The following is an 89,706-nucleotide window of genomic DNA, read 5'->3' on the forward strand; positions in this document are numbered from 1 at the left end:
CGGGCGTCGAGGCGGCGGTCCCAGTGCACGTGCGAGCCCAGGCCGACGGACGCCGCGCTCCTCGCGGCGGCGGCGACGCTGCTGACCGGATGCGGAAGCGGCGGGGAGCAGGACAAGGGAGCCGGGAAGGCCCGGTCCGCGGCGGCGTCCTCGGACGACCGTGCGGCGGGCGACTCCCCGGCCGCCGACGTCGGTGAGGGGTCCGAGGCGAAGAAGCCGAAGGCCCCGCGGACCCCGCCGGGCCCCAAGGTGTCGGAGCGGGACCTCAAGCCGGTCACCGGATCGTTCACCGAGAAGCAGAAGTCGTACCTGACCGACCGGGTGCCGAAGGGCACGGACCCGGCAGCCGTCCTGCAGATCGGGCAGGAGAGCTGCGACCGGCTCGCCCGCACGGCCGAGCTGGACCGCAAGGCGGCGATCAGCGCGCTCCGCTCGGGGGAGATCCCGAACGCGGAGGCGGCGGTGAAGCACCTCTGTCCGAAGCAGCTGCCCCTGCTGAAGGCATCCAAGGAAGGAAGCGGCGGTTGAGCCCGAGCAAGCTCCCCATCGTGGTGGCGATCCCCACGAAGAACGAGGCCGAGAACATCGCCCGCACCGTACGGTCGGTCATCGACCACTTCGAAGCGGTGGTGGTGGTCGACTCGGACAGCACGGACGAGACCTGCAAGATCGCTGCCGAGGAGGGTGCCGAGGTCGTCCCGTACACCTGGGACGGCGGCTATCCGAAGAAGAAGCAGTGGTGCCTGGACCACGTCCATCCGCAGATCCCGTGGCTGCTGTTCCTCGACGGTGACGAGACACCGTCCCCGGAGCTGCTGGCCGAGCTGCGGCACTGCTTCTCCCGGCCGCTGAAGGTGGCGGCGTTCGACATCCCGCTGGGCTACTGGTTCGCGGGCCGCCGGCTGCGGCACGGCTACACCATCGTCAAGCGGGCGCTGCTGGACCGCACGCGCTGCCACTTCCCCGTCCTGGGGGACCTGGACGCGCCGGGCATGGGCGAGCAGGAGGGCCACTACCAGCCGATCGCCGAGCATGTGTGGCGGCTCAAGTCCCCGATCGAGCACGAGGACCTGGACCCGGTGCGGACCTGGTTCGACCGGCACAACCGGTACTCGGACTGGGAGGCGTGGCTGGAGCACCACCCGGAGGTCAAGGAGGAGATCCGGCAGGCCAAGACCCGGCAGGGCCAACTCTTCCACAAGGCCCCGTTCAAGCCGCTGGTGTCGTTCGCCTACGCCTACCTCTACAAGCGGGGCTTCCTGGACGGCCGGGCCGGCTTCGACTACGCCCTGGCCATGAGCTTCTACCGCTGGCAGATCGGGCTCAAGGCCCGGGAGGGCGAACTGAGCGAGGCGGGCGGGCCTGGGGTCACGGTGGGGCGGGTGACGATCCGGTAGCGCCGTACCCGGCCCGGAAGACGCGTGAGGGGCTGTCCCGCCACTGGGCGGGGCAGCCCTTCGTTGCAGCTACCGCCTGAGCAGAACCGACCTTTCGCACCCGCCGCGACAAGTACCGTTGATGTCGCGAAACGTGGCCAATTGGCGACGCTCCGCGACAGGTGCTCGAGGAGGGGAGAACGGTGATGACCGGCAGAATCAGCAATCCGAACCTCGCGTTATGGATCGCGGCAGCCGACCTGTCCCACGGCGAACTCGCCCGCCGGATCGCTGCCGAGGCGATTCGCCGAGGTCACCGACAGGTTGCCCCGAACGCCACCCGCATCCGCCGCTGGATCGAGGGCGAACGCCCGCGCCCGCCCGTACCCGTGCTCCTCGCCGCGGTGCTGTCCGAGGCGGCCGGCCGGCCACTCACCCCGGGTGATCTCGGTCTGATGGCTGCCGGGCCCGCGTTGGAAGGCATCCAGCTCCCGTTGCTGACCGAGGCAGCCGCCCAGACCCTGGCCGAATGGACTCGGATGGACCTCTTCCTCGATCGTCGCGGCGCCCTCAGGCTCGCCCTCGGCGCCCCGCTGGTCCTCGCCGCCGAGCGCATGCTGGGGGGCCATGCCCGCCGCCTGAACCGCGACACCAAGGGCTTCGACGCCGACACCACCGCTGCCCTGGAAGACGTCACCACGTTCTTCACCAAGGCCGACGCCTCCAAGGGGGGCGGGCTCTACCGCTCTGCGATCGTCGCACAGCTTGCAGAAGTTGCCCGCCGCGTCCAGGACGGTGTTCCACCTTCGCTCAAGACACGGGTCTTCGCGGCGGCCGCCGACCTGGCGGCGCTGGCCGGATGGGTCAGTCACGACTGCGGACGGTACGCCACCGCCCAGCGGTACTGGTCGTACGGCATCTACGCTGCCGGCGAGGCCGGGCAGCCGGACCGCGGGGTGGAGATCGTCACCCGCATGTCGCACCAGATGATCTACCTCGGACACCCCGACGACGCCCTCGGCCTGCTCGGTGTAGCCGGGGCGAAGGCCAAGCTGCCCGCGACCAGGGCACTGGTCGCGTCCCAGACCGGGCGGGTCCACGCGGCCCTCGGTGACGAGCGCCTGGCCGAGAAGCACCTCGTCGTCGCTGACGAGTTGGTGGCCGAGGGCCTCGGCGACGACGTCCCCGGCTGGGTGGCCTACTTCGACGCCGCCGAGCACGCCGGAGCCCGTGCGGTCTCCGCCCGCGACCTGACCTGCGCCCTCCGGCCTCGCGCAGCGAGCTCCCACTTCGCCGACGCCCTCGCGCTCAGGAAGCCGGGGTTCGAGCGGGTGCGTGTCATGGACCGGATCGGCCTGGCCGCCGCCCTGTTCGATGAGGGCGAGCCCGAGCAGGCCGCCCGAGCCGCCCGGCACGCCCTCGACGAGGCGGCCCGGGTCGATTCCACGCTCGTCGCCTCCCGGCTCAACACCCTGCTGAACGCCGCAAGCCCGTACCGCACCGCCGACGTGGACGAGGTCTGCACCCGCGCGCGGGATCTCGCCGCAACGCGCCCGACGCCGGTTGCGGCCTGAGACCATCGCGCCATGGGCAAGCACTCCCGGCCAGGGCCGCCGAACCAGCCGTCCCGCGCCGTCCCCGCATCGACAGCGGAGACCCGCTCGCGGCGTACGACAAGCGCCGTCGCCCGCCACTGGACATCCACCGCCGGCACCGTCCGCTCCATGGTGGAGGCAGCCACCTCCGCCCCGACGAGCCGCGGGCGCTGGAGGAGTGGAACGGGGTCTCGTACGAGCCCGCCGGAGCGGCGCCGGATCTCGCAGCGGCCCAGCGGTGGGTGAATGAACAGACGCCGAGCGATGGCACCGACCGACGCTGAGCCGGTCCCTCGCTGCCGTATGGCCCCTCAGTGCCGCCGGATCGCCCCGTCGTAGACCGCCTGGAGGGTGTCGACGACCTTGTCGATGGCGAACTGGTCGCGGATCAGACCCCAGGCCGCCTGGGAGGCCTCCTCGTTGGCCGCCGGGTCGAGGAGTTCCAGGATCGCCTGGCCCACCAGTGCGCCGTTGTCGCGGTCGGGCTTGCTGTCCACGACGCGTCCGGCGCCGGCCGCCTCGACGTCCGGGGAGAGGCCGCCGGTCTTCGTCACCACCACGGGCACGCCGACCGACATCGCCTCCAGGACCGAGACGGCGAACGGCTCCACGACCGACGGCAGTACGTAGACGTCCGCCGTGCGCAGCCGCTCCAGCACCTCGGCGTGGCCGAGCGCGCCCACGTACTCGACGGAGTCGGCGACGCCCAGCTGCCGGGCGAGGTCCAGCATCGGGGCGGCGAGCGCGCCGGTGTCCGGGCCCGCCAGGACGAAGCGGGCGTCCGGGTGCTTGGCGAGGACGGTGGGCATCGCCGCGATGAAGTCCTCGGGCCGCTTCCGGGCCTGGACGCGGGCGCAGTACAGCACCGTGGGCGGCCGGCCGCCGTCGGCCGCGGGCCTGCGCTCCTGCAGGCGGACGCCGTTGACCAGGCGGTGCGTGCTGTTCAGCCGGTCCGGCGCGATCACCGCCTCCACGTCGTCCCGCTCCATCCCGGTCAGGTGGAGGATCGAGTCCGCGCCGCGCAGCACCCGGCGCAGCCCCAGCGCGTCCACCAGCTTCGCGACCCGCTTCTCGGTGGGGTCGATCATGCCGTGGGTCTGGAGCACCAGCGGGCGGCCGAGCTGCAGCGCGATCAGGGCGAACGGCAGGGTGATCAGATCGCGCATCAGATGGACGTGCACGACGTCCGCGGTCTTCACCAGCTCGCGGGCGCGGGCCAGCAGCGCCGGTGAGGTGATGCCGCTGACCTCGAATTGCGGCAGGACGTGCCGCGCCTGGAACATGAACGCCGGTACGCCCTCGATCTCCTTCGGCAGCGGCCCGGTGAACCCGTCCCCCAGGGTAGCGATCCGGGCGTCCACGCCGCGGGCCCGCAGTCCCTGGGAGAGATTGAGCGCCACCCGGGTGGGGCCGCCGAAGTCGTTGGTCGGTGTGTGCAGCGTGACGACATGCAGAACCTTCACCGATTGTTCCTCCCCCCGATGCCCCCCGGCATCGTCCGGCCAGCGTAGCGGCGGGCACGGGGCCGCGCGGCCGGATCCATCGATGTGGCGTTCGAGGCTCGTGCGTTCTGCGGATACGGGCAGGCCGGACTCCCTAGACTTGCCGTGGGGCACCGGGCCGGGGGTTCCGGGCGCAGGTGTCCGACGAACCGGCAGGCCCGGTGCAGGGGGCACGGGGAACGAGGGTGGGGGCCATGGCTGTTGAGGTACGGGACGTCGCGCCGACCGAACCGGCCGCGCCGTCCGAATCGCCCGTTCCGCCCGACGTGCCGCCGGTCTCGCCCCGGGCCGTGCTCTCCCGGGCGCTGGCCGTGCCGCTCGTCCTCGGGCTGGTGTTCCTGCTGCCCGGGGTGGTGGCCGCGCTGCCCGGACCGGGCATCCGGGACGAGGTGTACTGGCTGCAACTGGTGCTCACCGGATACGCCGGAGCCCGGCTGGCGGCGATGACGCTGACCGTGCGGCGGCGGCTCATCCAGGGTTCGTTCTGGATGTTCGTCTATGTGGCGCTCGGGGTGGCGCCGCTGGCACAGGCGGTTCTCGGCCAGACCCCGACGCCGGTCGTCGGGACCCGCTCCGATCTGGTGCTCGCCACCACGCTCTCGCTGATCGGCCTGGTCGCCTACGACGTGGGCGTGCTGCTGGCCCGGCACCGGCCGGTGCTCCGCAACCGGGCTCCCCGGCGCACCGCCTCGGTCAGCCGGCGGCGGCTCTATCTGCTGGTGGTGCTGGCCTTCGTGGCCAGCGCGGTGTTCGTGGTCAAACTGGGCGGTCCGACGGTCTTCTTCAGCAGCCGCCAGGAGATCAGCGAGGGCATCCAGAGCAGCGGGGTGGCCGCCGCGGACTCGGAGTCGCACGTCGGGTCGGCGTTCCTGCGCGGCTTCGGCACGGTGCCCGCGCTGCTGGCCTTCCTCTTCCTCACCCGCTGGCTGGTCACCTCCCGCGCCGCGCGTCGGCGCCCCGTGGTCGTGCTGATGTGGGTCGGGCTGCTCGGGGTGAACGCCCTGGTCAACAACCCGATCTCCAATCCGCGTTACTGGTTCCTGACCGTGATGTTCTCGATCCTCTTCACGGCCTTCCCGAAGAGTCCGGTGATGTACCGGGCGGCGCTGGCGATGGGGGTGGTGGCGGCGCTGCTGCTGTTCCCGTTCATGGACCGGTTCCGGTACGACGAGAGCGGCCACCGGCCGGTGGAGTCCGAATCGGCCTTCGATCCGCTGGTGCGCAAGGACTACGACCAGATCGGCATGTTCGCCAACACCATCACCATGGTCGACTCGGGCACCGGCCATGCGTACGGGCGTCAGCTGGCCGCGTCGACCTTCTTCTTCGTGCCCCGCTCCATCTGGCACGGCAAGCCGCTGGACTCCGGCGTCCGGGTCGGCCAGTGGATGGGCATGCAGAACACCAACCTGTCCTCACCGCTGTGGGCCGAACTCTGGCTGGATTTCGGCGCAGTGGGCATGACGGGGGGCTTCCTCGGCCTGGGCTACCTCTGCGCCCGGGCGGACCGCCGCTACACCGTCCGCACCCTGGACGATCCACGGCCGGGCAACGTCCTGGCGATCGTCATCCCGGTGGTGGCGGGGTACGCCTTCATCCTGCTGCGCGGCCCGCTGCTCCAGGCGTCGGGGCGGATCGGGATCGCGATGGTGTGCCTGGCGCTGGTGACGACGTTCCGTTCGGACCCGCGGAAGCTGCTGCACTGACCGGGGCGTTGGCCGCACTGAGAGAGCACGGGTTGAACCAACGCGAGTCGGCCGGTACGTCAGCCCTGTCCGGCCCTGCCGGCGCCGTCCCTGTCATCCGTCGCGTCCCGATCCCCCGCTCTCTCTTCTCCCGCCGGTTCCGGGGAACGGCGCACCACGGCGATCCGCAGCCACGCCGCCACCGCCTTGCACGCCGAGCCGAGGCACAGCCCCCAGGCCGCGCCGAGGACGCCGCCCAGGGCGTAGCCGGTGAGCATGGCGGCCACCGAGAGCAGCGAGAAGACGACCTGGATCGGGAGGGTGGCGCGGGGGCGCAGCACGCGGAGGGTGAGCAGGGCGCAGGTGCCCAGGGCGATGGCCGCGTACTGGCTGCCGGTCGCCGGGAGGAGAGCGGAGGAGGCGGCCCAGGTGTCGCCGAGGAGTTCGCGGCCGAGGCGGTCCGGGAGCGCGATGAGGACGGCGGCCCAGGCGGCGGCGACGGCGGAGAGAGCGATGGCCAGCACCACGGTGGCGCGGACCTTGCGGGCGGCCGTGGGGTAACGGTTGAGGATCGGCGGGCCGAACCCCGTGGAGGCGTTGAACAGCACGTTCATCGGGCCGAAGAGGGTCGTCACGCCGCGCAGCGCGCCGACCGCCAACGGGCTGGCGAACAGGCCGAGTCCGATGACGGCGAGCTGGCTGGAGGCGTTGCCGACGGCGAATTCGACGACGAAGCGCCTGCCGAGGTGGCCGCGGCGCAGCAGCCGGCGCGGGTCGGAGGCGGCACCGCGCAGCCGGGGGGCGAGCAGCGCCGCGGAGACGGCCAGGGCCGGGAGGGCGGAGAGGCCCCAGACGGCGATGAGGCGGTCGGGCCCGGAGCCGTGCGGCTGGACGGCGAGGGCGGGGACGGCGGCGGCGAGGCGGACCAGGTCGGCGGCGAGGGCGCAGTGCGGCAGCCGCAGGGTGGAGAAGCAGTAGCGCATGCCGTCCTGGACCAGGACGACGGGCAGGACGAGGCCCAGGACCGCGAGTCCGTGCGCGGTACCGCCCGGCACGAGGGAGAGGACGGCGGCCATGACGGCACCGATCGCCGCCGAGGCCCAGGCGGTGAAGGCCACGGCGGAGCGGCAGGCCTCCCGTACGGCGGCCGGTTCGCCGCGTTCCAGGACGAGCGCCTGGCCGACGTAGGCGACGAAGAGCCCGAGCAGCACCGCGAACACGGTGTAGACCAGGGAGAAGACGGAGAATCCGGCGGCGCTGGAGAGCCGGGCGGCGACGACCAGCACCACGATGTTGGTGAGGGCCGACACGCCTTGGTCGGCGACGGAGCAGAGGACGGCGAGGCGGGTACCGATGCCGCTCCGGCCGGTGGCGGCCCCGTCGGTGGCGGCCGCGCTGCCGGAGTCCCGGCCGCCGCCTGCCCCGCCGGATCCGGCATCACCGCCGGCGCCCGTCCCGTCGCCGGAGGGTATGCCACCGCCGGAGCCCGTCCCGTCGCCGGAGGGTATGCCACCGCCGGAGCCCGTCCCGCCGGAGGTTGTGCCGCCCTGCTCCCCGCGGGAGTCCGCCCCGCCGGAGCCCCCGCCGGGCCCCGCCCCGTCACCGGAAGCGGCCTCCCCGCCAGAGCCCCCGCCGGGCACCGCCTCACCCCCGGAACCGGCCTCCCCGCCGTCCCGCGGACGCGTCACCGGTGGGAGGACGTACGGGCGGGGAGCTGGTCCGGGTCGACCTGGCGCAGGGCGAGGGTGCCGGGCCCCTCGGGGCGTTCCGGGCCCTCCGCCGCGTCGGTGGCCGGCTGCGCCGCCGCGTCGGCCTCGGTACGGCGGCGGGTGCCCGTCCCGCCCTTGGACCCGCCGCGGGGCCGGTTGCCGCCTTCGGAGTGGAGGACGGCGCCGAGCACGGTGCCGCCCGCGCCGGCGACGAGTTCCCGCACCCGGTCGAGGTCGTCGCGCCGCACCTCGCGGGGGTCGCAGACGACCAGGACGCCGTCGACCCGGTCGGCGAGCGCTATGGCGTCGGCGTAGGAGAGGACGGCCGGGGCGAGGACGACGACGACCGAGTCCTCGTCGTCGGCGGTGGCGATGAGCTGGGTGGCGGGGGTGGAGGTCAGGGCGCGCGCGACGTTGCGGACCCGGCCGCCGGGGATCAGGTCGAAGGCGCCGGACTCCCCCGCGTCGATGGGTATCTGCTCTCCCGTGGGCCAGCCGTTGTCGCCCCGGGCCGGGGTGCGGGCCCAGCCGGGCCGGATGCCGTCGGTGGCGCGGAGCCGGGCGGAGAGCGACGGGGTGCGCAGGTCGGCCTCGACGAGCAGCACCTCGCGCCCCATCTCGACGAAGGAGGCGGCGAGGTTCACGGAGACCGCGGCGGCGGTGTCGATGGTGCCGCGCGGGGCGACGACGAGCAGCCGCCGCCGGCCGGCGAACCGCTGGTCGTAGGCGAGCCGGAAGGCGACCGAACGGTACTCCTCGGCGAGCCGGCCGTCGGCGAGCAGCGCGGTGGTCTGTCCGCGCCGGCCGCGGGGCAGGGTGCCGAGGACGGGGGCGCGCAGGGCCCGGACGACATCGCTCTCGGAGCGGGCGGTGGGGTCGAAGACGAGCCGCACCCAGGCGCCGAGGAGTCCGAGGCCGATGCCGACGGCGGCGCCGAGGCCCAGCATCATCGGCAGGCCGGGGCCGGACGGTTCGGACGGCGGGGTGGCGGTGCGGACGACGAACCCGGGGGTGGTGTCGAGGGCTTTGAGCTTGGTGACGTTGCTGTTCAGCTCGGAGATCTTGCCGAGCACCCCGGACTGGGTGGACAGCACCGTGTCCAGGGCCCGGCCGTCGCTGAGCCCGGCGACCTGCTTCGCCAGCTCGTCGCGCTGCTTCTCCAGCGGCTTGAGCTGCTTCTGGTAGCCCTTGACCATGTTGTCGATGAGGCTCTTGGTCTGCTGCTCGCGGTTGTCGAGGTAGGCGCGGGTGAAGGCGTTGGCGCGCTCGGCGGCCCGGCCGGGCGAGGAGTCGGTGTAGGCGAAGCGCAGCACGAGGGTGTTGGGCGGGTTGGTGACCTGGAGGCCCCCCTGGAGCCCCTTGGTGCCCGGCGGGAGGCCGAGGTCCTTGGCCGCTCGCCAGGCGACGGCGTTGCTGACGGCCGTCTGCCGCTCGGAGCCGATGCTCACCCCCTTGTCGGGGGAGGTGCCACCGGGGGCGAACGGGTCGACCGAGGCGGCCCGTACGGTGACCTCGCTGGTGGCGACGTAGGAGTCGCCGCCGAGCACGCCCAGCAGCGCGCCGCCGAGCAGCCCCACGGCGAGGCCCACGGCGAGGATCAGCCGGTAGCGGAGCAGTTGTCTGAACTGGTCGCGCAGCAGGTCCGGTTCCTCGTGCGCCTGGGGCGCGCGGGGCCGGTCCGGGCCGCCGGGCGCCGGGTCCGAGGCGTGGTGCGATGTCATGTGCGGGGCCCCCTCCGCGGTTCGGGGCGGCCGTCGAGCGCTTCGTCGAGGAGCCGGGTGATTCTGGCCAGGCCCGCCTCACGGCTGAGGTGGGCGTCGACGTAGGCCGGGCCGCGTGCCCCCAACGCGTCGGCCGCGGTGGGGTCTTCGGCCAGCTTACGGACCGCGGCCAGCAGCGCGCCGGGATTCTCCGGCGGAACCAGAACGCCCGCTTCCGAGCGGCGGACCTCCTCGGCCGTGCCGCCCTGGTCGGCGACGGAGGCGACCACCGGCCGCCCGGCGGCGAAGTAGGAGGTGAGCTTGGACGGGATGCTCATGTCGAGCACCGAGGCCCGCTGGGTGACGGCGAGGACGTCCGCGGCGGCGAGGACGTCCGGGAAGTCGGCCTCGTCCGCGGGCGGGAGGAAGTGGAGGTTGGGCAGTCCGCCGCCGAGGGTCCGCAGGTGCTCGCGCTGGTTGCCGTCGCCCATCAGCACGATGTGCACCTCGGGGGCCTGCCGGGCGGCCTCGACGAGCACCTCCAGCCCCTGCTTGAGGCCCATGTTGCCGGAGTGGAGCACCACGGTGCGGCCCTCGCGCCAGCCGAGCCGGGCCCGCATCTCGGCGCGCGGCCGGGTGGGCCGTTCCACGTGCGACCAGTTGGGGACGAGCCGGATGCGCTCCCGGGGGACGCCCATCGCGGCGACCTTGTCGACGAAGGTCTCGTGGATGACGCCGACCAGGGTGGCCCGGCGCAGGGCGTAGCGCTCGACGGCGCCGGCGGCGGCCGCCGCCCGGTCCCCGCCGCGGATACCGCTCTGGGCTGCCGCGGCGCCCATCAGGTCCTGGACGACCGGGACGTACGGCACGCCGTACCGCCGGGCGATCCGGGCGCCGATGACACCCCCGGCCAGGCTGGGCAGTTGGGCGACGACCGCGTCGGGACGGCCGGTGCGCGGCGGCGCGGCCAGGCCGTGGGCCAGGATCGACGCCTCGTACAGGGCGCGGCGCACGGCGGTCTGCCGTGGCGGGACGGTGTGCCGGCGGCGGTGCACCCGCACTCCGGCGCGCTCCTCCGTGGTGCGCCACACCCCGCGGTAGGCGGGGTCGGTCCGCCAGGCCGGGTAGTGCGGCATTCCCGCCAGCACATGCACCTCGGTCCGGCCGTCGGCGGCCCAGTGCTCGGCGATCTGTGTGGCGTACGGGCCGATTCCGGCCTGTTCGGGCGCGTAGTTGGTGGACACCAACAGGACGCGCCGCCCCCCATGCTCCGACATGCGCATCTCCTCCCCCCAGAGTCGATCAGTTGCACCCTAGCCCGTCCTCGGTGCAACTTGTCGTTTTTCTCTGTTCGTTCAGCTTTCGCAATCTTCCGGTCGGCGGCTCCGCTCCCGACTATCGTCGGTGGCTCTGACGCGCTGGGGAGCGCGTCGCGAGTGGGGGGTTCCATTTCGCATGCCGCACACCGTGGGATACGCGCCGGGGGTCTACGACCTCTTTCACGTCGGCCATCTCAACATCCTCAGACACGCCCGCAGCCAGTGCGACTACCTGGTCGCCGGGGTGGTCTCGGACGAGATGGCGGAGCTGGCCAAGGGCCGCGCGCCGGTGGTTCCGCTCGTCGAGCGCCTGGAGATCGTCCGCAGCATCCGCTTCGTGGACGCGGCGTTCGTGGAGACCGTGCCGGACAAGCTGGACACCTGGCAGCAGGTCCGGTTCGACGTGATCTTCAAGGGGGACGACTGGCGCGGCACCCCGAAGGGAGAGCGGCTGGAGCGCGACTTCGCCACCGTAGGCGTCGAGGTCGTCTACTTCCCCTATACCGTCCACACCTCCAGCACCCAGCTGCGGCGGGCCCTGGAGGCGCTGGTCACGCCGGGCGTATCGCAGACAGTTCCCGGAACCACTTCGCCATGAAGGCCGCCAGGAAGAGGCCGTGCACCGCGGCCAGCACGGTGTAGGCGCCGAGGAAGACCCGCTCGCTGCCGAGCGTCAGGAAGACGAGGCAGAAGACGCCGTAGTCGACCGGCAGCAGCGCCACCGCCCGCAGGGGTGAGGGCGGGGCGGGCGCCCCGGCGGCCGGCTTCGGCTTGAGCTTGTCGGTGAGCAGGCCACCGCAGAAGATCAGCACGGCCGCGAGCTGAAATCCGAGCGGCAGCAGCAGCCAGCCGGGGCCCGGCAGGTCAAAGAATCGGTAAAAGGACACCAGTACCGCGGCGTGCAGCGCGGTGATCTTCGCGCAGTCCACGACGTGGTCGAGCCACTCTCCGGCCGGACTGCTCACTCTCCGCAGCCGGGCCAGCTGTCCGTCCGCCGAGTCGAACGCGAAGCCGACGACCAGGCCGGCCCAGACGGCGACGGCGAGCGGCCAGGACGGCGGGAAGACCGCGACCGCCGCCACCGCGGAGAAGCTGAAGGCGGCGCTGACCAGGGTGACCTGATTCGGGGTCAGCCCCGCACGGCAGGCCGCCGCGGCGAGAATCCTTCCGGCCGGCCGGTTGATGTGCCGCGAATACAGCGACACCCCCCTGGCCGTTTTCTGCGCGCTGCGGAGCTCACCGAGCGCCGCACCGAATGTCATGGTCCGAGCCATCATCCCCCCAGATGTCCGCTCACGAAAAACCCCCCGCACAAACGCACAATCATGATGGCACGGGGGTCCGACAGCCGTTCCGGACCGCTTCCGGTGAGACCGGGATCACTGGACCCCCGGCGAGAGATCAGGTAAGCCTCAGATAACTTAGGTCAGCCTCACACGCCACCCCCTCCTCTGTCCGAGCATGCCTGGAGCCCGAATGCGAGTCGTCCGAAACACCTCCGGTGCCGCGCTGGCGGCCGTCGCCGCGGCGGCCCTCACCGCGGTCACCGGCTGCGCCGAGAAGACCGACGCCAAGGGGCCCGGGGCCATCGAGATCACCGCCTCGGACACCGCGTGCAAGGTGTCGAAGAAGACGTTCGCGGCCGGCCACGTGGAACTCGCCGTGGAGAACACCGGCGCGAAGACCACCGAGGTCTACGTCTACGCCCCCGGCGACCGCATCGTCACCGAGCGGGAGAACATCGGCCCCGGCACCAAGGCCACGATCACCACCACCGTCAAGGCCGGTTCGTACGAGATCGCCTGCAAGCCCGGCATGAAGGGCGACGGCATCCGGCAGAAGGTCGAGGCCACCGGCGAGGGCGCGGCGAAGAAGCTGGACCCGCGGCTGGACGGGGCGGTCGCCGCCTACCGGAAGTACGTCCAGGCGCAGGCCGACGAGACCCTGCCCGAGGTCGAGAAGTTCGTCGCCGCGGTGAAGAAGGGCGACGTCGAGGGTGCCAAGAAGGCGTACGCCCCGTCGCGCATCGGCTGGGAGCGCACCGAGCCGGTCGCCGAGTCCTTCGGTGACATCGACCCCAAGGTCGACCTCCGCGAGGACGGGCTGGAGAAGGGCCAGAAGTGGACCGGCTGGCACCGCCTGGAGAAGGCGCTGTGGAAGGACAAGAAGATCGGCCAGGAGGAGAAGGACCTGGCCGCGCGGCTCGTCACCGACCTGAAGGACTGGCAGAAGCGCGTCGGCACGGCGGAGATCGACCCGACCGGCATGGCCAACGGCGCCAAGGAGCTGCTGGACGAGGTCGCCACCGGCAAGGTCACCGGTGAGGAGGAGCGCTACAGCCACACCGACCTGGTCGACTTCAAGGCCAACGTGGAGGGCGCGGAGAAGTCCTACGAGCTGCTCAAGCCGGTCGCGGGCAAGAACGACCCGGCTCTCGTCAAGGAGCTGGACCGGCAGTTCGCGGCGCTGGACAAGCTGCTCGACCGGTACCGCGAGGACAAGGACTCCTACGCCTTCGACTCCTACGACACCGTCGGCAAGGCCGACCGCAAGGAGCTGTCCGACGGGGTCAACGCCCTCGCCGAGCCGCTGTCCAAGCTCGCCGCCGCCGTCGTGAAGTAGGGAGAAGCATGAGCTCCGAGACCGACGAGCCGGGCGGAACGGCCATGGGCCGGGCGCCGTCGCGCCGCTCGCTGCTGGGCTGGGGCGGCGCCGGGCTCGCGCTGGGCGCCGCCGCGGCCGGCGGCACCGCGGCCGCGCTGACCGCCGACGACACGGCGCCCGCGCTCGCCGCGGGCGCGGGCGCCGCGGTGCCCTTCCACGGCCGTCACCAGGCCGGTATCGCCACGCCCGTCCAGGACCGGCTGCACTTCGCCGCGTTCGATGTGAAGACCGACTCCCGCGACGAGCTGATCGCCCTGCTCAAGGAGTGGACCGAGGCCGCCGCGGCGATGACCGCGGGCCGTTCGGTCGGCGAGGGCGCCGTCCCCGGCATCCCGGAGGCACCGCCGGACGACACCGGCGAGGCGCTGGGCCTCAAGCCGTCCCGGCTCACCCTCACGATCGGCTTCGGCCGGACGCTCTTCGAGCGGGACGGCAAGGACCGCTTCGGACTCAAGTCCCAGCTGCCCGAGGCCCTGATCGAGCTGCCGACGTTCTCCGGCGACAACCTCGACGCCGACCGCAGCGACGGCGACCTGTGCGTCCAGGCCTGCGCCGACGACCCGCAGGTCGCGGTGCACGCCATCCGCAACCTCGCCCGGATCGGCTTCGGCAGGGTCGCCATCCGCTGGTCCCAGCTGGGCTTCGGCAAGACCTCGTCCACCACGCCCGACGCCCAGACCCCGCGCAACATGATGGGGTTCAAGGACGGCACCCGGAACATCGCGGGCACCGACGCCCCCGCCCTGCGCAAGCACGTCTGGGTGTCCGAGAAGGACGGGCCGGAGTGGCTCGCGGGCGGCTCGTACCTGGTGGCCCGGCGCATCCGGATGCGCATCGAGACCTGGGACCGCACCTCACTGCAGGAGCAGGAGGACATCTTCGGCCGCACCAAGGGCGAAGGCGCCCCCTACGGCAAGCGCCGCGAGCGCGACGAGCCGGACCTGAAGGCCATGAAGGAGGACGCGCACGTCCGCCTGGCCCACCCCGACAGCAACGGCGGGGCGAAGATCCTGCGCCGCGGCTACTCCTTCACGGACGGCACGGACGGGCTGGGTCTGCTGGACGCCGGGCTGTTCTTCATCGCCTACCAGCGCGACGTCCGCACCGGCTTCGTGCCCGTGCAGCGCAACCTCGCCCGGATCGACGCCCTCAACGAGTACATCCAGCACGTCGGTTCGGCCCTGTTCGCCGCCCCGCCGGGCGTCCGCGGCCGCGACGACTGGTGGGGCCGGGAGCTCTTCGACGCCACGAAGGGGCGGTGACCGGCGTGTTCGCCAACTATCTGATCGGCCTGCGCGAGGGCCTGGAGGCCAGCCTCGTCGTCTGCATCCTGGTGGCGTACCTGGTGAAGACCGGGCGCCGGGACGCGCTGCGCCCCATCTGGACGGGCATCGGCATCGCGGTCGGCGTGAGCCTGGCGTTCGGCGCGGTGCTGGAGTACGGCTCGCAGCAGCTGACGTTCGAGGCCCAGGAACTCCTCGGCGGCTCCCTGTCGATCGTCGCCGTCGGCCTGGTGACCTGGATGGTGTTCTGGATGCGGCGCACCGCGCGGCATCTGAAGGCCGAGCTCCAGGGCAAGCTGGACCAGGCGCTGGCCGTCGGCACGGGTGCCCTGGTGGCGACGGCGTTCCTGGCGGTCGGCCGGGAGGGCCTGGAGACCGCGCTGTTCGTCTGGCGGGCCGTGAAGGCCACCGACGACGGCACGGCCCGGCCGCTGATCGGCGTGCTGCTGGGCCTGGTCTCGGCGGTGCTGATGGGCTGGCTGTTCTACCGCGGCGCGCTGCGCATCAACCTGTCGAAGTTCTTCACCTGGACCGGCGCGCTGCTGGTGGTCGTCGCGGCGGGCGTGCTGGCGTACGGCTTCCACGATCTGCAGGAGGCGCGCTTCCTCCCGGGGCTGGGCACCAAGGCGTTCGACGTCAGCGCCGCCGTCCCGCCGGACAGCTGGTACGGCACCCTGCTGAAGGGCACGCTGAACTTCCAGCCGGACCCGACGGTGCTCCAGGTCGTGGTGTGGACGCTGTACGTGATCCCCACCCTCGCCCTGTTCTTCGCCCCGGGTAGGGTTGCGCCGACTCAAGCAGCCCCCGAGGAGCCCTCGAAGGAGTCGCGACCCGATGATACGGACGCCCCGCAGGTGGTCCCAGGTGACGGCGTTCCTGTCAGCCGCAGCTCTGCTGAGCCTGACGGGGTGCGTGACGGTGCACGGGGAACGGGCGGTCATCCCGGCGGCGCGGAAGGCTGACGCGGCGAAGGCATTGGAGCGCTTCACCGACGGCTACAACGCGGCGTACCGGAAGAGCGACCCGGCCGCCGCCGCAGGGGTCGAGACGGGCGCGCTGCTGGCCATGGAGGAGCCCCGGGTGAAGGCGCAGCGCGTCAACAGCCCCGACGGCAACCCGGGCTTCCCCCCGCTGGAGCTGACGGACGCGCGGTACACGATCCCGAAGCAGGCCGGCTGGCCGAAGTTCTTCGTGGCGGACACCGCGAGCAACCGCAACGACTTCCGCTGGCTGCTGGTCTTCACCCGCTCCCGGGCCGCCGATCCGTGGAAGGTCTCCTACCTCTCGATCCTCGGCAAGGACGAGGTGCCGGCGTTCCGGACCGACGAGGACGGCTGGGCCGAGCCGGTCGCGGCCGGTTCGTCGTCCGGTCTGGCCCTGGCACCGGGCCGGCTGAGCGGCACGTACACCGACTACCTGCAGACGGGGCGGGGCGGGGTGTTCGCCGACGGCCCGGCCACCTCGGGCCAGCGGGCGACGCGCAAGAAGCTGCTGAAGACCCCGCAGTTCTGGACGGACTACCGGGACCAGCCCGCGAAGCCACCGCAGTACGCGCCGGTGGCGCTCCGCACGGAGGACGGCGGCGCGCTGGCGTTCTTCGCCGCGCACCACGCCGAGCAGCGGACGATGGCGGCCGGTTCCCGGGTGGGCGAGGTCAAGGACCCCACGGCGAAGGCCCTGATGCAGGGCAAGCCGGAGCGCGCGCTGATCCTGTCCAGGATCTCCGAGTCGGCGGCCCGGATTCCCCCGCAGGGCCCGGTGGACGTCCTCAACCGGCTGGAGGGCGTGACCGCCGCGCGCGGCAAGTGATCGGGGCGGGGGGGCGGCCGAGCGGGTCCGGGCAGGCGCCCTTGACCCGACCGGTTCCCCTTCGGGGATCACCGCCCCGTGCGTGACGTGATCACCGACCTGCGCGTGACGTGATCACCGACCCGCGGGTGACGTGATCACCGGCCCGCGGGTGATCAGTGGTGGAGCGGCCAGGCCGCCGAGTGGTGGTCGGTGTCGTCGGTGGCGTACCGGGCGCAGGCGTCCGTCAGCGTCTCCAGCAGCGTCAGCGGATCCGGCAGCGGCCTCCCCGGTCCGCGCAGCCAGGTCACCGGCCCGGCGGACGGCAGCCGCGACGGGGGTACGAGCACATAGCTGCCGCGGCAGTGCCAGCGCAGGCCCGGGTGCTCGTCCAGGGTCTCGGGGTGGCAGTCCAGCTCGCAGGGCCACCACTCGTCCTCGTCGTCCGGGGTGCCGCGGGTGGCGGTGAAGAACAGCACCCGGCCCCGGGGCCCCTCCCCGCCGGCGACGACCGGGCCGACCTCCACCCCGTCGGCCTCCAGCCGCTCCAGGGCGCTGAGCCCGGCGTCCGCGGGCACGTCGAGCACATCGTGGTTGATGCCGGTGGCGGTGATGACGTTGGCCTGCGGCTGGGCCCGCAGCCAGCGGCCGATCTTCTCCGGGTCGGTGGAGGCCTGGGTCTGCCAGGCGAAGGAGACGGGGTGCCGACCGGGCGTGGGACAGCCGATCCGGTCGCAGGAACAGCCGTAGTCGGAGGGGTACGCGGCCTGGGCGAGCGGGAACCCCGCCGCGGCCGCGGCCAGCAGGAGATCCTCCCGGCCGGCGTCCGCCGCAGCCGTACCCGGAGCGCCCGCACCGCTTCTCGGACGGCGGCGCAGCCACTGGGAGAACCTGCTGTCCCTGCCGCGACTGCGGTTGTTGTCGGAGTCCATCTATCCCCTCACTTCGACCGCTGTCCGATCAATGCTGCCACCATCCTCCTCCCCCCGGGGCCGGACTCCGCATCCGGGTGTGTGGGGTCCGCCATCCATTGGGGCACCATGACAGGGCATACCCGGAAATCCCGCCCTAGCGTTGTTTTCATGGTCACAAGGTCCCTGCTGGCGGGTGTCCTCGCGATGTCCCTGGCGGGGCCGGTCGTTCCGGTGCAGATCGCCGCCGCCGGGCGGACCGTCGACGACCTGCCGGGAACCGTGTACACCGCGCACCGCGCCGGCGCGCTGGAGGTTCCGGAGAACAGCATGTCGGGCCTGCTGACAGCGTTCAGCCGCGGCACGGCCCAGGTGCTCGACGCCGACACCCGGATACTGCGGGACGGCACGCTCGTGGTGATGCACGACGCTTCCCTGGACCGGACGACCGCTCTGCGGGGCCCGGTGGACCGGCTCAGCCGGTGGCAGTGGCGGGCGGTGCGGATCCGGCCGCGGGGCGCGCTGCGCCGCAGCTGGCGGCCGGAGCCCGCGCCGACGGTGGCGGAGGTGCTGGACCGGTTCGGCGGGCGGCGCGTCCTGATACTGGAGGCCAAGGACCCGCGGAGCCTGTCGCGGCTCGCCCGGATGATCCACGCCCGGGGGCTGGAGCGGGCGGTGTTCGTGAACACCAACCGGCCGTGGCTGGCCCGGCGGGCCCACCGGCTGGGCCTGCTGGCCCAGTTGTGGCGTTCGGCGCGCCAGCTGCGCCACGACCGGCCCGGGCGGTGGCGGGACTTCGTGGCGCTGCTGGACGTGGACCACCGGGCGAGCGACGCGGATCTGCGCCGGGCCGTCGCCTCCGGCATCCCCCGGGTGTGGGCGCACACGGTGAACACCCCGCGGGACCGCGACCGCGCCCTGCGGCTGGGCTGCAACGGGATCGTCACCGACGCCCCGGCACTGCTCGCGGCCACCCCGGTGGAGCGGAGGCCGGGCTCGGGGGCGGGCGCGGGCAGCGGGAGCGGCTGAGCGGCGGGCACCCGTCCCGTACAGCGGTGGCGGGACCTTGCGGAGCTATCCCCGCGGCCGGAGCCCCCGCAGGGTCTGCTCGACGACGCTGTCCGCGAAGTCGTGCGTCAGCGGGCGGGTGCGCAGCATCCACCGGTGGTACAGCGGGCCGACCAGCATCTCCACGGCCACCCGCAGATCCGTGTCCTCGGCGACCTCTCCGGCCTCCCGGGCCGCGCTCAGCCGCTCCTCGAAGGCGACGAGCTGCGGTTCGAGGACCCGGCCGGTGAATTCGCGGGCGAGCTCGGGATCGTTCTGGCTCTCGGCGGTCAGGGCGCGGCTGGGCAGGTCGTACTTGGGGTCGCCCAGCTCGTCGACGGTGGCCCGCAGGACGAGCTTCAGGTCGGCCTCGAGGTCACCGCTGTCGGGCAGCACCGGGCCGCCCTCCTCCTGCCCGCTGAGGGCCAGGAAGGAGTCGAACAGCACGGCGGCCTTCGAGGGCCACCAGCGATAGATGGTCTGCTTGCCGACACCGGCACGGGCCGCGATGGCTTCGATCGTCAGCTTGTTGAAGCCGACCTCTCCGACGAGTTCGAGGGCGGCGTCGAGGATCGCCTGCCGGGAACGTTCGCTGCGGCGGGTGGAATCGGGGGTCCGGGTCTGAGGCATGGTTCGAATCTACCAGTCCGAGGCGAGACGTTTCGTCTTGACGAGACGATACGTTCCGTGCAGACTCGGGATGGAAGCGAGACGAACCGTCTCGGCCAGTTCGATCGAGGAGGACTCATGACCCGAGGCAGTGCCGGCTCCATGCTCGGCGTGGGCGGTACCCGCAGCAATCTGTCCCGCTCCGCGCTGCGCGGCGGACGGGGCGGCCGGCCCGCGGGCGGCGCCGGCGACCCGCAGGCCGCCAAACGCGAGTTGCTGCGTTCCCTCCGGGCGGCCCGGGAGCCCGCCCGGGGCACGGACGGTCCGGGGGATTCCCGGGCCGGAGCGCAAGAGGACTGACGGTCCCGGTGTCCCTTCGCGATTCATCCGTACGGATCACTGCGCGGCGGGGCCCGACCGTGGAACATGTGAGCGTGCAGGTATCTCACGTCTGCGCCCCATTCCACCGTGAGGAGACCTCCTTGCGCTCATCGTTCAGTCCTCGCCGGTACCTGATGTGCCCACCCACGCACTTCAGGGTCACCTACTCCATCAACCCCTGGATGGACCCCACCAAGCCGGTCGATCTCGCACTGGCCCTCGCGCAGTGGGAGGACCTGCGCGACCGCTACCGGGCCCTCGGGCACACCGTGGAGGTGCTCGAACCGCGGCCGGATCTGCCGGACATGGTCTTCGCGGCGAACGGCGCGACGGTCGTGGACGGCCGGGTCCTCGGGGCCCGGTTCGCCCATCCCGAGCGGACCGCCGAGGCCGCGGTGCACCGGGAGTGGTTCCACTCCCACGGCTGGGACGAGGCCGACGTCCGCGAACCGGTCCACATCAACGAGGGCGAGGGGGACTTCGCCGTCACCGACTCCTGGCTGCTGGCCGGCCGCGGCTTCCGCAGCAGCCCGCTGTCCCACCCGGAGGCACAGGAGTTCTTCGGCCGCCCGGTGATCGGCCTGGATCTGATCGACCCGCGCTACTACCACCTGGACACCGCGCTCTGCGTCCTCGCCGGCGACGAGGTGATGTACTACCCGGACGCCTTCTCCCCCGGCAGCCGGGCCGTCCTCGCCCGCCTCTTCCCGGACGCGATCGTCGCCGAGGAGGCCGACGCCGCCGCGTTCGGGCTGAACGCGGTCTCCGACGGCCACCACGTCCTGCTCCCCCAGGCGGCGCTGGGCCTGTGCGATCCCCTGCGGGACCGGGGGTACGAACCGGTCGGCATGGACCTGTCGGAGCTCCTGAAGGGCGGCGGCAGCGTCAAGTGCTGCACGATGGAGCTGCGTTCGGCAGACTGACCGGCCGGAACGGGCGGCGCCGCGCACGGCCGCCGGAGAGCACGCCGGCCGGGACGGAACCCCGGCCGGCGGCCACCGTCCGGAGCCCGGTCGGTCTCCGGGCCCGACGGCCCTCGTGCGCAAGGACCGTCAAGGCGCAAGGGCCGTCATGCAACCAGGGCCGTCATGCACCGGGGTCATCAGGCACAGCGGCACCGTCGGAGCTGACGTCCCTCAGGCGCGGCGGCGCGCCCTGTCACTCCGCCGCGTCCGGCTCGTCCGGTTCCCGCGGCGGCGGCCAGCTGTCGCCCCACTCCGTGTCGCGGGCGGCGCGGTACAGCGGCCCCTGGCGCTTGGTCACCGTGCTGCGGCGCAGGGCCCCGTCGGCGGTGCAGAGGTCCAGCAGGACCTGTCCCTTGCGGAGTTGCGGATGGCGTACCACCCGGTGCTCGGCGGTGGCCGCCGGGAAGCGCACCGCCGCCACATAGCTGAACTTCTCGTCCTCGTACGGCAGGGAACCGCCCTTCACCTGCCGGTGCAGTGAGGACCGGCCGACCCGGGCCGCGAAGTGGCACCAGTCCCGGCCCCGTTCGATCGGGCAGGCGGCGCTGTGCGGGCAGGGAGCGACGACCCGCAGTCCGGCCGCGATCAGCCGGTCCCGGGCCTCGATGATCCGCAGATAGCCGTCGGGGGTGCCCGGTTCGATCAGCACCACCGCCTGCGCCGCGCGCGCCGCCTCGTCGACCACCGACCGGCGGTCCTGGGGGGTCAGCTCGCCCAGCACGTACGAGACCGTGACCAGGTCGGTGCCCTCCGGCAGCTCCAGTCCGCCGCCGATCGCCGCACGCCGCCAGTCGGTCGCGCGCAGCGCCGGGAGGCCGGAGTCCGCCGCCAGCTCGCGGCCGATCGCGAGCGCGGGCTCGGCCCAGTCCAGCACGGTCGTGCGGCGCTCCGCCTCCGGCCAGGCCGCCGTCACGGCCCAGGTGGCCGCGCCGGTGCCGCCGCCCACGTCCGTGTGGCTCGCCGGCGCCCACTCCGGCAGCTGTTCCCGGAACGCGGCGAGCGCGGCCCGGACGGCCTCGAAGGTGGCGGGCATCCGGTACGCGGCGTACGCGGCGACGTCGGAGCGGTCGCGGAGCACCGGGGCGTCGGTGGGGGTGCGCCCCCGGTAGTTGGCGATCAGCCGGTCGACCGCCTGTGCGGCCTGCCGGGGCGGCAGACCGTCGAGAAGCCGCGCGAGTGCCGTACGCAGTGCCTCGGGCACAGTGACGGCACCGGTGCGGGGAGAATCAGGGGCGTGCATCCGAACGAGTCTAGTTCGGATGCCCCGGGCACCTTCACGCCGCTTGTGCGGCCCGGGCGAGGCGGGTCGCGGCCGTCGCGCGCGGGACGCTGTCCGCCGGCCTGCGGCGCGGGTGGACGGTGTTGGCGAGCAGCACGAGAAAGCTGTCCGTGGCCCGGTCCAGGACCAGGCTCGTCCCGGTGAAACCGGTGTGCCCGGCCGCGCCCCGGCCGGCCAGCTCGCCCATGAACCACGGCTGGTCCACCTCGAACCCCAGCCCCGGCGGCGCCAGCAGCAGGTCCACCGAGGCGGGGGCGAGGATCCGGGTGCCGTCGTAGGTCCCGGCGTTCAGCAGCGCCCGGCAGAGCACGGCGAGGTCCCACGCGGTGGAGAACAGCCCGGCGTGCCCGGCCACCCCGCCGAACGCCCAGGCGTTCTCGTCGTGCACCTCGCCGCGCAGCATGCCCCGGTCGGCCTTGGCCCACGGCCTGCGCTGATCCTCGGTGGCCGCCACCCCGGCCGGGCCTTCGCCCGACACCTCCGCCGGACCGTCCCCCGGCCCGCCGTCCCCCGATCCGCCGGGCCCCGTACCGCGGTCGCCCGCCCCTCCGGGCCCCGTACCGACCGGCCGGAAGCCGGTCGCCGTCATCCCGAGCGGGCCGGTGATCCCGGTGCGAACGAGCGCGTCGAGCCCCTCGCCCGTGATCCGCTCCAGCACCACCTGGAGCGCGATCATGTTGAGGTCCGAGTAGCACCGGCCGGAGCCGGGCGCGGCCACCGGCTCCTCGTCCCACAGCATCGCCAGCCGCGCCGCCCGGCCCGCGCGCTCGTAAAAGGGCAGTTCGGGGCGGAGGCCGGAGGTGTGGGTGAGCAGCTGCCGTACGGTCACCTCGCCCTTCCCCGCCGCGGCGAACTCCGGGACGTACGCGGCGACCGGCCGTCCCGCCTCCAGCACGCCGCGCTCCATCTGCTGCACCGCGACGATCGCCGTGCAGAGCTTGGTCAGCGAGGCCAGGTCGAAGACGGTGCCGGTGCGCATCGGCTCCCACGCCCCCCGCGGCAGTGCGACGCCCCGGTCGGCGGCCGCGTCGTATCCGGCGTAGCGCACGGCCCAGCCGGCCGCCTGCTCGACGGCGACGACCGGGCCCCGGCCGGCGAGGACCACCGCCCCCGCGCACCAGGGGCGCTCCCCCTCGGGCAGCCGTCGTACCTCGCGGACCAGCTCGTGCAGCTCGGCGGCGTCCAGCCGGGCGCGCGCCGGGGTGCCGGCGTGCAGGCGCGTGTGCGGCTCCGACGTGGTCAGCTTCCCGCTCCCTCCGTGTCCCGGCCGCGGTCCGTCCCCTCGACGGTCCGCTGCTGCCAGGGGCGGCACAGTCCCAGGAAACAGGTCACCGCCAGCAGGCCGCACACCACCTGGACGAGCGCCATGGGGACGGCCGTGCGCTCCCCCGCGATGCCCACCAGCGGTGAGGCGACCGCGCCGACGAGGAAGGAGCAGGTGCCGATCAGCGCGGAGGCCGAGCCGGCGGCGTGCGGGGTGCGCATCAGGGCCTGCGCGTTGGTGTTCGGCAGCGTCACGCCCATCGCGGACATCAGCACGAACAGCCCGGCGGCCACCGGGCCGAGCCCCACGTCCCCGAAGACGCCGGACGCCATCAGCAGCAGCGCGACGGCCGCCGTGGTGACCACGGCCAGGCCGACGGACAGCGCCTTGTCGAGGCTGACCCGGCCGATGAGCAGCTTGCCGTTGAGCTGCCCGACCGCGACCAGGCCCACCGAGTTCAGGCCGAACAGCAGGCTGAAGGTCTGCGGGGAGGCGCCGTAGATCTCCTGGACCACGAAGGGCGAGGCGGAGATGTAGGAGAAGAGGGTGGCGAAGGTGAAGCCGCCGGCCAGCATGTAGCCGGTGAAGACCCGGTCGGCGAGGAGGCCGCGCATGGTGCGCAGGGTGGCGCCGAGCCCGCCGCTGTGCCGCCGCTCCGGGGGCAGTGTCTCGCCGAGTTTGCGGATCACCAGCAGGGTGATCAGGATGCCGATGCCCGCCAGGACGTAGAAGACGCCCCGCCAGTCGGTGACCCGGAGCACCTGGCCGCCGACGAGCGGCGCGACGACGGGTGCGGCGCCGGAGACCAGCATCAGGCTGGAGAAGAACCGGGCCATGGCGACGCCGTCGTAGAGGTCGCGCACCACGGCCCGGGCGATCACGATCCCGGCGGCCCCGGCCAGGCCCTGCAGCAGCCGGAAGGCGATGAGCAGTTCGATCGTGGGCGCGAAGGCGCAGACGGCGGTGGCGACGACATAGACCGCCATGCCGGCGACGAGCGGCCGGCGGCGGCCCCACTTGTCGCTCATCGGGCCGACGACGAGCTGGCCCAGCGCCATGCCCGCGAGGCAGGCGGTCAGGGTCAGCTGGACGGTGGCGGCGGGGGTGTGCAGCGCGTCGGTGACCGCCGGGAGGGCGGGGAGGTACATGTCCATCGACAGCGGTGCCAGCGCGGTCAGCCCGCCGAGGACGAGGACGAGGAGCAGCGCGGCACGACCGGCCGGCGGTTCCGGAGCTGCTCCTTCCGTGCGCACGTCCGCAGCCGCCGCTCCCGCGCGGTCCACCGTCCCGGCCCGCTCGACCGTTTCGGCAAACTCCGCCGCTCCGGCCCGCTCAACCGTTTCGGCAAGCTCCGCCGCTGCTGCCCGTTCCGTTGCTCCTGCGCGGTCCTCCCCGCCGGCAGGCTGCTCCCCCGAGGCCCGGTCGTGGCCGTCGGCGCTCCCGACCGCCCCGTCCCGGTCGGCGGTCACGGCCGGCACCGCCCCTCGGCCCGCGGCGGCGCTCCCGGCCGCCCATTCCTCCGGGTCTCCCCGCCCATCCGGCACCCCCGCTGTATCCGATATGACCCGCTCTCTGTCCCGAGCGGGTCGAACTGACAACTTTTCCGGTCGCATCGGGCCGGTTTCCGGCATTCGACTCTCCACTTTCGTTGAATCCTTACCATGCACTCAGCATGACGACTGGTCCACGGTGACGGGGGGCGGTGCCTGTGCAGGACGTTCGGGTGCGCTGGGGCATCCTCGGAACCGGCGGCATCGCCGCGTCCTTCACCGCGCAGCTGCTGGAGCTGCCCGGGGCCGAGGTCGTGGCCGTCGGTTCCCGCAGCACGGGCACGGCGAGAGGCTTCGCCGAGCGGTTCGGCATACCCCGCGCCTACGGCAGCTGGGCGGAGCTGGCGGCCGACGACGGCGTGGACGTCGTGTACGTCGCCGTTCCGCACTCCGCGCACCGGGCGGCGGCGGGCCTGTGCCTGGAGGCCGGCCGGGCGGTGCTCTGCGAGAAGGCCTTCACGCTCAATGCCCGCGAGGCGGACGAGCTGGTGAAACTGGCCCGGGAGCGCCGCCGCTTCATGATGGAAGCGATGTGGACCTACTGCAATCCCGTCATACGTCGCATGGCGGAGATCGTAGCCGACGGGGCGATCGGGGAGATCCGGAGCGTGCACGCCGATTTCGGACTGCCCGGACCGTACGGTCCCGCGCACCGGCTGCGCGATCCGGCGCGGGGCGGCGGGGCCCTCCTCGACCTGGGCGTGTACCCGGTCTCGCTGGCCCATCTCGTCCTCGGCGAGCCGTCGGAGGTGCAGGGCAGGGCGGAGCTCACGCCGGAGGGCGTGGACGCCAACACCGGGATGCTCCTCGGCTGGGACTCGGGCGCGGTGGCCCTGCTGAGCTGCTCGATCACCGCGGACACCCCGATGACCGCGGCGGTGACGGGTACGGCGGGCCGGGTCGAGTTCCCGCGCGGCTTCTTCTATCCGGACCGGTTCGTGCTGCACCGGCCGGGCCGGGAGCCGGAGGAGTTCGCCCTGGAGGGCCGGCGCACCAGCCTGCGGCACGAGGCGCTGGAAGTGATGCGCTGTCTGCGGGCGGGCGAGACGGAGTCCCCGCTGGTGCCGCTGGACGGCAGCCGGGCGGTGATGCGCACGCTGGACGCGGTCCGGAGCCGCATCGGGGTCCGGTACCCGGGCGAGGAGTAGCGGCCCGCGCCGGGCCAGGACACGCGGCGGACGCGGGGACCTCGGGACACCCCTGCGGACGCGGGGGCGCCGGACGGGCCGGGGGAACGGGCACCGGGCGGTGTCCGTCCCACCGGCCTCCGCCGGGCGGGCAGCGCCCGCAGCCTGACGCCCGTCGCCCGGCCGGCCCGCGGACGACGGCCGGCAGACGGCAGACGGCAGACAGCGGACGACGGCCCGCGGACAGCACAGGCCTCGGACCGCAGATGACCGCCGACGTCAATCTTCGAAGGCCGGGTAGCCTCAGGCCGGTTCGAGCCCCGGCGACCCCGCCTCGGTGACGAACGACGCCGCCGTGGTCAGCGCCGCCCCCTGGGTGGTCACCGCCTTGAGGGTCTTGAAGTCGGCGCGCGCCTCCGCCGTGCCGAGGGTGACGGTGAGGTAGCCGCGGCGGCCGTTGTACCACTTCATGTGCGGGTTGGCCGCCATGTAGGTGGCCCAGTTGGCGGGCCGGTCGGCGCCGTCCTTGCCGCTGGAGACCGAGGTGGTGACCAGCTCCGTCCCGACGGTCCGGCTGCCCGGGTCCCGGAAGTCCGCCTTGATGTCCATCCCGTAGCTCACGTGCACATCGCCGGTGAGCACCAGGAGGTTGTCGATCCCGGCCGCCTGCGCCCCCGCGAGGACCCGGCGGCGGGAGGCGGGATAGCCGTCCCAGGCGTCCATGCTCACCTTGTAGTCGGCGTCGGTGGTGGACCGCCGCTGGGCGAAGGTGACCTGCTGGGGCAGCACGTTCCACAGGGCCTGCGAGGAGCGCCAGCCGTCCAGCAGCCAGCGCTCCTGGCCGGCCCCGGTCAGGGTGCGCGACGGGTTCTCCGCCTCGGGCCCCGGGACCTGCCAGCCGTCGCCCTGGGCCTGGTCGGAGCGGTACTGGCGGGTGTCGAGGATGTCGAACCGGGCGAGCCGGCCGAAGCCGAGCCGCCGGTAGAGACGCATGTCCGGGCCGCTCGGCCGCTGCGGCCGGCGCAGCGGCTGGTTCTCCCAGTACGCGCGGTAGGCGGCGGCCCGGCGGATCAGGAAGTCCGCGGCCGGCCCGCCGTCCTCCGGAACGTCGTCGGCGTAGTTGTTCTCGACCTCGTGGTCGTCCCAGGTGACGACGAAGGGGTGCGCGGCGTGGGCGGCCATCAGGTCCGGGTCGCTCTTGTAGAGGGCGTACCGGAGCCGGTAGTCCTCCAGGGTGGCCGTCTCCCGGTTGAACACCGCGGGAAGCTTCCGGTCGGTGTACTTGCGGGCCCCGCCGGCCGCGTCGACGGCGTACTCGTACAGGTAGTCGCCGAGGTGGAACACGACGTCGAGGTCCTCGCCCGCGAGGTGCCGGTACGCGGTGAAGTACCCGTCGTGGTAGGCCTGGCAGGACACCGCGGCGAGGCGCAGGTCGTTCAGCCGGGCACCCGCGGCCGGTGCGGTGCGGGTGCGGCCGACGGGGCTGATCCAGGAGCCGGCCCGGAAGCGGTAGTAGTGGACGCAGTCGGGGGCGAGGCCGTCGGCCTCTACGTGCACGGTGTGGTCGAACTCGGGGTGCGCGGTGGCCGTGCCGCGGCGGACGACCCGGGAGAAGCGCTCGTCGCGCGCGATCTCCCAGTCGACGTCGACGCGGGCGGCGGGCAGGCCGCCCCCGGTCTCGTACGGCTCGGGGGCGAGTCTGGTCCAGAGCACGACGGAGCCTGGGAGCGGGTCGCCGGAGGCGACACCCAGGGTGAACGGATCGGCGGTGAGCGCCCGGCGCGCGTCGAGAGCGGCGGCGTCGGCGGTGCCCGGAAGGTTGGTGGCGAAGGCGAGCGCGGCGGCCGCGCCGGTGACGGTGAGGAAGCGGCGCCGGCCCAGGTGTGCGGCGGCGGCCCGGAGCTCCGTGCGGTACGGGATAGTCATCTGCCCCTCCCCTGACGGGTGTTGTACTGCGGAATTCCAGTGCCGGGGAGAGGCCGCGTGTTGTCGCGGGCACAACACGTACATGGCGAGTCGATGAGCTTCGCCTCCCGAAGGGGCGTTCGGGGGCAATCCCGCCGCTGTCCCGTACTCTGCGGGCCATCGCGGAGAGCGAGACCGGCCCGAGGACCGCGGCGGTCACCGGCGCCGGGTCGGGAATCGGCAGAGCGGTCGTCCGGGCCCTGGCGGCCGACGGCTGATCGGCGCCACACATCGGGCGTGGCCGAATTCGACCATTTGGCGGGCTATTTCGACTGAGTGGGGTAATCACCCGCTGAATCCAGTTGCGGGGCGTTACCTTGCCGCTCATGTTCCCCAGGCACAACCCGCCGGAGCCCTCCCCGGAGGCGCGCCCGCCGACCACCCCCACAGCCGAGCCGGCGCCCGTCGTCTGGCCTGCGCCCGCGCCGGGCGATCGGCTCGCGGAGCAGTCCGTGGACTCCCTCTCCGAGCCGGACGACGGCCCGGCACCGCCCCGCTCCGTGCGATCGGACGTTCCGACGACCGCGCTGGACGCCCGCGGCAGGACCGAGGTGGAGTCCGGCCGGAGGCCGACGGCGAAGGCGGCACCTCAGCCCGCGGCGAGCACCGGCCGGAAGGCCGCCGACGGCCGGAGGCCCGCCGGCCGAGGCTGGCGGCGATCCGCCGCGAAGGCCGACGCCGGAGCAGCGGCAGGGGCAGGGGCAGCGGCGGAGCCCGCCCCGGCGACCGCGCCCACCCCAGGCCCAGCCTCCGGGCCCGGCCCGGACTCCGGGCCCCGCTCCGGCTCCGGCCCGGACTCCGTGCCCCGCTCCGGCTCCGGCCCGGACTCCGTGCCCCGCTCCGGCTCCGGCCCGGACTCCGGGTCGCGCTCCGGCTCCGGGAAGGCTGCCGCGTCCGCACCCGCCGAGGCCCCCGCGCCCGCCGCTGCCGCCGCGGCACCGGCCGGCGCGGCCCCCGCGGCGCCCTGCGCGCACGGACGGGTCTCCGTCGGACGCATCCGGAGCATGAGCCGCACCGGCCGGGCCGTGGGCGCCGTCTGTGCCCTCTACGCCACCGGGCTGGTCCTCAGCCTGACGGGCGCGACACCGATCGCACCCAGCACCCTCCTCCCCCTGCCCGGCGTACCGAACGCGGCCCCCGCGGACGACGACCCGCGGCGTGTGGGAACCGTCGAGGCCACGGGAGTACCGGGCGGCCCGGCGGGCGCCCCCGGCGACGACAGGCCGGGCAGCCTCTCCCACGAGACGTCGGCATCGGCATCACCCTCGGCGTCCGACGGCCCCTCCGACGAGCCGGGCGACCGCTCGGGCTCGCCGTCCCCCGACAGCCGGGACGGACACCCCGTCCCGCAGCAGCCGCCGGGCTCGTCGGCCACGGCGCCCGTACCGGGGCCCAGCGTCCCGCCGCAGCCGCCGGCCGAGTCGCCGCCCGCCCAGCCGACGTCCACCCCCGGTTCCGCCCCGTCCGGCGAGACCACACCGCCGGCGAACCCGCCCTCCGGAAGCGACGGCGGCTCCCAGGGGACCGGCTGACGCCGCGGACCCCCGCCCTCCGCCGCGGGGGCATGGAGGGGGCGCGACGGGGGCGGGGCGGGCCGCGGCGCGGGAAGCGGCGGCCACGGTCCGAGTGAAGCGCACGAGCCGGCACCCCGGCAGGGTGCGCGCGGACCGTCCACCGGTGCGGCGTTCACACCCCGTGTGCGCAGGAGAGCCGGGACCGGTCCGGGGCCTCTCGCCGGGATCGGCCCGCCGTGGGGGTCGGCCCGCCCGGCGGCCGACCGGGATGCGCCCCGGCGGCTCGCGCAGCACCCTGTACGTATGACCGAGCACCCGCCCGTGATCGTGCACCCGCCGTCCCCGTCGGGCGGGCGCCGCATCACCGTGCACGGACAGATCGTGGGCCTCGCCCACGGCCGGGGGGACGTGTGCGAGTTCCTGCGCGAGGCCGGTCTCGATCCCACGCTCGACGACCCGACGGTGATCGAGTGGCGCGGCGGCGACCTGGATCACTGGCCCAGGCCCACGGCGTAACGAAAAGCTCCCGGGCCTCTGGACAACAGCGCGGACAGACGCAAGGAATGTCCAGCAAAGGGCGTACGGATAACGACAGTTCCGCCGGTCCGCCCCAGAGCATCGGATTCGGCACGGTACGCGGGGCCGGGGCAAATACCAGCGAGTAGTTGAAAGTTCCTGCATTCACCTTGGGATCGAAGGGAAGCTGGCACTTCCTACCAATGGATCATCTGTTAATCTGCCCGCTCCTGGATGTTCCTCCACCTGCCCCTCCCCCCAAGCACCCATATGTCCGGATGGGTGCAGCGAGGTGTCTCGTACGTGCTCAGAACTCCGTTCTCCCCCACCGAGGCCAGAGCCGCTCGCATTCGCATGGGCCTGACAGAAGTTCACGTCGCACAGACCATGGGGGCGTGCGGCGTCCCCATCCCTCCCGAAGCCGTGGTCGCCTGGGAGCAGGGCACGCACATCCCCACGGAACCGCAGCTCTTCGCCCTGGCCGACACGCTCTGGTGCCCGGCGACCGTGCTGATGGGGGTGCAGCCGCGCACCCTCGCCGAACACCGGCTGGCCCGCCAGCTGAGCGCGGAGCGCCTGGCCGGCCGGATCGGGATGGCCGTGGCCGAGTACCAGGCGGCCGAGGCGGCGCAGCGCTGGGACGGCGACTACCGGCAGACCCGGGCCCTGGTGGACACGCTCGGACTCTCCCTGCGCCAACTCGTCGGCATCATGGGCCGGGTGGACGAGCTGGCCGACCACCTGCGGTCGGCCATCGACGGCCGATGGAAGTCCCACATCGCCCCGGTGGCGGAGATCGCCGCGATCAACGAGAGCCGGGTGAGCGACGCGCTGCGGACGATGCACGCGGAGTTCGCCGAGTTCTCCGAGCGCTACATGGGTCATGTCGTGGCCCGGAACAACGACGCCCGCCTGAAGGAGGTCGCCGCGGAGCGCTCCGCCTATCTGCGCCGGCTGGTGGATCATTTCTGGGAGCTGGTGGGCGAGGCGGGCGAGGTGCCCCCGTTCAACACCGTCCTCTGAGCGGACCCGGCCGCCACGGCTCCGCGCCCGGGGAGCGATCGGCGGCTGCCCGCTGAGCACTCGGCGGCTCTCCGCAGAGCGTCCGGCGCCCTCCCGGCGGCGTTCCCTGCGAGGCCGGGACGGCACCGCGGGCACGAACGACACCCCCGCGGACCCACGAACACCCAACGGGGCGCGGACGGCGCCCTGCGGGCCGGGGGCACAGGACTGCCCCCGGCCCCGGCCCGCAGCGGGTTCAGCGCTGTGCGGTGCCCAGCTGCGGGTCGGCCGGGCCGTCCCGCTCGATCTCGTCCCAGTCGATCTCCATCGCCGTACGGCGGGTGAAGACGTTGAAGAAGAGGTTCAGCACGATGGCGGTGAGGCCGCCCAGGGTGATCCCGGAGTCGAGGACCGCCTGGAGGTCGTCCGACATCCGGTCGAAGAACGGCGCGACCGTGGTGGGCAGCAGCGCGGCGCCGAGACTGACCGCCAGGATCAGCGCGTTGCGCTCCTCGCGCAGGTCGACCTTGCCCAGGATCTGGATGCCGACCGTCGCCACCATGCCGAACATGGCGACCGCCGCACCGCCCAGGACCGGATGCGGAATGGCGGCGACCAGGCTGCCCGCCTTCGGCAGCAGCCCCAGGATGATCATGAAGACGCCCGCCGCGACCACGACGAAGCGGCTCATCACCCGGGTCATCCGCACCAGCCCGATGTTCTCCGCGAAGGCCACATAGGGAAAGGAGTTGAAGACGCCGCCGAGAACGGTCGCGATGCCGTCGGCGCGCAGGGCGCCGGCGACCGTTTCGCCGTCCACCTTCTTGCCGGTGATCTCGCCGATGGCATAGACGTCACCGGTGGTCTCCACCATGGTGATCAGCATGACGACGGTCATCGCGAGGATCGGGAAGAGTTCGAACTTGGGCATGCCGTAGTGGAACGGCGTGCTGACGCCGAACCAGTCGGCCTGGCCCACGGCGCCGAAGTCGGCATCGCCGAGAAGCCAGGCCACCGCGGTGCCGAAGACCAGGCCGATCAGCACCGCGACGCTGCTCAGGAACGGCTTTCCGAGCCTGACGACGAGCAGGATGAAGAGCAGCGTGCCGAGGGCGTAGGCGAGGTTCTTCGGGGAACCGTACGCCGCTTCACCCATCAGATTCGCGCCGCCGGCCGCGTCCTGCAGGCCCACCGGGATGAGGGTGAGGCCGATGATGGTGAGAATCGTGCCGATGACGATCGGCGGAAAGAACTTCACCAATTTACTGAAGAACGGCGCGAACAGGAACGTGGCGATACCCGCTGTGATCACCGCGCCGTAGACCACCAGAAGACCGGCGGTGCCGCCGCCCGCGCCGATGCCTATCGCAATCATGGGTGAGACCGCGGTGAAGGTCACACCCTGAACAAGGGGCAGCCGGGCACCGATTCGCCAGATGCCGAGGGCCTGGATGATCGAAGCGATACCGCAGGTGAGCAGGTCCGCATTGATCAGATAGACCAGTTCTTCATGGGACAGCCCCAGCGCGTTGCCGAGGAGAATCGGCACGATCACCGCGCCGGCGTAGAACGCAAGAATGTGCTGGAAGCCGTAGAGGGAGAGCTTCGGAAGGGGAAGCACCTCATCGACAGGGTGAACTCCCTGCCCGGCCCCGCCGTTCTTCTGTTGTGGAATTCGCGCCATCTCTGCCTTGCCTCCGCGAGGTAGGTGAATGAGAAGGAGCCGCCGAGCGGAGTCCCGGGAGATGCGAAGTCCCGGGAACGGTACGGCGACCGGTGATACCTGCACGGCCGACGCCCGTCCGGAATCGCCGACACCACGCCGTTCCGGCCGCACCAGGTACATCCCGTGATGGCGGGACATCCGTGGATCAGCAGAAAGAGCCCGAATTGTCATCTGGATCCGCAGGCGAGCGGGGGCCGATCGGCGATCACCCTAGGGGACCACCGGGCCTCCTCGCGAGTAACCTTGGCCAGAGCTCCACTCGATGGCCCGGCCCGCGGAAATCGGCGACGGAGAAAGTTGAATTCCGCAACCGCGGCACGCGCCCCCTCCTCCGCGGGAAGGCGGCCAAGTCCGGGGCGCGTTCCGTGATTTCTCTGCCCGGCCGATGACCGCTATTGCGGAGGCATTGCCGCGGTCCCGGAGTTCGCCGGTCGGCACGACGGGGCGGTCCGGAGCGAGGGGACGCAGCGGGCGAACGGGGGCTCGGCCTCGGTGCACCGGCACCTGCTGAGGGGGCGTGAGGTGGGCTCGCGGGGATGCGCGGTGCGCGCCGGAAATCCCCGGATCCTCCCCCAACCGCACCCCGGGACGCATCCGTCCAGAGGACTCGCAGGCCAGACGGCTCGCAGGCCGGAGGCGTGGGAGGCAGACGAGTCGAGCTGTACGCCGGGTTCTGCCCCGCTCAGGTAGCGATAGCGCTCTGACCTGCATGTTTACGGGCATCCGGTGGCTGGCTTCGTCCTCTGGGACTCCTCAGGGACTTTCGGCCGAGTCCGTGAACCATGCTTCGATGGCGGACAGCCCACGCGCGCCGGCCTGCGGCATGAAGTGCGTGTACGTCCGGAGCGTGAACGCCGGGTCGGAGTGCCCCAGCCACTTCGCGAGCGAGACGATCGACTCACCGGCTTCGAGCATCACCGAGGCGTACGTGTGACGCAGGGCGTGGAAGCCGTGCTCGCGGCTGGGCTCCCATACGCGCGACGGCTTCTCGCCCGGCTGGCGCTTGGGCAGCGGCGGGATGACTCCCGCTTCGGCCAGCGCGGGCTTCCATGCCTTGGTGTTCCAGGTGGCGCGGTTGATCGCGCCGCGCCGACCGGTGTAGACGAGCAAGGGTACGGTCACCTTGCGCCGGTCCTCGCGTGCAAGGTCGGGCTCCTCGGGATCCAGCCACGGCAGGGTCACGTCGATCGATTCGAAGTGCTCCTGGTGCGCGAGGAGCCGCTTCGCAAGCAACTTCGGCAGGGGCACGTCGCGCTCCTTGCCGCCCTTGGGCGGGCCGAAGTACAGCTGCGACTTGTACATAAGAATCTGGCGCTCTATGTGCACGGAGTCGCCGTGTACATCGTCTGGACTGAAGCCGAACACCTCACCCTGCCGGAGTCCACACCCAACCCCGAGGTCGAGCGCAATCCGGTACCGGTCGGCCAGCTCCTCTCGCACGCTGTCAACACGATCCTGCTGCCAGGCGCGAGCCTTGCGTTCCGGCTTCGTCGGCGGTTTGATCGAGCTGCTGCCCTTACACGGGTTGCGGTACAGCCGCTTGTCCTCAACCGCGGCTTGCATGATCGCTTTGAGGTACACCCAGGCGACATAGGCCGTGCTCGATGCCACCGCTCGCTGCACGTCGGCCGACCACTTACGCAGCTCCGAGACGCCGATGTCCTTGAGCGCCATCTCCCCGAGGTGCGGCAGCACCTGCCCCCAGATCCGGTGCCTCATGCTCTCCAGCGTCTGGGCTGGATGCACTTGGGATGGCCACCAGTGCTTCTCAACATACTCACGAAGGCTGATCGCACCATCTCGCGCGTCGACGAAGTCCCCTCGACGCGAGTCGGTCTGCGTCTCGGCCAGCCAGGCCTTGGCATCCGCGACCGTATCGAAGGACCGGTCACGGACCCCCGGTATCCCCTTGACACGGTAGCGCGTGCACTTGCCCCACAGCGCGGTGCGCTCGCGCTTGCCCGTCTCCTTGTTCGGCCGCTTCTTCAGCCACCGGTCCTCTATGTAGCCCGCCATGTGCGCCTTCTCCCTGGCCTGGTCGTAGCTAGCGCGGCGTGGGTTGCGCCGCGATCAGACACACAGACGATCCCTGTGCGCATGAAATTCCGAGCCCTGCTGAACTCTTCGGAACCGTTCTCCCAGGTCAAGCAGCGCGACGTCGTTCGCGTTGCTGCGGTGCTTTGTTCAGCGGATTTAGAGTCTGATTCGTCCGCGAGTCCGCCTGCTGTTGTTCGCTGAGCCACGCATCTAGCAGGTCGCGGCGGTACATGACCCGCCCACCGGGCCCCATTCGGAAGCTGGGCGGCCCTTGCCGGCGGTGGCGCCATACGTAAAGGGTGTTCACCGAGATGCCCATATACATAGCTGCGGTCTGAACGTTCATGAAGGCAGCCTCAACGATAGGCTTGAACTGGTTGCGCATCGTGTGTCTCCGAGGTAAGCGCTGTCGAAGCAGCGGACGTTCCGTCCCGTCGCCTGTGCGCTGAGCTGCCGCGCACGTCTACGGGCGAGGTGCATCAGGATCCGGAGAATCAGCGATTTGGGGCAGCTGAATCTTTGTGATATCCGCCGCGACGGAGACCATGCGCTCCTGGTGTCACACCTGGAGTGCAGCGATGCACGGCCCGCAGGCAAACATGGGCGCGTTCATTCCCGCGACGCTCGCGGGGCCGATCCACAGGACACGGGTGCAGCGCCAGCCGCAGTACAGCCGCAGACCCCGTCCACCCGGGGGTTTCCGTCGTCCGTCTGGGCGGGTGTGGGAAGGCCGCCCCGGGCGAACTCGGCGATGCCGGGGATCACGAGCACGTCTACGTCGAGCACTGAAGGATTTCCCCGGTCGACGACCACACGGTGGTGGTCGAGTTGTGAGAACAGGCGGGGATCGGGCGGCGGGCCCGGGGTGATGGGCCGCAGGCGGCTTTGGCTGTCACGACGGTCGCAGCCGGACGTAGGCGAGGCCAGGCGCTCGGTCGAGGTCCAGGGTGAAGCTCGCGATGTCGTCGGTGTGGCCGGGCAGGGTGAGGTTGTAGCCGTTGCCCGCCCAGGTGGCGGGACCGGCCGGGGCGAGGCGGTCGGCGCTGCCGCGGCGCCACAGGTGGAGCGTGTCGCCGGTGCGGGTGAGCCGAAGGGTTCCCGGGACCTCGTCGCAGGTGAAGCGGCCGAGTTCGCGGTGGCCCCGTCCGTCGTCCTGGCGGCCGTCAGCGGCGGGCCGGGCCGGCCGTCGCGTACTCCCGCTCACCAGGGGCAGCAGCTCGTGGAGGTCCTGGCCGGGGTGTTCATCCAGTGCGCGGAGCACGGCCGCCACGGCATGGTCCGCTGCCAGGTCGGTGGTGTTGGCGAGGCAGACGATCCGCAGGCCCTCCCGGGTGAGGTGGGTGGCGGCGGAGAAGCCGTGCTCGTGGCCGTAGTGGAAGACGGCGGTGTGCCCGGGGCGGGGGTCGGCGTACAGGCCGGGCCCGTACAGGTACGGCTGGTGGTCGGCAGTCTGGTAGCCGATCGTCTCTGCCCAGGGCAGCGGGGTGTTGTCCTGCTGCCAGATGTGGTGGAGGTTGCCGAGCCAGCGGTCGAGGTCGTAGGCGGTAGTGAACAGGGTGCCGGGGCCGGGCAGGGCGACGGGGGGCTGGGTGTGCTGCCAGCCGTCCTTGATGGGTCGGTAGGCAGCTGCGGCGTCCAGGACGACCTGGCGGGGGTCTGCTCGGAAGCGGGTGGCGTGCATGCCGAGCGGGGTGAAGACCTGGCGGCGGGCGAGGGCGGGCAGATCGGTGCGGTGGACGGTCTCGATGAGTTCGGCCAGCAGGAGGTAGTTGGTGTTGCTGTAGAGGAACCGGCCTTCGGGCACGGCGCGTGCGCGCTGCCGGTAGGCGAGGGTGCGCAGGTCGTCGGCGGTGTAGTGGTCGAGGTCGCGCAGTCCGGCCAGCGAGAGCAGGGACTCTGCGTCGCGCAGACCGGAGGTGTGGGTGATCAGGTCGGCGACGGTCACGTCGGTGGGCTTCAGGCGGGGCAGGAGGTCGGCGGCCGGCTGGTGGAGGTGGATCAGGCTGTCGCGGGCCGCGAGCAGGACCAGGTGGGCGGTGATCTGCTTGGCGACGGAGCCGGTGTTGAACACGGTGCCGGGCCCGATCGGAACCTGGTGCTCGACGCTGGCCAGTCCGAAGTGGCGACAGGCCGGTTCCTGGCCGGGGCGGCGGACGGACAGGGTGAGGCCCGGGGCGCCGGGGCGGTCGGCGGTCACAGGGCGAGCGCCTGCTGGTGGACGGCGGCCAGGCGTTCGCGCAGGCCCTCGTGGCCGACGAGTTCAAGTGCGTGAGGGTGGTCGGCGGCGGTGGCGGCAAGGTGGTGCCGCTGCTGGTCGAGGTAGGCGGCAAGGAAGCGCTGCACGTCGCCGTCGGTGTGCTCCAGGACGCGGGCGGTGTAGAGCATGGTGAGGGGGAAGGCCCAGCAGGCGTGGAGGAACCCGAAGGCGGGCCGCATGCTCTGCTTCCACGGGGAGTGGAAGGCGGCCTGGTCGTCGATCTTGCTGCCGGTGGCGGTGAGGGCGTCGTTGAGCCAGTTGTGTCCGGCTTCGTGGATGAAGTCGCGGGCCAGGACCACCCGCTCGGTGACGTGGTCGAGGAAGACGGTGCCGGGCAGGCGGGTGAGGGTCCAGCTGTCGAGGACCTGGCCGAGCTGCTTGGCCCGGAGCAGGACCACCACGACGGCATGGGCGGCCAGCAGGGCACCGAAGCCGGACTGGGCGGCGGTGCCGAACGCTCCGGCCGCCAGCGACCGCAAGGAGGGCGGTGCGGGTTCGGTGCCGGGGCCGAGCACGTAGTACGGGGTCTCGGAGATCGGGGAGCGGGGCAGGCCGGTGAGATCGGGGGCGACGACGATGCGCGGGCCGAGGGTGGTGGGGGTGGATCGGGTGGCGGCTTCGGCGTGTGGGTGGTCGGTGTACCAGTCGAAGACGGTCCGCTCGCCGGAGCGGGCAGCGGCTTCGGCGCCTTCGAGGGCGTGGTGGGCCAGGCAGTAGTCGGCGGCAGGCCCGAGGCCCGAGGGCTGAGGCTGGGCGTCGGGGCTGAGGATCGTGTGGATCTTGCGGGTGCGCTCACGGTGCAAGCGGGTGGTCGGTGGGAAGTCGAAGAGGCCGGGGTCGTTCACGTGCGTCCTCCTGTTCGGGGGCTGGGGTTGCCCGGGGCCGGGCCTGCCGCGGTCGGGCCCGGCCCCGGATTGGTCACCGTCGGCGCTCAGCGTGCCGGACAGTTAGGGGTGTTCAGGCGGCGTCGGTCTCGGCGGCCGGCCAGCCCTCGGCGGAGACGCTGGAGGTGTGGGCGGTGGTACGGACGGTCTCGTCCTCGCCGCGCAGGTCCTCGACGGCGTCCAGGAACTCGGAAATGCGGTCCATGGCGGTGGTTCCCTTCCGGTTGGTGATGTTGGTGCACTTCGCGTCGGTGCTCGGGCAGCGGGCGGTGATCTCGTCCTGGGCACGGCGGCCTCCCCGGTCAGTGCTGGACGGTGCGGGCGGCGATGCGGAGTGCGACGGCGAGGTCGGCCATGGCGGGCCGGTCGCTGCTCTGGTCGGCGAGCGCGGCGACGACCAAGGGCCGCAGCACCGCCGGGACGAGGGCGAGGTTGGGGTGGCCGCCGAGGCGGGGGATGTCCGCGCACAGGTAGCGGTAGACCAGGACGGCGAGACTGAACACGTCGGCCGCAGGTCCCGCCTGGTGGTAGCCGGTGAGGTACTCCGGCGGCCAGTGGACCTCGGGGCCGCGGTGCTCGGGCCCGCGCTCGGCTGCCAGGCGGCGGGCGGCGCCGAGGTCGGTGATCAGCCCGCGGCCCTGGTGGATGAGGATGTTCTCCTGGTAGACGTCCCGGTGGACGATGCCGCGCTGGTGCAGTGCGGCCAGGCCCTCGGCGACGTCGGCGAGGATGTCCAGGCCCTCGCCGGTGTCCTTGCCGGAGGCCATGAAGGTGCGGAAGTTCCCGCCGTCGCACAGCGGCATGGTGTACCAGTCGAACCGCTCGCCGTGGCCCTGGTCGAGCAGCGGGACGACGTGGTCGGCGCCGGCCACGGCACGGGTGAGGTCGGCCTCGTGGCGGAAGTCCTCCCGGGCCAGGGCGCGTTCGGCTGCGGTCATCTGCGCGTACCAGTAGAAGCCGTATGCCGCGGGCTGCTGGTCGGCCGGGAGTTCGGCCAGGACGTGGTTGCTGCCGAAGCCGGCCTTCAGCACGACCGGCCGGCCACTGTCAGGGCGGGCGGTGACCAGGGTGCTGGCGCGGGTGAACGCCAGGAGGTCGCTCACCTGCCAGCCGTCCACGCGGAGCTGGTCGAGGATCCACGCGGCGGGGTGGAGGGGGTGGAGGTTCATCAGCTCGTTTCCGTGGTCGTGGGCGGTCGGGTGGAGCCGTGCAGGTGGGTGTGGCAGTCGGTGGCCAGCTCGTCGAGGTCTGCCTTGGTGGTGCAGGGCCGCTGCCAGACCTCGAGGCCGGTGCAGCGGCTCCAGGCGGTGGCGGCCTGCCGGTAGAGGTCGGCGAGAGGTGCGGCGATCTCGGGGCGGTCGGTGAAGCGCGGTGCGGTCTGGCGGCCTTCGAGCCGGGCCTGGCACAGGTCGGGGTCGGTGGTCAGCAGGACGGTCAGCTGCGGGCGGGCTTGCTGCTGTTCGGCAAGACGCTCGACGTACTCGGCGACCGGGCGCCGGTGGACCAGGGCGATCAGGCAGGCGGTGGACAGGCTGAGCCGGTCGGCGATCACCGGGCCGCGGGCGAGGGCGGGGGCGAGGTTGAAGCGGGCGTGGAGGGTGAGGTCCCGGCAGGCCGCTTCGACCGCGTCCTTCGGGTCGTCGGCCTGCACTCCGGCCCGCAGCCTCACCAGGGTGCGAGTGGCGGCCAGGGAGAGCCAGGAGAACTGGCCGGTGTGATCGAGCGGGATGCCTCGGGCACGGGCATCAGCCAGGAGCCGGTCGCGCAGTGTGCTCTTTCCGGCGCCGGGTAATCCTTCCAGGGCCACGAGCACGGGTGTCAGCTCCTCGGGTCCTCGGCGGCAAGCCAGCTGATGAACTTCGCGCACCGCCCGGCGGTGACCGGCAGGGTGCCGTGGGCGAGCTGGGAGCCGTACAGCAGCGCGGTGCCGAGGGCCGGGTCGACGGACCAGCGGGTTCGGGACATCTGCTGAAACCAAGCGGCGGAGTTGTCCGCGCCGTCGTGGGCCAGCCACATGCCTTCCGCGTAGCCGTGCGCGGCCGGGGAGGGAGCCTGGCGGTCCCAGAGCCGGTCGTGGGAGGTGGTCTCGACGTAGAAGTCGCCTCCGGCGTCGGCCGCCGTGATGATGACGCTGATGCCGGCGATCTGGCGGGGCCAGGCGAGCGGGTCGGGGGCGATGCCGTCGAGGTGGCTGGTGATGTGCTGGCCTTCGCCGTACTCGACGTAGGTCCAGGGGCGGCACATGGTGATGGAGGGCATGACCCGGTCCAGGGCCGGGCGGGCGCGCTCGAAGGAGTCCTGGAGGATCTTCTCCGCGGCCTGCGGGATGTTGGGGATCTCGATGCGTCCGGCGGGCTCGTAGACGGCCATCGCCTGCTCGTGGCTGTGGCCGGGGATCTCGTGGATGGAGGTGCGGCGCTCGTTGCCGAAGCGGTTGGCGTCGTCGGCGGCCAGGAAGTCGTGCATCAGAGTGGCGAGGTGGAGCCGTTCGGCGGGGTTGAGGAAGTTCTCGATGCTGCCGACGCCGACGGTCTCGGCTACGTGGATCACGGGGTGGGCCTCCTTGTTTCGAGGACGCGGCGGATGTCGTCAAGGTCGGTGCAGTGGTTGAGCCAGCTGACGACCGGGCCGCCGTCGGCCAGCGGGTCGCGCCACAGGGCGAGGAGTTCGCCGGTCAGCGGCAGCTCGTCCGTGGCGGGCAGCAGCCAGCCCCCTGTCGCCTCGGCGGCGGGCCGGGGCGGGCAAGGCGCGTGGTGCTGGTGGACGAAGGTCCGGGCCAGGCGGGCGGCGGCGGCCTGACGGCACGCCCGCCGGGTGCGGCGATGCGGTGCGGGCCGCCGGTAGGCGCGGTGTTCGGTGACCAGCCAGGTCTCGGCGACGGCGGCGGCCGACTCCGCGACGCGGCACGTCGGGCAGCAGTCCGTACCGTGCGACGGGCACCGCCCGGCACTCGCGCCGAGGGCGGCGGCGATCTCGTCGAGGACGGCCCACGCGGTGTCCGCCAGCATCCCGCCCGCCTCCGGCCGCGCAGGGCAGGGCGGGGTGCGGTGGTTGCAGCAGGGCTCGCTGCTGGTCGCGGCCGGGGCCGGGGCGAGAGAGGGTTCGATGAACAGGGTGTGGAAGTAGGCGATGCGTCCGAGCAGCTGATGGACGGTCGCCTCGTCGCCGGGCTTCACCCCGTCACCGCCGTCGATGCGGCGGCGGGTGCCGGGAGCGGGCAGGCGCACGTGGTGCCCGCCGGCTGCTCGGCTGTCAGCGCGGCGGCCAGAGCGCGGGCGGCGGTGTCCAGGTGGGCGAAGTAGGCGTCCCAGTCCTGTCGGTGGTCCGGATGGAGGCTGAGGTCAAGGACCGGGGCGCTGGTGCCGGTGGTCTCGCAGGTCAGCTCGGAGCGAGCGACGCGGATCTCGATGCCGCCGGGCGGCACGGAGACGGTGCCCGCCGCGCGGCACAGGGCCGCCGCAGTGCGGGCGTACTCGGCGCGGTCACGCGGCAGCAGGCCGACCCGCAGTGCCGCGGGCGCCAGGTCCAGGCCGCCGTACTGGTGGCCCTGGCAGCTGTCATAGGTGATCAGACCCCAGCCGGTGGTGAGGGCGTCGACCAGGGGCCAGATGCGGGGTTCGATCGCCTCGCGCCACTTCGGGTGGGCGGGGTCGAGGTCGTCGGCCTCGTGGACGCCGGGCAGGCCGACGGTGTTGATGTTGCCGTGCTCGCTGGCGTGCAGGCGGACCTCGGCGCGGGTGGCGGCGGGATTGTCCCAGCGGGCGATGAAGGCGTTCACGTCGCGCATGCTGTTGGGGGTGCGGGGCTGCCAGCGAAGGGTCTGGCACCAGACACCGTCGGGGTGGGCGGGCTGGGCGAGGAGGGCGGCGATACCGTCGACCATGCGCATCCGGTAGTCGCAGTAGGCGTCGGTGTCCGCGGCCGGGTCCTGCCGCCAGCGGGTGGCTATGCACCCGCCGCCGCAGGTGCTGCGGTAGTCGCAGCTCGTGCACTTGGCCATCAGCGCCTTGCCCTGGTTCAGCAGGAGGGAGCCCTGCTGGAGGCGGGCCAACTCGGGCTGGCCAGTGACCTCGTCGAGCTGGGCCAGACGGGCCTGGGGCCAGGGAAGTTCGTCGCAGCTGCCGAACCGGCTGTCGGGGTAGAGCGTGAAGACGTGGTCGCACTTGAGGTCGGAGAAGTGGCAGAAGCCGCTGTCTAAGCCCCGCAGACGCCGGATCGTGGAGACGGTCGGCTCCAGCTTGAGGCGGGTGAAGTGCCCGGCGCTGATCCAGTGGGCGGTGACGGCCAGCACGAACTCGGCGTACTCGTCGGGGTGGATCGCCCACGCCGGACCGCCCACGCCGGAGAGGGCGGCCTGCTGGAGCAGGCGGCTGGCCGGGACGCGCCGTGCCCGCACCGCGGTGGAGCGGCGGATGGTGCTGTCGAAGCAGGGCACGAAGCTGACCGCGTTGACCGCCTCGAAGGAGGCGAGGTGGTCCAGCACCTGCTCGGCCCGGCCCAGCACCGCCGGAGTCACGGTGGCGATCACGCCGACCTTGCGGCTCCGCTCGGCCAGCAGCTCCAGGGCCGCCGCGACGCGCGGGTAGACGGGCTCGCCGTCATAACCGACGCGCCAGGCGTTGCCCCGGGCGTCACCGTCGAAGGAGACGCCGATCTGCAAGTCCGGGCAGAGCTCGTCGAACAGGTCGAGCCACTGCCCATCGAGCTGGACCCCGTTGGTCTGCATCGACACGCGCACCACCTGGGGCTGGGCTGCGAGTTCGCGCAGGATCTCGGCGATGGCCTCGCGGCCGGCGGTCAGCGGTTCCCCACCATGCAGTTCGACAGCGAGCGGACGGTGCCGGAAGAGCCGGGCCAGCTGTCCGATCTGGTCGGGGCTGATCCTCGCTCCGCCGGGCACTTCCTTGCGCTTCTCGTAGCAGTGGGGGCAGTCGATGTCACAGGTCTCCCCGCGCAGCTTGACGATGACCGACACCGCTGTGCTGGTGTCCTCGGGCTGAAGGCTCCGGTAGAGCCGGTCGATCGGGTGGTGCTGTTCGGTGGTGCGGTGCATCGGCTGCCTCCCTTGCTGCCGTGACCGGTCGGGATCAGTCAGACAGGCGTCCCAGCAGGGCGCCCTGGCCGGACTGGAGGATGTGTGCAGCCTCCAGCGGAATCCAGAAGCACTCGAAGTGGGTTGGTTCCTGCTCCCCGTCGTGGTCCTCCTGGCTCATCCACCGTTCCGGGGTGGGCTCGGTGAGCTCCAGGTGGAAGACGTGCCGGTGCTGGATCTCGAACCGGTACGGGCTGATGTCGTACTCGGTCTCGCCGAGCTTGCGCACGATCTTGAAGTCGCTCAGGCCGGTCTCCTCCCGGGCCTCCCGCAGCGCAGCGGCCTCCGGGGTTTCCCCGGGGCGGATGCTGCCGGCCGGGACCTGGATGCCGACCTCCTCGTAGCTGTAGTCGGTGTGCCGGAACACCAGCAGCCGCCCGTCGCGCACGACGTAGACGAGCACCTTCTCCTTGGTGACCTTCTCGGGCATCGGAACATCCTCCACGTGGTCGGAAATGATCGCCGGGAGCGCACGGGACCGCAGCTCCGGCCCCTGGGGCCTGCCGGTGAGGCCGCGCCAGCGAACCCACGAGTTTAGAACCCTTGATGTGCCGTCAATTCCTCTTTGCGCCACCGCTCCACGACGCTCGGACCGTGGGGCGATCGGCTGATCGGCTGGACGTCGCGGCCACCGAGAGGACTGCTCCACGGCGCTTGCGCCCTCACGGGCAACGGGGGGAAGGCTGAACCCGATCTCCTTGCCCCGCGGAAGGGCCTCGGTCTCTAGTTCATCCACAAGGCGCACGAGCAGATGGAGCCCTCGCCCGCCGGTCGCGTCCCGCTTCGGCTCCCGGGCGTGTGGCAGTCGGCCGTCGAAGTCGGTGACACCGACACGGATCCCGTCCGAGGTCTCCCGCACCAACAGCTCACCCCCGCCTCCGGCATGCAGGAGGACGTTGGTCAGCAGTTCGGTCACCCCCAGCTCCGCCACGTCGCTGAAGTCGCTCTTGCGCCACATCCGCAGCTGAGCCCGCACGATCTCGCTTACGTGCCTCATCACCTCGGGCCGGAACACGGGGAGGACCATGCGGAACTCGCCAAACCGATCGAACGTCGCGGCAGACATGAGCCCTCCCGATCACTGCGAATACAGGGCGGAGCGTCGCACTCCGTGCCCACAAGGGCACTCTGAGCTCGGCCGGGCTTCGATAATGAACCCACCATGGCAGAAGGGCAAGAGAGCCAGAGAGGAAAGTGTTTCCTTTTAGCGATCTGTCATATGCACCTACTGGCGCGGGCACTACCCTTTCCCTGCACGGTTGCCAACCGGGAGGTGCAATGGCCGTCGAGCCGACCCCGCGCCGAAGGCGCCTCGGGACCGAGATCCGTCGCGCCCGCGAGGCACTGGGGTGGAGCCAGGAGGAAGCGGCCCAGCGACTGGGCTACCGGGCGCTGTCGACGGTCAGCAAGATCGAGAACGGAACCCAGGGCGTCAAGCTCCAGTCCCTTGCTCACTTCTTCGAGGTTCTGCAGATCCACGACGAGGCCCGGCGCGAACAGTGGCGCGAACTGGTCCGCCGAGCCGGCGAACCAGACTGGCACCAGCGCTACGAAGGCGTCGTCGATGACCCCCTCAGCGACTACCTGACCGAGATCGAGGAAGCCCTCGACCTGTTCCACTGGAACTCGGGAGCCCTGCACGGCCTGCTCCAGACCCCCGCATACGAACGGGCGATCGTCGAAGGCAGCCGGGCCTGGACCACTGCCGAGGACATCGAGCGCTTCATCGCCATGCGCGCCGAGCACCGCCAGGCGATGACCGAGCGACAGCCTCCTCTGAAAATCTGGTCCGTGATGCCCGAAGGGCTCCTGCGCCAGGAAGTCGGCGGCCGGGCCGTGGCGAAGGCCCAGGTCGAGCACCTCATCGACCTACTGAAGGACGACCCGAACACCACAATCCAGGTCCTGCCACTGAGCGCCGGGGCGCACGCGGGCATGGACGGCCCGTTCATGCTGATGTCATTCGCCACGGGAGCCGACACCGTCACGATCGAAGCCACCCGTGCACGCCTGCACCTCACCGACCCCGAGTCGGTCGAGGTCTACCGCACTACCAGCAACCACCTGAAATCCGATGCCCTCAGCCAGAAGGCATCCCTGTCCCTGCTCAAGACGATCGCCAAGGAACTCGCGTCATGAACAAGAACGACCTCGACCCCGCCTGGCTCGCCAGTCAGCTCGACGGAGCCGAGTGGCAAACCGCCAGCAGCGGCGGAACCAACTGCGTAGAGGTCGCCTTCCTCGATAGCGGGATCGTCGCGATCCGCGACTCCAAGAACAAGCACAAGCCGCCGCACATCTTCGATGACGGCGAGTACGACACCTTCGTCACCGGAATCATGCGCGGCGAACTGCGCAGGCCCTGACCGTGAGCAGTCATGTTGCCTGGTGCTACGTGGTGCCACCTCGTGACGCTTCCGCCGATCAGAACAGATGCACCGAATTGGGCCGTGCCACCCCGTGCTGCACTGTCCAAAGGCATCTGTCCACCGACTGTCCACCGGCGGACGTCACCACTCAGCACGTAGCGACCCTCCGCTGACATGCTGGCACCACGAAGTCTCGTTCGGTCACCGCAGCCCACGCGCTTGTCGACATCCAACAGGCGACGACCTGGCGGCGTGGCGCGGGGCCGGCGTCTCATGCCGAGGCGCCTTCGGCGTCCGGTCGGGGCGCCTGGTGATCAGAGCTGCTGCTGGATCAGGTAGAAGGCGAGGCTGACGACACCAGTGCCGGTTGCGTAGGCGGCGCCACGCAGGGCGCTGGAGAGCAGGGCGGCGCGGCGGCGGGCGATCCACTGCCGAGTGCGGCGGCTACTGTGCATGGTGGGTACTCCGTTCTTCGGGGTGCTGTTGGTCCGGCGGGGGCTGGGCGGCCTAGGAACCCGGCAAGTTCGTGGATGCGGTCGGCCTAGGGGCGTTCGAGCCAGCTGACCAAGCCGTCGTCGGCGTGCTGAGAGGGTCAGTCGGCCGAAGTCGCCTTCGTGCCCCGGTGGGGACGACGGTCCGGCTGGTGTTGTGGCGGAAGCCGGAACTCAAAGCCACGGCCAGGAACCGAGCCGGAAGGCTTGGCTACGCTCAACACGAGCCTCCATTCTGGCGATTGAGGGGTTACCAAGGCAGCGAGCAACAACTCGCAGTCGTGCCGGGCGGCTGCTACCACCCAGGACCGTAGTGCCGCGGCCTGGGGCGGGCAGATCAGGCCATCGAAAACTAGTGAATACACGCAGGTCAATGACCTGCTGGCCTTTCTGCACCCCCTCAGTCGAGAAGGGGGTTTGACCCCCTGGACCTTTGGCCGAAAAGCATCGGACCCGCAGAGGTCTCCCGTCTGGTGAGCCGAAGCAGCCTCTTTGCCGCGTTGCCAATATGCAGCAGCACGATCCGAGGCGGGCCAGATCCGGACCTCGGCTGAGAACGTCTCCACCTGGGATGATCGCGAAGTTGACCGACTAGGTACGATTCGTCGCGCTCCCTTACGCTCGCGCGGTCGACCGTTGGCCAATAGTCAGGCAGGCCGGAAGCCGCCCCTGTGTGCCACCACCTCGGACGAGCATCTGGCGCCCTCCAGTTCGACCAACACAGGCAGGACGACAACAGCCCACAGATGCCGGGCCGGTGCTCGACCAGCTCTCCCGGGGACGCAAGCAAAAGATCAGGAAGGCCCCTTTCCTCTAACAAGAGCCAGGGGTTCCTGTATACGCTGACCTGCGGTGCAGCCGGTGAAGCCCTAGAACTGGCGCATCCGTCAATAGAGGCCGAACCAGCACCCGCAGATGGGCTTCCGCGCCGACACGGCGAACACCAGGACCAGCTTCTTCCGGAAAAGCGACTTCCGGTACATCGAGCCGGAGAGCAGCGCAGTCCTGAGCCCTCGGCCACAGCTTGGTCACCGGTCCGCAACCGCCCCCATGGCCGACCTACTGGCGGGGGGGGTGGACACGAACTCAACGCGCGCATTGACGCTGCGGAAACCGACGCCCCGGCTCAGGCGGAATACCCCAGGCCCTCCGTCGATTGGTCTTCTTGCAGAGATCATGGGAAGGGGGCGCTGGCTGGTGGCCGAGCTGATGTTGTTCCGGCGGGACGCGGATGGGCGGGATGTGGAGCTGTCCGGTTCGACGGTGGCGCTGGAGGTGGAGCTGCAGCGGCGGGTCGAGGCCGGCATGGAGCAGATGCTCGGCATCCGGTTCCTGGCGTCGGAGTACCCGACCGGTCCGTGGCACCGGGGGCGGATCGACACGCTCGGGCTGGACGAGAACGGCAGCCCGGTGGTGATCGAGGTGAAGAAGGGCTCCGACAGCGGGGTGTTGTCGCAGGCCGTCTCCTACATGTCCTGGCTGGATTCGGCGCACCACGAGTTCGAGGCGCTCGTCCGAAGGGTGCTGGGCGCGGAGGCTGCCGCGTCCATCGACTGGCGTCGTCCGCGGATGGTCTGCATCGCGGCTGGCTTCTCCCATCACGACCGCGTTGCCGTGCAGCGGCTGCCCGAGCGGATCGACCTGGTGCGCTACCGCGTCTTCGAGGGCGGCCTGCTGAGCCTGCTGCTGGTGGACTCCTCCCCCGGGTCGCCGAGCGCCGCTCCGTCTCGGCGGAACCGAGAGCGGGACACGGCGGTCGACAGCACGCCAGTGGCACCGGTTCTGGTGGGGCCTGGTCTCGTCCCGGAGCGTCTGCGGGACCTATACGCGGAGCTGGACGAAGCTCTAACGGCGTGGGACGGAGTCGAGGTGGCATCTCTCCGCCACTACATCGCCTACCGACGACTAATGAACATGGCATCGGTGGTCTTCAGGCCGAAGCACGAAGCGATCTTGGTCTACCTCAGACTCGACCCAGACACCGTCACGCTGGAGGAGGGCTTCACCCGGGACATGCGAGGCATCGGCCACCTCGGGACCGGTGATCTGGAGGTACGCATCTCCTCGGCGGCTGACTTGGAGAGGGCGGGCCCGCTGATCCGGCGAACGTTCGAGGTGGCCTGAGCATCTGGCTGTGCCAGGTTCCAGGAGTCGTCCCGCCGAAGCTGCGTGGTAGTGGTACCGCCCTCTCCGCGCCATGGTGACCGCCATGGTCCGAGACGGCGTGCCTACGCCGCGCCGAGGCCGCAGAGGCCGGCGAGAACGCCGGGAGACAGGCTCTCCGTAAATCCCGATTCGGGAAGGCCGCAGAGGATCGCCTGCCAGAGTTCTGGCTTCAGCCTGGAACCAGGCCGCTCTGATGCGGCCCGGAGATCGAGGATGGCTGTCTTGCCATGGTCCCCGAGGACGAACTGCTGCTCCCCGGCGAAGTGTTCGTCGGTGTCGCCGCGGAACCGCTTGAGATGAAGAGGAAGGCCAAACACGGGGTGGGCAAGCGCAGCGACGATGTTGTGCGGCCCGGGCCCCTGCCCCCGAACGTGAGAGGAACGCAGGACCAGCGTCGCCGTGTCACCGCCGTCGTGGTGGCCGTCGACGAAGAAGGTGTTGGACACGGTGTGCAGGAGGGCAGCTCGGCGCAGCAGCCCGCTGCCCAGCCACGCACCGCGTTTCTGTACCTGCGTGTATTCACTGTCCACGTCCTCCCACCTGGCGTGATGTGCGCGCTCCGCGTCAGTCCACGCGCTTGGCGAGCCCTGCCAGCACAGGAGTGTGGGGTTCGGATCGATCCAATTGTCGATCATCCTTGCGACAGCGTTGCGCCAGAGGGTCGCTGGCAGGCCGGTCAGACGCAGCCGGGTGGGGGCACCGAGCACGCGCAATTCGACCGCCGTTCGGTCACGCTGCGTGATGCGCAGGCCGGGCACGCCGTGGACCTCGTGGTCTGAAACGTACGTGGGTAGCAGGTTGAAGAGGATCTCGGCTGCTCGCTCTTCGCTCTCCACACGAAGGACGATGCCGTCCAGCTCCGGGTACACCGCAGCGATGCCGAGGGGATAGCGGGTGTAGTGGTTTCGAAGTTCCAGGAGACTGACGAGCACACGCGCCTCCAGGAACTGCTGAACCCCCGTAGCGGCTGTGGGGATGGGCGGCGCTTCAGGATCAAGGAGGTCGATCGCGCGGCGGGCTTGTTGGACGCTCTCGCCTGTGTAGCGACGCCGGAGCAAGGAGACGTCTTGTCGCATCGTGCTCATAGGTCTCTCCTGAACGCCTCGGCCCAGGACGTGCGGAAGTCGAGATCCCCATGGATGCATGAAAGGCGTCTGGAAGCCGGTTCACCCGAGCCTGGAGACAAAATGGGCCGATGTATCTCCGGGGAGCGGTGGCTAGCCGCACTGGGAACCTAGCAGGACTCATGCCCGCCTTTCCTTATTTCGCGAAACCAGATGTGTTCTTGCACCCGGACGGCCGCAGGTACTTGCGTAACCGCTTCAGTCCGAATACGTTCCGGCCCGGGTTGATGGAACCCTCGTCGTGCGCCTTCCCGGATCGATGGCGCAGCGTGTCGAAAGCCCAAGGCGCCCTCATGGTTTCGTCACTCTACTGTGCAAGCCCCTCGTCCTCGCAGGCAGTTCCCTCTTTCCCTCGCTGAGATCCGGCAGCGCACGAAGGAGTCTGTCGTGCCCAAGAACGACGTGATCGACCTATGTCGCCGCTACACCGGGGAAACCTGGGCCGGCGCGAAGGCGCGCATCGAAGAACTTCCGAAGGGAAGCCCGCTCATTCCGGCCGCCCGAGGCGAGCAAGCGTTCCTCGAAAGCCAGGTTCTGCGGGCCTTGCTTGAGTACCCCACCACGTACACCACCCGACCATTGCGCATCCTGCGCGTCATCCCGGATGCGCAACGTCCGGTTATCCGCTTCGCAGCTGACGCCGACCCCGACGGCCTGGCCGAACTGATCGCCTGGGGGCTGTTCTCGTCCGGAGGCAAGGACGACCTGTGTGGAATCAGCGGCCTACGTGTGATCAACTCCGGCCACGGCAGGCTCGACATCGGGCTCCACGGAACTGCCGCACGCCTTCGGCTTGAGGGCATCCCAGACCGAGCCTGGGCACAGGCCGAGGAGATCCGGGACTTGACCGCTGCCAAGCACAGCGATCACTCCCCGTGCAGGCACCAGGGTCCGACGCCCGGCGAACGGGCCTTCGCGCACGAGCACGGCTGGTTCGAGGAAGCGTGGAGGGAAACAGCAGCCTTCGGCAGCGCTCTGCTGCGTCGGCTATTGATTCTCCGTTCGGAAGCCGACTGGCTGGACATGGCCGGTTTCACCAAGCACACCAGCACGTACGGGTTTCGGCTGACTTTCGCCGGAGCGCGGTGGGCGGACCACGACGTGCTCGTCGAGCACCTGACCAACCAGCTCTGCGGAATTGCGCTCAAGGAGGACATGCGCACCTGTTCCTGCGCCCTCGGGGAGAAAGGATGTCGTCTCTGGTTCGACGGCCCCGAAAACACTCCTGGCCGACTCGACTTGCAGATGCTCGATGCGGGTGCGGCGTGTGAGGTCGCCGAGTACAACCAGGCGCTCGCCTTCACTGGTAGCCCGAGCGACGCAATCACACGAGTTACGGGTAACCCGCCGGGAATGACCGCAGACTGTGTCCCGAACTGCCACCGTCGTCACGAAACAGTCTCGCGTCTTCGGCGTGGGGCCGAGGCTCGCCGGAAGGAGCTTGGTCGCCTTCGGCGACAGGCCCGTTGATGGCGCCCCGGAAGATCAGCCGCCCGCTCCGCCGCCCAGGGGAGGACTGCGGAGCGGGCGGCTGAAGCATCGACGCTCAGCGCTTCAGCCGCCCTACATCTAGCGCTTCCCCAGAACCGACCGGATAGTGGTGCGCGAATGCCCCATTAGGCGAGCGATCAACGCCTCTTCGATCTGGTGGGCGTCCGCCTCGCGGATCAGGTTGTTGCGAGATGCCTTCATATCCCCATAAGCGCGGAGCTTCGCGATGATCTCCTCGCCGCCATCCTCCTCGGGTAGCTCATCGTCATCGCTATCGGTGGGGGTGGGGACCCTCACGTAGAGGCCACTTCTCCAAGCCTCTGGTTCGCGTTCCGTGAGTCGCACAGGTGGGTTCATGTTGCTGCTCATCAAACCTCCCGGATCTTCCCAGAAATATACATGCCCAATTCTGGGAAGCTTTCGCCGTCATATTAGCCGCCCAATGTCCCTCATTAGGGCGCACTTTGGGTCGAGGTGACGGCGCGTCCGCCCCGATTTGGGAAATTGCCAGAGATCGTTCCCCTGAACCAGTACGTCGTCGCCTAGTCGCTGGGCGCTAAGCGGCACCAGATCACGGGAGAGACATGTCCAAACCGTTGGTCGTCTGTGGAATCGACCTCGGCACGTATGCCACGGGTTTCGCGTGGGCGGTCATTGATGAGGAGAACGACGACGCCGAGCGTCGCCGGATTCACTTCTTCACGCAGTGGCCGGGTCAGCCTGTGGCCGCGGTCAAGAACCTCTCGGCTCTGCTGCTGGGCGAGGAGGGCAAGGTTCTCGCCTGGGGGTATGAAGCCAGACGCCAGGCTCTGAGCCTCCTCCATGGCGACCAGGGGCTCCAGTATCGAGCCTCGTTCAAGATGGACCTGATGAAGTCGTCGAGGCCAGCCAGCAGGAACGGCCGAGCTGCGTACCACAGCGGAGTTGCATGCGCAGGCAAGCCCGAAGTAGAGGAAGCGGAGAGTGCCGGGCCATCAGGGCCTAAGGACCACGGGAGCCCGGATGCGGGGCCTGACGAGGACGACGAAGACGAGGACGACGAGAGCGAGGACGACGCGGTTCAGCTGTTCCCGAGGTTGGCTGAACCGCCCAGTGAAGCAGAGCGGTTGACGATCGAGCTGCTGTCTCGCGTTCGCGAGGCCGCGCTGGCACAGATCACCAGCAGTGGATACCTGGAAGAAGATGTCCGCTGGGGCATCACGGTGCCGGCCATCTTCAACGACGCGCTCAGGCAGTCCGTCAGACGGTGTGCCGCTGCGGCCGGGTTCTCCACGGAGGACGGACGGCTCATCCTCGCTCTAGAGCCAGAGGCCGCAGTCCACCACGCACGTGTCCGCGGCGCGAGGACACCCGACGAGGAAGATCTCCTTTCGACGGACCTTGCGGCTCCCGGCCGCCGCATCCTGGTCGCTGACAACGGCGGCGGCACTGTGGACTTGGCTGCCTACGTGAACGACGAGGCCGGTCGCATGGTCGAAGTCGGCCTCGTCAATGGCGGACGGTACGGCTCGAACGAACTCAACCGCCGCTTCGAGGACCAACTCCTGGTCGACCGCTTCGGCAAGCCCGAACTCGTCGCGCAGCTTCGAGAAGAAGTTCCCGAGGCGATGCTGGACCTGGTTGAGGCGTGGGAACGCCAGAAGGTGTCGTTCGGGCCGGACACCACGGCCCCCATCCCCCTGCCCATCCCCAGCGTGATCGATCGGAAGCTGGGCGCCGCCGTACGTAAGCGCCTTGCTCGCAAACAGCGCGGTACTACACACGCCATCCTGATCACTCCCGAGGAGATGCAGGACATCTTCGACACCGTTGTTCCCGACGTCCTGGACCTCATTGACGAACAGCTCGCCGAGATGGCGTCCGCAGACAGTGCCCCCGACGCACCCAAGCCAGTGGTCCTAATGGTGGGCGGGTTCAGCAATTCGCCCTACCTACAGCACGCGTTCAAGGAGCACCTCAAAGGCCGTGCCCACGTCCTGGTGCCACCGGACCCAAGCTCCGCTGTGCTCTACGGCGCCGTGCACTTCGCCTACAGCCCGCAGACACGCGCCCGTCGTGCCCGCTTCACCTACGGGGTCAACTGCGTCAGCCGTTTCGAGCCCGGTATCGACCCGGAGAATCTGCGCAAGGTCTCCTCGGAGGGCGTGGCCTACTGCAGGAATCGGTTCTCCAAGCTGGTGACCGTCGGGGACACGGTCGATACGGACCGGGAGATCAGCGATCTCTTCTGGCCCATTGAGGGGCACCACACCAGTCTCACGTTCGACCTGTACACAACCACGCACAAAGAGTCCCGGTACGTGACGGACCCGGGCTGCGAGCAGATCGGCAGAGTCGTGGTCAACCTCAAAGGCGTCATGAGGCACGACCTCGACCAGCGCGGAGTGCGGGTACACCTGCGGTTCGGCGAGACCGAGATCAAGGTACGCGCCGTGGTCGAGAAAACGGGTGAAGAAGTCGCCACCACCGTCCACTTCGCCACCGACTACTGACCCGCTCAGGAGACCCCCCGTGCCTATCCACTGCCTGTTCTCGCATTGCTCCGAAGGCCCGTGCCCTCGCAGGCAAACCCCCCAGCAAGAATCCTCCCTCCGCCCCGCCGACGCAGTCCGGCTCCAGGAACAACTCGACCTGGGGCACCAGCGCCTTTGCGTTATCGAGAGGGACAACCAGGCTCTACGTCAGGAACTACACCAAACCGGCGCACGAGTCCAACGGCTGGAGAAGCGTCTGGCCGCCATGCTTGCCGCCCAGACCCGCCAGCGCGACGACCTCCCGTCGAATGCACATGCCGACCACGAGAGCATCGCCAGCGACTACCAATCCCTGGTCGAACACCATCTCGCAACATTGGCGCAGGCAGCCGTAACCGTCAGTAGATCTCGGCCCACTTACCGGCCGGCGCAACTGTGGCTCCTCGGAGAGCTGACCCGCGCGCTGTTCACAGATCCTCCCACCGTCGGCCTCATTGAAGGCTCCCTGGGCCTGAACAAGTCCGACCGCGCCAGACTCGCCACCAACATCGAGCGCGCCCTGTCGCAAGCTCAGACGCTGTGGCAACGGGCTACCCGCACCGGGCTGCCGTTCCGGTGGGACTTCAACCTGCTGCCCGGAGCAAAACTCGACCCGGCGCGACAAGCGGCCTGGCTCTCGTGTGATCCCAGTCTCCCCACTCAGTACGTGATCGCCCCCGGCTACATCGTGGAACAGCAGGTCTTCTGCCTCCAGCGAGTCCTCACCGGGCCGTCCTTCTGATTCGGTGCCAGCGCGCCGGATAGGGCGTTGTACAGCGATGGGCGGTCGGAGCATCGGTGAGTCGATGCTCCGACCGCCCATCGCCATGTGGTCCGCCTGGTCGGTCTGCTGATCTCATGCTCACTCCTTCGGCCCTGCCAGGACGAAGTCGTCCTGCGTCAGCTCGGCGTGGAGGCGCTGCTCGGCGACTTCGGCGTAGTGCGAGGAAAGCTCGACGCCGACGAAGTTTCGGCCTTCGCGCAGGGCGGCGACGCCGGTGGACCCGCTTCCGGTGAAGGGGTCGAGGACGGTGCCGCCTTCGGGGCAGATCTGGACGAGCTGCTGCATGATCTCGACCGGCTTCTGGGTGATGTGCACCCTGCCCTTACGCGGCTGGGAAGCGATGTAGTGGCCGGGCAGGTACAGGTCCCGGTCCTTGTCCAGGCTGCCCTTGACGCCCCACAGGATGTACTCGGAGTCCTGCTTGAACCCGCCCTTGCGGGGCCGGCTGGAGGGCTTGATCCACGGGATCGTGCCGCTCCAGGTCCACCCCGCCATCTGCAGGGCGTCGGACGTGGTCGGGCCCTGGCGCCAGTCGGAGAAGACCATGACGACCGCGTGCTCGGTCGATGCCCGGTACGCCTCGGTGAGGAGGTCGGTCAGCCAGGCCCGGTACGAGCGCTGGTCACGGTTCTCACCGGGGAAGTTGGCGAGGTCGTGCGCGGATCCGCTGGTGACGTACTTGGCTCGCGCGGTACGGCCGGTGCGGTCCGAGCTGGCCCGCCCGCCGGAGTTGTACGGCGGGTCGGTGATCACCGCCTGGACGCTCTCGTCCGGGAGGGACTTGAGCACGGTGAGGGCGTCGCCTCGGTGCAGCGTATAGCTCATGTGCAGGGCCTCTTTCAGGGCATGGCAGGGCTGGGGGGCCGCTCCGGACGGCGTTCAACAACGCTCGTCGGGGCGGGTGGTGCCGGATGTTAGGCGTGATTTCCGGCCGCACCTAACGAGGTGAGCCGCGCTCCGGGCGGGGGCCCGGGAGTCGTTTGGTGCGGCCGGAATCCCGGTCTACTGTCTCGCCCTGTCACCGAGCCGAAGCCTCGCTTCACCCCCGTTGACCTGTGCTTATCCGTGTTGTCTCGTCCAAGCGAGCTATGCGGAAGGCGCGTTTCCCCTCGTTCCCCACGCCGTCAGGAGAGCCGGTGTACTGCCTGAGATTACGAGCGCGGCCGGCTGCCGCGCGTGACCTGAGACCGGCGTCCGGGAGCAACCAACTCCTTTGACCCGGGCCCGCCCGACAGGCGGATTCACATCGGCGCGGTGCCGACGGCTTTGCACGAGAAGTCGGCACCGCGTCTCCTGCGAACACCGAGGAGCCGCTGCGATGCAGCATGCCCTGAAACCCCATAGCCCCGACCCACCGTCGGCACCCGGCCATCGCCGCCACCTTGGTGAACGGCGGCGGCGGTGAAGAAGACCACTGGAGCCGTTGTCGGTCTCTGCGCAACCGGTCCGCTGCTGCTGGCCGTTCCCGTCCTCGCCTTTGGCGCCGAGACCGCGTCGGCCTCCTGCTCGACCGACGGTGCACGGCCTGTGGATGCCGCAGCTGTCGCCGCTCAGGTGAAGGCCATCCTGGACGGCGGCGACAAGGGCTCGGTCCACGTGCCGGGGCTGAGCGATCCGGCCGAGCAGGTGCCCAACGCCAAGAAGATCCAGGCCACCGGCGTCGCGATGCACATTCCGGCCCGGGGGCAGGTCGTGGCCCTGGCGACCGCCCTGCAGGAAAGCGGCCTGCGGAACCTGACCTACGGCGACCGTGACAGCCTGGGGTTGTTCCAGCAACGTCCGTCGCAGGGCTGGGGCACGGCGAACGAGATCCTCGACCCGATGCACACCTCGACCACGTTCTACGAGGGACTCCAGAAGGTCTCGGGCTGGCAGTCCCTGTCCATCGCGCAGGCCGCTCAGGCGGTGCAGCGGTCGGGCTTCCCGGAGGCGTACGCCAAGTGGGAGCCCTTGGCCACCGCACTGCAGAAGGCCATCGTGCCCGCGCTGGCGAAGGCCGGTGACGCGTCACCGAGCCCTTCGCCGTCCGGCTCGGCCAGCACCGGCAGTCCTTCGCCCGGTACCGCGGGCGGCTGTGCGGCCGACGGGGACGGGACCGACTTCGGCACCATTCCACCCGGCGCGGTGCCGGCTGGGTACAAGATCCCCGCCGATGCTCCGCCGAAGGTCCGGACGGCGATCCGGTGGGCGCTCGGCCAGCTCGGCACGCCGTATCAGTGGGGCGGGCACTGCACTGCTCCTCACAGCAAGGTGCCGATGCGTCGGTGTGACTGCTCGTCCCTGATGCAGCAGTCGTACAAGGCTGCCGGGGTCGCCCTGTCTCGGACGACGTACACGCAGGTCAAGGACGGCAAGCCGGTCTCGGTCGGCTCGCTGGAGCCGGGCGACCTGGTGTTCACCGAGGGCATCGTGTCCCGTCCGGAGCACGTCGGCATGGTCATCGGCCGAGGTCTGGTCGTCCACGCCCCGCACACCGGCGACGTGGTCCGCATCGCGACCCTCGCGTCCTGGAAGCCGCAGATTCTCGCGGCCCGCCGAGTCGTCTGACCGGCGATTTCTCTCTTCCCTCCTTCTCCCCCCTCTTCTCGCACCGCCGCTCCACCCTCTGGGGCTTTGGCGTGCAGTAAATCGAATTGGAGTTCCCCATGCATCTCGCTGACCAGGTCATACAGCTCGCCTACGATCCTGGGATCAAGCCGAACGAGGGCGGCCTGCCGGGCCTTAACGTCCTCAAGCAGGTGATGGGCTCGATCAACCTCTTCGGCCTCATCGCCGTGGTCGGCGCCCTCGCCGTCAGCGCGGGCGTATGGGCCTGGGGCCACCACTCGGGCGGCCACCAGGCGGAGGCGAACGGGAAGAAGGGCGTGCTGGTGAGCGCCGGCTCGGCCCTCCTGCTGGGCGCGGCGAACAGCGTGGTGGCCTTCTTCAGCACGCTCGGGACGCAGGTCCACTGATGGCTCAGCACTCCACCCACCCCGGCGGCGCATCTCGCGTGCGCCGCCGGGCGCTGCTCGGCACCGTTGTCCTGGTGGTGCTTGTCGCCCTCGCCGGCCTGGCCGCGTACCTCACCCGCGATGGCAGGAGCCCCTCCAAAGCCCCTGCTGTCCAAACGAGTTCGCCCACGGCCCCCTCGACCGCTTCGTCCGCACCGCGCAGCCGCCCTCGTGCCCTGCCGGGTCCTCCGAAGACCCATGACCCGATCGCGTTCGGGGAGTCCGCCGCGGCAGCGCTGTGGTCCTACGACACGCGCGCGTACTCGCGTGCGGAGCTGCGGACCGCTCTGCGCGGGTGGCTGACCGCCGAGGACAAGTACGCCGATCTGGGGTCGGTCGACAAGGTCGTCCCCTCGGCCGTGCTGTGGAAGGAGATGGCCGCCAACCGCCAGTTCGCCACCGCCAAGGTCCACGAGGGGCACTTCCCGGACTCCTTCACCCGTGCTCTTCAGTCCGATCCCGGGGCGATCACACAGGCGTACATCTACGCCGTCACGGTCTCCGGCAAGCAGTCGATCGCCTGGAAGGGCTCGCACGCCGGCGGTGCGGAGAGCCGTACCACCACCCTCGCGGTCCAGTGCCGTCCCCACCAGCCCTGCGCCTTGGTCGGCGTCATGCCGTCCGTCGCGCCCTGACCCCAGGAAGGAGGTATCACCATGGCAGTCTGCGACTTCCCGCTGATGGACAAGGTGTGCGGCGCCGTCGACTTCGCCGCCAACCCCGCAGGAGCCGTCACCGACGGTATCGGCGCGTGGATCGCGAAGTCGGCAGGTGAACTGGCGGCCAGCGCGGCGGATCTCGCTGCCACGGCCGTCAACGAGACGACCGCCATCGACCTCAATGCCGGGTGGTTCCGGGACAACTACGAGCTGCTGCTGCCCATCGGGCTCGCGCTGACCGTCGGCACGTTCTGCCTCCAGTTGATGTTCGCGGCCTGGCGGCGAGACGAACGCGCCCTGGCTCAAGCCGCGATCGGCACCATGACCGGCGTCCTGTTCAGCTTCTGCGCCATCGCCTTCACCAGCGTCGCCATCACCGTGGTCGATGCCTTGTCCAACGGCCTTTTCCAGGCGGCCAACACCTCGGTAGACGACGCGATCCGCCGCGTGATCAAGGTCAACGAACTGGGGGCGATGTACGGCCTCGGCTGGGGCGTCCCCAGCCTGGTCGCACTCGGCTGCGCGATCGGCGCGTTCCTGTACTGGGGCGTGATGGTCGCCCGCAAGGTCGGCGTCCTGGTCCTGGTCGCGCTGGCCGTCTTCGCCGGCGCCGGGGGCGGCTGGGAGGTCGCCAAGCGATGGCGGCGTGGCTGGATCGAGGCGACCGCCACCCTGGTCGTGTCGAAACTCCTGATGACCGTGGTCTTCCTCATCGGCGTCTCGGCGATGGGCAAGGCCGATGCCCACGACGGTATGGCCGCGTTGTCCGACGCGCTGGCAGGCATCGTCGTGATGGTGCTGGTCCTGTTGTGCCCGTACGCGACGTACAGGTTCGTGCACTGGGCCAGCGAAGGCGGCGGCCAGGACGACCTGCACCGCACCGGTGTTGCCGGTATGGCGGTCGCCGCTGGGGCGGCGAAGACCGCGGGCGGCCTGGCGATGCAGGCCGGCACGCGCGCACCTGCGCCACAGGGTCCGAGCCAGGTTCCCGGCGCCGGTGCCGATGGCGTCGCCTCCGGGATCAACCCCTCCGGCAGCACTCTCAGCAAGGAGGGCATCGACGCCGGACTGCCCACGCCACAGACCCGGTTCCGGTACGGCGAGGATCCAAACGCGCAGGGCGACAAAGGCCGGGCCCTGATTCAGCGACCCGGCATCCCACCGCTCATCACACGCCCCCACGAAGACGAAGCAGGGACTGCCGGGGTACCCGTCAGCGTCGCTGGCGCGTCGGCTCCGGGCGCCAGCGTGACCTACGTGGGCACCGGCGATCCGGCCGCACCACCGCCTTCGGGCACCTGACCGATCACATCCGGGGGCGGGCTGCACACCCAGCCCGCCCCCACCTCTCCCGACCGACCACCAGAGGAGCCTCGCCATGACCTCCAGAAGAGCGCCGCGCGCCCCGCCCTCCGCCCGCTCCCACCGTCTGGAACCCTCATGTCCGGCAAGCACCAAGCCGAAGCCACGGCCACCGTGAAGTTTCCCCACCGCAGCAGGCGCGGCATCCTGCTCGGCCTGACCGCCCCGCAACTGGTCGTCGCGGGCCTGACCGGCCTTCTTCTGCTCGCCGTGGTCCTCACCCGCGGCGTGGTCGGCGCTCTCGAACTCATCCCCCTGTGGGCCGCCATCGCCCTCCTCGTCTTCGTTCGCCACCGAGGCCGCGCCCTGGCGGACTGGGTTCCGATCGCCACCCGGTACGTCCTGCGCCGGATGCGAGGGCAGCTCGTCTGGCTCACCCGGCCCTCCCGCCGACCGGCTCGTGAAGGGCTGCTCCATCTGCCCGGCACCGCGGCCAGCCTGCGCGTGGTCACCGCTCCCGACCGCCGATACGGTGCGGTCCACGACCCCCATGCCGGCACGCTGACCGCCGTGGTCAAGGTCTCTTCCCGCGCCTACGCGCTGCTCGACCCGGGCACCCAGCAGGCCAACGTGGGCGGCTGGGGACGCGCGCTGGCCGCGCTCGCCCGGACCAGGCAGGTCGCCCGCATCCAGGTGATCGAGCGCACCGTCCCGGACTCCGGCGACGCCCTGCGCCGCTACTGGGAGGAGCACGGCCGACCCCATGCCCCCGTGGCCGGCACGATCTACAGCGAACTGGTCAAGAGCGCGGGCCCGGCCGCAGCGCCGCACGAGGCGTACGTCGCGGTGTCGCTCGACATCAAGGCGGCGCGCCGGCTGATCAACCAGGCCGGAGGCGGACTGACCGGAGCGTTCAGCGTCCTGGGACAGCTGACCTCCACCTTCGACCAGGCCGCTCGGACCGCCGGCCTCACCCCCACCGGGTGGCTCACCGCCCGCGAGATCGCGGCTGTCGTACGGACAGCGTACGACCCGAAGGCCCTCGCATCGCTGGACCGTTGGTCCGCCACCGGTCGTCCCGAGGCCGAGCCCACCGCTGCCGGCCCCGTCGTGGTCGTCGAGAAGTCGGACCACATCACGACCGATACGGCCGTCCACGCCACGTACTGGGTGGAGAACTGGCCCAGGACCGAGACGTCGGCCGGATTCCTGCATCAGCTCCTGTTCACCGGTGGGGTCCGGCGGACGCTGTCGCTCTCCTACGAGCCGAAGGGGCTGGACGCCGCCCTGCGTGATGTCCAGCGCAGGAAGGCCAGCGTGATCGCGGATGCCGCCGAGCGGGCCCGGCGCGGGCAGGTCGACTCCGAGGCGGACTCGATCGAGTACCAGGACATCAAGTCGCGGGAGCGTCAGCTCATCGCGGGCCATGCGGATGTCGCCTTGACCGGTCTGCTGACCGTCTCGGCCGATTCCGAGGAAGAACTCCGTTCCGCCTGCGCGGTCGTGGAGACCGCCGCCGTCGGCGCCCAGCTCGACCTCCGGCCGCTCACCTGGCAGCAGGCCGAGGCTTTCACCGCCGCCGCCATGCCGCTCGCTCTCGCCGCTTGATCCCGGCCGTCCCTCCCTCTGAGAGAACCTCCTCATGTCCTGCACCGCCAGCCCGATCGCGGAGGACTTCGTGCCCTTCGCCACCGCCGCGCTCGACTTCCACCGCGCGCTCAACCTCCCGAACGGCCCCCTCGTCACCACCCGCGCCGAACTGGACGCCCTGCACTCCCACCTCGTCTCGCTGCACGGGCTGCTCGACGCCCATGCCGTTCGTGTCGGGCAGCTCGTCCCGGCCGAAGGCGACCCGCTCCGCGCCGCCCGCACCCGCATCTGGCAGGCCGCCAACCACATCCACGCCGCCTACCACGCGGCACCCCGGCCGGACTCCGGCGAAGTCCCGGATCGCGAGGCATGCAAGGCCGGCCTGCCCGAAGGGGCGCCGGAGCTGACCATCTGCCAGCGCCACCAGCGCACCGCGCACCTGGTGCGCCGCCGCACCACCCCGGCCGACCTGCACGCGCCGTTCACCGGCCTCGTCCGCCGCTGACCGCCATCCGTTCTGGAGAAACGTTCATGCCCCGCACCCGCGCCAGCGCCTCCCCCCTGTTCGTCCCCCGCAAGGCATCACGCGCTCGGCGGAGGGCCGCCCGCGCCGGTTTCGCCGAAGCCCGCCGCCAGGCCCGCCTCGCCGGAACACCGCCCAAGCACCGCACCGAGGCAACCCTCGCCCCGGAACTGCTGCCGACCTACCCGCAGTCCGGACGCCCCGGCCCCTCCTCGGCACGGGGCGGCAAGCTCCACCTGCCCGCCCACCGGATGACCACCGCCACGGCCTCCGGCGCCTACCCCTTCGTGGCCGAGGGCGGTCTGGGGGCGGACGGGGTCTTCATCGGGCGCGATGTCCACGCGGAGGCCGCGTTCTGCTTCGACCCGTTCTCGCTGTACAGCAGCGGGCGGGTCGAGGGCTTCACGAACCCCAACGCGGTCCTCGCCGGGATCATCGGCATGGGGAAGTCGGCGTTGGCGAAGTCCATCGCCACCAGGTCGATCGCCCACGGCTACCGGATCTACGTCCCTTCCGACCCGAAGGGCGAGTGGACGGCCGTGGCCCAGGCCCTCGGCGGCCACACCATCGCGCTCGGGCCGGGGCTGCCGGGCAGGTTGAACCCCTTGGACGCCCCGGCCCGGCCCGCCTCCGTCAGCGAGGACAACTGGGCAACCGAAGTCCGAAAGCGCCGCCTGCTGCTCCTGGCCGGCCTGGCTCGCACCGTGCTCAAGCGCGATCTCCAGCCGATGGAGCACACCGCCCTGGACCTCGCCCTCGACCTGGTCGTCACCGAAGCGGACGCCAGCAGCACGGTGCCGCTGCTCGGCGACATCGCGCACGCCCTCGGCTCACCCGAACGCCTCGACCGAGCCCTCGGCAACCAGACCGGACACCTGGGGCCAGCCGCTCAGGACCTCGCGCACGCCCTGCGCCGACTGGTGCACGGCGACTTGAGCGGCATGTTCGACGCCCCGAGCACCGTGGCATTCGACCCGACCACGCCGATGCTGTCCATCGACCTCTCCCGCCTCAGCGGCGGTGGCGACGACACGGCCTTGGTGCTGGCGATGACCTGCGCGAGCGCGTGGATGGAGTCCGCCCTCGCCGACCCCGACGGCGGCCGACGCTGGGTGATCTACGACGAAGCCTGGAGGTTGCTGAGGCACATCGGCCTGCTGGAGCGGATGCAGTCACAGTGGAAGCTCAGCCGAGGGCTCGGCATCGCGAATCTCATGATCATCCACCGGCTGTCGGACCTGCTCTCGGCGGGCGACGCCGGCTCGCGCGGCCGAGTCCTGGCCGAGGGCCTCCTGGCCGACTGCTCCACCCGCATCATCTACCGCCAGGAGCCCGACCAGCTCACCGCCGCCGCTTCGCTGCTCGGCCTGACCGGCGTCGAAACCCAGGCCGTGTCCGCCCTGACCAAGGGCCGGGGCCTATGGAAAGTCGCCGGCCGCAGCTTCATCACGCAACACGTCCTGCACCCCGCCGAGCGCAAGCTGTTCGACACCGACGCCCGCATGGCCGCCTAGCCCAACCAGCTTGCACTGAAGGGGAGTTACCTCATGTCGTCCACCGTAGCGCGGGCAGAACACCGAACGCTCGGAGAAGTCCGCACCTCGACCGGCAGTTCGGACATCGGCGGCCGGTCGGCCTGCTGGAACGACCGTCTTGCCGCCGCCCGGCCCGAGGAGTTCGACGAGCTGTTCTCCACGGTGGTCACGGGGGATTTCGGCACGGTGGCCGGGCTGCACCAGATGCTCGAAACCGCCTCGGAATGGTGCCGCGCTCACGGCGCCCGCGGCAGCGCCGCCGAGCTGGCCGTCCTCGCCGGGCGCCTGGCCGACCTCGGCGAGGAGCTGCACCTCGTGAGGGAGGGCATATCCCACGAGATCCGCCCCGGCTCGCATCGAACGGCAGCGGCAGCCCGTGCCTCCCCGGCCGCCTCAGCACGAGGGGCTTGCCTCGGTCCGACCGAGGCACCTGCTCCCCTGCCGTCGCCCCCCGTCCGTTCGCTGCCGCGTTCGCGGTGACGACCGGCACAGAACAAGGAACGATCATGTCCACTTCTCCCACTTCTCCCGCTGAGGACCGGTCCCCGGCGATCACCGATCACCTGGCCTGGCGGCTGCACATCCCGGCGCTGGCCTCGGCCGCTGCCGGCATCGAGCGGGCGTCCGACGCCTGGGACGCAGCATCGGACTCGTCCTGCGACCACGACAACTGGCCCATCGACGAGGAGAGCTACCCGGACGGCATGGCGAAACGCGACGCCGAAGCGTGGGAGCACGTTGAGGTCTTCCTCGCCCACGGCCCCGAGGTCCGGGCCAGTGTCCGCGCCACCGCCAGCGGTGCCGACTACGTCGAGGGGCCGATCAGCGACGACCTCCACCGGCTGCACGGGATCGACACCACTCTGGAACGAGCAGGCCAGCTCCGGCACGAATGGGACCAGATCATGGCGCTCATGGACGCCTCCCTTCCGGGCTCGCGGAAGATCTACGAGAGCCAAGCGGAGCGAATCCGGAATGCCGACGGCTGGCGGTACGCGGACGAGCTGTCCTTCCAGGGTCCGGCGCTGGTTCGAGCTGCCGACTACCTGGCGGGCCGGGCGGATTCCGATCAGCCCTCGCAGACCGACCGTGCGCGGGTGGCCCTGGCTCGATCCGCCGCCGGCAACCGCGGGGCACTACCCGCTTCGCCCTCTGCACCCCCGGCGCCGACTCCGACGGCCCCGGGCCGTTCCCGCTGACGCGCATATCACCGACTTGCGGCGCGGCCAAACCGGCCGATCCCCGGATCCTCATCTCAACGCGGCCGGGTTGCTCTCGGCCTGCCAGCGGCTTCGGCCGCGCTCCTCGCTGCCGCCCTGCCCTCGTTCCTTCTTCGGAGTCCTCCATGTCCCGCACCAGCAGAACCATCCCGGCCCTCGACTGCCCCTCTGTACGAGCCAGCACCGGATGGATCAGCTATGCCCGCCCCCGATCACGATTCGCTTCCCGATGTCGCCTTCGGCCGTCACCCCGACTACGGCATCGTCGCCGCGAACCCGAAGCACCTTGCGGCCAGCGCATGGATGCTGAAGGGGTTCGACTTCCACCCCGTCCCGGATCACCCGAAGCTCTACGCACTGGCCGATCAACAGCGTGATGGACAGGGCCGCGTCACCCGGGCCGTCGAACTACTGCGCAAGGCCGGCTACCAGGTCGACGTGGATCCCGCGTTCGACCCCTCCCTGTCCCCCGAAGCGGCTCCTTCCCGTGACCGGCCCCCGCGCATAGAACCCGACCTCGCTTTCGCCGAGCATCCGCAGCTCGGCATCGTCGCGGCCACCGATGACCGCTCCCGCGCGCTCGGCGGTCGGCTCCTGGAAGAGCACGGCTGGCAGCACGACCAGGCCCTGGACATCTACACGCTGCCCATCACCATCAACCGCAGCGAAGCCCTGGAAAAGGTCGCCAACGCCACGGTATCGATGCACCGATCCGGTCTCCAGATCGCGGCCCAGCCCGCCCTCGCTCAGGATGCAGCAACGCGCCGCCGCCCGACGCCCGCAACGAACGCGAACCACGGGCGCGGCCAAGGCTTCACCGCCCGCGCGTCCCCCATCAGTGCCGCCGCGCTCGCCGCCAGCCCAGCCCGTGCCGGCCTCCCGGGCACAGCTCCGGTTGCCTCTCCCGCCACCTCTGCTGCGGCGGCCCGGCCGGTCGACCCTCGCATCGCGTTCTCCCGCACCCGCTAACCCCCAACTCCCGTAAGGAGAAGTTCCCATGGCCGTTGCTGGTACAGCGGGATGCTCCAAGGTGCGGAATACCCAGTGCCGCGCCGGTCTTGCCCGGTCCCGACAGTGCCCGCCGGTGCGCGCACCCCGGCAACGCGGGCGGTCCCGTCCCGCTCGGTGAAGTCTTGATACGCCCGCTCGGCAGACATGTCAGGGCAGCGGAATAGAGTCGCCGTCCCGGCCACTAGGCCCGGCCATCGAGGGGGAGTCAGCGTGCGCGTGCGCGAGTGGTCCAGGTACACCAAGGATGAGAAGCAGAGGCTCGGGCGGGGCCTTGAAACGGTTCTCAGGGAGGGGGTGCTCCGGATGCGGAGGCGTTTCTCGCCGAGGGCGACGGTGGTGTACTCATTGAGGTTCCTGCCCTGCCATACCAAGGAGACCTGGACCGCTACGGTCGCGCGCCCATCAAGGTCCGGAACTCCTGGGCCGACGAAGCAGTCCGAGTGATCCGGCTTCTCGCCGAGCGGGTCGGCATCGACCTGACGTAACGAGTCGCAATCAAGTGGCTACAAGTGACGGCGAGCACGGCTAGCATCGCCACATGCCAGGGGAAGCGATGCATCAAAAAGGGGCAGACGGCGCAAGGCGGGCGAAGCGATGGCTCGACTCGACCACGCGGGTTACTAAGTCGTGGACGAACGAGGACGAGGTTCTTGCATCTCGCCTTGACTTCAACTGGCCGCATGGCGATCAACAACCGTATTCGTTCGACGTAGGCGGGATTCTCAGCGGCGGAGAATTCGAGGGACATTTTTTCGTCGCGGAGTGCAAAAATTACAAGGATGCCCAAGATCAAGGTTCTCACTACGACGACTGGGTTGCTAAATGCTACCTGACCCGCCGGGACGAACATCGCCTAGCGGACCACTTCATATGGATCACCTGGCACCCTTTTCGGATGGGGAAATGGAAGAGTCTATGTACGCCGACTGCCGTAACTGAGGGCCTACTCCTACCGCGCAATACAGCGAGAGTTTTCGACACCGAAGACATTGACGAGGCCAAGACCCAAATCGATCAAGATCTTGTCGAAGACGTGGCTGGCCGCCTTTGGGTTATCGTGCTCGATAAGAAACAAGAGCAACTGGTTATCACTCCGAAGCACCGCGCGCTCATCGTAGCTCACCAAATCGAGAACGGGGAACTCTGATGAGTGAATACTCTCTCGCCATCTCCAATCTCATGGGAGGCGACCCAGCTGAGAACGTGCAATCTATCAAGCGGGCGGTAATTGACAACATTCGCTCGTCAGACGAAGCAGTCAGGATCGAGTCGACCGAGTATTTCAATCACACCTTCGCACCTGACCTTGTACTCCGATGGGACGGGAGCAAAGAAGAACGTCAGGTGTTCCTCAGAACAAGTACCAATCCCCAGTATCTTAGGGAAGACATCGAGGTCATCTCGGAGCGCAAGCCGATCCTCATGCCGCTCGCGCCGCTGAGAGACCAGGGCAACACCTCGGAGCTGGGACGCGAATCTGCGAACGCCCAAACGCTAGTCGCTGACCCCGCCAGCCTTAATACCTTCTCGGCTGACCGGCGAGAGCGCCCGGTGCTGGGGCTGCTCTCACGCGCCGTGCTACAGGGCGGCAAGGGCCTGGTCGACCAGACCAGGGCGCGGTGTACGAGTGACGCCGTTGGCTTGGGGTTCGCTGGCGCTCAGCGGGCCGAGGTGGACCAGACCCGGGGAGCTGTCGAGGCTGCCGAGTCGCTGCTTGACCCGTCACACGCCGACCAGTTCACCCGGCTACTTCACGCCGTCTGGCTGGGCTCCGGCGCATCTCCTGCGAGCTTCCCAGGCACCACGGACGTTCGCCCAGACCTAGACGCGGAAGGCTTGAAGCTACTCCTTGAAATCGCGGTAGCGGAGGATGAGGAATTCTGGCAGCGCATCGGCTCCGGCGTCTCTCTGGCCCAGTTGTGCGAGATCGAGATGCCAGCCAGCTCTGCCAACCTCCAAAGGCTCGTCCGGGCGAACCTGGACCGCTTCAAGGCGAAAAGCTGCCGCGTCTCCAGTGCTCTCGCTGAGAGTGAGTACGGAAGCGAGCCGCGCTGGTTCACCCACTCGGGCATCCTCGGGTACACGACTAACCGATACCGCGCCCTCTTCTCTGTCGGCGCCATCTCCACCATGGACTTCATGGAAGAGATTGAGGACGGCAGTGTCGATCTGCCCGAACTGCTCGACCGAGCCACCGAGGCCGGATTGGCCATCAGTGAGCTTGCGATCGAGTCTGCGACGGGTGGGCAGATCGAGTACACGGCGCCGCCTCTCGGCCTGAGCACCGAGGTGATTCTCGAAGACCTAAGAAGTGCCCTCGGGCGGAGGTCATCGGTTCGATCGGCGGTCATCTCTCTCGGCCCGACTAGGCACATCAAGTGCGACCTGACCAAGCGCGCTGCGACAGGCCGTACCGTGGCCAAGATTTACCTCTCGGAGTTTATGCAGAGCGCCATCCCGCTCCTCAGGAACCTTCGTCGTAGTGAAATCAGCGAGATCTTTCGTCTCGTCGAAGAACTTCCTGACGCATCACTAAGGCTGCGCGGGGAGATTGACGACGACGCCGCAGAATAGTGGAATAGCCAAGCCCTCGCCACCGAGGCAACCCTGGCCCAGTGAGCGTTTTCAGTGAGGCCATGGCCGATCGCTCACTCCTGCGGTCACCAGGCTGACCGTGATCTGTCCGACCGGGCGGCCGACCGTCGCGCGGGGTTTGCCGAGTGGCTCGCCAAGCAGGCGTGCACCGACTGCTGGCGGGCCTCCAAGGAGGACGACGAGCAGGACAAGGCCGCCTGGCTGAAGGCCAAGCGGTCCGAAGAGCAGTCCGCATCCGAAGCCTGGTCGCAGCGGTACCGGATGCCGCCTCTGGAGGGGACCGAGCGAGCCGTCGCATGGGGTGTGCGCTGTCGCCGTCAGGTCCTGGCCGGCGCCTACACCACCCTGGTCCTCGAAGGCGCGGCCAGTGAGACGGAGTGGGAGGAGATCAAGGAGGCCGCTCGCACCGTCACCCGCGCCGGGTGGTGGATCGATCAGCGCTCCTCCGAGCCCGACGACCTCACCGAGCTGCTCCAGGCCGCCACCGAGGCCGACCGGCCGACCGAGACCCCCCCCCCCGCTTCTGACCGCCCGGCGTCCCGCTGCGGCGGGGCACCGGCTCCACCCTCCACGCCCGCGACCTGGATACCCGATGCCCAAGTACCCCCTGCACTGCGAAGTCCGGCGCACCGAAAGCACCACGGATCTCCTCAGCCGCCTCCACCGGACCGATCCGGGCTTCGCTCCCTACCTGCTCACCGCGTGGTCCCCGGAGCTGACCGCCCAGGAGACCGTCGCCCTTCCTGACCTGGCATCGGATCTCGACGAGCCGATCGCCCTACGGAAACCGCGGACCGGCCACGCCGCCGGCCGACGCCTGACCTGGCACTGCTCCATCCGCAACAACACCGACGTGGAACTCGACGACGATGACTGGTTCGAGCTGACGCGCGAGGTCCTCGACGCCACGGGCATCGAGCCGGACGCCGACCCGGCGGCCTGCCGGTGGGTGGCCCTGCGCAACCAGGCCGACGGGCTCGACATCGTCGCCACCGTCATACGGCAGGACGGCCGCTGGGCCCGGTTGCACTACGACGCTCACTTCGCCCGCGCCGCCTGCGCGAGCTTCACCTGCGACCACGGCCTGGACGCCCCGGGATGAGTGGCGGCATCTACCAGCGATCTCCGGCCGGGCCAAATCGCGGATTCTGCAGATCCTCTTCCCCACGGCCCGGTCCCCCGGGTTCTGTTCGCCCTCCCTTGTCCTCTCCGCGAGATGGGCCACTGGCTCACCGATCCATACCCGAACTCCACGCCCAGGAGATCAACGTGCCTGTCCCTCCGATTATCATCACCCACGAGTTCAGCGGCAGCGTCGTGGCAAAGGGTGCTACCGACGATCTCTCCGCCAGCCTCCTCAAGCACGCCGGCTTCCAGCAGATCTCGGACTGGCACGGCCGGCGCCATCGCCTTCCCACCACCACCCCGGACGCCGACAAGGTCGCCATCGCCACCCACGCGGCCGAAATGCTCCGTGCCGCCCGGTACCACGTCACTCTCCCGTCCTCCCTGGACGCGGCGCGGTTGAGCCCCCCGGCGCCTGTCCTCGGGCCCTATACCGCGGGGGCGGAACTCCTGCGGATCACGGACCGGATCAGGGCGGCCGAGAACGGGGCCGACCTTCAGCGGGCGGTCGACCGTCTTCTTCACCCCGAGCACGGTGTCCTGGAGCGCGTGCGGGAGGCGCTGGAGGTGACGGGCGAGCAGATCGAGCAGATCTACGACCTCGACGATGAGGCATACGACCTCGCTTGTCGCTTCGACTACGCCTCCGAGTACGTCAGGGGCGCACAATCCGAACTCGTCGGCTCCGAGGCCCAGCTGCGTCGGGTAGGCACCGCGTCCCAGGACCTGACCGAGGCGCGGACGCGGTCCTCGGAGCTGCCCGATCATCAGGGCGCCGCTCTGGCCACGTCGCCTGCAGCGGCCAAGGCCAAGGTCTCCTCGACGCCCGGCTCCGAAACAGCGCAGTACAACGCGACCGGACACTCGCCGCGCTTCTCGGGCCCCCGGCGGTGACCCAGGTCATCTTCGTCAACGTCAGCCGTCGGCCTGCCGCGTGGCCGTTCACGTCAATCAACGAGGAGGAAGCGTGCCCGAGTACTACTCCAGCATCGGCGAGGCCGTCGACTCCGCGATGCAGCACAACATCCGGCTCGCCGACCGCAGCGTGGCACCCAGCTCCGACAAGCGGTTGCAGGTGCGGCATCTGCCCAGTGCGTCCTCCGACCCGTACTCCGTCCGCGGGATGATCGCCCGCCTTACCGAGGACGCCACACCCAACGAAGTGGCCGGGATCATCGAGGAGGTCAACGGCGCGCTGGTCGGGGCTTTGCCTGAGCTGACCGAACTCGTCGCCGCTGCCGCCGACTGGACCCGCGTCCGTCTGACGTTCGACGACCCTCACCACAACCCGACTTTCGAGACCTGGACCCGGCTGGCCGCCGCCTACGGCATGCTCCGGGACGTTCAGGAGCAGTTGGAGGTCGCGGTGGACGGGGTCGCCGCGTGTCCTGCCGAGCGCACCGACCCCAGGCACCACGAGAGAGTCAACGTCCTGCGGACGAGGGAGATGCTCGACGATGTCCTCGGTGCCGAAGCGATCCCCGCACCGTCGTCCGTTCGCAGTCCCGAAGCGGACCGGCAGCGGGCCGCCCGTTCGTCCTCACCGCATGCCGGTCCAACGCTGTCGACCGGCAGCCCGCCGGCCGCCGGGCCGCCTCCGCCCGCGTCGCGCCCCGCCAGCCGACCTCGCTGAACGTTTCCTTCGAGCCCCAGGAGTAGACCCATGAACGGTACGAGAGCCGAGCGCGCCCCGCCCCCGCCCGCTCACTTTCAGGAACCACGCTCATGCCCGCACCGCGTACCAGCGCGCCCTCGACCACCACCGGGTCGGACGCGCTCCTCTATCTCCTCTTCGCCATACTCGGCCTCGCGTTCACCTTCGGCTCGCTCGCCTGGCTGACCGCCAACATCATCAACTCCGCTGTTGGCAGCGGCCCTTGGACCCCGTTTGCGGTCACCGATGCGCTGCTTCGTCCCGAGGCTCTGTGGCCGCATCTGGGCCCGACGGCCCTGCTGGTCGGCGCGCGGATCGTCCCCGGCCTGCTGTCCGTCTGCCTCGCCGTCCTCGGCCTGGTGCTGTGGGTGCGGGTGCGCGGTGGCGCGCAGAAGGGCCTCGCGGGGAAGTCTGACCTCGCCCCGCTGCTGGACAAGCAGATCACCGCCAAGGCCCGGAGCCTGCGGCCGTCCCTGAGCGGCCGGGAGTGTAAAAGAGGTCGCCCCTGCTGACCGAGGCGTCCTGCTGGGCACCCTCTCCCGGGGGCGGGCCGAGGTCCGCGCGTCCTGGGAGGACGTGATCGTCGCGATCATGGCTCCGCGCAGCGGCAAGACCTCCACCCTGGCTATCCCCGCGATCCTCGCAGCGCCCGGCCCGGTCCTGCTCACCAGCAACAAGGCGGCCAACGATGCCTTCACCGCGACGGTGGACGCTCGCGCCGAGGTAGGCACGATCTGGACCCTCGACCCCCAGCAGATCGCCCACCACCCGCGCGAGATGTGGTGGGACATCCTGGCCGACGCCCGCGACCTGGCCGGGGCAAAACGGCTGGCCGGACACTTCGCCACGGCGAGCGTGGACGAGTCGAACGGCACCGACTTCTGGTCCACCGCCGCGAGCAACACGTTGGGCGCGTTGTTCCTGGCTGCTGCCAGCCACCGGCGGCCGATCACCGACGTCTCGGCCTGGCTCGCCTCGCCCGCGGACCGCACCCCGGTGGACCTGCTCACCGAAGCCGGCCACGAAGCGGTCGCCGCCCAGCTCCAGGGAACCGTCTCCGGCGCGACCGAGACCCGCGACGGCATCTTCGAGACCGCGCGGCAGTACGCGAGCTGCCTGCTCGACCCGGAGGTCGTTGCCTGGGTCACCCCCAGCCCGGACCTTCCCGAGTTCAAGCCCGCTCGCTTCGCCACCTCCCGCGACACGCTGTACCTGCTCAGCAAGGACGGCGGCGGCAGCGCAAGCGCGATCATCGCCGCTGCGGCCGACGCCGTGATGCGCGCCGCGGTGATCGTCGCCGAGCGCTCCGGCGGACGGCTCGACCCGCCCGCCCTGTGCGTACTCGACGAGGCCGCCAACGTCTGCCGAATCTCCGATCTACCCGACCTCTACAGCCACTTGGGCTCCCGGGGCGTGATCCCGATGACGATCCTGCAGTCCTACCGTCAGGGGCAGCGGTGCTGGGGCGATGCCGGGATGGACGCGCTCTGGTCCGCCGCCACCATCAAGATCGTCGGATCTGGCGTGGATGATGCCGACTTCGCCGACCGCATCAGCAGGCAGGGCGGTGATCACGAGGTCCAGACCACCTCGGTGTCGATGAGCGGGGGCGGCAAGTCCACGACGGTGAGCATGCGTACCGAGCGGATTCTGCCGCCCGATGTGATCCGTGCCCTCCCCAAGGGCAAGGCGCTGCTCCTGGCCACCGGCATCCGAGTTGCCATGCTCGACCTGAAGCCCTGGTACAAGGAGCGCTTCGCCAAGGTGATCGGTCCGGCCTCGGTCCGCGCGACGAAGGCCATCACCGAGCGGGCCCAGGCCAAGACCCGTGACGACTTCGGGCAGGCGGCATGAGCGTCCTCGCGTCCGGTCCCCTCCCGTCCTCGGTGCCCTCCGGACCTCTCGGGCAGTCACCAGCCGTCCGGCGCGATGGCTGGTGGTGGCTGGTCGCCGAGTCCGGCTCCGTCGCCGTTACGGATCCGGTGTTCACCGGCCAGCTGAACCGCTTTGCCACCGCGATGGCGGCGGCCGACCAGGCTGTCGCTGGCCGCCCCGTCCAACAGGACCAGCCTCCGGCCCGTCCCGATGGGAGGCGGCGATGAGCCCGCTGCTGGAAGCCGAACAGGCGGTGCTCGGCGCGGTACTGCTCGACCCCAGCCAGCTTCGACAGCTCGGCTGGCTCACCCCGGAGCATTTCCACCGCCCCGTCCACCGAGCCCTGTTCGCCGCGGTGCGCAAGCTCCATGCCGACCGCCACCCGACGTCGGCGGCCGAGAACGCTGTGCCGCTGTCGTGGGTGACCGATGCGGTAGCGGAGGCGGGCCGACACGTCCGAGGGCTGACCGCGTCGCACGCCCACACCCTGATCTCCGCCTGTCCACGCCCCGCACATGCCCCGGTGTACGGGCGGATGGTGCTGGAGGGCGCGATCCACCGCAGCGTCACCGCGCACGCGATCCGCCTGCATCAGGCTGCCCGCGCGGACGCCCTGCAGCGAGAGGTCGAGGGAGCGCTGCGCTGCGCGGACGTGCTGCGCGACGTGCTCACCGATCTCGCGCGACGGTGGGGCACCGAACCACGCCCAGTAGACCCTGGTACCCCGCCGGCCTCCAGTCCGGCCGCGGCTCCGCCGCCCGGTTGGGCAAAGGGCGCCGAGGAGGAGCAGATCCTTCTCGGCGTCCTGGCCGAGCGGCCGAAGGGCATGGACGAGGTGGTGGGCTGGCTGCGGCCGGACGACTTCGCCGACCCCGCCCGCGGGGAGGTCTACCGGTGCCTCGGTGCACTGCATCACCGGGGCGAGCCCATCGATCGGATCACCCTGCTCTGGGAGGCCCAGCGACGCGGCCTGCTGGCCGACGGCACGCTGTCGCCCGGCCAGATCGCCGCCATCTGCGACGGCGTGGGTCCTGGCAGCGCCGAATGGCTCGGCGAGCAGGTGGTGCGCTCCTCCGTCACCCGCACCGCGGCAGCCTCCGCGCGTGCCATCCGGGCTCTGGCGGAGGATGAGGCTCTGGCCCCCGGGCGGCTCATCAATCACGCCCTGTACACGCTCGCTCCACTCGACGAAGTGCGCACCCGCTGGCAGGCCGCGAACGGCCGCCCCGCTCCAACCTCCCCGGCTCCTTCGCCGAACGGGCCCCCTTCTGCGCAGGTGCACGCCGCCCTCGCCCGCAGCGCACCGCGCCCGGTCTCGTCCTCCTCGGCCCCGCCTGGCGCTGCCCCCAGCCCGGCCGCCGTGCGACCGCCCTCTCGCGGACACGGCTAAACCCCTTCGCCCGCCCTTCGCTCGTCCTCCTCCTTGGGATTCACCGTGAACAACACGCCTCTGGCCGATGCCCGCGCCCTGCGCGCCACCGCATCCGCCTTCGATGCCCAGCGCGACAAACTGCCGGTACCCGGACCTCCCCGCCGTGCGCCGGACAGCGTCGTTGTGGCCAGGCAGATCTCCGAACTCGGAGAAATGATGACCGACTTGGGCCACGAGGTCCTCTTCCGTGCCGTCAGCCAGGACCGGGATGCCCACACTGCGCGGGTCATCGCCAGCTTCGCCGCCGCTGTCGGGCCTGTCGGTGAGGCGGCGTCCGCTCTCGGGTCAGTGGCCAATCAGCTCTCCCTCCTGGACCAGACCGAGCACCTCCGCGACCGGCCCGACGTCCGGGAGGCGCGAGAAGTGGCCGCACTGGTGATAGGGAACGCGCTCGGCATGGCGGACAGGGCCCTGCGCGACGCTGCCGACGCCCTTCACGCCGCGTCGGCGACGGTTGCGCCGCCCTCCATGTGGTTTCAGGCCGCCCGCAGCCGGTCCACAACCGCAGCTCCCTCTCCCACCCCGGCCCTGCCCCCGGCAGCGGCCACTCCCCCGGACCGGATCACTCGGAGCCGGTGACATGGAAACCACCATCGCGCGCCCTCCTCTGATCGGCTCGCTCTGCTCGGGGTACGGCGGACTGGACCTCGGGGTGCAGTCCGCCCTCGGGGCACGCTGGCCTGGCACGCCGAGGTCAATCCGGACGCCTCGCGCATCCTGGCCCGGCACTGGCCCCGGGTGCCCAACCTGGGCGACATCACGACGGTCGGCTGGTCCGCCGTCCCCCGGGTGTGCGTCCTGACGGCGGGCTTCCCCTGTCAAAGACGTCTCGGTCGCCGGCCGACGGGCCGGACTCAACTCCCAGACCCGTTCAGGGCTGTGGCTGCACGTCGCCCGTGCGGTCGAAGCCCTCCGCCCCTGCCTCGTGGTGATTCGAAAATGTGCGCGGCCTCCTCACCTCCCCCGCCGGCTCCCCTGGCGACGTGGAACCCTGTCCGTGGTGTCTGGGAGACACCCCAGGTCAGCCTCCTTTGCGGGCACTCGGTGCCGTACTCGGCTCCCGGGCCGACCTCCGGTACGACGCACGGTGGCTCGTGCTTCGCGCCTCCGACGTCGGGGCCCCGCACCGCCGCGAACGGACCTTCCTCGCCGCCTGGCCCGCCGAGCACCCTGCTCAAGACGCCGACCAGCAACCTCGCGAAGAACGGCGGCTCACAGCACCCCGCCAAGAGGAAGAGCGGGGGCCACGGCCCGAACCTGGCCGACGAGGTCGAGTGGCTCCTGCCGACGCCGAAAGCGTCGGACGGGATCAAGGGGTCACCCAACCAGCGCCACGGAAATGGGGACTTGACCCTGCCGAGCGCGGCTGCATCACTGCGGGCCAGCGACACGGGCACTCCGGGCCGCCGCCCCGGCAAGGGGTAGCGGCCTCCCTTGCCGACGATGGTCCTGCCGCTCTGGGCGGACTCGGCTCCGGGAGCCGCGCAGACCGATGGGGCGCATACGCAGCCGCCATCGCCCGATGGGAGACGCTCACCCGTCCCGCGCCCGAGCCCACCGACGCGGGCGGTCGGCTCCGTGCCGACTTCATCGAGTGGATGCAGGGCCTCGATGACGGCTGGGTCACCGCCACCCCCGGGCTCGGACGACCGGCTCAGCTCACCGCGCTCGGCAACGGTGTCGTCCCCCAACAGGCTTCACATTCCGTGCAGTTGCTGGCACCTCCCTTCCCGCGGCGCCCGCGCTGCACGGCCGTGTAGCGCCCCACTACCGGACTTTTCCGGCCGGGCCAAACCACGAATTCTCCGCATCCTCTGGGGCATGTCGCCGTCTCACAGATGGAGCAAGCCCCGATGTCCGACACCAGCCCGACCACCCCCGGCCCCGAACCGTTCCGCGTCCACGACGAAGACCTCGACGACCTCGCCAGCACCCTCGCCAAGACCATGGCCGAGGTCAGGCAGCACGGCGTCATCCTCGACCGCCTCGGCTCCGAGCCCGATCCCATACCCGCGGCCAGCCCGCCCACGGACGGCGCTCCGGAAGCCGAGGCAGCGGACGACGAGCAGGCAGACGGCCCAACCTCGGTGTTCATCATCGCCTTGGGCGGCAAGGCATACGCTGCCGAACTCGCCGCCCTCACCGACTGGGTGACCCACCTCTTCCTCCCGGTGTACGGCCGGGAGATCAGCACGAGCCGTCCGTGGTGCGCGCAGTGGCACGAGCACCCCGAGGCCGTCGCCCGGCTCCACGCACTCTGGCTGGCCTGGCAGCAGTTCACTGATGCGGAGGCCGGCCTGTCCGGTCCTTCGACCTGGCACCGCGACCACCTGGACCAGGCCCTGGTGCACCTGCGCGCACCCGACGGGCCCTTCGCGGCGTGCACGACGAGCCCCACCCGCCCCAACCATCGCGTGCTGGCCACCCCGGCACCCGAGCAGGCGGAGGTGGCGGCGTGAACGACGCCTTCGGCTTCGACCTCGCCGAACTCACCCCCGCCGATGGCGCCTCCGAGGAGGCGATGGAGACGGTCCGGGCCGGTGACCTGAGGGTGCTCGCGCAGCACCACACCACTCCCAACGGCCCCCACAGCTTCGTCCTCGCCCACGGCTGGTCAGCCGTCTGGGGAACACCCGGCGAGCCGGAGCTGGTCGCGATCGCGGTCGCGCGGGATCTCAGCCGGTCCACGTTCACGTTCGAGACGAGCCGCCACGCCACGGTGTCCTTCGCGCAGAACTGGCTGGTCGAACGGGGCTGCCCGCCCGCGCGCATCACACTGGCCGGCGACAACCGCCTGAAGCCCGATGACGACCTCACGCTTCAGGTCGAACAGCGGATCCGGCAGTCGGGCAGTCGCCTCGATGTCCTCGACACCTACACCTTCAACCCGTGGGAGACGTGGACGCTGACCCGCGACTCCTGTGCCACAAAGGCGCCGATCCGGGTCTTCCACGAAGAGTGGGACTGCGACGCCGGCACGTACACGATGCGCGAGGGCGCCTTCGCCGATGTCAGTGCCGCCCGTACCTGGCTGGACGAGCGCAGCGGCCCGCTGCCCGAACCACCGGAGTACACCGATCACGACGGCGCCGTCGTCCGGGCCCGCGCCGCCCGCATCGCCCTCGCCCGGTCGGCCGGTGCCTCCGCGACGCCGAGCGCCGGCCTCGACGCGCCCCGCACGGCCCCGGCGGGACCGGTCCAGCCTCCGGTACAGGGGAGGCCGTTGTGAGCCGCGCCCGCTTCGCCTTCGCTGCGCACCCCGACGCCATCGCCGACCTGCGAGAACTTCCTGACGAGATACGTGACTTGGCGCTGCTGGAGTTGCAGAACCTGGTCCACGGCAGTGACGACTGTCTGCCGCTGAAGGGCCGTCTCGCCGGCTTCCACAAGGTCTACGTCGACCCCACCGTGTCCTACCGGATGGTCATCCAGTTCCGCGCGGCTCCGCCGACCTCGGACCACAAGCGCGAGGTCTATCTCGTTGCCGCCGGAAGCCGGCAGGACTACGCGGTCTACCGCTCGGCCCACCTCCGCACCGGCCAGCAGCAGGACACCGAGACGGTCTCCGCCACCGAGGCTCGGGTGCAGGCCGCCCGATCCCGCTCTTCCCTCACGGCCGACCGGTCGACGAATACCCCAGTAACTCCTCCAGAAGCAGCCCGGCCCACGGCCGCTGCCCCCCGAAAGGCCGCCCAGCGATGACCGCCGAACGTACCCCTCTGCCCCGTACCGAACTGGCGGACCTTCTCACCGACGCCGCGCAGAGCGTCTCCGCAATCCTCACCGCCGAGTACCCGACGGCCGCCAACCGCTCCTACCTGCACCCCGTACTGGGTGCGCTGTCCGCCGGGCCCAAGGTGGCCTGCGAACTCGCCGACCAGCTCGAAGGGTTGATCGAGCCACGTCCCGCTACACCGGTGGGCCTGTTCACCCTGGCCTCCTACGCCGCCGCCCTGGGATGGCTTGCCGAGTCCCTCGCCGAGCTCACCGCCACGGTCGGCCAGATCTGCACACGCGCGGGCATCCCCACCGAGCCCCAGGACCCGGACACCGCCGCACCCGGCGGTGCCGCGCAGGACGGCGAGTTCGACTTCGCCTTCAGCGCGCTGGAGGTAGCGGCGATCCGCACCGCCGCCGAGGCCGCCGGCCTCACGCCGGGCGACTACGTCGAGGTGCTCTCCGAGTCGCTGCTCGCAGCCTCCCGGATCACCGACGCCTGCATGGAGATCTCCAGCGGCCTGCTCGAAGACGCCGCGTACATCCGCGGCGCGGCATCCGAGCACGTCTGGATCGGCGACGGCCCGGACAACCTGCCCACCCTGGTCCGCTCCCTGCTCGCCCGGGTGGAGGCGGCCGGGTGAACCCCAAGGGGCCCGGCGCCATCCAGACCTAACCCGCTTTCCCCATATCGGAGTTCACCCCATGCCCACCCTCAAGCACCCCTCGGCCCGCTCCATCGGTTCGGTCGATGCTCAGCGCGTCGAGGACGCGCTGGCCCTGATAGCTCCGAAGTGGACGACCTGGACAGCGCAGACCCTGGCGCAGCAGGGCCATCCCATGCGTGTGCGCGAGGTCGCCGCCAGGCTCCCGTTCATCGGCGAGCAGCTCGTCGGCAAGCGGCTGGCGCAGATGCAGGCTGACGGGCTGGTTGTCCGGACCGGCAGCCGCTTCGGTGCTCCGTACCAGCTCAGCGAGTTCGGGGAGTCGTTGCCCCCGGTGCACCGTGCGCTGTCCGACTGGTCCCAGAGCACCTTGTCGCTCGGCAAGGTCGCTGGTGCCGAGCGCGTCGAGGACGCCGTTCGGCGTCTGAGCCGTCGGCACACGACCTCGGTGATCCAGGTCCTCGACACGGGCCCGACGCGGTTCGTCGACCTCGCCGAGGAGGCCGGACTGGACACCAACGCGACCAGGTACCGGCTTCACCAGATGCAGCGCGACGGGCTGGTTGTCCAGACCGACAGCCGCTTCGGCGCCCCGTACACCCTGACTGATGCCGGGCGTGCGCTGGGCCCCGTCTACGCGGCCGTCTCGCACTGGAGCAACCCCGCTGTCGCGCGGAGGGACTCGTCGGCTCCGGTGCCCGTCGCGACGGCGGCGCGGTCGCCCGCCAGCATTCCACTGGGGTCGGACGGCGGCCGGACCGCGGCGGCCCTGCGCCGGAGCGCTGCCGCGCCGAGCGACCTCTTCAGCCACGCCCCGCAGCCCCAGCCGCGAGTGCCGGCGGCCGTGACCGCCCAATCAGCCCCGGGTCGGGGTCGGTGACCGTCATGACGCCGAGAGCCCGCTGCTTCTCCTCGTTGGCATGGCGCCCGCGTGCAGTGCAGCCGTTCGTTCTGCTGCGCACGCGGGCGCGTTCTCCCACCCCACGCCCCGGAGCTTCGACATGCACACCCCTGATGACCCGCGCCTCTACGAGGAGGTGCTGGTCAGTCCGATGTACCTGGCCGGTTCCAACGGGACCGGCGACGCCGGCTTCGCCCCGGTCGCCCACTGGCCGCACCACTACCTCGACGATGGGCCGTGTCAGCTCCTCGTCACCTCGCCCGACCAGCGGATCAGGGTCGGATGGTTCGGTGATGACTTCGAGCTGTGGAGGATCAGCGCGGCCACGGAGGCCGCCTCAGCAACGCGCTGGACGGCCACCTTCAACCACGTCACCCCGGCCGAGATCGTTGCCGGCCTCACCACCGCCCTGGCCCACGACTACGCCGAGGCCGACGTCTACGACAGCAATGGACGCTTCCTGGCGAACCCATCGATCTACTGGGCAGACGCCGTTCGACCGCTGACCGACGCCGGCTGGAAGCGCGGCGCCCCCATCAAGCCCGGCACGGTCGAGATCGTCGCCCCCAACGGCCAGGCCGGCGCCGTAATCGACAACCGCAGCTACGGCCCGGATGACGAGACCGTCACCCTGTGGGCCGGTCCACCGGGCTGGGGCACGCGCGCGGAAGCGGTGTTCACCACCCGTACCCCGTCCCATCTGATCGCCGCGACCGCGGCCGTCATGGCGAATTCGGCCCCGGTGATCCGTGAACGGCACCAGATCAATCGACGGATGGAGCACCTGGTCACGCTGACCCCGGCCGCCCCGGCCGCGCCGACCGCCGAGCCCTCGGTCTCCCGCGCTCCGACCCCGCTCGACGTGCGGCGCACCGCAGTCACCCAGGCCGTCCGCCGCGCCGCACGCGCCCCGCAGACTGCCGCCGAACTCCGCGTCATGGCCGCCCGCAGTCGCACCGCGACTTCGACACGGTCCGGGGCACGCAGCCCCGTGCCCACAGCCGTGCCACTGCTCAGCCCGTCGGCTCCGCGCCGCAGCCGCTGACTCCCGCCCCGGACCCTCCGGGACCTCGCCCGACCGAATAGCACCTTCGAATGCCGGGAGTTCCGCCATGCCCGACGCCGCCGCACTCGACCAGGCCACCGCCTTGATCGAGAAAGCCTGGGGCCGTCCGATCGACGCTCTGGAGTCCCTCGCGGTCCGCCGCCCCGGTGACGACCCGCTCCTGCGCGCGGCCCTGGTCATCACCGACACCGCGATCGCTGTCCGCCAGGACCGGCTGCACGCCCTGACACAGCCCGGTCACGTGCCGGCCTTCTACGAAGAAGACCAGATCACCGGAGCGGCGGTCGACCTCCGCATTGCCCAGAACGGAGAGCCGTGCGTATCTGCAGGCGATCAAGCGCGTGATCGAGGCCCGTGAAGCCGACGCGACCGCGGACCGGGCCCCGGCAGTCCGGCTGGCCCAGGCCGCTGTCGCCCGCTCCGGGCGCTCCCCATCCGCCCTGGGCCAGCCGCCCGAACAGCCCGCTCCTTCGGCCGCTGTCGGCCCGTCGGCGGCCGGACGGGGGCCGCACTGCTGAGCGGTCCGGTCAGGCGAGGTCCTCGTCGCGGTGGGCATCCCCGATGCGGGAGTCCACCGCGCGGGCCAGCTCCTCCACCGTCAACTCGACGCGACGCCCCTCCGCGATCCGGTCCTCCACCACCGCGTCCTCGTCCCGCCGTCCGTCGGACTGCGTACCGACGGCCCACTGGCCGTCGTCGACTATCGCGATGTCGCCCACCGTCCAAGGCCGCCCGGCGGCAAGGATCTTGCGTTCCAGTCCGGCTCCGTCCCGGTGTCTGCTCGGCTCCGTCACTCCGCCCCCCTGCAGTTCGGTGCGGCCCGTTGCCGCAACCCGGTTAGGACAACCGCGTCCACCGATCTATTCCCGGGCCCCCGGCCATCTGCTGACGGCCGCCAGTTCGCCCACGGCAGACGCCACTTCCCGGGAACGGACTACGCACTTCGGCACACCGCATGTCAACGTACGGGTGTTGGGAAAAGCCCCAGGTCAACGAAGGGACCGTCCAACCGTGAACGCCTCCACCACCCTCCTTCCCGCCGTCGTCCGCCCCGCCGTGGAGGACCCCCACTGGCTCTCCTCCGACCACTGCGCCAGCCCGGTCCTCGACCTCCTCGACACCCTCGGCTGGACAGTCGTCGACACCCCGGAGGCCAACGTCCACGCGATGAGCCCCGACGGCCGTGTCTACGTCGGCTGGCTCCCCGAGGACCCCACCGCCTGGACGCGCGGCATCGTCTGGCAGATCCGGGTACAGCCCACCGACGGCGACGCGTGGGTGCAGGAGTTCGGCTTTCACACCCCCGCGGAAGGCGTCGCCGGATTCATCACCGCCCTCGTCGCTCATTCCTCCCGCTGAACCACTGGGCGGGCCAGTGACGGCCCGCCCAGTTCACCGGCATTTGTTCGGCCCGACCTCGTCGGACCGGCCCATCTCACGCTCTTGACCGAAAGGGCACGCACCGCACATGACCATCTACTCCGACGACCTGGTCCAGATCACGAACTGGATCGGCGGCCTGAGCGCCAGCGCGTTCGGCGCCTATGACGCTGTCACTGGATCCGGCACGGTGTGGCAGGGCCTCACCATGGCCTACTGCGGGGTGGCGTTGGCGTACACCACGGGCAGCTTCCAGGACTACCTGCGTCGCCGCGATACCCGGGTCGTCACCCACCTTGCGGGCAAACCCGGCTCGTCTCTCCCCCAGATCTGCGCCGATACCGGCATGCACAAGGACCGGGTCGGCAGCTCGCTTCAACGCCTCATCGCAGATGGCCTGGTGCTCTCGGAGAGCGGTCGTTCCTACCGACTCACCCACTGACTCCGGGAGACTTCCGACCGTGCGCATGCTCCTGGCCACCCGCCCCGGCTACCGCCGCAAGTGCGCCTACGCCCGACGCTGCACCTGCTTCTACCTCCCCGGTCAGTACGGCCGCCGCGCCAAGACCCTCCGCCGCCGTGCCGCCCGTCATGCCGAACGACGCCAGTGGCAGCGCGACCTCTTGGCCGGGCACACCCGGTAGTCGTCGACCCGGCCGACCGGTCGCCCCACCCCACCCACGAGGAGCTTCACCATGCTCTTCCGTGCCCCGCTCACCAACCACCACGCCGACCGCAGTCTCTGCCCGGCGGACCATAAGCACACCAGCTCCGGCAAGCCGCTCCACCCCGACTGCCCCGGTCGCGAATACACGCAGGCCATCTGCTCGTGCGGCGACTGGGAGATGAAGCAATCCGGCAAGGGCTACGTCAACGAGAGCCGCAAGAGGCACCTCGCCACCCACACCGAGGGACCGAAGGCCGTCCGCGACCTGCTGCGCCTCAACCGTTCCTGACCTCCCCGGCCCCGCCGTCCCACACCACACTCGGAGATCCCCATGCCCCTTCACCTGACCGTCGGCCACCTGCTCCGCCAGTTCCAGGACCTCGACCCCAGCCTTCCGATTCGCCTCGCCATCAACCCGGACTTTCCCTTCGCCCACTACGTGGGGACCGAGGTGGTCGTCCGGGACGGCAAGGCGTTCATCACCGAGGACGGCCAGGAGGACTACCTCCCGACCGCGGTCAGCGACGCCCTCGCCTGGGCCTGACCCCACAGCTCCGGAGGCTCCTATCTCGTCTCGATCCCGCCCGCCCCACGTCCTTCCACTGCACGGCCTCGCCGTGCGCCCCATGCCGAACGGGGTACGCGGCGCGCTGGTCCAGCGCGTCTCCGCCCTCCCCGACGGACCACTCGACGTCACCTGGCTCGCCGCCGAAACCCCGAGAATCGCCCTCGGCCGCATCCACCTGCGCTGGGAACCAGCGCCCCTCGCCGGGTGGGACGTCACCGCCCACCTGGGCCTGGCCACCACCGAGGTGCATCTCGCCTCCTGGCCTGCCGCCCCTGACGACTGGCCGCGCCTGGTCCGCCCGACCCTCCACGAGGTGCTCGGCCTGAGCGCCGCCCTCGCGGTCGCGACCGCCGCCCTCGACCTCTCCAATCGCCTCGCCCAGGTCTGACCGAAACCGCAGAAGGCCGCCCCGCGCCGATCAGGCAGGGGCGGCCTTGCCGTACACCCGGCCGCGTTTCGTACGCTCATCCCCGACGAACGAGGAGGACACGATGGCCGACGACCAGCAGCTCTGGGGGTACCCGGAGGTCGCCGCCCACCTGGGCATCAGCGTCAGCGCCGCCCGCAACCGCAAGAGCCGAGGCAGCCTGCCCGCGCCCGACGACACCACCGTGCCGGACAGGCCCCGTTGGAGGCCGGCCACGTTCCAGGGCTGGAAGCCGGTCGGCCGGGGGTTCCGCAGTGACCTGCATAGCGAGTCGGCTTCCCCTGGCTGACCGTCGCCTTCCGGACAAGGCGATCCTGCCCGGCCGTCCACGGCTGGTACGAGGGGCATGTCCAGGGTGAGGACGAGTGCCCCGGCTGCGACTTCCGAGGTGGGCTGCCGAAGAATGCCAACCGCGGCTGCCCATCCTGCAACGGAGGAGCGCCACCGACATTTCGATGGCGCTCCTCGGCGTTTGGTACCCCTGCGCTCGATTCCACATCCTTTGTGGAGTTGACCATGCATAGCAGTCCCGCCCTGGCGGCCCTGACCAGCCCGTATACCTCGCGCTTCCCACCGCACTCGGCAGTCGTCGATCGCTTCGTGTCGTCGGGGACGCGGTGCCCATGGGCACCGCCTCACTACCTCGCGTTCCAGGACTGCGCATGCTCTTCGGCGAGTCGGACGCGAGCAACGCTAGTCAGGAGATCAGCGACTGCGCACGGCTCATCGTTGAAGCCCTCGGCCACCCTTCCAAGAACAGATACGCGGTCTGGTCGGCATCTACCTGGCCGACGCCGAGGGGAACCCAGTGAGCATGCTCTACCTTGAATAGCTAGGTCCTCACGCGGGTTCCGCATCGACAGCGTCCGGCACAGCGTTCAGCAGACCGGCTTCCGCCGCCGCCCGGACCACTGTGAGACCAGTGTCGAACGGCATCTCGTAGAAGCGCTCACCCACATGCCGGGCGTCATGTAGGTCTTCGGCGAGGTGCAGTGCCATCTGTTCCTGTTCCTGAGCGTGCGGCAGCACAGGGGAGGCCCAGGCATTGAGCAGCCCGTAGCCGTGGCGGCCAGCTTCCCGGATGTGGCAGCGCACCCGCTCCGACACGTCCTTGGTGTGCCCCAACAGTACGTACTGATGGGGACCTTGGAATTCCAGGACGTACAGTCGACCTGCCGTGCGGCTGGTCGGCTCGGGGCACTTGGCAGGCACCACGTCCTCCCAGAGCCGACCGAGCCGAATCGCCCAGTGGCCATGGAATGGCGGGGTCAATCCGCGCTTCAGCTCCGCGCGCATCTCGTTGATGACCTCGGGGGCGAGGAGAGACCTGTACCGATCCGGCAGGGGTTCGACCGGGCAGAGCCGGTCCAACGAGGCCCAGTCCAGGTCCGGCGGTATCTCCGCCCCCGGCCCGCGGTACGGATAGCTGCCCGGCGAGTGCGGGTCGGGGACACGGGGAGCCTGGAACAGCCGCTGCCAATTGCTTGTCACGGCTCAAACCTAGGAGCTGCCACTGACAAGCACTCCGTTCGGCTCTCAGGCCCCTCACGACCAGTAAACGGAGAGAGTGCACTTCAGGTCGGTGGTGCCGACGGCTGCACGCGGCCGGCGCTTGCGCGCCGGGGTTCGGGAACAAGCGCGGCTGTGCAACGCGGTCCTCCGAGATCTCCGTGAGTATCGGCATCGCCAGCGAGGCCGCCAAGACGGCCAAGCCGAGGCTCCCGCCGATCGAGAACGCTGAGCCATCGAGGCCTACTCGTCCGCCTCGCGGGGTCCCGCCACCGGCCACCCCACTTCGGCGTTCGGTCAGGAAGCAACGGATCCGCACCCACTGCACGTCAGTCAACGGCTCACCTGGACCAACGATCGGATGACCCGAACGAAATGGCCTACTGCAGGTAGGTGCCGGCGAAGGCTCCGTCGAATCCGAGCGCGGCGAGGCCCTCGGCGACACTGGGGTAGGTCCTCCGGTCCGGGATGGCGATCAGGGCGTCGAAGTCGGTGCGGCTGATCTCGGGTTCGAGCCACTGGTTGCTGCACCGGCAGACGATCCAGACGTTGCGGCCGTGGTTGATGAGCAGCCAGTCGCGTCGGGCGCGGCAGGCCGAGCATCGTACGGGGATTCCGCGCAGGGCCAGCTCGTCCGGGTGGCTGAGGCAGCGTGTCGCGCCGGGACCGCTGGGCGGTTGCATCTCGTATTCGAGTTGCAGCAGGGGGTCGGTGCCGGCCGGGAGGGTGGGCAGCACGGGTGCCGGCTCTGCGGTGCGGTCGGTGGTTCTGAGCACGAGGGTCATCTCCCGGTTGAGTCCTTCTGGTTCATCCGTAACAGCCGGGGAATCGGCTGTCCAGGGGGTTCGTGGTGACCGGCCTCCCCGGTCAGTGGTCAGCGGCGCGGTGGTCGGGTGCGTGGGTCGGTGCCGGGGCGAGCTGCCGCCGTTGGGGCCGTCCGGTTGCTGGTGTGGTCGTTGGTCGAGGTCGTGGGCTGACGGGTTCCGGCCTGCGGGTGAGGAGTCGCTTCTCCCGGGTGTGCGGGGAGCTGGGCGAGGCGGCGCAGGCGCCAGACCAGGACGTCGTTCACGTCCTCGGCGGTGTCGAGTTCGCGCATGGCGATGGCCCGCTGCAAGAGCGCGTCGGGGTCGTGGCCCGCCTGTTCGGCCTGGGCAAGGGTTGCGGCCAGGGCGTCGGTCTTCGTCGGCGTGCCGTCTGCTCGTGGCCCCTGCTGCGGCAGTGCTGCGCGGATGGTGGCCTCGTGGGTTCGGCGTACGGCGTCGGGGAGGGCGCGGCCTTGGTCGTGCAGTGCTCGCATGGGTGTGGCGGCGGCCTGGCGGTAGGCGGTGCGCAGGTGCTCGGCGGTCTGTCGGGAGGCGTGGGCCTGCTGGGCGTGGCCGCGGGCGGAGTGCCAGCGGGCGGCGGCGAGGGCGGCCAGGACCAGGGTCGAGGCGAGCATGGCGGTGGTGCCGCCGTCTTCGCCCCGGCCGAGTGCGCCGCCGGCCTGGATGATGCCCCGGGCCGCCGAGCGGATCGCGCGGGTGTCGGCGCGTTCCGCTCGGACGTGGCTGCGGGTCGCCCGTTCGAAGGCTCGGGCGGCGGCAGCCAGCTCGGCGCGGGTGGCGGCCGGGGAGGTCTGGGCGACAGCGTCCAGGAGTTCGCCGACCCCCGCGAGGTGGTCTGCGGCGTTGTCGTCGTCGCTGTCGAGCAGGGTGGCAGCGTGCTCGGCGATGCCGGCGGCGCTCCGCCGTGCCCCAGCGGGCGGGGACCAGACCAGTCGACCGCTGATGGTGGCCGAAGGCGCCGTCTGGTCGACCGTGTCGTCGCCGAGGCGGAGGCGGATCTTCGGCAGGGACAGGTCTGGGGCGAGCTTGGAGCCGGGGAACCAGACCGGTTCACCGTTGCGGTTGCGGTCGCCGGGGAGTGCGACGTTGTAGCCGAGCGCGTCACCGGACGGGGCGGTCCGTACCTTCACGCGCAGCCCGGCCTCGCGCAGCCGGGTGAAGAACTCCTCTTCGGTGGCCGCCCCGGCGAGGGACTGGCGGACGGCTTCGCGCAGCGTTTCACGCGAGGGCTCAGGTCGTCCGGTGCGCTCGGCCTTGAAGCGCTCGGCGCTGGTGGGCGCCTGGGAGCCGGTGCCGTCACCCGGATTCAGGCGGCGCAGTCCCCACTCCTTCTCGATGCGACGGCATTCGGCCTGGGCCTTCTTGAAGTCGTAGTTCATCCGGGGGCGGCGCAGGTCACCTCGGACCATGGTGGCCAGGATGTGGATGTGGTCGTCCGCGTGGCGTACCGCGACCCAGCGGCAACCGTCCGGGTCGCCCTCAGGGGCTATCCCGGTCGCCGCGACCAGGCGTCGGGCGACGGTGTTCCACTCGGCATCGGTCAGCATCCGGTCGCCGGGGTCGGTGCGGACCGAGCAGTGCCACACGTGCTTGGCGGGCGCGCGGTCGCCTGCCTGCTTGACACGCAGGTCCAAGGCAGCGGTGAGGCGGGCGAGGGTGACCTTGGGGTCCGGGTCGCGGCCGGGGTCGGGGGCGAAGCCGTCCCAGCTCCCGACGAGGTGAGGATCGACGTGCTCGTCACGTCGCCCGGGACCGTAGAGGTAGACGAGGAGACCGTGGGTGCGTGAGCCGCGCCGGATCTTGGGGACCATCAGAGCCGCTTCTTCACCAGGGCGTCGGCCGTGTCGTCGACGCGGGACAGCAGTCGGATCAAGGCCGCCAGGGCGCGGTCGAGTTCACCGGCACGCGGGAGGCCGCCGCTGTTGAGGACGTAGGCGATCTGGTTGATGTTGTTGCCGACCCGGGAGAGCGCGGTGCGCAGGGCGGCCAGCTCGTCGATGGCAGCGTCGAGCTGCTCGTTGGAGTGCAGGGTGGTGGAACCGCGGGCGACGGCGAGGCCGGCGGCTGCGATGAACCGGGCAACGGTGACGCCGCGTTGCGCGGCAGCGGTGACGATCTCGGCTTTCTCGGTGTCGGAGAGGCGGGTGGTCGTCTTGCGGGTGCGCTCACTCGGATTGCGGCTGCGGCGGCGCGGTGTGCGATCAGGGAACGCGGGCGTGCTCGGGATCGGCTGCTCGCGCGAGGCGCGGTGCTCTGCTTCTCCCCCTGTGACCGGCGCCCCCTGGTGCCGGTTGCCCGGCTGGTCCCCATGCGCCCTCGCTCGGGGACCAACCGGGCTTCCCCCGCCCTCCTGGGCGGGGGCAAGTGCGTGCGACGGGCCGTAGGACCGTCGTATGCGACAACTTGCTCCGCCTGGAGCCGTCGTGGGCTCACGCTGCTGTCCGGCCGTGGTGACCACCGGGTCGTTGGCGGTTGTCACCGGCTCGTCTCCGGATCCTGCTGCTGAATTTCGCGGACGAGTTCCTCGATCCAGTCCATGGCCAGGACCGGGTGATGCAGAGTCCAGGGGCGACTGTGCCGCTCGCGTTGCACGGTCCAGGAGCTGTCGGGGCCGCACTGGGCACGGTGGAGGTGACCGCGCTGGTGCAGCACCGTCAGCCAGGAATCGACCTCGGCAGGCGTGGCCGGGCGGGTGCGCATGAGGTGTTCTCCGCTTCGTTTCGCCAGGGCGTGGGGGTGTGTGTCCGGGGCGGGTGACCGGCCGAGGTGCCGGCTCAGTCACCCGCCCCGTGGGGTCCGGTCAGGTCCGGACGGAAGTGACCTGCTGCCCGTGCTGCTCGCGGAGCTGGGCCATCAAGGCGGTCAGGGTGTCGCTGGACAGGGGGATCTGCTGACCGCGGATCGCCTGGGCGACCACCTTGCGGGTCAGCTTGTCCTCGGCCCTGACCGCCGACCGGGCGATCTCCAGCAGCTCCTCGGTGTCCGGGTCAGAGCGCCGGTCACCGGTTGTCCGGGCGTCCTGGTCAGTGACCGGCGGCGAAGTGACCGGCCGTTCGGTGACCGGCAAGGGGCTGTCCTGGTGGCCGGTGACCGGCTCGGTGGTCTCCGGGCGGTCAGTGACCGGCCGCGCGGTGTCCGGCTGTCCGGGCAGGTCAGCGGCCTCATGCGGCTGACCGTGGTGACCGGTGACCGGGGTGCTGCTGTCCGCCGGGGCACTGTCCCCGGTCAGTGACCGAGGAGTGGGGGTCTGCTTGTCCAGGGACAGACGCGGCCGATCGGTCAGGGCAGTGACCGGCTGCCCGGCCCTGACCTGACCGGACTCCGACTGCTGACCGACCCGGTCGGCCCGGTCAGCCCGGGTGACCGCGATGCCGGCGGGCTTGCCGACCTGACCGAGGTGACCGACCTGACCGTGGTCCTCGCGGTCACTGTCCTTGACCGGCCCTCGAGCGATGAGGATGTAGAGGTGGACCGCTCCGGCCAGCGCGAGCGGGGCGATCGTGGACAACACCGCGACCACGGCGTCTCCGAGGCGGAGCCCGGTGTCCGTGACCGCTTCCTCGTTGAGCCGCACCGCGTGCAGCGCGTTGGCCCAGATGCTGGCGGCGGTGGCCGTGCCGACGAGCATCCAGACATAGAGCCGGGCACGCAGCGGCGCGTCGCGCAGGACCATGAGGGCCCGGATGCCGTAGGCGATGAACCCGTCGATCACCAGCGGGAAAAGGTAGCTGAGGAAACCTCGGACGTGGATGGCGACAGCCATCTGCTGAAGGGCGTCCCAGCTCAGGGCGCATCCCACGCTGCCCAGAGCCATGACAACCGCGCGGTCCCAGTCGGTGATGTGCGCCGCCCTGGGCGCGCTCGCGGTGCTCACGCCGCAGTCCCGAAGTCATCGCGGCCCAGACGCTCACCGTTGGCCTTGAGGGACGGGGTGGTCTGCGTGCTCTGTTCCAGGTCTCGGTTGCGCAGGGCCCGGCGAAGCTCGCGGTACAGCTTCTGGGCGTGCTCCTCGGTGATCTTCAGGAGCCAGGCCAGACGCTGTTCCGACAGGCCGTGATGGTAGGCGGCGTGAACGACCGCGCGGCGCTCGGCCTTGGTGAGGTGCACGTCGCGCCCGGCGACGGTGGCGTTGACACGGCTGTAGTCAAGGCGGTTGGCGAGCTGCTCGTGCAGCGGGCCGCGTTCCTCCTCGGTCATGCCGCCCCGGATGCCGTAGGTGTCACCGCCTTCGAGGGCGGCGTCCAGGCAGGTACGGCGCACCGGGCACTGCCCGCACAGCGACTTGGCGGTAGCGATCTTGTCGGTCTCGTCGGGCTCCGGGAAGAAGGTCTCGGGGTCCACCGGGCTGTACTCGGTGCTCTGGCAGACGGCATCGTCCTGCCAGGTGTGGTCGCCGAGCGACCGGTGGCGGGCAGGGGTGATCGTCGTGGTGGTCATGCGGGGTGCTCCGATCGCTCTCCGCGCGCAGGGGCGTCGGCGGAGGAGGCGCTGGTTCGTGAGAGGGAGACGGGTCGGCGCGCCATGGGCGCGGCCGGACTGCGGAAGGTCAGGCGGCAGCGCGGAAGCGTCTGCGGTCGACCGGCTCGAACTCGACGCGGGTGGTCATCTGCGCGAGCCGGGAGGCGACGCGGTCGCCGATGTAGGCCCGGAAGTCCCTGATGCTCAGGTTGGTGGTGATCAGCGTTGGCAGTTCGAGGTTGTACCGGCGGTTGATCAGCCGGTAGGTCACTTCCTCGACCCACTCGGAGGACTTGGCCGCGCCGAGATCGTCGATGATCAGCAG

88 protein-coding genes and 3 pseudogenes are annotated in these 89,706 nt (G+C 70.7%); 55 read left to right on the forward strand and 36 right to left on the reverse strand.

Translation table 11 applies throughout. The features are described from left to right. The 4 genes from ABT112_RS21015 to ABT112_RS21030 form a co-directional block, all read left to right on the forward strand. On the forward strand, window positions 1-528 hold a 528-nt coding region (locus ABT112_RS21015), incomplete at its 5' end, for a hypothetical protein (protein WP_351511724.1). Continuing rightward, complete coding sequence (locus tag ABT112_RS21020; RefSeq protein WP_351511726.1) at window positions 525-1,397, forward strand: glycosyltransferase family 2 protein; 873 nt, start codon at window positions 525-527, stop codon at window positions 1,395-1,397. The genes ABT112_RS21015 and ABT112_RS21020, both read left to right, overlap by 4 nt. Before the next feature lie 185 nt (window positions 1,398-1,582). Then, the gene (locus tag ABT112_RS21025; protein WP_351511728.1) at window positions 1,583-2,950 is read left to right on the forward strand and encodes an NsdA family TPR-like regulatory protein; all 1,368 of its coding nucleotides are present in this window, start codon (window positions 1,583-1,585) and stop codon (window positions 2,948-2,950) included. A gap of 125 nt (window positions 2,951-3,075) precedes the next feature. Next, on the forward strand, window positions 3,076-3,255 hold the full coding sequence (locus tag ABT112_RS21030) for a DUF6087 family protein (RefSeq protein ID WP_351511881.1): 180 nt from the start codon (window positions 3,076-3,078) through the stop codon (window positions 3,253-3,255). 27 nt (window positions 3,256-3,282) lie between these two features. Here the strand turns inward: ABT112_RS21030 and ABT112_RS21035 are convergent, their stop codons facing one another. Next, window positions 3,283-4,434 carry a glycosyltransferase gene (locus tag ABT112_RS21035; protein ID WP_351511730.1) on the reverse strand — a complete coding sequence of 384 codons (1,152 nt, stop codon included), beginning with the start codon at window positions 4,432-4,434 and terminating at the stop codon, window positions 3,283-3,285. Between the two features lie 233 nt (window positions 4,435-4,667). On the opposite strand from ABT112_RS21035, the gene ABT112_RS21040 reads away from it, so the two are divergent. Further along, window positions 4,668-6,179 carry a hypothetical protein gene (locus tag ABT112_RS21040; protein WP_351511732.1) on the forward strand — a complete coding sequence of 504 codons (1,512 nt, stop codon included), beginning with the start codon at window positions 4,668-4,670 and terminating at the stop codon, window positions 6,177-6,179. 59 nt (window positions 6,180-6,238) lie between these two features. On the opposite strand, the gene ABT112_RS21045 is transcribed toward ABT112_RS21040, so the two are convergent. The 3 genes from ABT112_RS21045 to ABT112_RS21055 form a co-directional block, all read right to left on the reverse strand. Beyond that, window positions 6,239-7,513 carry an MATE family efflux transporter gene (locus tag ABT112_RS21045; RefSeq protein WP_351511883.1) on the reverse strand — a complete coding sequence of 425 codons (1,275 nt, stop codon included), beginning with the start codon at window positions 7,511-7,513 and terminating at the stop codon, window positions 6,239-6,241. 329 nt (window positions 7,514-7,842) lie between these two features. Beyond that, entirely contained in the window at window positions 7,843-9,588 is a 1,746-nt protein-coding gene (locus ABT112_RS21050) for a lipopolysaccharide biosynthesis protein (RefSeq protein ID WP_351511734.1), read from the reverse strand. Continuing rightward, window positions 9,585-10,844, reverse strand: a complete 1,260-nt coding sequence (locus tag ABT112_RS21055; protein ID WP_351511735.1) for a glycosyltransferase family 4 protein — start codon at window positions 10,842-10,844, stop codon at window positions 9,585-9,587. Before ABT112_RS21055 ends, ABT112_RS21050 begins: the two co-directional genes overlap by 4 nt. A gap of 178 nt (window positions 10,845-11,022) precedes the next feature. Here ABT112_RS21055 and ABT112_RS21060 point away from each other — a divergent pair, with 178 nt between their 5' ends. Continuing rightward, on the forward strand, window positions 11,023-11,484 hold the full coding sequence (locus tag ABT112_RS21060) for an FAD synthase family protein (RefSeq protein ID WP_351511737.1): 462 nt from the start codon (window positions 11,023-11,025) through the stop codon (window positions 11,482-11,484). On the opposite strand, the gene ABT112_RS21065 is transcribed toward ABT112_RS21060, so the two are convergent. After that, window positions 11,438-12,148, reverse strand: a complete 711-nt coding sequence (locus ABT112_RS21065; RefSeq protein ID WP_351511739.1) for a CDP-alcohol phosphatidyltransferase family protein — start codon at window positions 12,146-12,148, stop codon at window positions 11,438-11,440. The two genes, ABT112_RS21060 and ABT112_RS21065, sit on opposite strands and share 47 nt — an antisense overlap. Before the next feature lie 214 nt (window positions 12,149-12,362). Between ABT112_RS21065 and efeO the strand changes: the two genes are divergently transcribed. The 4 genes from efeO to ABT112_RS21085 are packed head-to-tail and all read left to right on the forward strand — an operon-like array spanning window position 12,363 to window position 16,642. Beyond that, on the forward strand, window positions 12,363-13,508 hold the full coding sequence (gene efeO, locus ABT112_RS21070) for an iron uptake system protein EfeO (RefSeq protein ID WP_351511740.1): 1,146 nt from the start codon (window positions 12,363-12,365) through the stop codon (window positions 13,506-13,508). 8 nt (window positions 13,509-13,516) lie between these two features. Beyond that, the gene (gene efeB, locus ABT112_RS21075; RefSeq protein WP_351511742.1) at window positions 13,517-14,812 is read left to right on the forward strand and encodes an iron uptake transporter deferrochelatase/peroxidase subunit; all 1,296 of its coding nucleotides are present in this window, start codon (window positions 13,517-13,519) and stop codon (window positions 14,810-14,812) included. A 5-nt stretch (window positions 14,813-14,817) separates the two neighbouring features. Then, window positions 14,818-15,795 (forward strand): iron uptake transporter permease EfeU, encoded by a 978-nt coding sequence (efeU, locus tag ABT112_RS21080; protein ID WP_351511885.1) that lies wholly within the window; start codon window positions 14,818-14,820, stop codon window positions 15,793-15,795. Next, complete coding sequence (locus tag ABT112_RS21085; protein WP_351511743.1) at window positions 15,752-16,642, forward strand: SCO2278 family lipoprotein; 891 nt, start codon at window positions 15,752-15,754, stop codon at window positions 16,640-16,642. The genes efeU and ABT112_RS21085 overlap by 44 nt, the downstream gene beginning before the upstream one ends. 155 nt (window positions 16,643-16,797) lie before the next feature. Here the strand turns inward: ABT112_RS21085 and ABT112_RS21090 are convergent, their stop codons facing one another. After that, entirely contained in the window at window positions 16,798-17,553 is a 756-nt protein-coding gene (locus ABT112_RS21090) for a bifunctional DNA primase/polymerase (RefSeq protein ID WP_351511745.1), read from the reverse strand. 150 nt (window positions 17,554-17,703) lie between these two features. Between ABT112_RS21090 and ABT112_RS21095 the strand changes: the two genes are divergently transcribed. After that, window positions 17,704-18,561 carry a glycerophosphodiester phosphodiesterase gene (locus tag ABT112_RS21095; protein ID WP_351511747.1) on the forward strand — a complete coding sequence of 286 codons (858 nt, stop codon included), beginning with the start codon at window positions 17,704-17,706 and terminating at the stop codon, window positions 18,559-18,561. A 45-nt stretch (window positions 18,562-18,606) separates the two neighbouring features. Here the strand turns inward: ABT112_RS21095 and ABT112_RS21100 are convergent, their stop codons facing one another. Continuing rightward, window positions 18,607-19,209 (reverse strand): TetR/AcrR family transcriptional regulator, encoded by a 603-nt coding sequence (locus tag ABT112_RS21100; protein WP_351511749.1) that lies wholly within the window; start codon window positions 19,207-19,209, stop codon window positions 18,607-18,609. A 117-nt stretch (window positions 19,210-19,326) separates the two neighbouring features. Between ABT112_RS21100 and ABT112_RS21105 the strand changes: the two genes are divergently transcribed. Together ABT112_RS21105 and ddaH are read left to right on the forward strand one after the other, a co-directional pair. Continuing rightward, on the forward strand, window positions 19,327-19,548 hold the full coding sequence (locus ABT112_RS21105; protein WP_351511751.1) for a DUF6243 family protein: 222 nt from the start codon (window positions 19,327-19,329) through the stop codon (window positions 19,546-19,548). A gap of 122 nt (window positions 19,549-19,670) precedes the next feature. Further along, on the forward strand, window positions 19,671-20,492 hold the full coding sequence (gene ddaH / locus ABT112_RS21110; RefSeq protein WP_351511753.1) for a dimethylargininase: 822 nt from the start codon (window positions 19,671-19,673) through the stop codon (window positions 20,490-20,492). A 235-nt stretch (window positions 20,493-20,727) separates the two neighbouring features. Here ddaH and ABT112_RS21115 read toward each other — a convergent pair whose 3' ends face one another. Genes ABT112_RS21115 through ABT112_RS21125 form a run of 3 tightly spaced genes read right to left on the reverse strand, consistent with a single transcriptional unit; the run spans window position 20,728 to window position 24,330 of the window. After that, window positions 20,728-21,774: a small ribosomal subunit Rsm22 family protein gene (locus ABT112_RS21115; RefSeq protein ID WP_351511755.1), complete on the reverse strand. Its 1,047-nt coding sequence runs from the start codon at window positions 21,772-21,774 to the stop codon at window positions 20,728-20,730. Window positions 21,775-21,808: 34 nt separating this feature from the next. Beyond that, complete coding sequence (locus ABT112_RS21120) at window positions 21,809-23,125, reverse strand: serine hydrolase domain-containing protein (protein ID WP_351511757.1); 1,317 nt, start codon at window positions 23,123-23,125, stop codon at window positions 21,809-21,811. Continuing rightward, window positions 23,053-24,330: a Bcr/CflA family multidrug efflux MFS transporter gene (locus tag ABT112_RS21125; RefSeq protein WP_351511887.1), complete on the reverse strand. Its 1,278-nt coding sequence runs from the start codon at window positions 24,328-24,330 to the stop codon at window positions 23,053-23,055. Before ABT112_RS21125 ends, ABT112_RS21120 begins: the two co-directional genes overlap by 73 nt. A 449-nt stretch (window positions 24,331-24,779) precedes the next feature. Here ABT112_RS21125 and ABT112_RS21130 point away from each other — a divergent pair, with 449 nt between their 5' ends. Then, window positions 24,780-25,775 carry a Gfo/Idh/MocA family protein gene (locus ABT112_RS21130; RefSeq protein WP_351511759.1) on the forward strand — a complete coding sequence of 332 codons (996 nt, stop codon included), beginning with the start codon at window positions 24,780-24,782 and terminating at the stop codon, window positions 25,773-25,775. Between the two features lie 282 nt (window positions 25,776-26,057). Here the strand turns inward: ABT112_RS21130 and ABT112_RS21135 are convergent, their stop codons facing one another. Continuing rightward, the gene (locus tag ABT112_RS21135) at window positions 26,058-27,680 is read right to left on the reverse strand and encodes an alkaline phosphatase D family protein (RefSeq protein ID WP_351511760.1); all 1,623 of its coding nucleotides are present in this window, start codon (window positions 27,678-27,680) and stop codon (window positions 26,058-26,060) included. A 365-nt stretch (window positions 27,681-28,045) separates the two neighbouring features. On the opposite strand from ABT112_RS21135, the gene ABT112_RS21140 reads away from it, so the two are divergent. From ABT112_RS21140 to ABT112_RS21150, 3 genes are all read left to right on the forward strand, one after another. Continuing rightward, window positions 28,046-29,251 (forward strand): hypothetical protein, encoded by a 1,206-nt coding sequence (locus tag ABT112_RS21140; protein ID WP_351511762.1) that lies wholly within the window; start codon window positions 28,046-28,048, stop codon window positions 29,249-29,251. 285 nt (window positions 29,252-29,536) lie between these two features. After that, window positions 29,537-29,749: a hypothetical protein gene (locus ABT112_RS21145; protein ID WP_351511764.1), complete on the forward strand. Its 213-nt coding sequence runs from the start codon at window positions 29,537-29,539 to the stop codon at window positions 29,747-29,749. A gap of 354 nt (window positions 29,750-30,103) precedes the next feature. Continuing rightward, window positions 30,104-30,772 (forward strand): transcriptional regulator, encoded by a 669-nt coding sequence (locus tag ABT112_RS21150; protein ID WP_351511766.1) that lies wholly within the window; start codon window positions 30,104-30,106, stop codon window positions 30,770-30,772. Window positions 30,773-31,007: 235 nt separating this feature from the next. Here the strand turns inward: ABT112_RS21150 and ABT112_RS21155 are convergent, their stop codons facing one another. From ABT112_RS21155 to ABT112_RS21210, 12 genes are all read right to left on the reverse strand, one after another. After that, window positions 31,008-32,435, reverse strand: coding sequence for a nucleobase:cation symporter-2 family protein (locus ABT112_RS21155; RefSeq protein WP_351511768.1), 1,428 nt, complete (start codon window positions 32,433-32,435; stop codon window positions 31,008-31,010). 795 nt (window positions 32,436-33,230) lie between these two features. Beyond that, window positions 33,231-34,493: a tyrosine-type recombinase/integrase gene (locus ABT112_RS21160; protein ID WP_351511770.1), complete on the reverse strand. Its 1,263-nt coding sequence runs from the start codon at window positions 34,491-34,493 to the stop codon at window positions 33,231-33,233. Window positions 34,494-34,620: 127 nt separating this feature from the next. Beyond that, on the reverse strand, window positions 34,621-34,899 hold the full coding sequence (locus ABT112_RS21165; protein WP_351511771.1) for a helix-turn-helix domain-containing protein: 279 nt from the start codon (window positions 34,897-34,899) through the stop codon (window positions 34,621-34,623). A gap of 507 nt (window positions 34,900-35,406) precedes the next feature. Then, entirely contained in the window at window positions 35,407-36,711 is a 1,305-nt protein-coding gene (locus tag ABT112_RS21170) for a serine hydrolase domain-containing protein (RefSeq protein WP_351511773.1), read from the reverse strand. Further along, on the reverse strand, window positions 36,708-37,616 hold the full coding sequence (locus ABT112_RS21175) for an aKG-HExxH-type peptide beta-hydroxylase (protein WP_351511775.1): 909 nt from the start codon (window positions 37,614-37,616) through the stop codon (window positions 36,708-36,710). Before ABT112_RS21175 ends, ABT112_RS21170 begins: the two co-directional genes overlap by 4 nt. A 112-nt stretch (window positions 37,617-37,728) precedes the next feature. Further along, complete coding sequence (locus ABT112_RS21180; RefSeq protein WP_351511776.1) at window positions 37,729-37,860, reverse strand: hypothetical protein; 132 nt, start codon at window positions 37,858-37,860, stop codon at window positions 37,729-37,731. 97 nt (window positions 37,861-37,957) lie between these two features. After that, window positions 37,958-38,824: a protein kinase domain-containing protein gene (locus tag ABT112_RS21185; RefSeq protein WP_351511778.1), complete on the reverse strand. Its 867-nt coding sequence runs from the start codon at window positions 38,822-38,824 to the stop codon at window positions 37,958-37,960. Beyond that, window positions 38,824-39,468: an AAA family ATPase gene (locus tag ABT112_RS21190; RefSeq protein ID WP_351511780.1), complete on the reverse strand. Its 645-nt coding sequence runs from the start codon at window positions 39,466-39,468 to the stop codon at window positions 38,824-38,826. Before ABT112_RS21190 ends, ABT112_RS21185 begins: the two co-directional genes overlap by 1 nt. A 5-nt stretch (window positions 39,469-39,473) precedes the next feature. Then, window positions 39,474-40,205: a hypothetical protein gene (locus tag ABT112_RS21195; RefSeq protein ID WP_351511782.1), complete on the reverse strand. Its 732-nt coding sequence runs from the start codon at window positions 40,203-40,205 to the stop codon at window positions 39,474-39,476. Next, entirely contained in the window at window positions 40,202-40,882 is a 681-nt protein-coding gene (locus ABT112_RS21200; RefSeq protein ID WP_351511784.1) for a hypothetical protein, read from the reverse strand. The genes ABT112_RS21195 and ABT112_RS21200 overlap by 4 nt, the downstream gene beginning before the upstream one ends. Next, window positions 40,828-42,708, reverse strand: coding sequence for a radical SAM/SPASM domain-containing protein (locus ABT112_RS21205; RefSeq protein ID WP_351511786.1), 1,881 nt, complete (start codon window positions 42,706-42,708; stop codon window positions 40,828-40,830). The genes ABT112_RS21200 and ABT112_RS21205 overlap by 55 nt, the downstream gene beginning before the upstream one ends. 34 nt (window positions 42,709-42,742) lie before the next feature. Beyond that, window positions 42,743-43,744, reverse strand: a complete 1,002-nt coding sequence (locus ABT112_RS21210; protein WP_351511788.1) for an NUDIX domain-containing protein — start codon at window positions 43,742-43,744, stop codon at window positions 42,743-42,745. Window positions 43,745-44,025: 281 nt separating this feature from the next. On the opposite strand from ABT112_RS21210, the gene ABT112_RS21215 reads away from it, so the two are divergent. Then, window positions 44,026-44,886 carry a helix-turn-helix domain-containing protein gene (locus ABT112_RS21215; protein WP_351511790.1) on the forward strand — a complete coding sequence of 287 codons (861 nt, stop codon included), beginning with the start codon at window positions 44,026-44,028 and terminating at the stop codon, window positions 44,884-44,886. Next, window positions 44,883-45,113, forward strand: a complete 231-nt coding sequence (locus ABT112_RS21220; protein ID WP_351511792.1) for a DUF397 domain-containing protein — start codon at window positions 44,883-44,885, stop codon at window positions 45,111-45,113. The genes ABT112_RS21215 and ABT112_RS21220 overlap by 4 nt, the downstream gene beginning before the upstream one ends. Window positions 45,114-45,430: 317 nt before the next feature. Here ABT112_RS21220 and ABT112_RS21225 read toward each other — a convergent pair whose 3' ends face one another. After that, entirely contained in the window at window positions 45,431-45,571 is a 141-nt protein-coding gene (locus tag ABT112_RS21225) for a hypothetical protein (RefSeq protein WP_351511793.1), read from the reverse strand. A 1,233-nt stretch (window positions 45,572-46,804) separates the two neighbouring features. On the opposite strand from ABT112_RS21225, the gene ABT112_RS21230 reads away from it, so the two are divergent. After that, entirely contained in the window at window positions 46,805-47,731 is a 927-nt protein-coding gene (locus ABT112_RS21230) for a DUF5655 domain-containing protein (RefSeq protein WP_351511794.1), read from the forward strand. Between the two features lie 104 nt (window positions 47,732-47,835). Here the strand turns inward: ABT112_RS21230 and ABT112_RS21235 are convergent, their stop codons facing one another. Beyond that, window positions 47,836-48,858 (reverse strand): hypothetical protein, encoded by a 1,023-nt coding sequence (locus ABT112_RS21235; protein ID WP_351511796.1) that lies wholly within the window; start codon window positions 48,856-48,858, stop codon window positions 47,836-47,838. A 426-nt stretch (window positions 48,859-49,284) separates the two neighbouring features. Here ABT112_RS21235 and ABT112_RS21240 point away from each other — a divergent pair, with 426 nt between their 5' ends. Then, window positions 49,285-50,367, forward strand: coding sequence for a hypothetical protein (locus ABT112_RS21240; RefSeq protein ID WP_351511798.1), 1,083 nt, complete (start codon window positions 49,285-49,287; stop codon window positions 50,365-50,367). 99 nt (window positions 50,368-50,466) lie between these two features. Here the strand turns inward: ABT112_RS21240 and ABT112_RS21245 are convergent, their stop codons facing one another. Continuing rightward, on the reverse strand, window positions 50,467-50,757 hold the full coding sequence (locus ABT112_RS21245) for a hypothetical protein (RefSeq protein WP_351511800.1): 291 nt from the start codon (window positions 50,755-50,757) through the stop codon (window positions 50,467-50,469). 215 nt (window positions 50,758-50,972) lie between these two features. Here ABT112_RS21245 and ABT112_RS21250 point away from each other — a divergent pair, with 215 nt between their 5' ends. Continuing rightward, window positions 50,973-52,880, forward strand: coding sequence for an Hsp70 family protein (locus ABT112_RS21250; RefSeq protein ID WP_351511802.1), 1,908 nt, complete (start codon window positions 50,973-50,975; stop codon window positions 52,878-52,880). A 247-nt stretch (window positions 52,881-53,127) separates the two neighbouring features. After that, the gene (locus ABT112_RS21255) at window positions 53,128-53,643 is read left to right on the forward strand and encodes a hypothetical protein (protein WP_351511804.1); all 516 of its coding nucleotides are present in this window, start codon (window positions 53,128-53,130) and stop codon (window positions 53,641-53,643) included. A gap of 120 nt (window positions 53,644-53,763) precedes the next feature. On the opposite strand, the gene ABT112_RS21260 is transcribed toward ABT112_RS21255, so the two are convergent. After that, window positions 53,764-54,510, reverse strand: coding sequence for a DNA-methyltransferase (locus ABT112_RS21260; RefSeq protein ID WP_351511806.1), 747 nt, complete (start codon window positions 54,508-54,510; stop codon window positions 53,764-53,766). A gap of 576 nt (window positions 54,511-55,086) precedes the next feature. Here ABT112_RS21260 and ABT112_RS21265 point away from each other — a divergent pair. The 25 genes and pseudogenes from ABT112_RS21265 to ABT112_RS21385 all read left to right on the forward strand — a co-directional run bounded on the left by ABT112_RS21265 (window position 55,087) and on the right by ABT112_RS21385 (window position 79,906). Beyond that, window positions 55,087-56,232: a C40 family peptidase gene (locus ABT112_RS21265; RefSeq protein ID WP_351511808.1), complete on the forward strand. Its 1,146-nt coding sequence runs from the start codon at window positions 55,087-55,089 to the stop codon at window positions 56,230-56,232. A 98-nt stretch (window positions 56,233-56,330) separates the two neighbouring features. Further along, window positions 56,331-56,639 (forward strand): DUF6112 family protein, encoded by a 309-nt coding sequence (locus ABT112_RS21270; RefSeq protein ID WP_351511810.1) that lies wholly within the window; start codon window positions 56,331-56,333, stop codon window positions 56,637-56,639. Then, entirely contained in the window at window positions 56,639-57,313 is a 675-nt protein-coding gene (locus tag ABT112_RS21275) for a hypothetical protein (RefSeq protein WP_351511812.1), read from the forward strand. Before ABT112_RS21270 ends, ABT112_RS21275 begins: the two co-directional genes overlap by 1 nt. 21 nt (window positions 57,314-57,334) lie before the next feature. Then, a pseudogene (locus ABT112_RS21280) lies at window positions 57,335-58,636 on the forward strand (SCO6881 family protein); the annotation flags it as partial. 141 nt (window positions 58,637-58,777) lie between these two features. After that, window positions 58,778-60,247 carry an SCO6880 family protein gene (locus ABT112_RS21285; RefSeq protein ID WP_351511816.1) on the forward strand — a complete coding sequence of 490 codons (1,470 nt, stop codon included), beginning with the start codon at window positions 58,778-58,780 and terminating at the stop codon, window positions 60,245-60,247. Between the two features lie 34 nt (window positions 60,248-60,281). Continuing rightward, window positions 60,282-60,734 (forward strand): DUF6238 family protein, encoded by a 453-nt coding sequence (locus ABT112_RS21290; RefSeq protein WP_351511818.1) that lies wholly within the window; start codon window positions 60,282-60,284, stop codon window positions 60,732-60,734. Window positions 60,735-60,760: 26 nt separating this feature from the next. Next, window positions 60,761-62,266, forward strand: a complete 1,506-nt coding sequence (locus ABT112_RS21295) for a putative type IV secretion/conjugal transfer ATPase (protein WP_351511820.1) — start codon at window positions 60,761-60,763, stop codon at window positions 62,264-62,266. A 33-nt stretch (window positions 62,267-62,299) separates the two neighbouring features. Then, entirely contained in the window at window positions 62,300-62,767 is a 468-nt protein-coding gene (locus ABT112_RS21300) for a hypothetical protein (protein WP_351511822.1), read from the forward strand. Window positions 62,768-62,793: 26 nt separating this feature from the next. Further along, the gene (locus ABT112_RS21305; RefSeq protein WP_351511824.1) at window positions 62,794-63,486 is read left to right on the forward strand and encodes a hypothetical protein; all 693 of its coding nucleotides are present in this window, start codon (window positions 62,794-62,796) and stop codon (window positions 63,484-63,486) included. Between the two features lie 219 nt (window positions 63,487-63,705). Then, window positions 63,706-64,476 (forward strand): hypothetical protein, encoded by a 771-nt coding sequence (locus tag ABT112_RS21310; RefSeq protein ID WP_351511826.1) that lies wholly within the window; start codon window positions 63,706-63,708, stop codon window positions 64,474-64,476. Between the two features lie 580 nt (window positions 64,477-65,056). Then, window positions 65,057-65,665: a hypothetical protein gene (locus ABT112_RS21315; RefSeq protein ID WP_351511828.1), complete on the forward strand. Its 609-nt coding sequence runs from the start codon at window positions 65,057-65,059 to the stop codon at window positions 65,663-65,665. Continuing rightward, window positions 65,665-67,092 (forward strand): hypothetical protein, encoded by a 1,428-nt coding sequence (locus ABT112_RS21320; protein WP_351511830.1) that lies wholly within the window; start codon window positions 65,665-65,667, stop codon window positions 67,090-67,092. The genes ABT112_RS21315 and ABT112_RS21320 overlap by 1 nt, the downstream gene beginning before the upstream one ends. Before the next feature lie 613 nt (window positions 67,093-67,705). Beyond that, the gene (locus ABT112_RS21325) at window positions 67,706-68,215 is read left to right on the forward strand and encodes a hypothetical protein (RefSeq protein ID WP_351511832.1); all 510 of its coding nucleotides are present in this window, start codon (window positions 67,706-67,708) and stop codon (window positions 68,213-68,215) included. A gap of 167 nt (window positions 68,216-68,382) precedes the next feature. Beyond that, on the forward strand, window positions 68,383-69,132 hold the full coding sequence (locus ABT112_RS21330; RefSeq protein ID WP_351511834.1) for a hypothetical protein: 750 nt from the start codon (window positions 68,383-68,385) through the stop codon (window positions 69,130-69,132). Between the two features lie 73 nt (window positions 69,133-69,205). Further along, on the forward strand, window positions 69,206-69,871 hold the full coding sequence (locus ABT112_RS21335; RefSeq protein ID WP_351511836.1) for a hypothetical protein: 666 nt from the start codon (window positions 69,206-69,208) through the stop codon (window positions 69,869-69,871). 92 nt (window positions 69,872-69,963) lie between these two features. Next, window positions 69,964-71,746, forward strand: a pseudogene (locus tag ABT112_RS21340) (type IV secretory system conjugative DNA transfer family protein). Window positions 71,747-71,990: 244 nt separating this feature from the next. Next, window positions 71,991-73,157 (forward strand): DnaB-like helicase N-terminal domain-containing protein, encoded by a 1,167-nt coding sequence (locus ABT112_RS21345; protein ID WP_351511837.1) that lies wholly within the window; start codon window positions 71,991-71,993, stop codon window positions 73,155-73,157. Window positions 73,158-73,202: 45 nt separating this feature from the next. Continuing rightward, window positions 73,203-73,778 carry a hypothetical protein gene (locus tag ABT112_RS21350; RefSeq protein WP_351511839.1) on the forward strand — a complete coding sequence of 192 codons (576 nt, stop codon included), beginning with the start codon at window positions 73,203-73,205 and terminating at the stop codon, window positions 73,776-73,778. A 1,274-nt stretch (window positions 73,779-75,052) separates the two neighbouring features. Continuing rightward, a complete protein-coding gene (locus tag ABT112_RS21355) occupies window positions 75,053-75,658 on the forward strand; it encodes a DUF4913 domain-containing protein (RefSeq protein WP_351511841.1) in 606 nt (201 codons plus the stop codon). Then, window positions 75,655-76,428 (forward strand): glycosyl hydrolase, encoded by a 774-nt coding sequence (locus ABT112_RS21360; RefSeq protein WP_351511843.1) that lies wholly within the window; start codon window positions 75,655-75,657, stop codon window positions 76,426-76,428. Before ABT112_RS21355 ends, ABT112_RS21360 begins: the two co-directional genes overlap by 4 nt. Further along, complete coding sequence (locus tag ABT112_RS21365; RefSeq protein ID WP_351511844.1) at window positions 76,425-76,901, forward strand: hypothetical protein; 477 nt, start codon at window positions 76,425-76,427, stop codon at window positions 76,899-76,901. The genes ABT112_RS21360 and ABT112_RS21365 overlap by 4 nt, the downstream gene beginning before the upstream one ends. Continuing rightward, a complete protein-coding gene (locus ABT112_RS21370; protein WP_351511846.1) occupies window positions 76,898-77,560 on the forward strand; it encodes a hypothetical protein in 663 nt (220 codons plus the stop codon). Before ABT112_RS21365 ends, ABT112_RS21370 begins: the two co-directional genes overlap by 4 nt. A 61-nt stretch (window positions 77,561-77,621) precedes the next feature. Continuing rightward, window positions 77,622-78,461 (forward strand): winged helix-turn-helix transcriptional regulator, encoded by an 840-nt coding sequence (locus ABT112_RS21375; RefSeq protein WP_351511848.1) that lies wholly within the window; start codon window positions 77,622-77,624, stop codon window positions 78,459-78,461. Between the two features lie 121 nt (window positions 78,462-78,582). Further along, complete coding sequence (locus tag ABT112_RS21380; RefSeq protein WP_351511850.1) at window positions 78,583-79,527, forward strand: SPDY domain-containing protein; 945 nt, start codon at window positions 78,583-78,585, stop codon at window positions 79,525-79,527. 67 nt (window positions 79,528-79,594) lie between these two features. Further along, a complete protein-coding gene (locus ABT112_RS21385; RefSeq protein WP_351511852.1) occupies window positions 79,595-79,906 on the forward strand; it encodes a hypothetical protein in 312 nt (103 codons plus the stop codon). A 169-nt stretch (window positions 79,907-80,075) separates the two neighbouring features. Here ABT112_RS21385 and ABT112_RS21390 read toward each other — a convergent pair whose 3' ends face one another. Beyond that, window positions 80,076-80,342, reverse strand: a complete 267-nt coding sequence (locus ABT112_RS21390; protein WP_351511854.1) for a hypothetical protein — start codon at window positions 80,340-80,342, stop codon at window positions 80,076-80,078. A 217-nt stretch (window positions 80,343-80,559) separates the two neighbouring features. Here ABT112_RS21390 and ABT112_RS21395 point away from each other — a divergent pair, with 217 nt between their 5' ends. The 7 genes from ABT112_RS21395 to ABT112_RS21425 all read left to right on the forward strand — a co-directional run bounded on the left by ABT112_RS21395 (window position 80,560) and on the right by ABT112_RS21425 (window position 82,879). Continuing rightward, complete coding sequence (locus ABT112_RS21395) at window positions 80,560-80,907, forward strand: SPDY domain-containing protein (protein ID WP_351511856.1); 348 nt, start codon at window positions 80,560-80,562, stop codon at window positions 80,905-80,907. A 109-nt stretch (window positions 80,908-81,016) separates the two neighbouring features. Beyond that, complete coding sequence (locus tag ABT112_RS21400) at window positions 81,017-81,370, forward strand: MarR family transcriptional regulator (protein WP_351511858.1); 354 nt, start codon at window positions 81,017-81,019, stop codon at window positions 81,368-81,370. Between the two features lie 19 nt (window positions 81,371-81,389). Continuing rightward, window positions 81,390-81,572, forward strand: a complete 183-nt coding sequence (locus tag ABT112_RS21405; protein ID WP_351511859.1) for a hypothetical protein — start codon at window positions 81,390-81,392, stop codon at window positions 81,570-81,572. Window positions 81,573-81,623: 51 nt separating this feature from the next. Continuing rightward, a complete protein-coding gene (locus tag ABT112_RS21410) occupies window positions 81,624-81,884 on the forward strand; it encodes a hypothetical protein (RefSeq protein ID WP_351511861.1) in 261 nt (86 codons plus the stop codon). Between the two features lie 42 nt (window positions 81,885-81,926). Further along, window positions 81,927-82,139: a hypothetical protein gene (locus ABT112_RS21415; protein WP_351511863.1), complete on the forward strand. Its 213-nt coding sequence runs from the start codon at window positions 81,927-81,929 to the stop codon at window positions 82,137-82,139. Between the two features lie 82 nt (window positions 82,140-82,221). After that, the gene (locus tag ABT112_RS21420; protein WP_351511865.1) at window positions 82,222-82,551 is read left to right on the forward strand and encodes an esterase; all 330 of its coding nucleotides are present in this window, start codon (window positions 82,222-82,224) and stop codon (window positions 82,549-82,551) included. A 103-nt stretch (window positions 82,552-82,654) separates the two neighbouring features. Further along, window positions 82,655-82,879 carry a MarR family transcriptional regulator gene (locus ABT112_RS21425; RefSeq protein ID WP_351511866.1) on the forward strand — a complete coding sequence of 75 codons (225 nt, stop codon included), beginning with the start codon at window positions 82,655-82,657 and terminating at the stop codon, window positions 82,877-82,879. A 551-nt stretch (window positions 82,880-83,430) separates the two neighbouring features. Here ABT112_RS21425 and ABT112_RS21430 read toward each other — a convergent pair. The 8 genes and pseudogenes from ABT112_RS21430 to ABT112_RS21465 all read right to left on the reverse strand — a co-directional run. Continuing rightward, window positions 83,431-84,081, reverse strand: coding sequence for a hypothetical protein (locus ABT112_RS21430; protein WP_351511868.1), 651 nt, complete (start codon window positions 84,079-84,081; stop codon window positions 83,431-83,433). 398 nt (window positions 84,082-84,479) lie between these two features. Next, entirely contained in the window at window positions 84,480-84,884 is a 405-nt protein-coding gene (locus tag ABT112_RS21435; protein ID WP_351511870.1) for a hypothetical protein, read from the reverse strand. An 89-nt stretch (window positions 84,885-84,973) separates the two neighbouring features. After that, the gene (locus tag ABT112_RS21440) at window positions 84,974-86,734 is read right to left on the reverse strand and encodes a relaxase/mobilization nuclease domain-containing protein (protein WP_351511871.1); all 1,761 of its coding nucleotides are present in this window, start codon (window positions 86,732-86,734) and stop codon (window positions 84,974-84,976) included. Next, on the reverse strand, window positions 86,734-87,402 hold the full coding sequence (locus ABT112_RS21445; RefSeq protein WP_351511873.1) for a plasmid mobilization protein: 669 nt from the start codon (window positions 87,400-87,402) through the stop codon (window positions 86,734-86,736). The genes ABT112_RS21440 and ABT112_RS21445 overlap by 1 nt, the downstream gene beginning before the upstream one ends. After that, window positions 87,399-87,623, reverse strand: a complete 225-nt coding sequence (locus ABT112_RS21450) for a hypothetical protein (RefSeq protein WP_351511875.1) — start codon at window positions 87,621-87,623, stop codon at window positions 87,399-87,401. The genes ABT112_RS21445 and ABT112_RS21450 overlap by 4 nt, the downstream gene beginning before the upstream one ends. Before the next feature lie 100 nt (window positions 87,624-87,723). Then, window positions 87,724-88,797 (reverse strand): DUF2637 domain-containing protein, encoded by a 1,074-nt coding sequence (locus tag ABT112_RS21455; RefSeq protein WP_351511877.1) that lies wholly within the window; start codon window positions 88,795-88,797, stop codon window positions 87,724-87,726. After that, a complete protein-coding gene (locus ABT112_RS21460) occupies window positions 88,794-89,360 on the reverse strand; it encodes a WhiB family transcriptional regulator (protein ID WP_351511879.1) in 567 nt (188 codons plus the stop codon). Before ABT112_RS21460 ends, ABT112_RS21455 begins: the two co-directional genes overlap by 4 nt. 109 nt (window positions 89,361-89,469) lie before the next feature. Then, window positions 89,470-89,706: pseudogene (locus ABT112_RS21465) on the reverse strand (ATP-binding protein); the annotation flags it as partial.

Origin of the sequence: Streptomyces sp. NPDC002055, from assembly GCF_040296705.1 — a bacterium.
In the GTDB taxonomy this organism is placed as follows: Bacteria; Actinomycetota; Actinomycetes; order Streptomycetales; family Streptomycetaceae; genus Streptomyces.

Bases quoted from the DNA above. Each gene is read 5' to 3' on its own strand.
- ABT112_RS21290 (WP_351511818.1), top strand. From the start codon at position 60,282: ATGTCCTGCACCGCCAGCCCGATCGCGGAGGACTTCGTGCCCTTCGCC.
- ABT112_RS21410 (WP_351511861.1), top strand. From the start codon at position 81,624: ATGCTCTTCCGTGCCCCGCTCACCAACCACCACGCCGACCGCAGTCTC.
- ABT112_RS21040 (WP_351511732.1), top strand. From the start codon at position 4,668: ATGGCTGTTGAGGTACGGGACGTCGCGCCGACCGAACCGGCCGCGCCG.
- ABT112_RS21325 (WP_351511832.1), top strand. From the start codon at position 67,706: ATGCCCAAGTACCCCCTGCACTGCGAAGTCCGGCGCACCGAAAGCACC.
- ABT112_RS21245 (WP_351511800.1), bottom strand. From the start codon at position 50,757: ATGAGCAGCAACATGAACCCACCTGTGCGACTCACGGAACGCGAACCA.
- ABT112_RS21305 (WP_351511824.1), top strand. From the start codon at position 62,794: ATGTCCACTTCTCCCACTTCTCCCGCTGAGGACCGGTCCCCGGCGATC.
- ABT112_RS21295 (WP_351511820.1), top strand. From the start codon at position 60,761: ATGCCCCGCACCCGCGCCAGCGCCTCCCCCCTGTTCGTCCCCCGCAAG.
- ABT112_RS21160 (WP_351511770.1), bottom strand. From the start codon at position 34,493: ATGGCGGGCTACATAGAGGACCGGTGGCTGAAGAAGCGGCCGAACAAG.
- efeB (WP_351511742.1), top strand. From the start codon at position 13,517: ATGAGCTCCGAGACCGACGAGCCGGGCGGAACGGCCATGGGCCGGGCG.
- ABT112_RS21425 (WP_351511866.1), top strand. From the start codon at position 82,655: ATGGCCGACGACCAGCAGCTCTGGGGGTACCCGGAGGTCGCCGCCCAC.
- ABT112_RS21440 (WP_351511871.1), bottom strand. From the start codon at position 86,734: ATGGTCCCCAAGATCCGGCGCGGCTCACGCACCCACGGTCTCCTCGTC.
- ABT112_RS21250 (WP_351511802.1), top strand. From the start codon at position 50,973: ATGTCCAAACCGTTGGTCGTCTGTGGAATCGACCTCGGCACGTATGCC.
- ABT112_RS21025 (WP_351511728.1), top strand. From the start codon at position 1,583: ATGACCGGCAGAATCAGCAATCCGAACCTCGCGTTATGGATCGCGGCA.
- ABT112_RS21100 (WP_351511749.1), bottom strand. From the start codon at position 19,209: ATGCCTCAGACCCGGACCCCCGATTCCACCCGCCGCAGCGAACGTTCC.
- ABT112_RS21255 (WP_351511804.1), top strand. From the start codon at position 53,128: ATGCTTGCCGCCCAGACCCGCCAGCGCGACGACCTCCCGTCGAATGCA.
- ABT112_RS21090 (WP_351511745.1), bottom strand. From the start codon at position 17,553: ATGGACTCCGACAACAACCGCAGTCGCGGCAGGGACAGCAGGTTCTCC.
- ABT112_RS21155 (WP_351511768.1), bottom strand. From the start codon at position 32,435: ATGGCGCGAATTCCACAACAGAAGAACGGCGGGGCCGGGCAGGGAGTT.
- ABT112_RS21275 (WP_351511812.1), top strand. From the start codon at position 56,639: ATGGCTCAGCACTCCACCCACCCCGGCGGCGCATCTCGCGTGCGCCGC.
- ABT112_RS21380 (WP_351511850.1), top strand. From the start codon at position 78,583: ATGCACACCCCTGATGACCCGCGCCTCTACGAGGAGGTGCTGGTCAGT.
- ABT112_RS21420 (WP_351511865.1), top strand. From the start codon at position 82,222: ATGCCGAACGGGGTACGCGGCGCGCTGGTCCAGCGCGTCTCCGCCCTC.
- ABT112_RS21055 (WP_351511735.1), bottom strand. From the start codon at position 10,844: ATGTCGGAGCATGGGGGGCGGCGCGTCCTGTTGGTGTCCACCAACTAC.
- ABT112_RS21060 (WP_351511737.1), top strand. From the start codon at position 11,023: ATGCCGCACACCGTGGGATACGCGCCGGGGGTCTACGACCTCTTTCAC.
- ABT112_RS21315 (WP_351511828.1), top strand. From the start codon at position 65,057: ATGCCAGGGGAAGCGATGCATCAAAAAGGGGCAGACGGCGCAAGGCGG.
- ABT112_RS21150 (WP_351511766.1), top strand. From the start codon at position 30,104: ATGGGCCTGACAGAAGTTCACGTCGCACAGACCATGGGGGCGTGCGGC.
- ABT112_RS21180 (WP_351511776.1), bottom strand. From the start codon at position 37,860: ATGGACCGCATTTCCGAGTTCCTGGACGCCGTCGAGGACCTGCGCGGC.
- ABT112_RS21215 (WP_351511790.1), top strand. From the start codon at position 44,026: ATGGCCGTCGAGCCGACCCCGCGCCGAAGGCGCCTCGGGACCGAGATC.
- efeO (WP_351511740.1), top strand. From the start codon at position 12,363: ATGCGAGTCGTCCGAAACACCTCCGGTGCCGCGCTGGCGGCCGTCGCC.
- ABT112_RS21105 (WP_351511751.1), top strand. From the start codon at position 19,327: ATGACCCGAGGCAGTGCCGGCTCCATGCTCGGCGTGGGCGGTACCCGC.
- ABT112_RS21210 (WP_351511788.1), bottom strand. From the start codon at position 43,744: ATGAGGCACGTAAGCGAGATCGTGCGGGCTCAGCTGCGGATGTGGCGC.
- ABT112_RS21115 (WP_351511755.1), bottom strand. From the start codon at position 21,774: ATGCACGCCCCTGATTCTCCCCGCACCGGTGCCGTCACTGTGCCCGAG.
- ABT112_RS21260 (WP_351511806.1), bottom strand. From the start codon at position 54,510: ATGAGCTATACGCTGCACCGAGGCGACGCCCTCACCGTGCTCAAGTCC.
- ABT112_RS21310 (WP_351511826.1), top strand. From the start codon at position 63,706: ATGCCCGCCCCCGATCACGATTCGCTTCCCGATGTCGCCTTCGGCCGT.
- ABT112_RS21095 (WP_351511747.1), top strand. From the start codon at position 17,704: ATGGTCACAAGGTCCCTGCTGGCGGGTGTCCTCGCGATGTCCCTGGCG.
- ABT112_RS21320 (WP_351511830.1), top strand. From the start codon at position 65,665: ATGAGTGAATACTCTCTCGCCATCTCCAATCTCATGGGAGGCGACCCA.
- ABT112_RS21415 (WP_351511863.1), top strand. From the start codon at position 81,927: ATGCCCCTTCACCTGACCGTCGGCCACCTGCTCCGCCAGTTCCAGGAC.
- ABT112_RS21435 (WP_351511870.1), bottom strand. From the start codon at position 84,884: ATGACCCTCGTGCTCAGAACCACCGACCGCACCGCAGAGCCGGCACCC.
- ABT112_RS21145 (WP_351511764.1), top strand. From the start codon at position 29,537: ATGACCGAGCACCCGCCCGTGATCGTGCACCCGCCGTCCCCGTCGGGC.
- ABT112_RS21285 (WP_351511816.1), top strand. From the start codon at position 58,778: ATGTCCGGCAAGCACCAAGCCGAAGCCACGGCCACCGTGAAGTTTCCC.
- ABT112_RS21450 (WP_351511875.1), bottom strand. From the start codon at position 87,623: ATGCGCACCCGCCCGGCCACGCCTGCCGAGGTCGATTCCTGGCTGACG.
- ABT112_RS21355 (WP_351511841.1), top strand. From the start codon at position 75,053: ATGTCCGACACCAGCCCGACCACCCCCGGCCCCGAACCGTTCCGCGTC.
- ABT112_RS21345 (WP_351511837.1), top strand. From the start codon at position 71,991: ATGAGCCCGCTGCTGGAAGCCGAACAGGCGGTGCTCGGCGCGGTACTG.
- ABT112_RS21165 (WP_351511771.1), bottom strand. From the start codon at position 34,899: ATGCGCAACCAGTTCAAGCCTATCGTTGAGGCTGCCTTCATGAACGTT.
- ABT112_RS21140 (WP_351511762.1), top strand. From the start codon at position 28,046: ATGTTCCCCAGGCACAACCCGCCGGAGCCCTCCCCGGAGGCGCGCCCG.
- ABT112_RS21300 (WP_351511822.1), top strand. From the start codon at position 62,300: ATGTCGTCCACCGTAGCGCGGGCAGAACACCGAACGCTCGGAGAAGTC.
- ABT112_RS21220 (WP_351511792.1), top strand. From the start codon at position 44,883: ATGAACAAGAACGACCTCGACCCCGCCTGGCTCGCCAGTCAGCTCGAC.
- ABT112_RS21375 (WP_351511848.1), top strand. From the start codon at position 77,622: ATGCCCACCCTCAAGCACCCCTCGGCCCGCTCCATCGGTTCGGTCGAT.
- ABT112_RS21370 (WP_351511846.1), top strand. From the start codon at position 76,898: ATGACCGCCGAACGTACCCCTCTGCCCCGTACCGAACTGGCGGACCTT.
- ABT112_RS21185 (WP_351511778.1), bottom strand. From the start codon at position 38,824: ATGAACCTCCACCCCCTCCACCCCGCCGCGTGGATCCTCGACCAGCTC.
- ABT112_RS21225 (WP_351511793.1), bottom strand. From the start codon at position 45,571: ATGCACAGTAGCCGCCGCACTCGGCAGTGGATCGCCCGCCGCCGCGCC.
- ABT112_RS21050 (WP_351511734.1), bottom strand. From the start codon at position 9,588: ATGACATCGCACCACGCCTCGGACCCGGCGCCCGGCGGCCCGGACCGG.
- ABT112_RS21400 (WP_351511858.1), top strand. From the start codon at position 81,017: ATGACCATCTACTCCGACGACCTGGTCCAGATCACGAACTGGATCGGC.
- ABT112_RS21385 (WP_351511852.1), top strand. From the start codon at position 79,595: ATGCCCGACGCCGCCGCACTCGACCAGGCCACCGCCTTGATCGAGAAA.
- ABT112_RS21205 (WP_351511786.1), bottom strand. From the start codon at position 42,708: ATGCACCGCACCACCGAACAGCACCACCCGATCGACCGGCTCTACCGG.
- ABT112_RS21460 (WP_351511879.1), bottom strand. From the start codon at position 89,360: ATGACCACCACGACGATCACCCCTGCCCGCCACCGGTCGCTCGGCGAC.
- ABT112_RS21270 (WP_351511810.1), top strand. From the start codon at position 56,331: ATGCATCTCGCTGACCAGGTCATACAGCTCGCCTACGATCCTGGGATC.
- ABT112_RS21235 (WP_351511796.1), bottom strand. From the start codon at position 48,858: ATGAGCACGATGCGACAAGACGTCTCCTTGCTCCGGCGTCGCTACACA.
- ABT112_RS21065 (WP_351511739.1), bottom strand. From the start codon at position 12,148: ATGACATTCGGTGCGGCGCTCGGTGAGCTCCGCAGCGCGCAGAAAACG.
- ABT112_RS21135 (WP_351511760.1), bottom strand. From the start codon at position 27,680: ATGACTATCCCGTACCGCACGGAGCTCCGGGCCGCCGCCGCACACCTG.